The organism is Cryobacterium lyxosi, from assembly GCF_004403345.1.
Lineage (GTDB): Bacteria > Actinomycetota > Actinomycetes > Actinomycetales > Microbacteriaceae > Cryobacterium > Cryobacterium lyxosi.
On record NZ_SOGT01000001.1, the window covers coordinates 115344 to 209640 of the forward strand.

The 94297-nt window shown below is 64.9% G+C and carries 91 protein-coding genes and 3 tRNA genes (1 of these 94 running past the window's edge); 40 read left to right on the top strand and 54 right to left on the bottom strand.

Annotation, left to right across the window (positions count from 1 at the left end; genetic code table 11):
- Together E3T27_RS00490 and E3T27_RS00495 are read right to left on the bottom strand one after the other, a co-directional pair.
- On the bottom strand, positions 1-80 hold the beginning of the coding sequence (locus tag E3T27_RS00490) for a PTS sugar transporter subunit IIA (protein ID WP_104196509.1). 370 nt of this gene lie to the left of the window's left edge; only the first 80 of its 450 coding nucleotides appear in the window; its start codon is at positions 78-80; the stop codon falls past the left edge of the window.
- 58 nt (positions 81-138) lie between these two features.
- Positions 139-1257 carry an adenosine deaminase gene (locus E3T27_RS00495; protein WP_134571242.1) on the bottom strand — a complete coding sequence of 373 codons (1119 nt, stop codon included), beginning with the start codon at positions 1255-1257 and terminating at the stop codon, positions 139-141.
- Between the two features lie 250 nt (positions 1258-1507).
- On the opposite strand from E3T27_RS00495, the gene E3T27_RS00500 reads away from it, so the two are divergent.
- Positions 1508-2461 (top strand): SDR family oxidoreductase, encoded by a 954-nt coding sequence (locus E3T27_RS00500; RefSeq protein WP_134571243.1) that lies wholly within the window; start codon positions 1508-1510, stop codon positions 2459-2461.
- Here E3T27_RS00500 and E3T27_RS00505 read toward each other — a convergent pair.
- Both E3T27_RS00505 and E3T27_RS00510 read right to left on the bottom strand, forming a co-directional pair.
- Positions 2433-3248, bottom strand: coding sequence for an alpha/beta fold hydrolase (locus E3T27_RS00505; RefSeq protein ID WP_241992052.1), 816 nt, complete (start codon positions 3246-3248; stop codon positions 2433-2435). The two genes, E3T27_RS00500 and E3T27_RS00505, sit on opposite strands and share 29 nt — an antisense overlap.
- A 57-nt stretch (positions 3249-3305) precedes the next feature.
- Complete coding sequence (locus E3T27_RS00510) at positions 3306-3527, bottom strand: hypothetical protein (protein ID WP_104127647.1); 222 nt, start codon at positions 3525-3527, stop codon at positions 3306-3308.
- Between the two features lie 144 nt (positions 3528-3671).
- Between E3T27_RS00510 and E3T27_RS00515 the strand changes: the two genes are divergently transcribed.
- The 3 genes from E3T27_RS00515 to E3T27_RS00525 are packed head-to-tail and all read left to right on the top strand — an operon-like array spanning position 3672 to position 7130.
- Complete coding sequence (locus tag E3T27_RS00515) at positions 3672-4535, top strand: DUF4349 domain-containing protein (protein ID WP_134571245.1); 864 nt, start codon at positions 3672-3674, stop codon at positions 4533-4535.
- Between the two features lie 37 nt (positions 4536-4572).
- Positions 4573-5787: an acyl-CoA dehydrogenase family protein gene (locus tag E3T27_RS00520; protein ID WP_174722161.1), complete on the top strand. Its 1215-nt coding sequence runs from the start codon at positions 4573-4575 to the stop codon at positions 5785-5787.
- The gene (locus E3T27_RS00525) at positions 5784-7130 is read left to right on the top strand and encodes a threonine/serine exporter family protein (RefSeq protein WP_134571246.1); all 1347 of its coding nucleotides are present in this window, start codon (positions 5784-5786) and stop codon (positions 7128-7130) included. The genes E3T27_RS00520 and E3T27_RS00525 overlap by 4 nt, the downstream gene beginning before the upstream one ends.
- 46 nt (positions 7131-7176) lie before the next feature.
- Here the strand turns inward: E3T27_RS00525 and E3T27_RS00530 are convergent, their stop codons facing one another.
- Complete coding sequence (locus tag E3T27_RS00530) at positions 7177-7422, bottom strand: hypothetical protein (RefSeq protein ID WP_104196503.1); 246 nt, start codon at positions 7420-7422, stop codon at positions 7177-7179.
- Between the two features lie 190 nt (positions 7423-7612).
- Here E3T27_RS00530 and E3T27_RS17115 point away from each other — a divergent pair, with 190 nt between their 5' ends.
- From E3T27_RS17115 to E3T27_RS00550, 5 genes are all read left to right on the top strand, one after another.
- The gene (locus E3T27_RS17115; protein ID WP_255408738.1) at positions 7613-7735 is read left to right on the top strand and encodes a hypothetical protein; all 123 of its coding nucleotides are present in this window, start codon (positions 7613-7615) and stop codon (positions 7733-7735) included.
- 85 nt (positions 7736-7820) lie between these two features.
- Positions 7821-8690 (top strand): alanyl-tRNA editing protein, encoded by an 870-nt coding sequence (locus E3T27_RS00535; RefSeq protein WP_134571247.1) that lies wholly within the window; start codon positions 7821-7823, stop codon positions 8688-8690.
- A 135-nt stretch (positions 8691-8825) separates the two neighbouring features.
- Positions 8826-10049: an acyl-CoA dehydrogenase family protein gene (locus E3T27_RS00540; protein WP_134571248.1), complete on the top strand. Its 1224-nt coding sequence runs from the start codon at positions 8826-8828 to the stop codon at positions 10047-10049.
- 346 nt (positions 10050-10395) lie between these two features.
- Positions 10396-11616 carry an NRAMP family divalent metal transporter gene (locus tag E3T27_RS00545; RefSeq protein ID WP_241984329.1) on the top strand — a complete coding sequence of 407 codons (1221 nt, stop codon included), beginning with the start codon at positions 10396-10398 and terminating at the stop codon, positions 11614-11616.
- Positions 11607-12404: a putative hydro-lyase gene (locus E3T27_RS00550; protein WP_134571249.1), complete on the top strand. Its 798-nt coding sequence runs from the start codon at positions 11607-11609 to the stop codon at positions 12402-12404. The genes E3T27_RS00545 and E3T27_RS00550 overlap by 10 nt, the downstream gene beginning before the upstream one ends.
- A gap of 7 nt (positions 12405-12411) precedes the next feature.
- Here the strand turns inward: E3T27_RS00550 and E3T27_RS00555 are convergent, their stop codons facing one another.
- From E3T27_RS00555 to E3T27_RS00580, 6 genes are read right to left on the bottom strand one after another with little or no spacing between them, the layout of a single operon-like run.
- The gene (locus E3T27_RS00555; protein ID WP_134571250.1) at positions 12412-13092 is read right to left on the bottom strand and encodes a GntR family transcriptional regulator; all 681 of its coding nucleotides are present in this window, start codon (positions 13090-13092) and stop codon (positions 12412-12414) included.
- Positions 13093-13122: 30 nt separating this feature from the next.
- Positions 13123-14853: an acetyl/propionyl/methylcrotonyl-CoA carboxylase subunit alpha gene (locus E3T27_RS00560; protein ID WP_134571251.1), complete on the bottom strand. Its 1731-nt coding sequence runs from the start codon at positions 14851-14853 to the stop codon at positions 13123-13125.
- Positions 14854-14856: 3 nt separating this feature from the next.
- Positions 14857-16422, bottom strand: coding sequence for a 5-oxoprolinase subunit B/C family protein (locus E3T27_RS00565; RefSeq protein WP_134571252.1), 1566 nt, complete (start codon positions 16420-16422; stop codon positions 14857-14859).
- 3 nt (positions 16423-16425) lie between these two features.
- Entirely contained in the window at positions 16426-17184 is a 759-nt protein-coding gene (locus E3T27_RS00570) for a LamB/YcsF family protein (RefSeq protein WP_134571253.1), read from the bottom strand.
- Positions 17185-17189: 5 nt separating this feature from the next.
- Complete coding sequence (locus E3T27_RS00575) at positions 17190-18371, bottom strand: DUF2891 family protein (protein ID WP_241992053.1); 1182 nt, start codon at positions 18369-18371, stop codon at positions 17190-17192.
- A gap of 6 nt (positions 18372-18377) precedes the next feature.
- On the bottom strand, positions 18378-18632 hold the full coding sequence (locus tag E3T27_RS00580; protein ID WP_241992054.1) for a 5-oxoproline transporter, DUF979 family subunit: 255 nt from the start codon (positions 18630-18632) through the stop codon (positions 18378-18380).
- Between the two features lie 265 nt (positions 18633-18897).
- On the opposite strand from E3T27_RS00580, the gene E3T27_RS00585 reads away from it, so the two are divergent.
- Entirely contained in the window at positions 18898-19365 is a 468-nt protein-coding gene (locus tag E3T27_RS00585; protein WP_134571254.1) for a hypothetical protein, read from the top strand.
- Between the two features lie 130 nt (positions 19366-19495).
- The gene (locus E3T27_RS00590; RefSeq protein WP_134571255.1) at positions 19496-20017 is read left to right on the top strand and encodes a hypothetical protein; all 522 of its coding nucleotides are present in this window, start codon (positions 19496-19498) and stop codon (positions 20015-20017) included.
- A 29-nt stretch (positions 20018-20046) separates the two neighbouring features.
- Here E3T27_RS00590 and E3T27_RS00595 read toward each other — a convergent pair whose 3' ends face one another.
- Both E3T27_RS00595 and E3T27_RS00600 read right to left on the bottom strand, forming a co-directional pair.
- Positions 20047-20703, bottom strand: a complete 657-nt coding sequence (locus E3T27_RS00595) for a response regulator transcription factor (protein WP_104196492.1) — start codon at positions 20701-20703, stop codon at positions 20047-20049.
- Positions 20700-22163, bottom strand: a complete 1464-nt coding sequence (locus E3T27_RS00600; RefSeq protein WP_166786043.1) for a sensor histidine kinase — start codon at positions 22161-22163, stop codon at positions 20700-20702. Before E3T27_RS00600 ends, E3T27_RS00595 begins: the two co-directional genes overlap by 4 nt.
- A 167-nt stretch (positions 22164-22330) precedes the next feature.
- Between E3T27_RS00600 and E3T27_RS00605 the strand changes: the two genes are divergently transcribed.
- Both E3T27_RS00605 and E3T27_RS00610 read left to right on the top strand, forming a co-directional pair.
- Positions 22331-23308 carry a trypsin-like serine peptidase gene (locus E3T27_RS00605; RefSeq protein WP_241992055.1) on the top strand — a complete coding sequence of 326 codons (978 nt, stop codon included), beginning with the start codon at positions 22331-22333 and terminating at the stop codon, positions 23306-23308.
- Positions 23289-23504, top strand: coding sequence for a hypothetical protein (locus E3T27_RS00610; RefSeq protein WP_134571258.1), 216 nt, complete (start codon positions 23289-23291; stop codon positions 23502-23504). Before E3T27_RS00605 ends, E3T27_RS00610 begins: the two co-directional genes overlap by 20 nt.
- Before the next feature lie 56 nt (positions 23505-23560).
- Here the strand turns inward: E3T27_RS00610 and E3T27_RS00615 are convergent, their stop codons facing one another.
- Complete coding sequence (locus E3T27_RS00615) at positions 23561-24208, bottom strand: CoA transferase subunit B (protein ID WP_104196488.1); 648 nt, start codon at positions 24206-24208, stop codon at positions 23561-23563.
- 14 nt (positions 24209-24222) lie between these two features.
- Positions 24223-24939: a CoA transferase subunit A gene (locus E3T27_RS00620; protein WP_104196487.1), complete on the bottom strand. Its 717-nt coding sequence runs from the start codon at positions 24937-24939 to the stop codon at positions 24223-24225.
- A gap of 228 nt (positions 24940-25167) precedes the next feature.
- On the opposite strand from E3T27_RS00620, the gene E3T27_RS00625 reads away from it, so the two are divergent.
- A complete protein-coding gene (locus E3T27_RS00625) occupies positions 25168-25947 on the top strand; it encodes an IclR family transcriptional regulator (protein ID WP_134571296.1) in 780 nt (259 codons plus the stop codon).
- A 57-nt stretch (positions 25948-26004) separates the two neighbouring features.
- Here E3T27_RS00625 and E3T27_RS00630 read toward each other — a convergent pair.
- The 4 genes from E3T27_RS00630 to galU all read right to left on the bottom strand — a co-directional run bounded on the left by E3T27_RS00630 (position 26005) and on the right by galU (position 28796).
- A tRNA-Ala gene (locus E3T27_RS00630) sits at positions 26005-26080 on the bottom strand.
- Positions 26081-26145: 65 nt separating this feature from the next.
- Entirely contained in the window at positions 26146-27087 is a 942-nt protein-coding gene (locus E3T27_RS00635) for a hypothetical protein (RefSeq protein ID WP_134571259.1), read from the bottom strand.
- Positions 27088-27192: 105 nt separating this feature from the next.
- Positions 27193-27852: a GNAT family N-acetyltransferase gene (locus E3T27_RS00640; protein ID WP_134571260.1), complete on the bottom strand. Its 660-nt coding sequence runs from the start codon at positions 27850-27852 to the stop codon at positions 27193-27195.
- A gap of 50 nt (positions 27853-27902) precedes the next feature.
- Positions 27903-28796, bottom strand: a complete 894-nt coding sequence (galU, locus tag E3T27_RS00645; RefSeq protein WP_104196483.1) for a UTP--glucose-1-phosphate uridylyltransferase GalU — start codon at positions 28794-28796, stop codon at positions 27903-27905.
- A 34-nt stretch (positions 28797-28830) separates the two neighbouring features.
- On the opposite strand from galU, the gene E3T27_RS00650 reads away from it, so the two are divergent.
- The 3 genes from E3T27_RS00650 to mscL all read left to right on the top strand — a co-directional run bounded on the left by E3T27_RS00650 (position 28831) and on the right by mscL (position 30368).
- Positions 28831-29409 carry a 5-formyltetrahydrofolate cyclo-ligase gene (locus E3T27_RS00650; protein ID WP_104196482.1) on the top strand — a complete coding sequence of 193 codons (579 nt, stop codon included), beginning with the start codon at positions 28831-28833 and terminating at the stop codon, positions 29407-29409.
- A gap of 106 nt (positions 29410-29515) precedes the next feature.
- Positions 29516-29878: an FmdB family zinc ribbon protein gene (locus tag E3T27_RS00655; protein WP_104196481.1), complete on the top strand. Its 363-nt coding sequence runs from the start codon at positions 29516-29518 to the stop codon at positions 29876-29878.
- Between the two features lie 4 nt (positions 29879-29882).
- Positions 29883-30368, top strand: a complete 486-nt coding sequence (mscL, locus tag E3T27_RS00660) for a large conductance mechanosensitive channel protein MscL (protein WP_241992056.1) — start codon at positions 29883-29885, stop codon at positions 30366-30368.
- A gap of 3 nt (positions 30369-30371) precedes the next feature.
- Here the strand turns inward: mscL and E3T27_RS00665 are convergent, their stop codons facing one another.
- From E3T27_RS00665 to E3T27_RS00675, 3 genes are all read right to left on the bottom strand, one after another.
- Positions 30372-30590, bottom strand: a complete 219-nt coding sequence (locus E3T27_RS00665) for a hypothetical protein (protein WP_104196480.1) — start codon at positions 30588-30590, stop codon at positions 30372-30374.
- The gene (locus E3T27_RS00670) at positions 30587-34363 is read right to left on the bottom strand and encodes an AAA family ATPase (protein WP_241992057.1); all 3777 of its coding nucleotides are present in this window, start codon (positions 34361-34363) and stop codon (positions 30587-30589) included. Before E3T27_RS00670 ends, E3T27_RS00665 begins: the two co-directional genes overlap by 4 nt.
- A gap of 79 nt (positions 34364-34442) precedes the next feature.
- Positions 34443-35459 carry a magnesium and cobalt transport protein CorA gene (locus E3T27_RS00675; protein ID WP_104196479.1) on the bottom strand — a complete coding sequence of 339 codons (1017 nt, stop codon included), beginning with the start codon at positions 35457-35459 and terminating at the stop codon, positions 34443-34445.
- A gap of 62 nt (positions 35460-35521) precedes the next feature.
- Here E3T27_RS00675 and E3T27_RS00680 point away from each other — a divergent pair, with 62 nt between their 5' ends.
- Entirely contained in the window at positions 35522-36127 is a 606-nt protein-coding gene (locus E3T27_RS00680; protein WP_134571261.1) for a 4'-phosphopantetheinyl transferase family protein, read from the top strand.
- Here the strand turns inward: E3T27_RS00680 and E3T27_RS00685 are convergent.
- The 7 genes from E3T27_RS00685 to E3T27_RS00715 form a co-directional block, all read right to left on the bottom strand.
- On the bottom strand, positions 36124-37452 hold the full coding sequence (locus E3T27_RS00685; RefSeq protein ID WP_134571262.1) for a M1 family metallopeptidase: 1329 nt from the start codon (positions 37450-37452) through the stop codon (positions 36124-36126). The genes E3T27_RS00680 and E3T27_RS00685 overlap by 4 nt on opposite strands.
- Before the next feature lie 18 nt (positions 37453-37470).
- The gene (locus E3T27_RS00690) at positions 37471-41430 is read right to left on the bottom strand and encodes a Pls/PosA family non-ribosomal peptide synthetase (RefSeq protein ID WP_134571263.1); all 3960 of its coding nucleotides are present in this window, start codon (positions 41428-41430) and stop codon (positions 37471-37473) included.
- A gap of 171 nt (positions 41431-41601) precedes the next feature.
- Positions 41602-41946: a DUF2834 domain-containing protein gene (locus E3T27_RS00695; protein ID WP_134571264.1), complete on the bottom strand. Its 345-nt coding sequence runs from the start codon at positions 41944-41946 to the stop codon at positions 41602-41604.
- A 117-nt stretch (positions 41947-42063) separates the two neighbouring features.
- A tRNA-Arg gene (locus E3T27_RS00700) sits at positions 42064-42138 on the bottom strand.
- 134 nt (positions 42139-42272) lie between these two features.
- A complete protein-coding gene (locus E3T27_RS00705) occupies positions 42273-42770 on the bottom strand; it encodes an HNH endonuclease (RefSeq protein ID WP_134571265.1) in 498 nt (165 codons plus the stop codon).
- Positions 42771-43116: 346 nt separating this feature from the next.
- Positions 43117-43881 (bottom strand): C40 family peptidase, encoded by a 765-nt coding sequence (locus E3T27_RS00710; protein ID WP_241992058.1) that lies wholly within the window; start codon positions 43879-43881, stop codon positions 43117-43119.
- Between the two features lie 334 nt (positions 43882-44215).
- The gene (locus E3T27_RS00715; protein WP_104196474.1) at positions 44216-44935 is read right to left on the bottom strand and encodes an iron-dependent transcriptional repressor DtxR; all 720 of its coding nucleotides are present in this window, start codon (positions 44933-44935) and stop codon (positions 44216-44218) included.
- A gap of 133 nt (positions 44936-45068) precedes the next feature.
- On the opposite strand from E3T27_RS00715, the gene serC reads away from it, so the two are divergent.
- A complete protein-coding gene (gene serC, locus E3T27_RS00720) occupies positions 45069-46181 on the top strand; it encodes a phosphoserine transaminase (RefSeq protein ID WP_104196473.1) in 1113 nt (370 codons plus the stop codon).
- Positions 46182-46385: 204 nt separating this feature from the next.
- On the opposite strand, the gene E3T27_RS00730 is transcribed toward serC, so the two are convergent.
- Together E3T27_RS00730 and E3T27_RS00735 are read right to left on the bottom strand one after the other, a co-directional pair.
- A complete protein-coding gene (locus E3T27_RS00730; RefSeq protein WP_134571266.1) occupies positions 46386-47045 on the bottom strand; it encodes a DUF3027 domain-containing protein in 660 nt (219 codons plus the stop codon).
- Entirely contained in the window at positions 47038-47418 is a 381-nt protein-coding gene (locus E3T27_RS00735; protein WP_104196470.1) for a cold-shock protein, read from the bottom strand. The genes E3T27_RS00730 and E3T27_RS00735 overlap by 8 nt, the downstream gene beginning before the upstream one ends.
- 94 nt (positions 47419-47512) lie before the next feature.
- Here E3T27_RS00735 and E3T27_RS00740 point away from each other — a divergent pair, with 94 nt between their 5' ends.
- The 3 genes from E3T27_RS00740 (at position 47513) to E3T27_RS00750 (ending at position 51399) form a co-directional block, all read left to right on the top strand.
- Positions 47513-47788, top strand: a complete 276-nt coding sequence (locus E3T27_RS00740) for a hypothetical protein (protein WP_233193282.1) — start codon at positions 47513-47515, stop codon at positions 47786-47788.
- Positions 47788-49680 (top strand): helicase-associated domain-containing protein, encoded by a 1893-nt coding sequence (locus tag E3T27_RS00745; protein WP_104196469.1) that lies wholly within the window; start codon positions 47788-47790, stop codon positions 49678-49680. Before E3T27_RS00740 ends, E3T27_RS00745 begins: the two co-directional genes overlap by 1 nt.
- Positions 49681-49743: 63 nt before the next feature.
- Positions 49744-51399, top strand: coding sequence for a DNA repair helicase XPB (locus E3T27_RS00750; RefSeq protein ID WP_104196468.1), 1656 nt, complete (start codon positions 49744-49746; stop codon positions 51397-51399).
- A gap of 128 nt (positions 51400-51527) precedes the next feature.
- On the opposite strand, the gene E3T27_RS00755 is transcribed toward E3T27_RS00750, so the two are convergent.
- Complete coding sequence (locus E3T27_RS00755; protein ID WP_134571267.1) at positions 51528-52250, bottom strand: pyrimidine reductase family protein; 723 nt, start codon at positions 52248-52250, stop codon at positions 51528-51530.
- A complete protein-coding gene (gene folP / locus E3T27_RS00760) occupies positions 52250-53158 on the bottom strand; it encodes a dihydropteroate synthase (RefSeq protein WP_104196576.1) in 909 nt (302 codons plus the stop codon). The genes E3T27_RS00755 and folP overlap by 1 nt, the downstream gene beginning before the upstream one ends.
- A gap of 143 nt (positions 53159-53301) precedes the next feature.
- Between folP and E3T27_RS00765 the strand changes: the two genes are divergently transcribed.
- The 3 genes from E3T27_RS00765 to E3T27_RS00775 all read left to right on the top strand — a co-directional run bounded on the left by E3T27_RS00765 (position 53302) and on the right by E3T27_RS00775 (position 56182).
- Positions 53302-53994, top strand: a complete 693-nt coding sequence (locus E3T27_RS00765; protein WP_092112483.1) for a response regulator transcription factor — start codon at positions 53302-53304, stop codon at positions 53992-53994.
- A gap of 30 nt (positions 53995-54024) precedes the next feature.
- Positions 54025-55758, top strand: a complete 1734-nt coding sequence (locus E3T27_RS00770; RefSeq protein ID WP_134571268.1) for a sensor histidine kinase — start codon at positions 54025-54027, stop codon at positions 55756-55758.
- Between the two features lie 133 nt (positions 55759-55891).
- Positions 55892-56182, top strand: a complete 291-nt coding sequence (locus E3T27_RS00775) for a WXG100 family type VII secretion target (protein ID WP_104127599.1) — start codon at positions 55892-55894, stop codon at positions 56180-56182.
- Between the two features lie 157 nt (positions 56183-56339).
- Here E3T27_RS00775 and groL read toward each other — a convergent pair whose 3' ends face one another.
- From groL to E3T27_RS00800, 5 genes are all read right to left on the bottom strand, one after another.
- Positions 56340-57968: a chaperonin GroEL gene (groL, locus tag E3T27_RS00780; protein ID WP_104127600.1), complete on the bottom strand. Its 1629-nt coding sequence runs from the start codon at positions 57966-57968 to the stop codon at positions 56340-56342.
- A 141-nt stretch (positions 57969-58109) separates the two neighbouring features.
- Positions 58110-59162, bottom strand: coding sequence for a DUF3048 domain-containing protein (locus tag E3T27_RS00785; protein WP_134571269.1), 1053 nt, complete (start codon positions 59160-59162; stop codon positions 58110-58112).
- 71 nt (positions 59163-59233) lie between these two features.
- Positions 59234-59437 carry a cold-shock protein gene (locus tag E3T27_RS00790; RefSeq protein WP_035834941.1) on the bottom strand — a complete coding sequence of 68 codons (204 nt, stop codon included), beginning with the start codon at positions 59435-59437 and terminating at the stop codon, positions 59234-59236.
- A 282-nt stretch (positions 59438-59719) separates the two neighbouring features.
- Positions 59720-60283, bottom strand: coding sequence for a LytR C-terminal domain-containing protein (locus E3T27_RS00795; protein WP_134571270.1), 564 nt, complete (start codon positions 60281-60283; stop codon positions 59720-59722).
- A 56-nt stretch (positions 60284-60339) separates the two neighbouring features.
- Complete coding sequence (locus E3T27_RS00800; RefSeq protein ID WP_134547127.1) at positions 60340-60657, bottom strand: DUF3263 domain-containing protein; 318 nt, start codon at positions 60655-60657, stop codon at positions 60340-60342.
- Between the two features lie 228 nt (positions 60658-60885).
- Between E3T27_RS00800 and msrB the strand changes: the two genes are divergently transcribed.
- Positions 60886-61287 carry a peptide-methionine (R)-S-oxide reductase MsrB gene (gene msrB, locus E3T27_RS00805; protein WP_134571271.1) on the top strand — a complete coding sequence of 134 codons (402 nt, stop codon included), beginning with the start codon at positions 60886-60888 and terminating at the stop codon, positions 61285-61287.
- A gap of 4 nt (positions 61288-61291) precedes the next feature.
- On the top strand, positions 61292-61873 hold the full coding sequence (locus E3T27_RS00810) for a nitroreductase family protein (protein ID WP_420898026.1): 582 nt from the start codon (positions 61292-61294) through the stop codon (positions 61871-61873).
- A 52-nt stretch (positions 61874-61925) separates the two neighbouring features.
- Here E3T27_RS00810 and E3T27_RS00815 read toward each other — a convergent pair whose 3' ends face one another.
- The 4 genes from E3T27_RS00815 to E3T27_RS00830 form a co-directional block, all read right to left on the bottom strand.
- A complete protein-coding gene (locus tag E3T27_RS00815; RefSeq protein ID WP_241992059.1) occupies positions 61926-62924 on the bottom strand; it encodes a DMT family transporter in 999 nt (332 codons plus the stop codon).
- A 195-nt stretch (positions 62925-63119) separates the two neighbouring features.
- Positions 63120-64715 (bottom strand): ABC-F family ATP-binding cassette domain-containing protein, encoded by a 1596-nt coding sequence (locus tag E3T27_RS00820; protein WP_104196461.1) that lies wholly within the window; start codon positions 64713-64715, stop codon positions 63120-63122.
- Positions 64716-64926: 211 nt separating this feature from the next.
- A tRNA-Thr gene (locus E3T27_RS00825) sits at positions 64927-65002 on the bottom strand.
- A 114-nt stretch (positions 65003-65116) separates the two neighbouring features.
- Positions 65117-66031 carry a DsbA family protein gene (locus tag E3T27_RS00830; protein WP_104196460.1) on the bottom strand — a complete coding sequence of 305 codons (915 nt, stop codon included), beginning with the start codon at positions 66029-66031 and terminating at the stop codon, positions 65117-65119.
- Positions 66032-66241: 210 nt separating this feature from the next.
- On the opposite strand from E3T27_RS00830, the gene E3T27_RS00835 reads away from it, so the two are divergent.
- Entirely contained in the window at positions 66242-67339 is a 1098-nt protein-coding gene (locus tag E3T27_RS00835) for an ABC transporter ATP-binding protein (RefSeq protein ID WP_104196459.1), read from the top strand.
- Between the two features lie 68 nt (positions 67340-67407).
- Positions 67408-68718 (top strand): DUF4032 domain-containing protein, encoded by a 1311-nt coding sequence (locus tag E3T27_RS00840; protein WP_104196458.1) that lies wholly within the window; start codon positions 67408-67410, stop codon positions 68716-68718.
- 76 nt (positions 68719-68794) lie between these two features.
- Here the strand turns inward: E3T27_RS00840 and rlmB are convergent, their stop codons facing one another.
- From rlmB to E3T27_RS00860, 4 genes are all read right to left on the bottom strand, one after another.
- Positions 68795-69925 carry a 23S rRNA (guanosine(2251)-2'-O)-methyltransferase RlmB gene (rlmB, locus tag E3T27_RS00845; RefSeq protein ID WP_104196456.1) on the bottom strand — a complete coding sequence of 377 codons (1131 nt, stop codon included), beginning with the start codon at positions 69923-69925 and terminating at the stop codon, positions 68795-68797.
- Complete coding sequence (gene cysS, locus E3T27_RS00850) at positions 69925-71340, bottom strand: cysteine--tRNA ligase (protein ID WP_134571272.1); 1416 nt, start codon at positions 71338-71340, stop codon at positions 69925-69927. The genes rlmB and cysS overlap by 1 nt, the downstream gene beginning before the upstream one ends.
- Positions 71337-72722, bottom strand: a complete 1386-nt coding sequence (gene ispD, locus E3T27_RS00855) for a 2-C-methyl-D-erythritol 4-phosphate cytidylyltransferase (RefSeq protein ID WP_134571273.1) — start codon at positions 72720-72722, stop codon at positions 71337-71339. The genes cysS and ispD overlap by 4 nt, the downstream gene beginning before the upstream one ends.
- 121 nt (positions 72723-72843) lie before the next feature.
- On the bottom strand, positions 72844-73326 hold the full coding sequence (locus tag E3T27_RS00860; RefSeq protein WP_104192043.1) for a CarD family transcriptional regulator: 483 nt from the start codon (positions 73324-73326) through the stop codon (positions 72844-72846).
- A 177-nt stretch (positions 73327-73503) separates the two neighbouring features.
- Between E3T27_RS00860 and E3T27_RS00865 the strand changes: the two genes are divergently transcribed.
- On the top strand, positions 73504-74049 hold the full coding sequence (locus E3T27_RS00865) for a hypothetical protein (protein ID WP_134571274.1): 546 nt from the start codon (positions 73504-73506) through the stop codon (positions 74047-74049).
- Between the two features lie 61 nt (positions 74050-74110).
- On the opposite strand, the gene E3T27_RS00870 is transcribed toward E3T27_RS00865, so the two are convergent.
- Positions 74111-74794 carry a response regulator transcription factor gene (locus tag E3T27_RS00870; RefSeq protein ID WP_104196452.1) on the bottom strand — a complete coding sequence of 228 codons (684 nt, stop codon included), beginning with the start codon at positions 74792-74794 and terminating at the stop codon, positions 74111-74113.
- The gene (locus E3T27_RS00875; RefSeq protein ID WP_104196451.1) at positions 74791-75981 is read right to left on the bottom strand and encodes a sensor histidine kinase; all 1191 of its coding nucleotides are present in this window, start codon (positions 75979-75981) and stop codon (positions 74791-74793) included. The genes E3T27_RS00870 and E3T27_RS00875 overlap by 4 nt, the downstream gene beginning before the upstream one ends.
- A 179-nt stretch (positions 75982-76160) precedes the next feature.
- Here E3T27_RS00875 and phoU point away from each other — a divergent pair, with 179 nt between their 5' ends.
- On the top strand, positions 76161-76817 hold the full coding sequence (gene phoU, locus E3T27_RS00880) for a phosphate signaling complex protein PhoU (protein ID WP_104196450.1): 657 nt from the start codon (positions 76161-76163) through the stop codon (positions 76815-76817).
- Between the two features lie 208 nt (positions 76818-77025).
- Here phoU and E3T27_RS00885 read toward each other — a convergent pair whose 3' ends face one another.
- From E3T27_RS00885 to E3T27_RS00900, 4 genes are all read right to left on the bottom strand, one after another.
- Complete coding sequence (locus tag E3T27_RS00885) at positions 77026-77778, bottom strand: phosphoglyceromutase (RefSeq protein ID WP_134571275.1); 753 nt, start codon at positions 77776-77778, stop codon at positions 77026-77028.
- 30 nt (positions 77779-77808) lie between these two features.
- A complete protein-coding gene (ygfZ, locus tag E3T27_RS00890; protein WP_478213402.1) occupies positions 77809-79026 on the bottom strand; it encodes a CAF17-like 4Fe-4S cluster assembly/insertion protein YgfZ in 1218 nt (405 codons plus the stop codon).
- 223 nt (positions 79027-79249) lie between these two features.
- Positions 79250-79966: a heme-binding beta-barrel domain-containing protein gene (locus E3T27_RS00895; protein WP_134571277.1), complete on the bottom strand. Its 717-nt coding sequence runs from the start codon at positions 79964-79966 to the stop codon at positions 79250-79252.
- 143 nt (positions 79967-80109) lie between these two features.
- Entirely contained in the window at positions 80110-80361 is a 252-nt protein-coding gene (locus tag E3T27_RS00900; RefSeq protein WP_104196447.1) for a hypothetical protein, read from the bottom strand.
- A 72-nt stretch (positions 80362-80433) separates the two neighbouring features.
- Between E3T27_RS00900 and E3T27_RS00905 the strand changes: the two genes are divergently transcribed.
- The 8 genes from E3T27_RS00905 (at position 80434) to pstB (ending at position 89564) form a co-directional block, all read left to right on the top strand.
- Positions 80434-81126 (top strand): response regulator transcription factor, encoded by a 693-nt coding sequence (locus E3T27_RS00905; RefSeq protein WP_104196446.1) that lies wholly within the window; start codon positions 80434-80436, stop codon positions 81124-81126.
- Positions 81095-81967 (top strand): mycothiol synthase, encoded by an 873-nt coding sequence (gene mshD / locus E3T27_RS00910; RefSeq protein ID WP_134571278.1) that lies wholly within the window; start codon positions 81095-81097, stop codon positions 81965-81967. The genes E3T27_RS00905 and mshD overlap by 32 nt, the downstream gene beginning before the upstream one ends.
- A gap of 174 nt (positions 81968-82141) precedes the next feature.
- Entirely contained in the window at positions 82142-84313 is a 2172-nt protein-coding gene (locus tag E3T27_RS00915) for an RNA degradosome polyphosphate kinase (protein ID WP_134571279.1), read from the top strand.
- Positions 84313-85260 (top strand): NUDIX hydrolase, encoded by a 948-nt coding sequence (locus E3T27_RS00920; protein ID WP_277612378.1) that lies wholly within the window; start codon positions 84313-84315, stop codon positions 85258-85260. The genes E3T27_RS00915 and E3T27_RS00920 overlap by 1 nt, the downstream gene beginning before the upstream one ends.
- A 232-nt stretch (positions 85261-85492) precedes the next feature.
- A complete protein-coding gene (pstS, locus tag E3T27_RS00925; protein WP_104196443.1) occupies positions 85493-86584 on the top strand; it encodes a phosphate ABC transporter substrate-binding protein PstS in 1092 nt (363 codons plus the stop codon).
- Positions 86585-86727: 143 nt separating this feature from the next.
- Positions 86728-87669 carry a phosphate ABC transporter permease subunit PstC gene (pstC, locus tag E3T27_RS00930; protein WP_104196442.1) on the top strand — a complete coding sequence of 314 codons (942 nt, stop codon included), beginning with the start codon at positions 86728-86730 and terminating at the stop codon, positions 87667-87669.
- Complete coding sequence (pstA, locus tag E3T27_RS00935) at positions 87669-88757, top strand: phosphate ABC transporter permease PstA (RefSeq protein WP_104196441.1); 1089 nt, start codon at positions 87669-87671, stop codon at positions 88755-88757. The genes pstC and pstA overlap by 1 nt, the downstream gene beginning before the upstream one ends.
- Positions 88758-88784: 27 nt before the next feature.
- A complete protein-coding gene (gene pstB, locus E3T27_RS00940; protein ID WP_104196440.1) occupies positions 88785-89564 on the top strand; it encodes a phosphate ABC transporter ATP-binding protein PstB in 780 nt (259 codons plus the stop codon).
- A gap of 7 nt (positions 89565-89571) precedes the next feature.
- Here pstB and E3T27_RS00945 read toward each other — a convergent pair whose 3' ends face one another.
- Positions 89572-91065, bottom strand: a complete 1494-nt coding sequence (locus tag E3T27_RS00945) for an amidohydrolase (RefSeq protein WP_134571280.1) — start codon at positions 91063-91065, stop codon at positions 89572-89574.
- 293 nt (positions 91066-91358) lie between these two features.
- On the opposite strand from E3T27_RS00945, the gene E3T27_RS00950 reads away from it, so the two are divergent.
- Positions 91359-91673 (top strand): hypothetical protein, encoded by a 315-nt coding sequence (locus E3T27_RS00950; protein ID WP_134571281.1) that lies wholly within the window; start codon positions 91359-91361, stop codon positions 91671-91673.
- Between the two features lie 179 nt (positions 91674-91852).
- Here the strand turns inward: E3T27_RS00950 and E3T27_RS00955 are convergent, their stop codons facing one another.
- Positions 91853-94012: an acyltransferase family protein gene (locus E3T27_RS00955; RefSeq protein ID WP_134571282.1), complete on the bottom strand. Its 2160-nt coding sequence runs from the start codon at positions 94010-94012 to the stop codon at positions 91853-91855.
- Between the last annotated feature and the right edge of the window lie 285 nt (positions 94013-94297).

Below are 94297 nucleotides of genomic sequence, written 5' to 3' on the forward strand. Positions count from 1 at the left end.
GCCGCCGTGATGGCGGCCGGCCAGTCGTCGGCGTGCGCACCGATCGTGATTGCGTCAAGCGGGAGATGCGGCAGGGACATGATTCCTTCGGTTCTGCGGGGTGGTGCTTGGTGCGCTGGCGCTTCGGATCAGCCAGCGTCAGGCGTCGCCGAAGCCGGCTTCGATGGCCTCGACCAGCTCTTCACGGTCTTCCAACGGCAGGAACGCCGCGTGGGCTGCGTTGAGCTGGAAGATCTCGAGGTCGCCGACGTCGTAGCCGAAGGCATCGGCAAGCAGGGCCAGTTCCTGGGTGAGGGTGGTGTCGCTCATCAGACGGTTGTCGGTGTTGACGGTGACCTTGAAACCAAGCTGGTAGAGCAAGTCGAACGGGTGGTCGAAGAGTTCCTCGCCCCAGGCGGCGACCGCCCCGGTCTGCAGGTTCGACGAAGGACTCAGTTCGAGCGTGATCTCGCGATCGCGCACCCACTGGGCCACCGGGCCGAGGGTGACGAAGGTGTTGTCGTCGTCCTGGCGTTCGATGGTGACGTCTTCGGCGAGTCGCACGCCGTGGCCGAGGCGCAACGCACGGCCGTCGAATAGGGCGCTGCGAATGCTGTCCAGGCCGTCGGCCTCGCCAGCGTGCACGGTGACCGGCATGAATTCGCGGGCGAGCAGGTCAAACGCTGCGCGGTGGTTGCCAGCTGGAAAGCCGGCTTCCGCGCCGGCGATGTCAAAGCCGACAACGCCGTCGAAGCGGTAGCGCACGGCGAGTTCGGCGATCTCGAGGCCGCGGTTCGCGTGGCGCATGGCGGTGATGAGCTGGCCGATGCGAATGCTGCGGCCTGACTCTTCGACGTTCTCGATGCCGGCTTCGATGCCGTCCTGCACGGCTTCGACGACCTCGTTGAGGGTGAGGCCGCGGGCCAGGTGCTGCTCGGGAGCCCAGCGCACCTCACCGTAGATGACGCCATCGTCGGCGAGATCCTCGACGAATTCGCGGGCGACCCGGCTGAGTCCCTCGCGGGTCTGCATGACCGCGGTCGTGACGTCGAAGGTCTTGAGGTATTCCACGAGCGAACCAGCGTTGGACTGGTCGGAGAACCATTCACCGAGCGCGTCGGCATCCGTCGTGGGAAGCACGAATCCGATGGAGTCGGCCAGTTCGATGATGGACTGCGGGCGCAGGCCGCCGTCGAGGTGGTCGTGCAGCGAAACCTTGGGCAGGGTGTTGATGCTCGTGCCGCCGCCGGGCATGAGGAATTCCTCGATCACAGTCATACGAACAAGCTCCTCGTTACGGGGGGCGGCTGTGAACTACAACCGCGCGCTCAGCTTATCGGAGCGGCTCTGGGCGGACCATGAGAAATGCGGCCAGCGGAATCGTCGATGCTCTCGGGCGCGTCGGCGACCCGCCGCAGCGCTCGGCCGCCTGACCGCGCAGCCGTGAATCCGCCTCAGGCCTCGGCCGCCGCGTGACTTCCACCCTCCAAACGGGGTTGGATGGAGCTCTACGACAAACGGGAGCCCCATGACCACGCGCGCCATGCACCTCCCCGACATCCAGGTTCCCGACCTGCACGGCAAGCTTGCCGTCGTCACGGGCGCCAACAGCGGCCTCGGATTCGGCCTCACCGGCCGCCTCGCCCGCGCGGGCGCCGAGGTCATCCTCGCCGTGCGCAACGAGGACAAGGGTGCAGCGGCCGTGAGACGCATTCGTGAGCAGACCCCGGAGGCGAGCGTCAGCATCCGTCGTCTCGATCTGGCTTCGCTGTCGAGCATCGCCAAATTCGGTGCGGAGCTCACGAAAGAAGGGCGCCCGATCGATATTCTGCTCAACAACGCCGGCATCATGATGCCACCGGTGCGCGACGAGACCGAAGACGGCTTCGAGCTGCAATTCGGCACCAACCACCTCGGCCATTTCGCGCTCACCGCTCACCTGCTGCCGCTGCTGCGCGCCGCCACAACGAGCCGGGTCGTGAGTCTTTCAAGCCTGATCGCCCGCACCGGACGCCTCGATTTCAACGACCTGCACGGCTTGCGCTACCGGCCGCACCGCGCCTACGCGCTCTCCAAGCTCGCCACGCTCGTGTTCGCGCGCGAACTCAACCGGCGCAGCGTCGTCGGCGGCTGGGGTCTGCGCAGCATCGCCGCGCACCCGGGTGCAACCGTCACGAACCTGCAGATCACCGGACCCACCCACAAGGGAGCCTCGGCCCGGGTCTTCCTCGCCGTCAACGAAGCCACCCACCACATTGGCTGGATCTGGCAGCAGGTCGACCAGGGCATCCTGCCAGCGCTCTACGCGGCGACGAGCCCGGCAGCGGCCGGCGGCGGCTACTACGGTCCCGGTGGATTCGGCGAACTCACCGGCGCCCCCGCGCCCGCCAGGCTGCCCCCGCGCTCGCTCGACGAAGCGGATGCCCGCCGTCTCTGGTCGCTGTCCGGGGAACTCACCGGCGCCACCTTCCCGGCCGTGTAGTTTCGCTGTTGATGACCTTCACGAGCACCCGCGCCAGGCGCTTCCGAATGATGTGGTCGTTGGCTTCCACGCGGTGCATGGTGACGTGGCGCATCCGCTCGATAATGGTCATGCTGCCCTGCGCGATGAATGCGTCGAACGCTCCGTAGATCACGTCGACCGGCACCGTCAGGCTCGCGATGTCGCTCACCACGGTCTGCGATTCGATACAGTGCTCCATGGATTTGATGAAGGGGGTCCAGGTCTTCTCGGTGAGTTCGAAGATGCCCTTGGGTAGCAGGCGCGACATGATCGCGGCGTTGGCGAGCGTGAATTCCTTGTTGGCGCGCAGAAAATCGTAGGCCCGCAGGTACGCGCTGACCCGCGCCCTGACCCGCGAATCGCCGATGTCGCTCGGTGAGACGTAGACCGGCGGCCCGACCAAGACCACGCGTGATACCGTGCCGCGACCGGCCAGACGCCGCCAGAATGTCGCGACACTGCCGTGTCGCTCCATCGCCGCGTAGCGTGTGCTGATCAGGCTGCCCAGCGAGTGGCCGACGAGCACGAACGGCTCGCGCAACTTCAGCGAGCGGATGGTCGCGCTCAAGGCCCCGACATGATCCTCCAGTCGGTATTGGCAACCGATCGGCGCCGGCGACTGACCAAAGCCCAGAATATCCACGGCAATCACGCGATGGTTCGGCGTCAGCAGCGGAATCACCTCGTAGAAGGTGATCGAAGACGATGCGATGCCGTGCACCAGGAGGACGACCGGGCCGGTGCCGGCATCCGTTGCGACGTGCAAAAGTGGTGGGCAGGACCGACGCGTCGTGCGCATCCGTTCCGCCCACCAAGACATGCGCTAGGTATCGTCGCGCAGCGTGGCCTTCAGGTCATTTTTAGCCTCGGTCGCGTTACGCTCGGCTTCAGCATGCTTCACGTCGCCCTCGGCCTGCTTCACCTTGGCATTGGCTTTAGCCTCGTCGACCTTGTCATCGATGCGGTCCTTGGCGTCGTCCACTGCTCGACCGATCTTCTTGCCGGTGGCATCGAGTGCATCCTTGGCATTGTCGACGAATCCCATGTTGTCCTCCTGATCGTGTGAGCGGTCGGGTTGAACCGCGTATTCCAAGACCATACTTCGGGGGCTGGGCGCCGAGTCCCAATTGTGATCCGACTCCCAGACTGCCCCCAGACACTGCCCCCACAACGCTCGGTACGGTGAGGTATGAGACGAACGTGGGGTGTCATCGCGGTTCTTCTGACGGCCGTGTTGCTGGCGGGGTGCACGGCAAACAGCGGCAGTTCCGTGACCACGGATTCGTCGGGAAGTATCTCCAGCGGGGCTGTTCCCGCTGAGGGTGACAAGGCGGGCGACGGAAGCCTGGTCACCGGCACCACGGGCGCTGTGAAGACCACGAACCGCGACGTCATCACCACCGGATCCATGTCGATCACGACCACCGACCCGGTCGCGGCAAGCGAAACCGCCGTCACCCTTACCGAACAGGCCGGCGGACGGGTGGACAGCCGCAGCGAAAACCCGGCCACCGACATCCAGCCGGCCAGCGCGCACCTCACCCTGCGCATTCCGTCCGACGAACTCGACCGCACCCTGGCCGATCTGAAGAAGCTCGGCACCCTCAACTTCGTGACACTCACCGCCGAGGATGTGACGCAGCAAAGCCAGGACCTCGACGCCCGCATCACCGCGCTCACCACCTCGGTCGACCGGCTGCTCGCGCTGATGGCCTCCGCCACTACGACAGCAGACCTGATCAGCATCGAGAGTACGCTGTCGAGCCGGCAGGGTGAGCTGGAAAGCCAGCGGTCCCAGCGCGACTTCCTCGCTGACCAAATCGACTACTCGACCCTGCAACTCGACCTGGTCTCGGAGGGTACCGTCGCCGCGGGCGGCCCCGACAACTTCTGGACCGGCATCACCGCCGGCTGGAGCGCCCTCGCCGCAGCCCTCGGCGGCCTGCTGATCGGCCTCGGAGTGGCCCTGCCCTGGCTCGTCGTGCTGGCGATTTTTGGGGCAATTGTGTTGCTTATCGTGCGGTTGTTCACACGCCGGCGCAAGGCTGCATAGGCTTGACTATGTGACCGAGTTTCTCCCTGCGCCAGCCCTGCTCGAAACGCCTCCGGCAGCGCCCGTTTCCCTACCCACAAGCGACCAAAACGAGCCGCTGCTCTCTGACCAGATCCTGGCGGGCATCCGTTCGCGAGCTGCCGGTTATGACCGGGCCAACACGTTCTTCTCCGACGACCTCGAGGAGCTCGTCGCCGCCGGTTACCTGCGTGCCCTCGTGCCGATTCGGTTCGGCGGACTCGGTTGCACCCTGCAGCAGATTGCTCGCGCGCAGACCCAGCTCGCCGCGCATGCCCCGGCCACCGCTCTCGGGGTGAACATGCACCTGATCTGGACGGGAGTCGCCGCGAGCCTCTCCGCGCAGGGCGATCACTCGCTCGATTTTCTGCTCGAGGAGGCCGGCCGCGGCGAGATCTTCGCCTTCGGCGTGAGCGAACCCGGCAACGACCTCGTTCTCTTCGGCTCGACGACGGATGCCATCCCCGAGCCAGACGGCGGCTACCGGTTCACCGGCACCAAGGTTTTCACCTCACTCTCCCCGGCCTGGACCCGGCTCGGCACCCTGGGCCTCGATTCTTCCAACCCGGGCGACCCTGCGATCGTCTGGGCGTTTCTCGATCGAGCGGATGCCGGCATCCACTCGAAAGACGACTGGGATACCCTCGGCATGCGCGCCAGCCAGAGCCAGAGCACTGTGCTGGAGGGCGCGCGCGCCCGCCCCGACCGGGTCGTGCGCAAGCTGCCGGTCGGCCCGAACGGCGACCCGCTCGTGGCCGGTATTTTCGCCAACTTTGAAATTCTGCTCAGTGCGGTGTACACCGGTATCGGCCAGCGGGCGCTCGAGCTCGCAGCCCTGGGCGCGCACCGACGTACATCGCGCAAGAACGATGGGCGCACGCACGCACAGGATCCGGTGGCACGCTGGCGGGTGGGCGAGCTCGTCATCGCGATGGACGGCATCTACCCGCAGATCGACGCCCTCGCTCGCGCGGTCGACGAGCAGACCTGGCAGGTCGGTCCGGCCTGGTTCGCTCAGCTGTCCGGGCTCAAATATCGGGCCACCCAGAACGCCAAGTTTGTCGTCGATACCGCAGTGCAGGTCGCGGGCGGCTCCGCCTTCAACGCAGGCTCCGAACTCGCGCGGCTCTACCGCGACGTGCTCGCGGGTCTCTTCCACCCCTCCGACGCGGACTCCGCGCACGCGACCGCCGCCGCATCCGTTTTGGGACCCCTCGATGTGCGCACCTCATGAGTTTTAGCAAAACCACCGCCATCTCGCTCGACCACTCCGGCTACACCCGGGCAGTGCTCGATCTCACCATGCGTCTCGCCGAGGTCATCTTCACCGCCGGTGCCGGTGCCGAAGATGCGACCGCCGCCATGATCGCGCTGACCCGCGCGTACGGGCTCAAGGGCACCGACGCCAATATCACGCACACAACCATCACGCTCACGCAGGAAGATGCGTTGACGCACGAGTCGATCATTCGCAGCCGCAATGTGAAGTACCGCACGCTCGACTATTCCAAGCTCACCGCGACGTCGGAACTGATCGCGGACATCATCGAGAAGCCAATCGAAGTCGCCGAAGCCCGAAAAATTCTGGCGACGATCGTGAGCTCCAAGCCGCAGGTACCCAAGCAGTGGCGCCGCATCGGCTGGAGCCTCGTCGGAGCGGGCGCCGCCGTGCTCATCGGCGCCGGCCCGACCGTGATCATCGCCGCATTCGTGGCCACCTGGATCATCGACTGGATCACCTCGGTACTCGACCACCGCCAGGTTCCTCTGTTCTATCAGACCGTCGTCGGGGGCGCGATCGGCCCGATCATCGCCGCAATCGTGCGGCTGATCGATCCCACAGCGAACCCCTCGCTCGTAGTCGTAGCGACCATCATCATGCTCCTGGCCGGAGTGACAACCTTCGGCGCCGTGCATGACACCCTGTCGGGGTTTTATCTCACCGGCACCGCCCGAATGGTGGAGGCCTTGCTCATCACGGCCGGACTGGTCACCGGAGTCTCCGGTTCCGCGCTGTTCCTGGCTCGCTTCGGACTGTTGCTCGAGATCGATTCGAACCCGATCGTGACGCTCGCTGTCTTGCCGGTTCTGCTCGTGGCAGCGATCGTGATCGTGATCGGGTTTGCCCTCGCCGTGCAGGTACCGTGGCGTGCGTTCTGGGTGGTCTGCGTGCTCGGCGCCCTCGCCGAATTCTTGTTCGTCGCGGCCTTGGCCGGTGGATTCGGCCTGGTTGGCTCATCGGCGGCGAGCGCCCTCGGCGTCGGGCTGTTGGCCGCTGTCACCGCCCGCATCGTGCGTACCCCGCCGCTGGTCATCATGGTGACGGCTCTCGTGCCGCTGGTGCCCGGACTCACCCTGTTTCGCGGTCTGCTCATGCTCTCAGAAGGCGACATCAACGGGCTGCTTTCGCTCCTCACGGCGGCGGGTATCGCCATGGCCCTGGCGGCCGGCGCCCTGCTGTCGCAGTACATCGTGCAGATCGTGTGGGGCCCGGCACGCCGGCTGCAGCGCCGCTTCGTCGGGCCGCTCATGGCCCTGCCGGTGCGGCTCGGTCGGGACTCTACCAAGCGCATCTAGCGCGTTGCGGCATCCGCTTTCCCAGCGGATGCCGCAATGCCGCCGATCAGTTGGGAACGTCGGCTTCGCCGCCTGCTTCAGCGACGTCTTCCTCAACGAAACGGTACGGGATGGGCTCATCGGTTTCGCGCCCGCGCTTGTAGGTGCGGGTGATCGTTTCGGTGTCCTCGATCTCTTCGAGCACGATCACGTCCCGGTATTGCCCGTCGATATATTCCAGCTCCACCTCTGTTCCGGCGGCGATCGGGTTCGGTCCAAAGAGTACTGCCCGGTAGGTGGCGCTATGGCTCATGACGGTGACCTTTCAACGAGGTGAGGGTTTCGTAGAGCGTCAGCATACGACACACCGGCAGTGGGTGCACAGGGCTCCGGCCGAGTTGACCGGTTCTCACGCGACGCTCGCACGGTGAGATGACGTTTGCGGCAAATCCGCGTATTCTCAAGGTGACGGGGCCCCACGGCTCGGCGCGAAGGAGTACACAATGGCTGATAAATCACCGAAAAAGGATGCGACCAAGAAGGTTGCCGACAAGTCCCTCAAGGAAAAGAGGGCCGACAAGAAGGCGAAGTCTGAAGAGACCGCTTCCCGGGCCCGCAAGAGCTAGGTTTCAACCAGCGCATGGGGTGCCGCCACGGTCGTGGCGGCACCCTCTTTCTGCGCTGTCCGCATCCGCTTGAACAGGAGCAGTCATGACCCTGCCCACCGAAGACACCCGCGTGCTCTACCCGAGCGGCGCCATCGATACGCAGGCGACAGTGTTGCATTCCGAGCCGCTCAGCGACGGACGCGTCGCCGTGCTGCTCGACGCGACCTGCGTGCATCCGGTCGATGCGGGCTGGCCCGACCAAGGGCCCGATCTGGCGCTGCTGCACCACGGCGCGGCCTTCTGGCCGGTCGAGGACTGCATCGTGGGAGCCACCGACGGATCGGCACTCTACATCGGCGACGACATTCCGGTAGCTAAAGGAACACCCGGTTGGGCCTTCGTCGTGGTGCACGTGGTCGACGCGACCGGATTGAACGCCGGCGACACCGTCACCGTCGAGGTGGACGAAGGCCTGCGCGATGCCACGAGCGCCGGGCACACCAGTTGCCACCTGGCTTCGCTCGCCCTCAACGACGCCCTCGCTGGCCGATGGAAGAAGGAGGTACGCACCGACGCCCTCGGCGCCCCCGACTTCGACGGGCTCGCCATCGACGAGTCGTTGATCGGGCCGAACGCCTCCGTCGACACCTACCGCCTCGGCAAGTCTGTGCGCAAGAAGGGATTCTCGGTCGACGGTCTCGCCGAGGCGCTTGCCTCGGTTGAAGCGACCGTCAACGCGTCCCTCGCCGGGTGGGTGGGAACACAGGCCGAGGTGCGCATCGACCGCGACGGTTATCTTTTGACCGATCGCCGCTATTGGGTCTGCGAGCTGCCCGACGCGAGCGTGCGCATCCCGTGCGGCGGCACCCACGTGACCTCGCTCGGCACGCTTGGCGCCGTGACCGTGACGCTCACCCTGCACGACCTGGATGGCACCGACATACTCACCATGAACACGTCCGCCACGCGCTAGCTTCGCGCATTCGGGGCAATGTGGGGGGCCATCAGCGACTGAGGAGTAGCACTATGCACGGTGTTCGAGCGAGAGATTGCGCAATTCCTCCCATCGGCGCAGAATTCAGGGGTACCAGGTCAGAGAGGACCCGCCATGAGCACCGTCATTGACAGCCCCGAACTCGGCAGCGCCGCAGCGGATGCGACCACCCCCGAGTTCTTCACCGGTTCCACGAACGACTTCTTCTCCTACGAAGATCTACTCACCCCCGAGGAGCGACAGCTCGTGGCCGAGGCCCGAGCGGTCTTCGAGCGCGACGTGCGCCCGGTCGTGGCAGAGCACTGGAACAACGCGACTTTCCCGTTCGAGATCATCCCCGTGCTCACCGCCCTGAACTTGGTTGAACTCTGCGCGCGCGGCAACAACTTTCTGCTGCACGGCTTCATGACCCTCGAGCTCTCGCGAGTGGATGCTTCGATCTCCACCTTCGTCGGTGTGCACAGCGGCTTGTTCGCAGCGGCCATCGCCCAGCTGGGCACCGACGACCAGCGCGAACGATACCTGGACGACGCCATCTCCCTACGCAAGATCGGTGCGTTCGCGCTCACCGAACCGGAGCACGGCTCCGACGTCTCCCGCAATATGGAAACGACTGCGACCCGGTTTGGCGACTCGTGGACCCTGAACGGCGTCAAACGCTGGATCGGCAGCGGAACCTTCGCTGCCAACGTGCTGGTCTGGGCGCGCGACACCGCCGACGACCAGATCAAGGGTTTTATCGTCAGCTCGGCCCTGGACGGGTTCACGGCCGAAAAGATCGAAAACAAGATCGCACTGCGCATCGTGCAGAACGCCACGATCACCCTGGACCACGTCGTGGTCGCCGAACGTGACCGCCTGCCGGGAGCCACCAGCTTTCGCGACACCAACCGGCTGCTCACCAATTCCCGGGTCTGGGTGGGCTGGCAGACCGTCGGACTGCAGTTCGCGACCTACGACTATGCGCTGCGTTACGCCCTGGAACGCCAGCAGTTCGGCAAGCCGATCGCGTCGTTCCAGCTCGTCCAGGAAAAACTCGTGCGCATTCTGGAGAACGCGACGACCTCGCTCGGCACGATGGTGCGCATCGCCCAGCTACAGCAGGCCGGCACGCTGCGGCCCGAACACGCCGCGATGGCCAAGGCCTCCGCCAGCGCTCGCATGCGGGAATCCGTGGCGCTTGGCCGCTCGGTGCTCGGCGGCAACGGAATCTCCACCTCCTGGGGCATGGCCCGCGTCTTCGCCGACGCCGAAGCGCTCTACACCTACGAGGGCAGCTACGAAATCAACACCCTCGTCGTCGGCCGCGCCATCACGGGTATCTCCGCGTTCCAATAATGCTCGAGCTCGGTCATCCGCTCGCCGAACCGTAACTTTCTCGCCAGTCGTGGCGGGCAGGGTCACGCGGGCAGGGTCACGCGGTGAGCATAACTCCTGCAATTTGCACGCTCGTCAGAATTGCACTGCGAATTCACGCGGAAGTCTGCACAGGGTCTGGAAAATTGCAGGAGTTATGCTCCGGGGATGGCGGGCACACCTGCCCCATGCACTCTTCCGGAGCGATTCGTCCGAGAACAAGCCTATTCGTGCAGAAAAGTTGCGCGGATTGTTGAACAATCATAGGCTTTCTGACAATCAGTGACCGTCGGTGCTGACTCGTATCCCAAAGAAGTGAGCAGCGCCCATGGCCACGACCACCACACGCAAACCTAAAAAGCTCAAGAACAAACACCGTGGGGCGCTGCTCGGGGCGATGTTTCTCATGGCCACCAGCGCGGTCGGCCCCGGATTCATCGTGCAGACCACCACCTTCACGGTGCAGCTCGGCGCCGCCTTCGCGTTCGCTATCCTGGTGTCGATCCTGGTGGACATCGCCGTGCAGCTGAACGTGTGGCGGGTGATCGGGGTAAGCGGCAGGCGCGCCCAGGAACTCGCCAACACCGTGCTTCCGGGTGCCGGCTGGTTTCTCGCCGCCCTCATCTGCATCGGCGGTCTCGTCTTCAACGTGGGCAACATCGCCGGAACCGGCCTCGGCCTCAACGTTCTGTTCGGCATCGATCCGAAGATCGGCGGGCTCGTGTCGGCCGCCGTCGCCATCGCCATCTTCCTGAGCAAGCGCGCCGGCGTGGCCCTCGACAAGATCGTGATCGTGCTCGGGGCCGTCATGATCCTGCTCATCGGCTACGTGGCTATCGTGTCGAAGCCACCGCTCGGTGAGGCACTCCGAAACACCGTTATCCCCGACAACATCGACTTTCTCATCATCACGACCCTCATCGGCGGCACTATCGGCGGGTACATCACCTATGCCGGGGCGCACCGCATGATCGACGCCGGTGTTTCCGGCCCTGAGAATGTGGGCGAGATCACCAGGAGTTCGATCCTCGGTATCATCATCACCGGCGTCATTCGGGTGCTGTTGTTCCTGGCGATTCTCGGAGTCGTCGCCGGCGGCGTAGCGCTCACGAGCGATAACCTCGCCGCCGAAGCATTCCAGTCAGCGGCCGGCAACATCGGTCTCAAGCTGTTCGGTGTGATCCTCTGGGCCGCCTCGATCACCTCGGTGATCGGTGCCGCCTATACGTCGATTTCGTTCGTCACGACCGCCAGGACTTCGCCGCGGGTGCGCAGCATCGCCACCTGCGTGTTCATCGCCGTATCGGCCACGGTCTTCACCCTCCTCGGCCAGGCCCCGGCCACCCTGCTCATCATGGCCGGCGCGGTGAACGGGCTGATCCTTCCGGTCGGCTTCGCGGTCATCCTCTGGGTGGCGTGGCGCCGCCGCGACCTGCTCGGCGGCTACGTCTATCCCCAGTGGCTGCTCGTCAGTGGAGTCGCCGCCTGGCTGCTGACCCTGTACCTCGGTTACCGGTCGCTCGGCGGCCTCGTGCAGCTGTGGACGTAACGACCTTCGACCGGGCAAACGTCACCCCCGCCGAGGCCCGCGCACTGTTTCGCGAGGGCCTCGCCACGCCGACGGCGGGCTGGTCGAGCGGTTTCACCCAGGCCAACCTTATCATCGTGCCCCAAGAGCAGGCCTTCGACGTTCTGCTGTTCGCCGAACGCAATCCCAAGCCGTGCCCGATTCTCGGCGTGCTCGAAGCCGGGCAGACGACCGGTCCGCTGCTGGTCGGCGGCGACATTCGCACCGACGTCGGCCGCTACACGGTTTACCAAAACGGTGAACTCGTCGACCAGCCGACCGACCTCTCGGCCTGGTGGCGCGACGACCTGGTGACGTTCATCGTCGGCTGCAGCTTCACCTTCGAGGCGGCGCTGCAGCGCGCGCACATTCCGATCGCGCACATCGAGCAGGGCCGAAACGTGCCGATGTATCGCACGAACCGGCGCTGCGCATCCGCGGGCAACCTGGCGGGCCCCCTCGTCGTGTCGATGCGGCCGATCCATGCAGACCGGGTAGCGGATGCCGCGCGCATCACCGCCCGCTACCCCGCCGTCCACGGCGCCCCCGTCCACATCGGGGATCCAGCCGAGCTCGGCATCCGTGACCTCGCCAGCCCCGATTTCGGAGACGCGGTGACGGTGGCCGACGGCTTCGTGCCCGTGTTCTGGGCCTGCGGAGTCACTCCGCAAGCGGCCGTGATGGAGTCCCGACCGCCGCTGGCGATCGGCCATGCCCCCGGCCACATGCTCATCACGGACGCCCGCGACGCCGATTATCTGGTGCCGTAGCGCACCGCTACGCGCGGGAATGCGCCTCGAGCAGCTGCTCCTCCGCACGGCGCAGGTAGTCGACCATGAGCGCGGCCGCCGCCTGGCGGTCCCCGGCCTCGAACCTGTCGAGAATGACGGCGTTGTCGTCGATGTAGGGCGCGTGAAAGAGCGGATTGGCCACCATCGAGTGGAACACCAGCCGCATCTCGGCGAGCACCTGCGTCATCTGCGCACTGAGACGGTCACTTCCAGTCAGCGCGACGACGCCCGCATGAAAGTCCTGATTGGCGCTCGCCATGCCCGGCACAGAACCGTTATCTCGGGCGGACCGGGCGCGCGCGATCGCGGCGTGGAGGGCATCCGTTGTCGGGCTGGTCGACCAGGTGAGGGCCGCCGATTCCAGAAAGCGCCGCACCCGGTAAATCTCCCGGATGTCGTCGGCGGTCGGACGGGTGACGAAGACACCACGATTGGGGATGCGGGTGACGACGTGCTCGCGGGCGAGGGTGGCGAACGCCTCGCGCAGGGTGTTGCGGGAGACGCCGAGCACCTCGCAGAGCGGCTCCTCCGACAGCTTGGCACCGGGCGCGAGCTGACCGGCCGAGATGCGCTCACGCAGCATCGACGCCGCCCACAGGCCGGTTTCGGTGTGGCGCGCGTCGACGCTCTGGCGACGCAGGTCGGGCAGGATCTCGTCGAGGGTCATAGGCACAGCGTATCCATTCTCCGGTGCGGGTCAGGCTTCGATCCCCGCGACGATGGCGTGCACGGGCACGGCGTCGCCTTCCGCCACGAGGAGTCCGACGAGCGTTCCGGAGCGGTGCGCGACGACGGTCGATTCCATCTTCATGGCCTCGAGCACGAGCAGCGCCTCGCCTTCGACCACCGTTGCGCCGGCCTCGACGAGCCACTTTACGACGGTGCCGCTCATGGTGGAGCGCAGTTCGGCCGGGTCGACTTTCGGGATCGACGCCACCACGGCAGCAGCGCCGCCCTGCGCGAGGCCGCCGAACAGGTTCTCTGGCAGGCCCAGGGCCACCCGTCGCCCGTCGAGTTCGATCGTGATGGTTCGGCGGCTGACCGCCGGAACGGCCGGGATGAGTGACGAGTCCGCGGCGAGCTGCTCGGCGAACTCTGTTTCAATCCAGCTGGTGTACACGCCAAGCCGGTCGGGCCCGGTGAACGAGGGAAGGTCAACGACCGCCCGGTGGAACCCGAGCACGGTGGGGAGGCCCACGATCTCAAACTCGGCGAGCGCCCGGCGGGCACGTCGCAGGGCCTGCGGCCGGTCAGCGCCGGTGACGATGAGCTTGGCGAGCAGCGAATCGAATTGCGGGGCGACGGCATCCCCGGAACGGATGCCGGTATCCACCCGGATTCCCGGCCCGGTCGGCACGGTGAACGTGGTCACGGTCCCGGGTGAGGGCAGAAATCCGCGGCCAGGGTCTTCGGCGTTGATGCGAAATTCAAACGAGTGGCCACGCGACACCGGATCCTCCGACACCGGCAGCCCGTCTCCGGCCGCGATGGCCAGCTGGGCCAGCACGAGGTCGACGCCGGAGGTCTCCTCGGTGATCGGATGCTCCACCTGCAGGCGGGTGTTGACCTCGAGAAAGGAGAGGCTGCCGTCGTCGGCCAACAGGTACTCCACGGTGCCGGCGCCGACATAGCCGGCCTCCCGGCAGATCGCCTTCGCCGAGGTGTAGATGAGATCGCGCTGGTCTGCGGTCAGAAAAGGGGCCGGTGCCTCCTCGACGAGTTTCTGGTTGCGGCGTTGCAGGGAGCAGTCGCGGGTGCCGACGACGATCACGTTGCCGTTCCCGTCGGCCAGAATCTGGGCTTCGACGTGCCGGGGCTTGTGCAGAAAGCGCTCGACGTAGCATTCGTCGCGGCCGAAGGCGGCAACGCTCTCGCGCACTGCCGAGTCGAACGATTCCTCGATGGCGTCGAGTTCCCAGACCACCTTCATGCCGCGGCCTCCGCCGCCGAACGCCGCTTTGATGGCTACCGGAAGCCCGTGTTCCTCGGCGAAGGCGCGTACCTGGGCTGCGCTGTCGACGGTACCGTTCGAGCCGGGCACGAGCGGAGCGCCAACACGCACGGCGATCTCGCGGGCCGACACCTTGTTGCCGAGCATTCGGATGCTTTCCGGGCTCGGACCGATCCAGGTCAGGCCGGCGTCCTGCACGGCCTGGGCGAAGTCGGCATTCTCGGAGAGAAAGCCATAGCCGGGGTGCACCGCGTCAGCGCCGGCCCGGCGGGCGATGGCCAGCAGTTTCGGCACGTTGAGATAGGTGTCAGCCGGGCTGTTGCCGCCCAACGCGTAGGCCTCCGTGGCCAGGCCAACGTGGAGAGCGTCGGCGTCGACATCGGCGTAGACAGCCACCGAGTCGAGCCCGGCGTCCGAGCAGCCACGAATGATGCGCACGGCGATTTCCCCGCGGTTGGCGATGAGTACTTTGTGCACGGTTCAGCTTTCGTTCAGGGTTTCAGAAGTGATGGCGAGAAAGCGGATGCGTGCGCCGGTGCCGAGTTGAGCCGCCTTGTCCAGGTCGGTATGCAGCACCACGCCGAGTACCGGGTAGCCGCCGGTGACCGGGTGGTCGGCGAGGAACAACACCGGAAGGCCCGAGGCGGGCAGCTGGATGGCGCCGGAGACAGTGCCCTCGCTCGGCAGTTCGCCGCCGCGCGCGCGTTCGAGGGCTCGCCCGTCGAGACGCAGGCCGATGCGGTTGGACTGCGCGGTGACGGCCCAGTCGGTGCGGTCGAAATCAGCCAGCGTGTCGGCGCTGAACCAGTCGGCGCGGGGGCCGGGAATGTAGCGCAGCACGGTCACTGCGGCCGGCGGGTCGACCGCGGGTTCAGCGGCACCGACCACGCTCGTTGGCGGAGCCGGCAGCACGCGCAGTACGGTGCCGGCCAGAAGCGGCCCCGGCCCGATTCCCGACATCGAGTCACTCGAGCGGCTGCCGAGCACGAGCGGCAGGTCGAAGCCGCCGCGCACGGCGATATAGCTGCGCACGCCCGACACGGGGGCGTCGAGGGTCAGCCGTTCGCCGACGTGCAGCGCGAACGGCGCGTCGGTGGGCACGACGCGGGGGGCGGCATCCGTTCTGTCGATCGTGATGAGAACCGATGCCCCTGCTACCGCGAGAACCTGCTCGGTGCGCGCGTCGAGCACGAGGCCGCCGAGGGCGTTTTCGAGTACGGCGGCGGAGGCGAGGTTACCGACCAGCCGGTTGGCGCGGCGCAACGCTCCGCGGTCGAGGGCGCCGGCACCGGCCACGCCAAGGTGGGCGAGGCCCGGGCGGCCGAGATCCTGCACGGTGGTCTGCGGCCCGGGTTGTACGACGACGAGGTCGGCCGGGAGGTCGACGATGTCGGTCCCGATGGCCGTCGGCGCGGCGCGCACAAACTCACGCACAGCGCGAAACTGTACCCGACTGCCGGGTTGGATGAGGGCCGGCTGGTCGCGGTCGAGGTTCCACAGGGCAGCATCGGTGCGACCGATCAGCTGCCAGCCACCGGGAGTGACCCGCGGATAGACCGCCGAGTAGGCGTCGGCGAGCGCCACCGAACCGGCCGGCACGGCCCCCCGCGGAGTACTGCGTCGGGAGACCCGCAGGCGGTCGTCGCCGACGAGGTACGCGAAGCCGGGGGCGAAACCGCCGAACGCGGCGGTCCACAGCTGCGCGGTGTGCGCCGCGATCACGCCGTCTGGGCCGAGGCCGGTGAGTTCGCCGACCTCGTCGAGATCGTCCCCGTCGTAGATGACGTCGATGGTCACGAGGCCCTCGTGAGCGCTGGCGACCGTGTACGGTTCGATCGCGCGCAGCAGCTGCGCAAAGCCGCGAGCGGATGCCGCCGAGTCGGCCGTCACCAGCACGGTTTCGGCGGCGGCGACGAGGTCCACCTGGCCGGGCAGCGGATACTCGCGCAGTGCTTCGTATAGCCCGAGCACCTCACTGAGGCTGCCGAGCTGCACAAGCACGGCCCGGTCGCCGACCGGACGGATGGATCGAATATGGGTAGGCATCCGCTACACGAAACTAGCGATCGAAACGCCGGCACCCAGCAGCGCGGAACGCACCGCCGCAGCGAGGCGCACCGCGTCAGGGGTGTCGCCGTGCAGGCAGATACTCGTCGCCGGCACAGCGATGACCGAGCCGTCGATGGCCACCACAGTGCCGTCGAGGGCGAGGCGGATGACCTGTGCGGTCACCGCCTCGACCGAGTGCAGCACGGCTCCCGGCAGCGTGCGCGACACGAGACTGCCATCGGGGTTGTAGGCGCGGTCGGCGAAGGCCTCGGACACGGTGCGCAGGCCGGCGGCCCGGGCGAGGCGTTCGATCTCGCTGTTGGGCAGCACCATCAGCGGCAGCGTCGGGTCGACGGCGAGTACGGCGTCGACCACGGCCTGCGCCTGCACCGGGTGGTGAGCGATGGTGTTGTAGAGGGCGCCGTGCGGTTTCACGTAACGCACCGCGGTACCGGCGGCGCGCGCGAGGGCCTGCACGGCGCCGATCTGGTAGATCACATCGTTGCTGAGTTCGGCTGCATCCATCTCGATGAAACGGCGGCCGAAGCCGGCCAGATCGCGGTAACCGGGGTGTGCGCCCACCGTGACGCCGGCAGCGGCGGCCGCGGCGCAGGTCGCGCGAATAGTCGTTGGATCGCCGGCGTGGAACCCTCCGGCCACGTTGACGCTCGTGACCGAGGCGATGATGGCGGCGTCGTCGCCGAAGGTCCAGTTGCCGAAGGACTCTCCGACGTCGCTGTTCAAATCGATGGTTGCCATAGGTTCTATGCTGCCGTATCGGTCGGGTTTGTTAGAGCGGATGCCGATAACAGCGCATCCCAGGCGAAGGTTGCAAGCCAGTGCGAGGACATGAACTCCGGGGCCACGACGGCCGCGAGTCCGGCCCGAAGCAGGGGGTCCCTGGCGGCGTCCAGGGCCGCCACCGCCGGTGCCGACTCCGGCGTCTGGCCCAGGGCAGCGAGAATGCGCGTCACCTGTCCGGCGCGGGAGAGGTTCAGCCCGTGCAGGTGCACGAGATATCCGTCGGTCTCATCGGTGGCCCGAAACGGGCGCACGATGCGCGAATCGGCCGTCAGGCGGGGCAGGAACGATGCGAACCAGGCTGCGAATTGCTCGGGCGCAAGTACTCGGCGCAGCAGGTCGGCCTCGCTCAGCCCGGCTGAGAGAAAGTCCTGGCCGCTCATTTCCCAGTCACCGGGCCAGTCGGCATCCGCGTGGAACCAGGTGAGGGACGCGGTTTCGCAGGCTAGAGCAGCGTCGGCGCGGTCGAGGGTTCGAAAAGCGTCGAGCATCAGGCCGAGCCCGAACGCCGAGTTGGTGTGCAGACCGTGACGCACCGGCCATTCGGCTTTTTCCACCCAGGCCATGAACAGTTCGGCCACGATGTCGACAATCGGATCGAGAGCGGATGCCCACCCACGAATCTCGGCGTCGGTCGACGCCGCGCAGGTGGCCGCGAGCCGGACCAGCCAGGCCCAGCCGTATGGTCGTTCCCAGCTGGGGTTGGCGAGCAGATACGCGCCCTCGACGCGCAGCTTCCCGGCCGTGAGGTTGGCGCCGATCGCCTGACGGAGGGCGGCGTCCCGCTCGCTGTCCAGGCCGTGCTCGAGCAGCATCACGCCCAAGGCGTGCATGTGCACGCAGGAATGCCAGTCGAAGGAGGTGTAGAAGGCCGGGTGAATCTGCTCGGGCGTTGGTCGGTCATCCGCTGAATGCGTCGTGTGGTGGGCCGAATGCGGATACGGCCTGGCCAGATTGTCGAGAACGATGTCGGCGTACGTCGGCGCCAGCCCACCCAGTAGCGCGGATGCGTCGAGAACGGTTGGTGCGTCGGGCATGGTGCTCCACTTCGTTGTGCGGTTGAGAAGCAAGAAAGCGAGAAAGTACATCAGGGCAACGTTGACGCCGAGCATGGGCACGCCGGTGCCGACCTGGGCCTTGATCACACCGTACTAATCCTTCATTTCCAGCGGGGCGGAGGGAACGAGGTTGAAGTTGGCCGCCAGGGGTGTGACATGGGTGCTGCAGAAACCGAAAAGCATGCCGATGGCGCAGACGGCGGCCGGGTTGCCGGCGAAGATCTGCACGAGTACGGGCCAGCCGATCGCGGCGGTCATGATCGGGAATGCCGCGAAGGCATTGCCCATCAGCGCCGTGAACAGGAACATGCCAGCGCTGACCAGGAACACACCAATCAGTACGCGCATATTTCTCCCAGTAGCGCCCGCGTACCCGGGTGCGCCAAACAAACATGTGATCACCGGGGGTATCGCTCGCCATTTTTGAGCGGATGCCCGATCAGCGTTTTGCAGAGACTATTGAATTGTTGAACAATCCTACAAGCTTGGGCCGTAACTTCTACTGCCCCCGCTCGCTCGATCGCGTCAAATCTAAGAGAATTCTCACGATTGCCTTGGTCCGGGCTTAGCTGCGGACGCCACACTAAGGAATGGATTGTCGATGGGAGGCCTCATGAACGCTCGCAGTATCTGGACTCGACCGCTGCTCTGGATCGCCGGCGCGGGGGTGGGGGCGGTTCTGCTCGTAGCACTGGCGTCGGTTCTGGCCGATTCGCTCGCCATCGCCGAGCAGCCGGGGCGATCCATCGGCGTTCCGGCCGTGTCCGTGCAGCCGAGCGGGGCATCCACTGGGGCGGCAACACCGGATTCAACGCCGAGCGCTGAACCGACGAGCACCGAACCAACGAGCACCGACCCCACCGGCACCGACCCCACTGACAACGACTCGACCGGTACCGACCCGACCGGTACCGACTCGACGGGCACCGAAGCGACCGTCCCCAGCGCCGCCCCCGAAGTCGTTCCCGCTCAGGATCCCGTCGTCGTCGACGATCATGGCGGTGACAACCCCGATCACGATGATGATATCGGCGTTGACGATTCCGGTGGAAGCTCCGGTTCGGGCCGCAAAAGCGGCTGATCCCTGTGCATGAGAGCGCTCTCATGCACTTCTCGTGCCGGTCTTATCGGCGTGCGGTTGATTGATCCTGTGGAGATCGACACCACGACATCAACCCTCCGCCTCCCCGGCGCAGACGAAAGGCCACCCCATGTTTCAGATGACGAAGAAGCACACCATCACCCTCGCAACCCTCGGCCTCGCCGGGTTGATGTCGGTCGGCGTGATCGCCGCCCAGGCGAACACCGCCCCGAACGTCGCGGCGCCCACAAGCGTGTCGAGCAGCAGCCCAGTCGCTACCGGTACGCCCGATGCCCCCGACGACAGTGACGGGCGCGTCGGCAGCGGCAACGGAATCGACGATCAGTTCGATGATGTGATCAGTAGCGATGTGAACGACGCCCCGGACGACAGTGACGGCCGCATCGGTTCCGGCCATGGCGCCGACGACGTGACCGACGCCCCCGATGACAGTGACGGCCGAGTCGACAGCAACTCCGGCTCCGGCAACGCGGTCACAGGCAACGCGGTCACGGTCGACGATTCCAGCAACTCAGGGAGCGGCAGTGATTCCGGACACGATGACTACAGCGACAACAGCAATTCCGAAAGTGACGACTCGGGCCACGAGGACAGCGGCGACGACTCGGGCCACGGCAGCGATCACGAGTAACCCGCTCAGCCACGGAATGGGCTGTCGCCTCAGGTGAGTCGGTAGCCCATTCCGCGTACCGTCTCAATGTGTTCCGCACCGAACTTGGCGCGCAGGTACCCCACGTAAACGTCGACGATGTTCGACCCGGGGTCGAAATCGTAGCCCCAGACCCGACTGAGCAACTGTTCCCGGCTCAGCACCTGATCGGCGTGGCGCAGAAATTCTTCGGCGAGCGCGAACTCTCGGGCCGAGAGATCAACCTGCCGGTCCCCCAGTGTCGCCCGTCGGGTCCGCAGGTCGAGCTGCAGCCCGGCGACGCTGAGTACGGTGCTCGTCTCGCGCGGGGCTTCCGCCATGCGCAGGCGCACCCGGGCCAGCAGTTCGTCAAACCGAAACGGTTTCGACATGTAGTCGTTGGCGCCGCCCTCGAGGCTCGCAAGGGTGTCTTCGGCGGAGTCGCGAGCGGTCAGCACGACCACCGGCAGCTCCGACCCGTCGGCCCGCAGCTGTCGTAGCACCTCATAGCCGTCGAGTCCAGGCAGCCCGATGTCCAGAATCAGCAGGTCGAACCCGCCGGTGATGGCGTAGTCGAGGGCATCCGTTCCGGTGCGCACCACCACGGTGGAGAACCCGGCGGCGACGAGTCCCTTCTCGATAAAACTGGCGATGCGGTCTTCGTCTTCGGCGATCAGAATGCGGCTCACAAGCGGATGTCGTTCAGTTCGGGTGTCGCAGGCGCCGAGTCGGCGGGGAGGTCAATGGTGAACGTAGCGCCGCCGCCGGGGGTCGGGGAGATTAAAACAGTCCCGCCGTGCGCCTCGGCGATGGCCGCGACGATGGCCAGGCCGAGGCCGGAGCCGGCCGGCCCACGTCCGCGAGTTCCTCGCTGAAACCGGTCGAAGATGCGCGGCAGCAGTTCGTCACTGACGCCCGGGCCGTGATCGCTCACCCAGAGCTGCAGGCGCGGCCGACCGGCGGCATCCAGTGTGAGGGCGCTGCCGAGCTCGATCGCTCCGGTCGGCGCGCCGTGGGTGACCGCGTTGGCGGCCAGTTGCAGCAGCGCCTGCGTCAGCTTGGCTGCGTCGACGGCCACGACCACGTCGGCCGTCGCCATGGTGACCCAGCTGTGCGCTGAGAGCGCGCCCGCGTTCTGGCGCACCCGTTCGACCAGCGCGGCAATATCGGCGGGGTAGCGTTGGGCGAGCGCCGACCGTTCGACCTGTGCCAGAGCGGAGATATCGCGTACGAGGCCGCCCATGCGGTCGAGTTCGTCGATCGCGAGGTCGCGGGTGGCCGCGACATCGGCCGCGCTACTGGAATTCATCAGCTCGAGATGCCCGCGCACGATGGTGATCGGCGTCTTCAACTCGTGACCGACATCGTCAAGCAGCTGGCGCTGCCCGGTGAGCGCTCCCTGCAGGCGGTCGAGCATCTCATTCACGGTCGAGGTCAACGCCGACACGTCGTCGTGGCCAACGACGGGGATACGTTCGCTCACATCCGACGCGGTGATACGCGCGGTGGCTTCGCGCAGGCCACGGATCGGGCGCAGCAGGCGCCCGGCCACGACCCAGCCGACCAGCCCGACGACCATCAGGGTCGCGAGGCCCACGAATAGATAGGTGCGGGACGCATCGGATACCGGCCGCAGTTCGGCATTGACATCAAAAGCGGCAATGAACGTGCCCCGGGCCGGATCGCCATCGACGGAGACCGGCACGAAGACGTAACGCAGCAGCCGGCCCGACGCCGTGACGGTGCCGAGCACGACCTCGCCCGTGGCCGTTTCAACCACGCTGCGCGCAACGAGCACGTCGTCGGCCAGCCGAAAGTCGACGGCACGCGGTTCCAGCGCCGCCACCCCGTCGATGACGGCGAGGGTGCTTTCGTTGGTAGCCGGACGCACTCCGGCGATGACGGCACGCAGCGCACCGCGCACATCGACGGCTGCCGAATCTGCGGCGACGATACGCGCGTCGTCAACGGTGTCGGTGAGCACCGCATCGATCTCGATCAATGTGCGTTCTCGCTGCACCACGTAGGCGGTCGTTCCGGCGATCGCCAGTCCGGCCGCGGTCACGAGCAGAATCGCGGCCAGAATGCGCACGCGCACCGACAACGCGGGGCTTCGTCGCCGCGCGCGCACACCGATCCGGTCCGACATGCACTCAGTATGGCGGGTGCCGCGGCCGGTCGACCATTCGAACGAAATGCACCCTAGGTAAGCTGTACCCATAAAGGGTGGACAACGAGATCACTGCCAAATACTGTATTGATACTGGCGGTTAATTCGTTCGCTGGATGTGATTGATAACTGGAGTGAAGCACATGATGCGTAGCAAAGTTAAGGTCGGCGCCCTCTCGGCGCTTTTGATCGGCACGTTAGTCGGTGCTGGCGGGTTCTTGTCGACCGGCGCAGCCTCCGCCGCCAGTGTGCCGGGGGCCGTTATTACGTCTTCCTCGGCGGATGTCGACCACTGGGTCGTCCCACAAACGCAGCAGGGCGGTGACTACTGGACACCGGAGCGCATGCAGGGTGCCATTCCGGGGGAGGTCCTGGTGCAGGACAACATTGTGGCCGGGGCGATCGGCACTGTCGCTGCCGGGGCGACCTCTCTGGTAGCCCCGCAGGAGGCCGACCCCGAGCAGTCGCCGACGGCCTCCCGAATCTCGCCCGTCTCCCACATCGGCAAAGTCTTCTTCACCCTCGGCGGCACCGACTACGTCTGTTCCGGCAACTCCGTCTCGGCTGTAAATGAAAACACGGTCGTCACCGCGGGGCACTGCGTCAACGAGGGCCCCGGCGCTTTCGCGTCACGGCTCACCTTCGTGCCGGCCTATGAAAACGGCTCGGCACCGTTCGGCCAGTGGAATGCCACCGAGCTGTACGCTCCCACCCAGTGGACTAACAGCGGTGACATCAGCTATGACACCGGCTTCGCCGTCGTGTCCTCACTCACCGGCATGTCATTGAGCGACACCGTCGGCGCGTCGGGCGTCACGTTCAACCAGAGCCGTGGCCTCACGTACACCGCCTACGGTTATCCAGCAGCCGCGCCGTTCGACGGTGAGACCCTGCAGTCCTGCTACGGCACTGCCACCCCTGACCCCTACGGCCAGAGCCAGTCGCAGGGCATCCCTTGCAACATGACCGGCGGATCGTCGGGCGGCCCGTGGATGATCGGCAGCGGTTCCACTGGCCTGCAGAACTCGGTCAACAGCTTCGGCTACAACAACATCGCGGACACCATGTTCGGGCCCTACTGGGGGTCGGTCATCGAGAACACCTATGTCGCCGCATCCGCGTGACCCGAGCGACGCGAACCCGGTTGCCCGGCGGCGCCTCGATTCCGATGCCGCTGACTGGACTGAGGAACAGATGCGAGCGGCCCGGCCGCGCATACTCCGTCTGAACCCCGACGGGTCGCGCGAGCTCGACGACGCAACCGCCGTGCCGGAGGCCGAGCGCGTGGACGACGCGGGTACCCCGCCGACAAAATCCTGAATCACTGAAAGCCCCATCCGCGACGTGGACGGGGCTTTCAGTGATTGATCTGACGACTAAACCAGAGCAGTTTCCCCGACCGTGAATGCGGCCTCGGTGGTATCTTCGATATCCTGCAGGCTCACGCCGGGGGCACGTTGGCGCAAGACCAGGCCGGTCGGCGTCACGTCGAAGACGGCCGTGTCGCTGATGATGCGATCGACAACACGCACGCCAGTCAGTGGCAGGGTGCACTCGGTGACGATTTTCGGCGTTCCATCTTTCGCGACGTGTTCGGTCAGCACCACTACGCGCGGACTGCCCGCCACGAGGTCCATCGCGCCGCCCATGCCCTTGACCATTTTACCGGGAATGGTCCAGTTGGCGAGGTCGCCAAGCCCCGAAACCTGCATGGCGCCGAGGATCGCAACCTTCACGTGACCGCCGCGGATCATGCCGAACGAGGTGGCCGAGTCAAAGATCGCCGCCCCCGGCAGCATCGTGACGGTCTGTTTGCCGGCATTGATGAGGTCGGCGTCTTCCTCGCCCTCCCACGGGAACGGCCCCATGCCGAGCAGTCCGTTCTCGCTCTGCAGCGTCACGTGAATGCCCTCAGGCAGATTGTTGGCCACGAGCGTCGGGATGCCGATGCCGAGGTTCACGTAGTCGCCGTCACTGAGTTCCTGCGCCGCGATCGCGGCCATTTCATCTCTGGTCCAAGCCATGGTTTTCTCCTCAACTACAAGCTAGCCAGCACGGGGCGGCTGCGCACGGTGCGCTGTTCGATGTCTTTGACCCGGGCTGAGGCCTGGATGAGGCGCTGCACGTAGACACCGGGGGTGATGACGTGGTTCGGATCGATATCGCCGGGCTCCACGATCACCTCGGCCTCAGCGATGGTCACGATACCGGCGGTGGCGACTACCGGGTTGAAGTTGCGGGCAGTGAACCGGTACTCGAGATTGCCGAGAGTGTCGGCACGCCAGGCCTTGACCAGCGCTACGTCGGCGACGATGCCGCGTTCCTGAAGGTAGGTTTCCCCATCGAAGTCGGCGAGCGGCTTGCCCTCGGCGATCAGCGTGCCGACGCCCGTCTTGGTATAAAAGGCGGGGATACCAGCGCCCCCGGCCCGCAACCGCTCGGCGAGCGTGCCCTGGGGGCTGAATTCGACCTCGAGCACGCCGGCCAGAAACTGTTCGGCGAACAGCTTGTTCTCGCCCACATACGAGGCGATGACCTTGCGGACCTGCCCGGCCTCGAGCAACACGCCCAGGCCTTTGCCGTCGACGCCCATATTGTTCGACACGACCGTGAGATCTTTCACACCGGATGCCCGCACCGCGTCGATGAGATCGGCCGGGATTCCGCTGAGCCCGAAACCGCCGACCGCGAGAACCATCCCATCGCGCAGAACGTCGTGCAGCGCACTGCTCGCGCTGGCCTGAACCTTGGACATACTGTCTCCTCCTTGAGCGGTGTCGAGCGTGCTGTCCACGCCGTGGACACCACCTCTTTACGTCATGGTATTCAGAGCCGATAGACCCTGTCAATCAGCATCATCTTGCGACTCCACTCCGTGAACAGTAGGCTGCAAATCATCCACATTATGGACAGGGGCATCGATATGGTCGCTCAGCCACCCACACGTGAGGCGCAGACGGCACGCGGCGGCCCACCATTACCGATGGCGCAGCCGGTGCAGGGCGCACAGGTCGTCGGCCGCATCGCCCTGCTGCTGCGCCTGGTCGGTCGAAATCCCTTCGGCACTCCCTTGGCCGAGATCGTGCGCGACTCCGGCCTGACCCGGCCTACCGTGCACCGGCTGCTCACGTCGCTGGCCGCCGAGGGCCTGCTCGACCACGATACGGTGCGGCACACCTGGCACTACGGCCCCGAAATCTTCGTCATGGGAACCGTTGCTGCCGCCCGCTACCCGATCGAAGAGCTTGCCCGGCCGAGCCTCGTGCGCCTGGCCGAGGAGACCGGGGAGAGCGCGTTCCTCTCGATCCGGCGCGGCGCCGAAACCGTGTGCCTGCTCCGTGAAGAGGGCAGCTTTCCCATCCGCTCCTTTGTGCTGCACGAGGGTGTGCGCTTTCCGCTGGGGATCGCATCTGCTGGACTGGCCATTTTGGCCTACCTACCCGCGGCTGAAGTGGATGCCCTCCTCGACGACACCGAGACATTCGCCGCTCGCTGGGGCGGCCAGCACTCCCCCGCCAGCATCCGCGCCAACCTCGAACGCACCCGGGAAACCGGCTACGCGGTGAATCCCGGACTCATTCTGGAGGGCAGCTGGGGCATGGGCGCCGCGATCTTCGACCGCAGCGGCCGCCCCGGCTGGGCGCTCTCGCTCACCGGCATCGAGCCACGGTTCAAGCCCGAGCGGCAGAGAATCCTCGGCCAGCTGCTCCTCGACGAAGCCAGCCGCATCACCCAGACCCTGCAACGCCCACCGATCGCCTAGCGGCCTAGGCGGGGAATGAGAAAAGTCCCGGCCGAGGCCGGGACTTTTGCAACAGTGTGGTGGAGCTAAGGAGATTCGAACTCCTGACCTTCTCATTGCGAACGAGACGCGCTACCAACTGCGCCATAGCCCCAAACTGCCTTTGAAGAATATCACGGGCTGACCGACAGTTTTGCCGCTTCGAGCGCGAGGCGGCAATTAGACCGCGCGACGGCGACGCAGCACGGCGTCGAGGTCGGTCATGCCTGGGATTGTCTCGCCGACAATACCCATCGACGCGAATCGGTTGGGCACCGCAGCAGCAGTCGCCGCGACGACCGGCCGCGCGATCGGCGTGACCACCCGGTTGGCCTCCTCTGCGAGCGCGGCGGCACGACGGGCAACCTCCGCTTCAGCGGCTGCCCGGCGCAGCTGGTTGGCCGCTTCAACGGATGCCATCGCCGTCTGCGCGATGGAGCCGCGCGAGAGGTGCAGCGCTCGCGGCACGGGTTGCGGCGTCCAGGTGGCAGCGGCGACCGGAGTCTTTTCCAGTTGGACGGGCTCGAAGGTTTGCCGGATCGGCACGGACAGCGCCACCGGGGCTTCGACGCGAACGATGCGCGCCGAACGGGCGACCGTGGCCAGTCTTTCGAGAATGCCGAACGCGGCGACCATGACGACTCCGCCGCCAACCAGTGCGGAGAATGAACCGGCCAGAGCGGGAACGATCCCCGACATCGCCAGCACGAAACCGGTCAGCAGAATGAGCGAGACCACGCGACGAAAGCGACGAAGACGCCGAAGTTTCTTCACCGGCGACTCTGGGAGGCGCGGCGCGGCCGCGGCGGCCACAGCGGCGGCGGCGCGGCGAACGTCGCTGGCGGCATCCGCCTTCGCCTGCGCTTCCGCCCGCTCCGATTGCTCGGCCCTCGCCAGAACCCGTTGCTGCTCGGCAACGGTGCGGGCGTTCGCTTCAAGCCGCACTTGCTGCGGAACCTCGGCGGTTTCGGCCAGAATGCGCAGTGTCTGCTGCAATCGCACCGCGTTTCGTTCGGTTGCCTGGAACTGCTTGCGGCGCGACCAGGTGGGCATCAAGTAGGCAACCCAGAGCACAGCAGCCACCGCCACCATGACCCCGCCACCCAATGCCTCACTACTCATGTTGACAACGGTAAGAGGCGCGGGCACATCCGACGAGGATTACTCTCGGTGTGTCACCCAAGTTAATACACTGATTCCGCCCCCGAACAGGGTGGTTCGTAACCGTCATCGGGTGATGACGGTTACCGGATGCGCGGCCGACTCCAAATCTGCCGCGGTGACGCTCGCGGCAGCCTCAGGCACCAGGCCATCCTGCCAGCGGCGCATGACGCCCTGGCTGAGTTCCTCGGCGATCAGGCCGAAGCAGAAATGGTCGCGCCAATCACCGTTGATGTGGATATATCGTCGGCGCAGGCCCTCATACCGAAAGCCCAGCTTTTCAACGACGCGCAGGCTGGCCTTGTTCTCGGGGCGGATGCAAACTTCTATTCGGTGTAGGCCGAGCTCGTAGAAGCAGTAGTCGGTCGCGAGCGCCACGGCCGTGGGGGTGACCGACTGGCCGGCAAACTTTTCACTCACCCAGTAGCCGATCGTGGCCGACGACAGCGATCCCCAGGTGATCGACGACACGTTGAGTTGACCGGCCAGTTCACCGTTTTGTTCCACGATGAACGGCAGGCCGTTGCCCGACCGCGAATGCGTCAACAGGCTGCGGATGCTCGCGCGCGTGTCGAAAGACATCGGCGCGTAGGGGTTGGTGGCCTCCCACTTGCGCAACCACGAGCGGTTCGCCAGCAGTTCGCCCTCGAGAGCGCGCGAATCGCGCAATCGGATGGGACGCAGAGTGACTGCCCCCTCGCGGAGGGTCGGGATTGCGATCGGCACGGTTTGCCTGTCTGTCGTGGGTTGGAAGCTGGGTGGAGCGGGAAAGATCGTTAGTCGAGTGCGGCGACGAATTCGCGCAGCCAGGGCTTGAGGTCGGCACCGAGATCTTCACGATCGACGGCGAGCTGCACGATCGCCTTGATGTAGTCAAGCCGGTCGCCGGTGTCGTATCGACGCCCACGAAAGATGAGGCCGTACACGCCGCCGGTGGACTCCGGGTTGACGGCCATCTCCTGCAGGGCGTCGGTCAGCTGAATCTCGTTGCCCTTGCCGGGCGCTGTGTGTTCCAGAATATCGAAAACTTCGGGCCGCAACACGTAACGGCCGATGATGGCGAGGTTGGAGGGGGCGTCTTCGCGGCTGGGCTTCTCGACGAGGCCGGTGATGCGCACGACATCGGGGTCATCGGTCGCTTCGACCGCAGCTGCTCCATACATATGAATCTGCGCGGGGTCGACCTCGAGCAGGGCAACGATGCTGGCGCCACGCTTGACCTGCTCTGCGAGCATGCGGGTCAGCAGCGGGTCGCGGGAGTCGATGATGTCGTCACCGAGCAGCACCGCGAACGGCTCGTTTCCCACGTGCATGCGCGAGCGCAGCACGGCGTGGCCGAGTCCGCGCGGGTCGCCCTGCCGCACATAGTGGATGTCGGCAAGCTCGTTGGATTCACGCACCTTGGCCAGCCTGGTCTGGTCCCCTTTGCGTTCCAGCAGCGCTTCCAGCTCGGTCATTCGATCGAAATGGTTCTCCAGGGCGTTCTTGTTGCGCCCGGTAACCATCAGCACGTCGCTGAGCCCAGCCGCAACAGCTTCTTCGACGACGTATTGAATAGCCGGTTTATCAACGACGGGCAACATCTCTTTCGGCATGGCCTTGGTCGCTGGCAGGAAACGTGTTCCCAGTCCAGCTGCGGGAATGACGGCTTTAGTTATCGGGGTACCCATGGGCACTAGGTTAGTGGCAAGTAGGATGCCTTATATGTACTCCGACATAGCTCATCGAAAGCGTGCGCTCAGAGCGGAATTACGCGAACGCCGTCAGAACCTGACATCCTCGGAGCGCGACTTCGCCACGGCCGGTTTCACGGAAAATCTGCAAAGCCTCGTTCTCGACCTGTCCGCGCGGTCGATCTCCTGCTATCTGTCAGCCCGCAACGAACCGGATACCCGACCTTTTCTCAACTGGGCCACGGCAGAGGGCATCCGTATCCTGTTTCCGATTTCGCGCGAAGACGGCCTGCTCGATTGGACCGTCGGCGACGGCGACGAGGAATTCACCGGAATTTCCGGCGTACCGGAGGCTGTGGGAACCCTGCTCGGGCCAATCGCCATCAATGACGTCGACCTCATCATTGTTCCAGCGGCAGCCGTGGACGAATCGGGATTGCGCATGGGCTGGGGTCGCGGCTACTTCGACAAGACCCTCGGCTCGATGGAGAAATGCCCGCCGGTGTACGCCATGGTCTTCGACAGCGAATACCTCGACGAAGTTCCCCGCGAGGTGCACGACCAGCCTGTGAACGGCCTCATAACTCCGACCCGAATCATCGCTTTCTAATCGTTTCACCGCCCGTGACCCCGGTTCTGAACCTGCGGGGGCCCATGCGCGCATAACCTTAGTCTTGGCAGGCGTTTGCCTGCTGGCCCAACCAGCTGGAGATGCAGTGCCTACCTACTCTTACCGTTGCACCGCGTGCGACACCGCTTTCGATATCCAGCAGGCCTTCACCGACCACTCGCTCACGGTGTGCCCGACCTGCCAGGGAAAGCTGCGCAAGGTGTTCTCTTCGATCGGCGTGACCTTCAGTGGCTCCGGTTTCTACAGCAACGACTCCAAGTCGGATTCGAAGCAGTCCAACCCGAATCTCGACCGCAAGCCAACCGAAAAGTCTGCCGACAAGACCGACTCGACGTCAAGCAAGCCTGCTGAGAGCAAATCCGAAAAGAAGTCCGACAGTACGCCGGCGAAGAAAGACAGCTCGTCGCCGTCGTCGTCATCCTCAGTTCCGACCGCGAAGGCGTCTTAGATAGATGGCGCTGGCAAAGACGGTCACCCGAGTCATCCGTTTGGAGCACCCCGTGATCAACGGTTTCAAAGAATTCATCATGCGCGGCAACGTCATCGACCTCGCGGTCGCCGTCGTCATCGGCACGGCGTTCACCGCCGTTGTCACGGCCATCGTGGTCAACATCTTCAATCCGCTGATCGCCGCCATGTTCAACGCTGAAACATTGGCCAAAGCGCTACCGATTGCGTTGGGGTCCGGCGAGAAACCGCCCACCATCTTGCTCGGTGCGGTCATTGCAGCCGTCATCAACTTCGCACTCATCGCTGCTGTGGTCTACTTCGTCTTCGTCTTGCCGCTGAACAAGTTCAAGGAGTCGCAGGATCGCCGTCGCAGCGCTGGTATCCCGGCGGCCGCCGTCGTGGAACCCACGACCGAACTCGATCTGCTCACGGAGATCCGCGACCTGCTGGCCAAGAACGCTGCAGCAGACCAGGGTCCCAAGCACTAGCAGCTACCAGTGCGGTGGGCGATCCTGCCGCAACTGCGCCTCGTTCGCGCTGGGCGCGCTTCCGGTGTGCGCCACGCCCCCTTCTTCGCGGAGCACCGGCGGGTGCGGGTTTGGGTCGGTATCCGGTGCTGGCAGCAGCTTGGCGCGCCGAGCCGTGCCGCCAGCCTTCACGATTGGCTGGCGGGCCGATCCGAGGAGCGGCTTACCCTCCGAGCCACTCACGCGCCCGGACGTTTCGGGGTGATGGTGGGAGCGTCGCCGGTCGAAAAGGGCCGGGCATCCGCTAGCGGAACTCCGGCGATTGCAGCCACGCGTGCCGCAACGGCGTCGGGGTTGCTGAACAGTTCGAAGCTGTGCACGCGCAGGTAGTGCCAGCCGAGCCGGCGCAGCACCTCAGGGCGCAGCCGCAACGACTCGCGCAGGCTTGCACGATTGACGACGGCATCCGTTTCGACCACGATCGCGCGGGTTCCGTAAGAAGCAGCCAGGGCGAGCTTGCCGCGGTGGCCGAGGCGCACACTGAGACCGAGCTTTTCGAGGCGCTTGCCGAGATCGACCAGCATGGCTTCGCTCGCGTCGGGAACCTGCACCTCGTCACGACGGGCTTCGGTCTCGCTGAGAACCTGAGACAGGGCGAGGATACCGTGACGCTGGCGGTCTTCGTCGATGTCGGCGGGGCGAAAGCAGGAGACGATGTCCAGTGCGCGACGTGCACGGGTCATGCCGATCGCGAGCAGGCGTTCTCCACCGGGTTCACCGAGGGAACCGAAGTTCGACAGCAGGCGACCGTGCGGGGTGCGGCCGTAGCCGATCGAGAAGATGACGCGGTCGCGGCTCTGTGCCACGGCCTGCTCGAGGGTGAGTACGGTGAATGGTTCACTGCGGTCTTTGAGAATGAAATCGGAGAGGTCGGTGCGCTTGGCAAACGCCGCGAGCACGGCCTGCTGCACGCGCACGGCATGCCGGGTGCTCGCGGTGATCACCATGAGCGATTCGCGCGGACGCTTTGAGGCGTGGTCGAGCACGAGGTCGACGACCTTCACGACCTCCGCGTCGACGCTCTCGATGGCGCCGCTGTCGGCGTCGGGCATGCCGCGGCCGCCCGCCACATAGTTGATGGTGAGGCTTCCGTGGCCGAGATAACTTCCGGCCCAGGGCAGGGAGTCGATGCGTCCGCCGTAGAAGCGGTGGTTGACGAGCTCGGCGAGGTCCTCACCGCCAGCCCGGTAGCTGCGGGTGAGGGTGAGGGTTGGCAGCAGTTCGCCGAGGCGGGCCAGGGCAGAGTCGGCGTGTAGGGCGTCCACCGATGCGTCGGGCGCGGCGGTCTCCCCTGAGCCGGCAATGCCGGTTTCGAAGGCTGACGGCGTCTGGGTGACCGGATCGCCGAACGCCACGATCTGTCGGCCACGGCGAATCGCACCGACGTTCTCGGCCAGGGTCGTGGCTCCGGCGTCGACCAGTAACACGGTATCGAACGTGATCTGGTCACTGATTCCGGAGATTTCGTAGGGTGAGGCCAGCCAGACCGGGGCGAGCACTCGACCGAGGTGCGGAGCGACCTCATTGAGCCGGGCTGGGGTGGCACGGTCGGCGCGCAGCAGGCGTCGTAGCTGGTCCGCTTCCTCGGGAAAGTCGACGACGCCGATCTTCCAGGTTTCGGCGAGTAGCCAGGCCAGCAGCTTGCCGGTAGCGGATGCGTGCGCTTCGTCGACGAGTTTGAAATCAGCCTCGAGGCGGTCCAGTACCTGGGTGTTGGCGCCCAGCAGTGCCCGGTCGCTCGCGAGCATGATCTCGAGCACGGACTGCCACCAGGCCAGCTCGAGCTCGACGGCGACGTTCTCTTCCGAGACGTGACGCTGGGACAGGTCGGTCATCAGCGGGTCGAGGTTGTGCTCGCGCAACGTCGCCAGCAGCGCTGTGCGCTCGTGCAGGTTCGCGAGCACCTCGCTCTCAGCGGCGAGGCCCGAGATCATCGATACGAGCTCATTCAGCTGACGCCCGGCAAGGACTCGGGGCGTGCCGCTGGTGCCGAGCGGAATGTCGAGCAGACCGAGGTCTTCCCACACTCGTTGAAAGGCAACGTGCACGTCGTTGATGCCCACCGGCACCTCCGGAGTGACGCCGGCGGCCGCGTAGCGCTGCCAGAGCGTGCGCTGGCCCTGGATGCGCCGCAGGCTCTCGTTCATGTCGGTCACCCGCACGCCGGGGCGTTGGTATTCCTCGGCGAGTTTTCGCAGCCTACGCCGACTGGCCGAACTCATCTCAGACGATTCGCGCCGCGACGACGTGGCGGCGATCAATTCGGTGAGAGACCGGTCGTAGACGCCAGGCTGAAATTTGTCGAGGGTTTCGCGAATATCCAGCAGCAGACGCAGGTAGATACCGAGTTCATTGATCGTCTCGAACGGGCGCAACCGGGTCTGACCGATCAGGCCGTTGGCGCGTTCAAGCAGCCGCGGCAGTTCGATCTGGTTGATGCGTTTGGCGAGCTGGTGCGAGTTGGAGGCATCCGCCGTGGAGGTGAACGAGGCCCCGTACCAGGGCGAGTCGCCAGGCCCGTACCGAAATTCGCCGAGAACAGCGGCCTTGATCAGGGTGTTCGCGGCGGCCGCCCGCGAGTGTGCGAGAAGCTCGAGGGCGTGCCGGTCGAGACGAGCAGTGGTCGACGGCGGCTCGGGCAGCTGGGCGAGCCTGGCCAGTTCGCCCAGGGCGTCGAGCACAGAGACACCGAGAGCGGAGTCGCGACGAGTGAGCGCCGAACGGTAGTCCAGCAGCACCTTGCGCAAGCGCACGAGGGCGTCATCGACGTCGCCGACCCGCGGCTGGACCGCTTTCTCGTTTCTTGTGATCGACGCGATCAGGTCGCGTCGCAGGGTGCGCGGGGTCACGGCAATGCCGGGCAGTCCCACTTGCACGAGGCGGCCGTGGATGCCATCGAGGCTGGAGCGGCGGGCGCTCACCACGAGTACCCGCTTGTGCTGGGCCACGAGCGAGCCGATCGCGTTGACGATGGTTTGGGTGCCGCCGGTGCCGGGCAGCGTTTTCACCACGAGGGAGTTGCCGGCCGCGATCTGCGCGACGACGTTCTCCTGCTCGGAGTCGGCGTCACCGAGCAGCGTGTCTGTGGCGGGCGGGCGGGCGTCCTGGCCGATCGGTACGACCGGGTTATACGCGGTCTCGATGTTGCGCCGAGCGGTCATGTTACCGGCAACGGCGTCGAGCAGAGGGTGGTCGAGCGATGAGGCATCGGCGGCGAGCGCCCGGCCGACATCGGCGAAGCTCGACACAACGAGGCGCGGTACGACGTTGAACCAGGGCAGGTGCGAGGTGAGTCCGCGTAGCCGATCAATCACCGGCTGCGGCTTGAACGCACCATTGGTGATGGCGAGCGCCACGAAAGCGTCGGCGTCGAGCACGATCTGAAACTGGTCCTTCAGGGCTCGGGCAAGCTCAGGGTTGAGAAAGGGCTGCCCCTTGAGCTTGAGCTCATAGTCGCGTCCATACCGGCGAATGGCGAGGGGACGCAGCAGCACCGGGGCACTGTAGTCGACGTCTTGGTAACGCCACTCGGCGAGGCCGATGGCGAGGTTGACCGATTCGAGGCCGCGCATGGAGCGCAGTTCGATGCCCTTCTGCGTGATCTCGTTCGCGGCCAAACGGGCGTTGCGCAGCGCCAACTCGTCGCGAATGAGGTTGGACAACAGGGTGGTCTTGCCGATGATGAACTGCGGCAGTCCGCCAGGGTGCGTGGCGCTCAGTTCGATGCGAGTGCGAGCCTCGTCGGTGAAGTGCAGCAGCGGCGACCGACCGCCGAGCGCGGCAAGTTCGTCGCGCCAACGCTGCCAGATCGGCTCAGCAATATTCCCGGCCGTGAAGGCCGGGTCGCCCAGACTGAGGTTGTGTGGACTGGTCACGTTTTGCGGGTCGACAGGGACGGCGCCCAGGTACTTGGAAAGCACGTCGTCGTCGTCTTGTTTTCTATCGAGGTGCCACACAGGCCTACCCTAATTGCGAAAACACCGGTTTGCCCTGAGGCGGCCGGGGTTTCGCGCGTTTTAGACGCAATCGTGGCACTCACAGCCAGTCCCGACGTTTGAAGACCGTGTACAGGGTGACGCCCATCGCGAGCATCAAGGCGAGGGCGAAGGGGTAGCCCAGTGCCCAGTGCAGCTCGGGCATGTGGTCGAAATTCATGCCGTAGATCGTTCCCACCAGTGTCGGTGCGAACAGGATGGCCGCCCAGCTCGAGATTTTCTTGACCTCTTCACTCTGGGCCAGGCTGGTCTCGGACAGGTGGCGCATTTCGTCGTTCTGGCGTTGCCCGACCAGAGTGCTGTGCACGGTGAGGGCGTTCTGCAGCAGCTGCCGAAACGCGTCACCGCGTTCCACGATGCGCAGGGTGTGGTCGAGTACGTCGCGCAGGTGCCGGTGCAGTTCGAGGTCGACGTTGTATTTGTCGAATCCACGCTGCATCGACTCGAACATGCCGACAAGCGGCTGGGTGGCCCGCTGAAACTCGATCACCTCCCGAGACAGGGCGTAGATGCGACGGGATACCTCGGGGTCACCGTCGAACAACTGGTCTTCGATCTCGTCGATATCGTTCTCGAGCCCGGCCACGACCGGCCCGTACTCGTCTACGACCTGGTCGAGGATGGCATAGAGCACGGCCTCCGGGCCGAGGCCGAGCAGGTGCGGGGTGCTTTCCATGCGTTCGCGTACCTGCGCGAGGTCAGGCGATTCGGCGTGGCGAATGGTGACCACGAAATCCGGACCGACGAAAACGTGCAACTCACCGAATTCGACGCGCTCCTCGTCGTCCATGTAGCGTGCCGGGCGCAGCACCACGAACAAAATGTCGCCGTACCGTTCAATCTTCGATCGCTGATGGCCGGCGAGCGCATCCTCCACGGCCAGATGGTGCAGGCTGAACTCGGTGGCGACGGCACGCACTTCCAGCTCGCTCGGCCGGTACAGGCCGATCCAGGCGAAACCCTTGTTCTGCTTCATAACTTCAAAGGTCTCGTCGAGCGTGTGCGGGGTGGACACCCGGTGTCCATCCACGTAAACCGCGTTATCAACCAGCGCCATCGGCTCTCCTTGTTCGATCTTCTAGTGTGTCATTCGCCTTTACCGCCCGGTAACGTTTGAGGGTGCCGCAACCGGATGTCTCCCTTTTTCTGGCTCCGCGCGCGCCGCTCCCCCAGACCGACCGCGCACGACTCGCCGCCGCCGTTGCCCGGGTCTGCCCGAATTCGGGCCCCGTCACCGTTCAGCAGCGCTGCGAGCGCTGCGGCGGAGCGCACGGCCGCCCACGCGTACTCGCTCCCGACGGGGTGCACGTGAGCCTGAGCCGTGCCGGCGACACAATGGTCGTGGCCGTATCGGTGGTCGGGCCGATCGGTGTCGACCTCGAGAGCATCAGCGCCGTCGGGCGCGCCGGGTTCGACGACGTGGCCTTCAACGCGCTCGAGCGCGCAGCGCTGTTCGAGATACCTTTCTCCGACCGCAATCGGGCGCGCGCGGGCCTCTGGACGACGAAGGAGGCGCTGCTGAAGTTGTCGGGTGAGGGTCTGGCGGTGGACCCGCGGCACGTGACGGTGGGGTGGACTGGCGCGGGAGCATCCGTTTTATTGGACTGGCCCACGGCCACCCTCGACCTGGCCCGGGTGCACTTGGCGAACTTCGACGCTGGCCCCGGCCTGATCGGTACGCTCGCCGTGCTCGGCGGGGCGGCCCCACGAGTATCGGTGCGTTAGAGGCTCGGCAGCGCGCTCTGCTGCACCCAGCGGGCGACGAAGCCGCCGATCGCCCGACTGCCGGTGTGTTCGGAGAAGAAATCTACGAAGTCCTCGGTCGAGACCTGCCCAAAACGCCGAGCCGCCGTGTAGGCGCGCAGTGCCGCGAAGAAAGCCTCGTCACCGAGAGATTTGCGAATGGCGTGCAGGGCGAGTGCGCCTCGTTTGTAGACACGGTCATCGAACATGGCGTGCGGGCCGGGGTCACCGACGACGATGTCGCGGGGCAGCGCCGCAACCCGGCCGCGGTGCAGCACAGCAAGGGCGTCGGCCGTGCGGCCACCGCGCTGCTCCTCCCAGAGCCATTCCGCGTAGCACGCGAAACCCTCCTGCAACCAGATGTCCTGCCAGCGGGCCACGGTCAGGCTGTTGCCGTACCACTGGTGCGCCAGCTCGTGGGCGATCAGCCGGTCGCTGCCATGGTTACCGTCAACATGGTTGCTGCCGAATATGGCCAGGCCGTGGGCCTCCAAAGGAATCTCCAACTCGTCCTCGGTCACGACGACCGAGTAAGACGCGAACGGATATGACCCGAACCGGTCGGCGAAGAATGCGATCATCTCGGTGAGGCGGGCGAAGTCGGTTTCGACACGGGTCGCGAGTCGGGCGGGAAAGTACAGACTGTGCGCGACGGGAGCGTCGGCGAGGTCGCGGCGGCGGTAGCGGCCGATCAGCACCGTGGCGAGATAGGTCGCCATCGGCTCGCGCACGTCGAAGGTCCAGCTGGTACGGCCGGAGCGGCTCGACCGGCTCGATAGCACCCCGTTCGACACCACGGTGTAAGCCGATTCGCAGGCGATCTCGATGCGATAGGTAGCCTTGTCGCTCGGATGGTCGTTGCACGGAAACCAGGACGCGGCACCACAGGGCTGTCCGGAGACGAGCACGCCGTCGTCGAGTTCTTCCCAGCCCACGTCACCCCAGGCGCTGCGTACCGGATGCGGCGCGCCGCGATAGCGCACCACCACCTCGAACACGGCCCCGGCCTCGATCGTCGCGGCGAGACTGATGACGAGTTTGCGTGAAGAGTGCGTGACCTTGGTCGGCCGCGCACCGTTCACCAGCACTTTTTCGATGCTCAGCCCCGCGAAGTCGAGGCTGAACCGGTCGAGGGGCATGAGGGCGCGTGCGGTGATGATCGCGGTCGCGTTCAAGCGGTTGGTGGCTACCCGATAGGAGAGGTTCAGGTCGTAATGTTCCGCCGTGTAGCCGCCATTGCCGCCGGTGGGAATATAGGGGTCGCCAGCGCTAATCGAGCCGTAGGTCGTGCGCACAGTCTGAGCCATCGTCTTGCTATTCCTTGCTCAACGATCCCATGGCGGCTGATGCCACGGCGTGATCGGGTTGCCGGACCAGAGCGAACCGGGCGGCACCCGTTCGCCGCGCATCACGAGAGAGCCGGGCCCGACCGTCGCCCCGGCATCGATGGACGCCGCCGGCAGGATGACTCCGTTCGGGCCGAGCGTGGCACCCTCGGCGAGCACGACCGCGTCGAGCTGCATGATGCGATCGTGAAACAGGTGGGTCTGCACGACACAGCCGCGGTTCACCGTGCTGCCGGCGCCCAGCCGCACCAGGTCAGCTTCGGGCAGCCAGTAGGTTTCGCACCAGACGCCCTTTCCCACGGTGGCGCCAAGGGTGCGCAGCCACACGGCGAGCGCCGGCGTGCCTGACGCTTTCTCCGCGAACCAGGGTCGGGCAACCATCTCGACGAAGCTGTCCGAGACCTCGTTGCGCCAGATGAACGAGGACCAGAGCGGATGCTCCGAGGCGTCGATGCGCCCGACCAGCGTCCACTTGACCACCGTCGTAACGCCGGCGGCCACCGCACCGGCCGTCAGCATAACCACACCCGAGAGGCCGATCGCCGCGCCGAGGCCGAACTGCAGCCACAGCAGGTCCAGCAGGGCGAGCACCAGAAGCGCGATCCACGCGGTGGTGAAGCCGGCCACGATGCGCAGTAGTTCCCACAGCGACCGGGCTATTTTCAGGCGAACGGGAGGGTGGAAGGTTCGCGAGTCGTCGGCATCCGTTTGCCTGCGGCGCAGGCGGGCCGGCGGGTTGCCGAGCCAGCTCGAGCCGCGTTTGGCCTTGCGAGGCGTCGACGAAAGCACCGCGACGAGCCCGTTGCGCGGCACGGTACGGCCGGGTCCGGCCATGCCGCTGTTGCCGAGGAAGGCCCGGCGGCCTACCTTGGCTGGCCCGATGTGCATCCAGCCGCCGCCAAGTTCATAGCAGGCGACCATGGTGTCGTCGGCGAGGAATGCGGCTGGCGCGATGGTCGTCAGCGAGGGCAGCAGCAACACCGTCGATGCCTCGACATCGGCACCGACTTTAGCCCCGAGCAGTCGCAGCCAGGTGGGCGTGAGCAGGCTCGCATAGACCGGAAACAACACGGTGCGGGCGCCGTCGAGGATACGTTCGGTCATCCAGACCTGCCAGCCGATGCGGCTGCGCACCGGATAGTAGCCTTCCCGCAGGCCCACTCCGAGCCCGCGCACAAAGGCAATCACCAAAAGCGCATAGGCGAGCCCGCCGACAATGACGGCTACCGGCATGATCAGGGCCGCGCGCAGCACGGCAACGCCGAGGTTATCGGCGTTGCCGACAGCGGCGCCGACGATGAGCACGCCGAGCACGATTGCGATCGTGGGGATGGCGGTCATCGCCACCGATCCGGCCGCGAAGGCGCCGAGCCAGCGACTGGCACGCGGCGGACGTTCGGCCGGCCACGGGCGGCGGCCAGACCCCACGCGATGAGCAGGGGAACCGGCCCACCGCTCCCCGGCTGGTACACGCGACGAGACCACGGAACCGGGTTCAACCTCGGCGCCGTTGCCAACGTGGGCGCCCCCGAGAAGGGTGCTGCGGGAACCGATCCGGGCATCGGCACCGACATGCACATGGCCGATGCGCAGCACGTCCCCGTCGATCCAGTGCCCGGCCAAGTCGACCTCGGGTTCGATTGAGGCCTGCGCGCCGATGGTCAGGAGCCCGGTAACCGGAGGCAACGAGTGCAGGTCGACGTCGGAGCTGATCTCAGCGCCGAGGGCCCGCGCGTAGTAACTGATCCAGGGCGCCCCGGCGAGGCTCGCCGCGTCGACGAGCAGCGCGATCTGCTCGGCCAGCCACAGCCGCAAGTGCACGGACCCGCCCCGCGGATAGTTGCCAGGCATCACGTCGTGCAGCAACAGTCGGGCCGCCACGACGGCGATGAGCATTTTGCCGGGCGGGGTCACGAACAGTACAAATCCAAGCGCTACCCACCACCACGACAGGGTCGGGCCGAAGGTTGCGCCGGCCAGGCTGAGCAGATTGTTGGCGATGGCGAGGTAAACCAGCCAGCGGGCGCCGCTCAGCACGTGCAGCGGAATGCCGAGCACCGTCTGTGCGAATTGACTGCGAGCAGGCGTCGGCAGCACCTGCCGCACCGCCGGCGGTGTCAGGGGCGTGCGGGCGTCGAGTTCCTCGGCGAGCGACCCGATACGCGGGTGGTCGTACAAATCAGCGACGGTGGTTTCGGGGTGGCGGGCGCGCACGGCCGACACGAATTGGGCGGCCGAGAGCGAGCCGCCGCCCTGGGCGAAGAAATCATCGTCGGGCCCGGTCACCGGCACCCCCAAAATCGAAGCCCATGCCTCCGCCAGCCACGCCGCCGTCGGCGACAGCACCCCCGCATCATCGTCCGACCCGGGCTGCGAGGCGGGCAATGGCCACGGCAATGCCGCCCGGTCGACCTTGCCCGAGGTGCGGGTGGGTAGCGCATCGACGATGGCGAGCAGCGGCACGAGCGCGGCGGGCAGTTCTTCCCGCAGCCTGGCAAGTGCGGCCTGCCGGTCGAATGGTGTTCCGGCAGTCGCGAGGGCGATGTAGCCGACCAGAATGTGGTTGCCGGCAGGGGTGGTCTGCACCACGGCGGCACCGCCGGCCACTCCGTCGAGGGCGCCCAGGGCGGCATCCACTTCGCCGAGTTCGATACGTCGCCCGCCGAGTTTCACCTGGTCGTCGGCGCGGCCGGCGAAGACCAGACCGGCCCGGTCGAAACGCACGAGGTCGCCGCTACGGTAGGCGCGCTGCCAGCCGAGCTCGTCGTGCGGAGCATACTTCTCGGCGTCTTTCTCGGCGTCGAGGTAACGGGCCAGGCCCACGCCGCCGATGATGAGCTCGCCGGTCTCTCCCTCGGCGACCCGGTTGCCGTGAGCGTCGACGACGGCGAGGTCCCAGCCGTCGAGCGGCAGGCCAATGCGCATCTCACCGACACCGTCGACGAGTGCACCGCAGGCTACGACGGTCGCTTCGGTGGGGCCGTAGGTGTTCCACACTTCCCGGCCGCGGGCATTGATGCGGGCGACCAGTTCGGGCGGGCAGGCCTCGCCGCCGAAGATCAGCAGCCGCACTGCCTCGAGCGATTCTTCCGGCCAGAGTGCGGCGAGGGTTGGCACGGTCGAGACTACGGTGATGCCGTGGGCGATCAGCCAGGGACCAAGGTCGGCACCGCTGCGCACCAGGGAGCGCGGGGCCGGCACCAGGCAGGCGCCGTTGCGCCAGGCCAGCCACATCTCTTCACAGCTCGCGTCGAAGGCCACGGACAGGCCGGCCAGAACCCGGTCGCTGGTACCAATCGGCTCATCGCGCAGAAACAGTCCGGCCTCGGCGTCTACGAAGGCGGCCGCTGAACGATGCGTGACCGCAACGCCCTTGGGTAAGCCCGTCGATCCGGAGGTGAAGATAATCCATGCGTCGTCGCCGGGCGTGGGAATGCTTTCATTCGGTAAGACCAATGCCGGGTCGTCGTGCGGCGGCACGGGGCGCCCCCGGAGCGACTGCAGGTCGAGGCCCGCACGCGGCGCAAAAAAACTGCTCTCCCCGATGATGCCGACCACGTGGGCCTCGGCAAAGACCAGCCGTGCGCGTTCTTCCGGGTCGTCGGCGTCGACTGGAACGTAGGCGGCCCCCACGAACAACGTGGCCAGAATCGACACATACAGGTCGCGCGTACCAGAGGCAATGCGAATGCCCACGGTGTCCCCTCGGCGTACTCCGGCCAGGCTCAGCGCGTTCGCCTGGGCCTGCACGCGCTGCAGCATGCCGCGATAGCTGATGGTGCCGACCGCGTCTTCCAGGGCCAGGGCATCGGGATACTTCGCCGCGGTCTGCGAAAGGATGTCGACCAGGGTGCGGGCGGGCTTTGCCCGGTGGCCCGCCACGAGTACAGCCTGGGTGTGCCCACTGTCGCCAGCTGGGCTGTACTGGTGCTCGCTCACACGACTCCTCGTTCAGGTCGTGGCACTTGTACGGCACGCCGCGAAGGTAACAGTCTAGAACTCTCTCGGAACGCGCGGGTGCTGCACACGATCGAGGCGGTCTTTGGCTCGTCGCCGCTCGGCGTTGCCGCCGCCCCCATCGCGAGCCGAAACGAATATCCGGCAGTCCGCTTAATCCAGTGCCTTCGCTCGCGCCGTTTCCAGGGCGCGCTCACGCATCGCGAGGAACAGCGGGAACGTGAAGGCGAAGGCGGTGATTCCCGAGAAGACAACGTACAGCCAGCCCCGCTTCATGCCGAGCCGTCGCGCCTCGACGATGATCAGGATGCTCCCGGCCACCGCCGCGATGAGCAAGTCAACGGTGAGCGATGAGACCGCCGGTCCGCTGCCCACCCAGTCGACGATGAAGTCGCGCATCTGCACGATCGCGACAACGTTGTAGGTCCAGGTCCCAGCGAGCCCGACGAGACTCAGTCCGAGGTAGACGAGAGCGAGCGGCGTCCAGTGTTTGTTCATACCGGCATTATGCCCGCCGCAGGTTTGGGGCAGGCCCCTGTTGGATCTCTCTGCCACCGGGGACGCCTATGAAATTGAGATATAAACCGTTGTCAAACCGCACTTCTGGTTGTTCTCTGGTGCCCCTGGAGGGATTCGAACCCCCGGCCATTTCCTTAGGACGGAATTGCTCTTCCACTGAGCTACAGAGGCGGGCGTCGTAAGTTTAGCCGATCAGTCCGCACAGTCGAGCGCGCCACCCACGTTGTCACGGGGCAAGCTCTGCCCCGTCAATACGCTCGTGATCGCGACGTTGATTTCGACACTTCTGTTGGCCGAGCGCCATCCTAGGCAGCCGGGGCCAGATAGGCGTCCCATTCCTGCTCGGGGCGCTCGACTCCCCGTACAATCCAGGTCGTGCCCTGCGGCATCCGTGGGGTGAAGCGCAGCTTCCAGCCCATTTCGGCCGGGGTGTGGTCGCTCTTGAGGTTATTGCACCGCAGGCAACACGCGGCGAGGTTGTCCCAAGTATCACGGCCACCGCGCGAACGCGGTAACACGTGGTCGATCGTGGCAGCCGACTTGCCGCAGTAGCAGCAACGATGCTCGTCACGTCGTAAGACTCCTCGGCGACTGACCGGGACCAGGCGCGACATGGGGATGCGCACGTACCGCGTGAGCAGAATGACGCTCGGGCGATCCCACGAGCCCGAGGTCGCGAAAACGGGGTGGCCCCGATCGGACTGCACGATCGTCGCTTTCTGGTTCATCACCAGAATGAGCGCTCGTTTGAACGAGACGACGGCGAGGGGCTCGTAGCCCGCATTGAGTACCAGTGTGCGCATGCGCTTCCTTTCGAAGGAGACTGGACGGCTTCCAGCCATTCGAACTACATCCGATGCGTAATGAACAGGAGCACGACGGGGCGAAAAAGAGTACAAAAAAAGGCGCCGTCACAATGACAACGCCCTATGGCTGCTCACACAGCTCTTCTCGCTCTGACAACTATGCCGAAAGCACTCGCGACCGCGCACATCCATGGTGTGGATAGTGCGTCGCTTATGCATTGGCTCTCCTTTTGAACCTACAAACTACATCAGGGCACTAGGTTAACCCACAAATGGCGCAACAGGTGAACCTGTATGCGCCATTTGTGTGAGCTGTAACCCAGTGTTCACTGGAAGGGGCGAATTAGATGCCGATTCGCACGATGTAGTAATCGCTGGTCCAGATGGGCTGAATTCGGACGGACTGGCCGGTGTACGGCGCGTGCAGGATATTTCCGTTGCCCGCGTAGAAACCATCGTGACCGTCCATGATCACCAGATCGCCTGGCACGGCGTCCTCGATCGAGATCTTCGTTCCGGCCGCTGCCTGGCCCACAGAGGAGTGCGGCAGGCTGATCCCGAACTGCGCGTAAACGTACATAATGAAGCCGGAGCAGTCGAACCCGGCCGGTGTGGCGCCGCCATAGACGTACGGTGTGCCCTGGTACTGCGAGGCGACATTGAAAACGGATGCGAGATCGAAGTTCGGGTACGTCGGGTTTGCCAGGAACTCAGCAACACTCGGACCGGAATAGCTCGCTGCATACGTGGTCATCTGCGCAGCGACCTCAACACGACGGGTTTCCGCGGCGGCGGCAGCGACGGTTGCAGCGGCGGCGGCAGCAAGCTCTTCGGGCGTGGTCGCAGTGAACCCTTCGCGAGCGACGCTCACGGTTGCCGCCTGGGCATCGACTTCAACGGCCTGCGCCTGCGTCTTGGACATCTCCGTGGACTCGGTGGCCTTGAAGGAGACGTCTTTCGAGCCGGGAGCAAAGGCATATGCCGGGAGCGCCATAGTGGCAACGAGTCCGGTAGCGAGGGTCATGACGACGATATTGCCGATACCGCCACGTCGCTTCTTCGGGGCAGCTCGAGGCAGGGCGCGGTCAGGGCGTACCGACGATTCCACTTTTTCCAGAGAATCCGCTGTTCGGCTCAGCCCGCGACGGGACCGTCTCGTTCCTAATGCAGCCAAAGTTTTAACCTCCGGCGCCTCGACAACACCAGGTTGTCGTCCCGTCCACTTCGCTAATCGCGGGTGTATTCGTAAATCAAGAGACGGGGTAAGCAGGCGTCTTGACCAGAGTCCTTCGACCATTCATGGTCTGTGGGACCCCCCGAGGCTACAAGAGCGACGCGCATTTGTCACCCTGAAGCGGCGCATTTCTAACGGATTGGTAACGAACCTGCGAGCAGGTCGAAACGACTGGCTCGATTCACGGCCCTACGAACCCGGTGAAATTTCAGTGAGCGACCGGGCTGTGGCCGATCGGTGTCGTAACGAAAATGTGCCCGGCTACCTCATTGGGGAGCTCCAAACCGGCACCGAAACCTTCGACCTGAACTAGAACGTACGATCCGGCAGCCGAAAACACACCGGTCGCGCCGGGCATGACGCCGCTCTGTTTGAGCTGCAAGAGCAGCTCGGGGTCGAACTGCACCGGTTCACCGAGACGGCGGATGACTGCGGTCACCGGCACGGTCGAACTCGCCACCACCGACAGCACGTTGGTCACGCCCGCCATGAAGGCGACTGCCGGCGAATCACCGAGCTCGTCAAGCCCCGGAATCGGATTGCCGTAGGGAGATTCGGTCGGGTGACCGAGCATCTCCAAAATTTTGCGTTCGACCTGTTCGCTCATCACGTGTTCCCAGCGGCAGGCTTCGTCGTGCACGAACTCCCACTCGAGTCCGATCACGTCGCTGAGCAGGCGTTCGGCCAGGCGATGCTTGCGCATAACGTGCACGGCCTTGCTGCGGCCGGTCGGGGTGAGTTCCAGGTGCCGATCGCCGGACACGATGACGAGGCCGTCACGTTCCATCCGCGCGACGGTCTGCGAGACGGTCGGGCCGGAGTGTCCGAGTCGTTCGGAGATGCGGGCCCGCAGGGGCACGATCTGTTCTTCCTCCAGGTCGAGGATCGTGCGGAGATACATTTCGGTGGTGTCGATCAGATCGCTCATCCGAAGCCCTTCATTCGGCTCGTGCGCGCACCGCTCATCGAGTGATAGAACGGCGCTCAGTTGGCGGCCTCGGCAGTGGCCCGCACAGCGTCCCAAGCCTACCCGCCCGTAGCAGGGCAACTAGAATCGCCGTATGGCCGACCTACTCATACCCACCGATCTACTCCCCCTCGACGGACGATTCGGCTGCGGCCCATCGAAAATCCGGCGCGAACAGCTCGACCATCTTCTCGGATTCGGCACCGGAGTACTCGGCACCTCGCACCGCCAGGCACCCGTGAAAGACCTCGTCGGGCGCGTGCGCGCCGGCTTGGGTGAACTGTTTCGCATTCCTGACGGCTACGAAGTCGTGCTCGGCAACGGCGGCTCGACCGCGTTCTGGGACGCCGCAGCCTTTTCCCTCATCGAAAACCGCGCGCAAAACCTCGTCTTTGGCGAGTTCGGCGGCAAGTTTGCCAAGGCTGCGGCTGCCCCTTGGCTTGCAGCTCCCGACGTAATCACGGCCGACACCGGCTCACGCAGCGATTTCGTGGTGCGTGAGGGCATTGACGTCTACGCCTGGCCCCAGAATGAAACCTCAACGGGCGTCATGGCCCCGGTCAACCGGGTCAACGGTGACGCGGGCGCGCTCACCGTCATCGACGCCACCAGTGCCGCCGCCGGCATCGACTTCGACGCGAGCCAGGCAGATGTCTATTACTTCGCGCCTCAGAAAAACCTCGCTTCGGACGGCGGCCTGTGGCTCGCCTTATTCTCACCGGCGGCCCTCGAACGGGTCGAACGCATCGCAGCGAGCGGCCGGTACATTCCCGAGTTCCTCAGCCTCAAGAATGCTGTGGACAACTCGCGCCTGAACCAGACGCTGAACACGCCGGCTCTCAGCACTCTTCTGCTGATGGAGAACCAGATCGACTGGATCAACCAGAGCGGCGGCCTGAAGTGGGCGTCATCGCGAACGAGGGAGTCGTCATCCGTTCTCTATGACTGGGCGGCGGGCGTCGACTATGCGACCCCATTCGTGGCTGACCCGACGCACCGTTCACAGGTCGTCGTGACGATCGACTTCGACGACGCCATCGACGCCTCAGCGATCAGCAAAACCCTGCGCGCCAATGGAATCGTCGACACCGAGCCGTACCGCAAGCTCGGCCGCAACCAACTGCGCATCGCGACCTTCACGGCCATCGACCCTGAAGACGTCAAGAAGCTCGTGGCATCCATCGAGCACGTCGTGGCGCACCTCTGAAATTAGTTGCACGAAACGAAACGAACTGAAACGCAACGAAAGGATCGGACGATGCGCCTGTGGTTGAAAGACAGCGAACGCCGGCCCGATCCGCTGCCCGCACGAACGGATGCCCGCACGGCACTGATATTCGGCACCCTGCTCTGGCTGGTCGCACTCGGCGCCGCCCTCTTCTTTGAAGAAGCGGCGCCGGGTGCCTCAAAGTCAGGGGCGGCGAGCGCGCCGGGAACGGGTTGGTGGCTGTGGTGCACTGTGATCGGCGTCGGTCTCGGCCTCGTTGGACTCGCCTGGGTTCAGTTCCGCCGCCGCTAGCGCTTCGTTGAAGTCGATGCCGTCCAGAGCATCAAGGGAGTCATCCGCGTCATCGTCGACCAAATCTGCGTCGTCGACTGGATGCTCGTCTGACCCGTCATCATCGTCGTCGTCATCGTCATCGTCATCGTCGTCATCGTCGTCGTCGTCATCGTCATCGTCATCGTCGGCATCCGCTGCAATGTCGTCATCGACGAGACGATCCGACCACGGCACCCACTCGGGCGCGAGCAGCGAGTCACCGCCGGGCGTGAGCTCGGTTTCAAGAACCTTCGGCTCGGAATTCTCGTCGACCCGCGCAAGACTCACGGTCCAGCGCCAGCCCGGATACCCGGTCAGCAGGCAGTCGAACAGCAGCGACACTACGAGGTCGCCTTCGTCGATGTGGCCGATGACCTCGCCGATCGTGTCGTCCGTCGTGATTTCCAGCAGCGCCGTGCGCGCCAGCTCAACGGCCGCGAGCAGGGTGGCATCGGTCGGCTTGTCCGATTTCGTCGGCTGTGCGTCGGTCGGCTGCGCCTCGGTCGCCTGCGCCTCGGTGACCTCAGGCATCCAGTTCCTCGGCGACCTTGCGCAGCATCGCCGCGATCTTCTTACTGTGGCTTGATTCGGGGTACCGACCGCGCTTGAGATTTGTGCCGATACCGTCGAGCAGCTTCACCAAATCTTCAACGATGATCGACATATCGTCGGCTGGCTTACGGTTGAATTTAGACAGGCTCAGAGGAGCTTCGATCACGCGCACCGACAGCGCCTGGGCGCCGCGTTTGCCGTCGGCGATACCGAATTCGAGCTTCGCACCGGCCTTGATGGTTACGCCGGACGGCAAAGCGGAAGCGTGGAGAAAGACCTCCTGACCGTCATCGGATGTGATGAAGCCAAAGCCTTTCTCCTCGTCGTAAAACTTGACCTTGCCGGTGGGCATCTGAACCTCACTTGAGTTTTGGGCGCACAATATAGTGCGGGATGTAAACCCAGCATATTCGGTTGCGGCACCCGCGTGCCCGTATCCTTAGGCTGTGACCAATCAAACTCCGCAAGCCGTCAGCCGGCTTGAACGTGTGCTCGCTTACATGGTGGCGAGCGTGGTGGGGCTGTCGATTCTCGCGTTCCTTGCGGTGATCATCGCGACCGCGATGGGCGTCGGTCAAAATGACGGGTTCAGCCGCGGCTTCTGGCCGCCGATCTTCATCCTGCCGCTCTACGGCCTGCCCATCGGTTTCGTTCTCATCATCGTGCTCATCATCTCTGCGGGAGTTCGCCGCAGTCGCGAAGCTCGACGAGACCGCGAGTAATGCTCGGCCTCGCATCGAGACTTCGGGTCCTGCCCGATGCTGAGCTGCGGCACGTCATCAAGGTGCGCGGCGTTTCTGCGAACGGCATCCACGACTTCTTCGATCTGGCCGAAGCCCTGCTTGATGCAGACAATGTGCAACTGGCCCTCAGCCACCTGGACCGCTCGACCCTTGCCGTTCTGGCCGTGGCCGGACAACTCACCAGCAGCAATTCCGTGCCGACGCTGGTCGCGGTGACGAATCGACTGTTTGAACTAGGCTCGACCGAGGTCACGCTGGCCGATGTGGCCCGCCGGGTCGACAGCCTGCACGCCGTGCTCTTGGCCGAGCGAAACGACGGATGCTGCATTCCATACGACGCCGTCTCGGCTCATTTGGCGCACTGGCCGGCTCAGGGTCTACCGGGTACCGCCGACCTCGCCGTCACTGCGCCCCCGGTTACCCTCGCCGCCGTGCCCGACACCGAGATTGCGTTCATCGACCAGCTGGCCGCTGAACGCGCCTTCGGGATGGTGTCGTCGATCGCCGAGCTGGTCAACGAGCTGTGTCGCGAGCCCGCCCGGCAGCTCAGTCGGGGTGGGCTCGGCCTGCCCGACATCAAGCGCCTCGCCGCCGTAATGACGGTCGACGTCGATCTGGTTGCCCCGATCCTGGCCTTGGCCTCCCGGGCCGACCTGCTCGCCCAATCCGACGGTTATTGGATGGAAACCGAGGCCGGCGAGGCCTGGCTGCTCGAACACACGACCACTCGTTGGGCGGCCTTGGCCGTGGCCTGGTTGGCGGCGCTCCCTCCGACCGTGGCCGACATTCTTCCGCGCCAGGCCGGGCTACCCTGGGGTGACGGACTGACCGCGTTTATCGCCTGGCTCTATCCGGCCGGCGGCGAGTGGATGCTCTCCCAGCTAACCGAGTTCGCCCGCGACGCTGAGTTGCTCGGTATCACTGCAAGCGACACCACCAGCACGGCCGGCGCCAACGTGCTGCGCGGTGACCTCGAGGTAGCCGTCGACATCATGGCGGGCGCGCTGCCGGCTGAAGTCGGCGCGGTGTATCTGCAGCACGACCTCTCGATCGTCGCGCCCGGCCCACTTGCACCGTCGATCGACTCCCGGCTGCGCGGGATGGCGGACGTGGAAAGTCGAGAACTCGCGTCGAGTTATCGCATCACAGCCGCATCCGTCAATCGCGCGCTGGCCGCGGGCGAGAATGCTGACTCGCTGCTCGCTTTTCTGGCGTCGATCTCACTGACCGGCATTCCACAGCCGGTGGATTACCTCATCAACGAATCGGCTTCGCGGTACGGTCGGGTGCGAGTGGGACGTCTCACCGACGGGCCGAACGCCCCGATCGCCCCGCCCGGCAATGACACCGTTTTTCTCAGCTACGTCTGCTCAGCTGATGCCGCGCTGCTCGGCACTATCGCCGTCGACCAGACTCTGGCGCCGCTCGCACTCGTGCGCGCCGGCGACAGCGAACACCTGCTCAGCCGCTTCGCCGGTGACGCCGTGTTTTGGGCGCTGAGTGACGCACGTTATCCCGTCGCTGCCGAAGACGACCTCGGTGAGATCGTGCACTTGCGCCGACACCAGATCGCCCGTGTCACGCTGACACCAACGGTTGACACCACCCGCAACCTGATCGATAAGCTGCGGCTTCGTGCTGAAAGTGGCGTTTCAGTAGCGGATGCCTGGCTTGCCCGCCAACTCGACACCGCCATCAAGGCCAAGCAGACCATCCTGGTCAGTATCGCGATGCCCGGCGGCGCGGTGGTGGACTACCTGCTCGAACCGGCCAGCGTCAGCAACGGACGCTTCCGAGCCCGCGACCGGCGGGCCGACATCGAGCGCACCCTGCCACTCAAGAGCATCCTCAGCATCACCCCGGCCCCGTGACTGCTTGTGCGCGGCAGCGGCCGGTACCGTAAAAACTGCCGAACGGGCGTAGAATTAGGGGTTATGTCTGATGGCCCCCTGATTGTGCAAAGTGACCGCACGGTGTTGCTCGAAGTTGCCCATCCTCTTGCCGAGGATGCTCGTCACGACCTCGCCGTTTTCGCAGAGCTCGAACGCGCCCCCGAGCACATCCACACCTACCGCATCACGCGGCTGGGCCTGTGGAATGCCCGGGCGGCGGGGCACGATGCGTCCGACATGCTCGCGACGCTCGAGAAGTATTCCAAATTCGCCATACCTCAGACGGTCAGCGTGGATATCACCGAGACGGTCGGCCGCTACGGGCGACTCGTCATTGAACGTGACCCCGATGGTGCCCTCGTACTGCACAGCAGTGACCAAGCCGTTCTCACCGAGATCGCAGGGGCGAAGCGCATTGCGCCACTGTTGATCGGGCATCCTTCCCCGGAAACGTATCTCGTCGGAGCCTGGGCCCGCGGGCAGCTCAAGCAGGAACTGGTGAAGCTCGGGTGGCCCGCCGAGGACCTTGCCGGGTACACACCAGGCACCCCGCACGATATTGCGCTGAAAGAAGACGGCTGGTCGCTACGTGACTATCAGAACAAGGCCGTAGCGAGCTTCTTTGACGGCGGCAGCGGCGTCGTCGTGTTGCCCTGTGGCGCTGGCAAGACCCTCGTCGGCGCCGGGGCCATGGCCACCGCGAAGACCAACACGCTCATTCTGGTGACCAACACCGTCTCGGCCCGCCAGTGGCGCGACGAACTGCTCAAGCGCACGACGCTGACACCAGAGGAGATCGGCGAATACTCCGGACAGGTAAAAGAGGTCAAGCCGGTGACCATCGCGACGTACCAAATTCTCACGGCGAAGCGCAAGGGCGAGTACGCCCACCTTGAGCTCCTCGACGCCATGGACTGGGGCCTGGTGATCTACGACGAGGTACACCTGTTGCCCGCTCCCGTGTTCAAGCTCACCGCCGAATTGCAAGCGCGACGCCGCCTCGGCCTCACCGCCACCCTGGTGCGCGAGGACGGCCGCGAGGGCGACGTGTTCAGCCTGATCGGCCCGAAGCGGTTCGACGCCCCATGGAAGGAGATCGAAGCCCAGGGCTTCATCTCCCCGGCCAACTGCTACGAGGTACGCATCGACCTGCCGCAGTCCGAGCGACTCAGCTATGCCGCCGCAGCGGACGATGAGCGCTACCGCATGGCCGCGACCGCGCCGGCCAAGCTCGGCGTGGTGCAGGCGCTGATCAAGAAGCACGAGGGCGAACGCATCCTCGTGATCGGCCAATACCTCGACCAGATCGATGAACTCGCCGAGGTCTTGCATGCCCCCCAGCTCACCGGTGCCACCCCGATCGACGAACGCGAACGTCTATATCAGGCGTTCCGCGTGGGCGAGGTGAAGGTACTCGTGGTGTCGAAGGTCGCGAACTTCTCGGTCGACCTGCCCGAGGCGACCGTGGCCATCCAGGTGTCTGGTTCGTTCGGCTCCCGCCAGGAAGAGGCCCAGCGCCTCGGCCGACTGCTGCGCCCGAAGGAATCCGGCCTGTCGGCGAACTTCTACACGCTCGTCGCCCGCGATACCGTCGACCAGGACTTCGCGCAGAACCGCCAGCGTTTTCTCGCCGAACAGGGCTACAGCTACACGATCCTCGACGCGCAGAGCCTCACCGCCCAGACCCTGGTCGCCTGACCCGTGTCGCCTGGCCCTGGTCGCCTGACCCGTGTCACTACGGACGGGGCCCGGGCCCCGTCCCCCGGCCCAGCTTATAAACTGGGCCCCGGAACATAAGGTGGGCCCAGCGCATGCTGCCCGCCCCCTCAGGAGTGTCGGCGGGCATACCGCAGGAACAGCATGTCGCCGGCGCGCAACACGTGCAACAACTCCATAGCGCGGGTCGCCGCGCTTGTGCCGACCGCGATGCGCCCGGCAGAGCCCCCCTCGAGCACCGGGGCGAGGCTCAAGCAGAGCTCGTCGACCCGGTCCGCCGCCACGAGGTCGCCGAATAGGTGCGGACCGCCCTCGCAGAGAATCTGGGGCAGACCGCGCTCGGCGAGCTCCGCCACCATGCGTCGCGGGTCAACCCTGTCCTCGCCGCAGTCGACCACATCAGCGCGCGAGGCGAGCGCCGCCCGCCGGTCGGTCGGCGCTGCGGCATGGGTCAGCACAATTGGTCGGGTCGCCGCATTCGTGAACACCGGATGCTCGGGGTCAAGATCCAGCCGACCCGACACGATTGCGACCCGGGGCTGGGCGGCCAGGCCGGCCTGCACGCGCCAGGTCGCGTCATCCGCTGGCAGCAGAATGCCGCCGTAGCCCTCGGCGCGTACCGTTCCGGCACCGACCAGAATGACATCGGTGAGCAGCCGCAGGGTGTCGAAGACGATCTTGTCGTCGGCGTTGTTCAGGCCGCCGCTGAGCCCCTCATGCGTTGCAGCACCATCGAGGCTGGCGATGAAGTTGACGCGTACCCGCGGCACCGATCGGGCGGCCACTCGGTAGTGCTCGATCAGTTCGGCCCGAGGAGGCAATTCGACCCGCATCAGGCGAGGTTGTGGCGCTCGTAGGCGGGCTCACGAAACCCGAGGATGGCCTCGGTCATGCGCACGGCGTCGACAGCGGCCCGCACGTTGTGCATGCGCACGATGCGGGCACCCTGCAGAATGCACACCGTCATGGCGGCCAGAGAACCCTCCACGCGTTCGCCGCGTGGCCGGTCCAGGCTCTCCCCCACGAAATCTTTGTTGGACACGGCGACCAGGGTCGGCAGGCCGAGTGCAGTGATCTCGCCGAGCCGCCGGGTCAGCTCGAGCGAGTGTCGGGTGGTCTTGTTGAGGTCGTGGCCCGGGTCAATGATGATTCGCTCTCGCAAAACGCCGCGTCCCATAGCCCGATCGACCCGGGCCAACAGAAACTCGCTGACATCGGCGACGACGTCGTCATAGTGTGGCGCCGGGTGGGGCCTACGCGGCGCGGCCAGGCTATGGGTTATCACGAGTGTGGCGTCGCTGTCCGCGACGATGTCGGCCATGGCCGGATCGTGTACGCCGGTAGTGTCGTTGATCACGTGCGCGCCGGCGGCGATGCTCGCGGCAGCCACTGCGGGGTGAAAGGTATCGACCGAGATGACCACGCCCGAGCCGCGCAGCGCCTCGACCACCGGAACTACACGGTCGATCTCCTGCTCGATGGGCACTGCCGGCCCGGGCGCGAATTTGGCACCGCCGATGTCGATCCAGTCGGCCCCATCGGCAATTGCCCGATGCGCCGCCACAACGGATGCGTCGAGCGCGAACGTTGCGCCTTGGTCATAGAACGAGTCCGGCGTGCGATTGACGATGGCCATCACGGCCACCTCTCGATCGAAGTTGAAGGTGCGGCCACCGATCACCCGGCGCGGGGCATCTATTTGAGGCAACGTCAGTGCTGTTTCGGGGGTCGTGCGGTTCATAGCGGTCCTCACCTGTGAAGCGAATCGATCGTCCATAACCATCATGTCGGTAATCCGCGTCCCGCAACGGATATCTGCCACCCATCTCCGCACACACCGTTCACTATCAGCAAAGCTCCAGCTAACGCGCAGATACTGGGAACATGACTGACGGCCCCCGCATACTTATCGTCGATGACGAACCCAATATCCGCGATCTCCTCACCACCAGCCTCCGCTTCGCCGGTTTCGCCGTGCGCGCTGTTGGCAATGGCGCACAGGCCATCTCCGCCGTACTCGAGGAAGAACCGGACCTCATCATTCTCGACGTCATGCTGCCGGACATGAACGGCTTCGGGGTTACGAAACGCCTGCGTTCGGCCGGTTACACCGCCCCGATCCTGTTCCTGACCGCAAAGGACGACACCGAAGATAAGATCACCGGCCTCACCGTCGGCGGTGACGATTACGTGACCAAGCCATTCAGCCTCGACGAGATCGTCGCCCGCATCAAGGCGATCCTGCGTCGCACCATGCACGCTGACGAAGACGCCGTGATCCGTGCTGGCGAGCTCACCATGGATCAGGACACCCACGAGGTTCTCGTCGGCACGGAAGCCATCGAACTGAGTCCCACCGAGTTCAAGCTGCTGCGCTACCTCATGCTCAACCCCAACCGCGTGCTGTCCAAGGCGCAGATTCTGGACCATGTCTGGGAGTACGACTTCAACGGTGACGCCGGAATTGTGGAGAGCTACATTTCCTACTTGCGCCGCAAGGTCGATGTGCACTCGAGCGAACCACTCATTCAGACCAAGCGTGGCTTCGGCTACATGCTCAAGGCTGCCAAGGCTTAGTCCCAGAGAACTTTCGTAGGCTGAAGTCCCATGCACGAAACCCTGTCGAGACGGTGGAGCAGCATCTCCCTCCGTTCCAAAATCACCGGCGTCACGGTGCTGATGCTCACGCTCGGCCTGCTTGTTTCAGGCATCGGCACCATGGCAATGCTGAAGCAATACGTGGTGACACAGGTCGATACGCAGCTGCAGGTCGACACACAAACCGCGCTCAGCGGCTACTCGTCGAGTGTGTTCTCGCAGGGAGACACCGAGGGCGTTGCATCGGACTACTTCGTGGCACTCTACGACCAGGACGGCACCCTGATCACGCGCACCTGGCAAGATCGCGACCACGCCGAACTGCCGGTCGTGGGCATGCCGCTCGACCTGAAACGGGTCTCTCAGCTCGACGGTCAGATCCAAACCCTGTGGGACGCTGCCCACGACACCGAGTTTCACGCGATCATGGTTCCCGTCGTGATCAGCCCCACCGGCACCTATGGCACCCTCGTCATGGCGGTGTCGCTGCGGCCGACCGAGAACACCATGGCCACCTACCTCACGATCTTTCTCGGCTTCGGCGCTGGCGTTGTCTTGATCGGGGCCATGCTCACCCGGGTGCTCGTCACGACCACCTTCGTGCCGCTGCGTGAGGCAGAGCAGACCGCCGCGGCCATCGCCGACGGTGACTTCAGTCAGCGCCTCGGTGGTGCCACCCCGAACACCGAGGTCGGTCGGCTCAACCGTTCGCTCAACATCATGCTCAGCCGCATCGACCGCGCCTTCAAGGACCGCGCCCGCACCATCGACCAGATGCGCCGTTTCGTCGGCGATGCGAGCCACGAATTGCGCACCCCCCTCGTCTCCGTTCGTGGCTACGCCGAGCTATACCGCATGGGCGCGCTGCAGACGCCCGAAGATGTTGCCCAGGCCATGGAACGCATCGAAAAAGAGGCCATCCGCATGGGCGGCCTGGTCGAGGATCTGCTGGAACTGGCCCGTCTCGATGAAACCAAGCCGCTCGCTTTGACTCCGGTGGATCTCGTTCCACTGGCCCGCGACGCCGCCCTCGACACCATGGCCAGTTCCCCCGGCCGCCAGGTCACCGTTCTCACTCCCCCGCCGCCGGTTAAGCCGCGCGGCGACGACCTCGGCGTGACTCTTGACGGGGACTCGGGTGAAATTCTTCCAGTCGGGAACGACTCGTCGGAGAGCGTCACCACCGGCACCATCACCCGGCCGTCGGGGACCGGCACACCAACCGGAGCGATCGCCTTTGCCGGAGCCACCCTGGCCCGGCTGCGCACCCGCAAGCCCCGTCGGGGAAGCCCCGTTATGCCCGACGCCGACCTGACCGCACTGCCGGTGGATACGCTACTACCGCCGATCGTCATGGCTGAAGAGAATAAGATTCGCCAGGTCATCACCAACCTCATGGGCAACGCGATGCGCTTCACCGCCACTGACAGCCCGATCGAACTCGAAGTCATGGTGGATTCGCAGACCCAGCGGGCATCGATCGCCGTGATCGACCACGGCGAAGGTATTCCGCCGCAGATTCGAGAGAAAATCTTTCAGCGCTTCTGGCGCGCCGACTCCTCTCGCGCCCGTGAAACCGGCGGCAGCGGGCTCGGGCTGGCTATCGTCGCCGCAATCGTCGCGAGCCACAACGGCACGGTCGACGTCGTCGAAACCCCGGGCGGAGGCGCGACTTTCCGCGTTTCACTCCCGCTCGCCGGCACACCGAGCGCCCCGCAGCACGCGCAGCCCGTCATTCCGTAGGTATTTCGCCGCACCCTCCACAGGTTACCAGCGGCGGCATGCGCGCACAGATCCGTTTCGAAGAGCGGATGCCGCCCGCCCACCTTCTACGCTCACAGTCACCAACCACTGTTATGTAGGAGAAGGGCACACCATGACAAGCTTCCAGGTCGACAGCGATGCGGTACAGAGTACGGCGAGTACCGCCCGTGGCACCATTGCTCGCGTGCAGGCAGATGTCGGCGACCTCAACGCCCAGCTGACCAGCCTCGAAGGGTTCTGGACCGGCCAGGCTTCCGCGGCCTTCCAGGGGGCCTTCGCCGAGTGGCGCGGCATGCACCAGCAGCTGGAAGAAAGCCTGACTCTGCTCAATCAGGCCCTGAGCGTTGCCGGGCAGCAGTACGCCGAGACCGAGCAGGCCAACACCCGTCTGTTTGTGCGGTAGGCATCCGCTGTAATCGTGGACCGCCGGTCATCCCTTGAGCAATGAGTTGCCCGATCCCTGCGGCCACAAACTCACGGGCGGCCGTGTGACATGCGCAAAGTGGGCGCCTCCCGAGGGAGACGCCCACTTTGTGGTGTTTGTTGGTGCTGGCTCGGACTTAGAAGTCCATGCCACCCGAGGGGTCGCCGGCCGGAGCCGAGTTCTTCTCGGGCTTGTCGGCGACGACGGCCTCGGTGGTGAGGAACAGTCCGGCGATCGACGACGCGTTCAGCAGCGCGGAACGGGTGACCTTCACCGGGTCATTGATTCCGGCAGCGATCATGTCGACGTACTCGCCGGTGGCGGCGTTGAGGCCCCATCCGACGGGCAGGTTGCGCACCTTGTCGGCGACGACGCCGGGCTCCATGCCGGCGTTGAGCGCGATCTGCTTGAGCGGGGCGTCGATGGCCACGCGCACGATGTTGGCGCCCGTTGCCTCGTCGCCGACGAGGTCAAGGACAGCCTTGCTCTCGAATGCGGTCTTGCCGGCCTGGATGAGTGCGACGCCACCACCGGCGACGATGCCCTCTTCAACGGCAGCCTTGGCGTTGCGCACTGCATCTTCGATGCGGTGCTTGCGCTCCTTGAGCTCAACCTCCGTAGCGGCTCCGGCCTTGATGACAGCAACGCCGCCAGCAAGCTTGGCGAGGCGCTCCTGGAGCTTCTCGCGGTCGTAGTCGCTGTCCGTGTTCTCGATCTCGGCGCGGATCTGCGAGACGCGACCGGCGATGGCTTCGACGTCACCGGCACCCTCGACGATCGTGGTCTCGTCCTTGGTGATGACGACCTTGCGGGCGTTACCAAGCAGGTCGAGCGTGACGTTCTCAAGCTTGAGGCCGACCTCTTCCGAGATGACCTGTCCACCGGTGAGGATGGCGATATCCTGCAGCTGAGCCTTACGACGGTCTCCGAAGCCCGGAGCCTTGACGGCGACGGACTTGAAGATGCCACGGATCTTGTTTACAACGAGCGTGGCGAGGGCTTCGCCGTCGACGTCTTCCGCAATGATGAGGAGCTGCTTGCCGGTCTGGATGACCTTGTCCACGATGGGGAGCAGGTCCTTGATGTTGGAGACCTTGGAGTTGACGATCAGGATGTAGGGGTCTTCGAAGACCGCTTCCTGACGATCAGGGTCGGTGACGAAGTACGCCGACAGGAAGCCCTTGTCGAAGCGCATGCCCTCGGTGAGCTCGAGCTCGGTGCCGAAGGTGTTCGACTCCTCGACGGTGACAACACCTTCCTTGCCGACCTTGTCGATAGCCTCGGCGATGATCGCGCCGATCTCAGTGTCTCCGGCGGAGATCGACGCGGTAGCGGCGATCTCTTCCTTGGTCTCGATCTCCTTGGCGCTGGCGATGAGCTCGGCGATGACAGCTGCCGTGGCCTTTTCGATACCGCGCTTCAGGCTGATCGGGTCAGCGCCGGCTGCGACGTTGCGCAGGCCTTCGCGAACCAGGGCCTGGGCCAGGACGGTCGCGGTGGTCGTACCGTCGCCGGCAACGTCATCCGTCTTCTTGGCGACCTCTTTGACGAGTTCCGCACCGATCTTCTCGTACGGGTCGTCGAGTTCGATCTCCTTGGCGATGGACACACCGTCGTTGGTGATCGTGGGGGCGCCCCACTTCTTCTCCAGAACGACGTTGCGGCCGCGCGGGCCGAGGGTGACCTTGACGGTGTCGGCCAGAATGTTCAGGCCGCGCTCAAGCCCACGACGGGCCTCTTCATTGAATGCAATGATTTTTGCCATATGTGTAACTCGTCCCTCCCGGACGTTCCAAACGATGATGGGGTTGGCACTCAGGTGACGAGAGTGCTAAGTCGATTCTGGCACTCTGGGGTCGAGAGTGCAAGCGAGCATCTGGGGTTACACCGGGCCAGCTACAGACCGTCAGGGAATGAGATCGATCGAGCCGGTGCCGTTGGGCACCAATTGAAACCAGGTATTGCCCGGAGCTAGCCGAATTGTTACTCCATGAGCGTCGACGAGGCGGATCGGTGCGGTCTGAGAGCTCTTGCTCCAGGTGGCCGCAAGCGTCTTTCCACCGGTCGAAATCGATGCTTCGCCCGAAGCGATGAGTTCGGTCTTGGGGATGCTTTGGTCGACGGTGACGTCCACCCGCAGCACCACAACATTAGTGGCCGCCAGCTGCACACCGTCGCCGGTGAGGTCGGGCGCGCCGTCCTGCGCGCGCAGGTAAGCGAAGGCTTCAGCATTCCAGGTCCAGCTGCGGGCACTCGAGTTGGAGAACCGGGTGTTGATCACTGAAATCGGAGCGCCATCCACGACAGCAGACGCTCCGGCGAGCGTGGCCGCATAGGCGTACTGCTGGGCAGGCGGGGCAACTGTAACGTTGCGGTTCGCGAATTCCGAGGCGGCGAGGATTACGTTGTGCGGGGCCGCAGTAGCTTTCGATCGGGAGAACAAACCGGTCGTGTCGTAGTCGAAGATGGCGCTGATCTGACCGGTCGCGGTCATGGCATCGACGAATCGCTGCTGGCCGCCCGAATAGGAAACGAGGCCGCCGAACGGGGCGATAATATCGGGGTCCATCGGGCGGATCGACCGTACCGGCCCGACCTTGTCGGGAATGCTCGACTGCCACACGGCGACGTACCGGGTGATGCCACCTTCGACCAGTTCTTCGAACACGAGGTCGGTGCGGTCGATCGCGACCTGCGGGCGGGCGGCCACGTGGTTGTCGATCTTGGCCGCGAGGGAGGGGTGCGCCGACGACCCGACTGCCACAGCAATGCCGGTGAGCGGTGCGATCTCCGTGGCGGCGGGGGCAACATAGCCCGAGGCCCAAGCGGGGGTTGGAGTCCGGGTCGGCGTCGCACTACTGCCGGAGCATCCGCTCAGCAGCAGTGCCGGCACGATCAGAGTGAGCAAGACCGCGGACTTCAACGGTCGTGTCGTGCGGGCTGTTTTTTTCTTGGTCACCGGTAAACACTAATGCCGCCCGTTGCAGCGGGCGGCATTAGGTGGGGGACAGACCCCGATTACGGCGTGTGTCAGGCCGGTCGAACCGATTCAGCCTGGGGGCCTTTCGCTCCGGCACCGACCTCGAAGACTACCTGCTGGCCTTCTTCAAGAACCTTGTACCCGCTCATGTCGATGGCGGAGTAGTGGACGAAAACGTCTTGCCCTCCCCCATCGACAGTGATGAAGCCGAAACCCTTTTCAGCGTTGAACCATTTCACGGTTCCGTTCGCCATGTGTTACTCCTTGCTCAATTTCGACGGCACCGCCCATTGGCTGTTCCGGGCCCTGTCGCAAAAACTGCGTTCATTCTGTGCGAGCAGCAAATCCCCGAGAGCAAGTCTTCTGTTTCAAGTTACCTACTGGTGCAAGTTACCTTGGGCGAGCGTTCTTGATCCGGGCGGGTATTGCCCGAACAAAATGTTTGACCAAGTCCAGATAGTACTGAAGCCACGGCGAAAGAATAGGGGCTTGACGAACCGGGCAATGCCCACTATGCCCGAAGTTTTGACTGCCTGTCAGCCTGCTGGCAGCGCATAGTCGTTGCCGACGACGACGGTGAGGGCCGCTCCCGAATCGACGAAGCTGGTCGAGACAACGATCTTCGATCCCGGCAGTAAAGCCGCGACGCCGCGTGCGGCGCCTTCTTGGCTGGCATCGGCGTAATAAACGACGGTAATCGGTTCGGTGTCGGTGCTCGCATTGCCGGTGGCGCTGACCACCCAGCCAGCGGCGGTAAGCGTGTCGCTGACGGATGCTGCGACGCCGTTCCTCGCGGAGCCGTTCAACACATTCACGGTCAGCGCCGGGTCGACGGTCGCTTCGGCGGTCGGAATAGCGGTCTCGGTGGGGACCGGAGTCGAGCCCGGCGACGACAAGCCGGGGATACTGGAAAAGTCGAGGCGGTTGTTGATCGCGAAGATTCCGACCACTCCGACCGCGATCAAGAGCACGGTGGCGCCGAGCGCCCACCAGAACCCGATCCAGCCGCGGCCCCTTCTACGGGGAGCACGGTGGGCACCGACTCGGTCGAGGGCATGCATATGGGTGTCGAAACGGTCTTTCGCAAATTTTCGCGCCATAGTGATTGGATCCTTGATTGGCCGGTCGCCCCATGCCGGCGAAATGCGGTCAGGTACTAGTCGTGAGCGGGCAGCGAACGACTGGCGCGCGCCTCGGATCGGGCGGAACGCATCCGCTGCAGTCGGTTCACGAGCATCGGGTCGAAGGCCAGTGCCAACGGTGAGTCGACCAGCGCCGCCAATAGTTGATAGTAGCGCGCGGCCGAGAGACCGAAAGTGGCGCGGATAGCCTCTTCCTTGGCGCCGACATGCCGCCACCATTGCCGTTCAAAGGTCAGCACGGCTGCATCGCGTTCGCTGAGTTGGGTCAAATCAGGTGCGCTTCTGGCGGGCGGAGCGGGAGGTTGTGCGTGGGTCGGTGTTCTCTCACTCATTGATGTATCTTTCCCCCAAAGCAGTTTTGACGGAACATCCGACGAACTCATCCTATTTGCGAGCGACTGGATGTTGTCTCCGGCACGCCCGGAACGCCGGAGTTGCGGGGTCTATCGCCGTGCAAACACTGCGAAACGGCCGGGCCTGGAATGCGGGTACTGCCACACGAGTTTAGGCTGAGTAGACGTTGTCCGTTTGTGGACGGCCGGATCGAAGGGACATCCACCATGGACTACGCAATCAAGAAGTCACACAGCGAGTGGCGCTCCGAACTGGGCGACGAAAAATTCGCTGTGCTGCGCGAGGCTGGTACCGAGCGCCCCGGCACCGGCGAGCTGCTCGACGAGAGTCGGGCTGGCACGTACACCTGCGGCGCCTGTGACGCCGAGCTGTTCAAGAGTGGCACCAAGTTCGATTCCGACTGCGGCTGGCCAAGTTTCTACGAGTCGGTACGGCCCGAAGCGGTCGAGCTGCTCGAAGACCGTTCGCTCGGCACCGTGCGCACGGAGGTCCGCTGCGCAAACTGCGGCTCGCATCTGGGTCACGTTTTTCCCGACGGATTTGGCACCCCGACCGGCGATCGCTATTGCATGAACTCGATCTCGCTCACCTTCACGCCCGCCGAGTAGAGCGGTGAGCCTGCCTCCCTCAACAACGAATGTTGTCCCGTCTGCGGTCTTCCAAGCCGTCAATTGCCGGCGCAGCTACTCCAAAGTGACGGCGTTCGCGCCTACCCGGGCCGAGTTGTTGCCCTTGGTAGGCGCAGCGGCGCGGGTAGCCGATCACGGTGCGCTGCGGCCGTGGCGCCTGCTCGAACTACGCGGCGAAGCGTTGGAACGGCTGGGAGCGGCATTTGTGGCGGCATCCGCTTGTCAGGGCAGCGAGGCCGTTAAACTAGCCGGCAAACCGTTGCGGGCGCCACTGCTGATTGCCGTCGTCGCCGTGCGGCGGGCCAGTGACAAGGTGGCCGACTGGGAGCAGGATGCGTCGGCGGCGGGCGTCGCACACCTGCTCACGCTACTGCTCGACGACGCCGGCTGGGGTGCGATGTGGCGCACCGGACCGTTCGTGCGCGCGGCAGCGGTGCGTGCGGTGCACGGCCTCGCCGACAACGAGGAACTGCTCGGATGGCTGTATGTCGGCGGGATTCCGGCGGACTGCAAGCCTGGTGTGCGGCTGTCGATAGACCCCGTCGAGTTTCTCGAAGTTCTGTGATCGAACGCTGGTTCTCGGCGCTGGTTCTCGGCACGAGTTCTCGGCACGAGTTCTAGACGCGAACATGGCCGGGGCGACGCCAGCGCACCGCGGCAATGACCACGGCCACGAGCGCCAGCGCGGTCCCGACGATGGTCGTCACGCCGAGCGGATGCCCCGCCGTTGGCGCGAGCAGATCCAGCGCGAGGGCGCAGACCAACTGGCCGGCCACGATGCACAGGCCGAGCATGAGTACCCCGGTGGTGCGCACGACCACCGCGGCCCCGGCGATGAAGACGCAGCCGATGAGTCCGCCGGTGTAAAGCCACGGATTCGCCGGCAAGTCGAACGCGAAACCGACCAGCAGGCCGTGCACGAGGGCGGCGAGTACAAGGGCGATGGTGCCGGTGAGAAAGTTCAGAAAGGTCGCCGTGAGCGCGCTTTGGGCAGTGACTCGCACCTGACCGTTGACGGCCTGCTGCCAGCCCTGGCCGATACCGGCGATCAGCGGCAGCGCTAGCAGCCAGAGCGCGCCGCTGCCGCGCAGCTCGCCGCTCACCGTGAAGGCGACGGCGATCAGGGCGAGCACGGCACCAATGATTTTGGACGCGTGCAAAGGACGTCGCCCGCCCGGGCCGATGCCGAAACGGTCCATGAGCACGCCGCTCACGGTTTGGCCGGCCACTACGGCGACCGTGAACAGGGCGATGCCGAGCGGTGCGGCAACGAGCCCCTGCGACAGCACGAACAAGGCGCCGGCCAGTCCGCCGAACAGGTGCCACCAAGACAGGTGGTTCGCTGCAACGCCGCGCGCGACGAGTTGCAGGCCACGGCGTCCGCTGCGGAACACGATGAGTCCGAGGCTGAGAACAATCAGGCCGGAACCGAAAGAGATGACGGCGGCGGTGAATCCGTCGCCGATTCGGTACCCGAGTTCGCCGTTCACCCGTGATTGCACGGCGTACAACGCACCGATCAGCACGGAGAAGACGAGGGCTAGCCAAACCGGCACAGCGGATGCCGCGAGCGCGGTCGACGCATCCGTTCGTTTTCGTGCGCGGGCCTGGGTCACTTGGTAATTCTACGAGAGAGTACGTTGCCGCGCCGCCCGGCCTACCGGGACCCTCCGACCAACCCTGGGCCGCTGGGCCGCTGGGCCGCTGGGCCGCTGGGCCGCTGGGCCCACCTTATGACCCCGGGCCCAGTTTATAGACTGGGCCCACGGCCCGGGCCCGGGCCCCGTCCGTGAGAGACGGGGCGGCGAGAGTCAAGCGGCGCGCACTTGGATCTGGCCGGGGGCGGCTCCGTCGCTGCCGAAAACCAGGCGGCGGTTGGCGATCTTGTCGGTGAAGAAGCGGTCGTGGCTGACCACCACGACGGCGCCGGGAAAGTGCACGAGGGCGCGTTCCATCACCTGGGTGCTCGACATGTCGAGATGGTTGGTCGGTTCGTCGAGCAACAGCACCGAAGCTCCGGAAAGCAAACACTGGGCCATCGCCACGCGGGCGCGCTGCCCACCTGAGAGAGCACCGATCTTCTGCTTGAGATCGGCCTCGCTGAACTGGAACATGGTCAAAAAACGGTTGACCGACTTTTTCGTCGCGGTGAGGGCAAGACTGCCGGGCATGGCGTTGACGGCATGGCTGACGGTGTCGGTCTCGTCAAGTTCGGCCAGAATTTGATTGTACGAGACGACGCCGGCGCCGCTGGCCCAGGCGACCGAGCCGTGGTCGGCCGTCTCCTCACCGGTGAGCACCCGCAACAGGGTGGTTTTGCCGCTGCCGTTGCTGCCGAGGACGACGATGCGGTTGCCGCGGCGCACCTCGAAGCTGAGGTCTTCGAACAAGAGTTTGTCGCCGTAGCTCTTGGCGAGGCCGTCGACCCGACACAGCACGTCCTTGACGTGCAAATTGCCGTAGATCTCGGTGATGATCTGGTCTACCGGGCGCGGCGTGCGCGACTTCTTGATGTGGGCCAGCTGGTTGCCGAGCTGGCGACTCTCCGCCTTGGCTGCTTCCCGACGGTCGGCGATTCCCTCGGCCTCGAAGGCAAGCAGCTCGGATTCGTGCACGAACTGAGCCTGAAGAGTCTTGAGCCGAAACTGCTTCTGCACGATGTACTCACCGAAGTTGCCGGGATACTCGTGCAGGTGAAAGTTTTCCACCTCGATAATGCGGGTGACGACGGCGTCGAGAAACTTGCGGTCGTGGGAGACGACGATGGCGGCACCCTTGAAGCTCGTGAACCAGGCTTCGAGCCACTCAACGCCGGCCACATCGAGATAGTTGGTGGGTTCGTCGAGCAGCAGCACGTCAGGAGCTTCCAGCACGATCTTGGCCAGGGCAGCACGGTTGCGCCAGCCGCCGGACAACTCGTCAATCGTGCAGACGCGGTGCGCCTCGCTGAACCCGAGGGTGGTCAGCGCGGTGTCAATGTGGCGTTTGTAGTCCCAACCGTCCAGGCGGTCCATCTCCTCGAATAGCTCGCCCTGCCGGGTGATCAACCGGTCGAGTTCTGCGCTGGCCGAAGCGTCGAGGGCGATTGCCGCGTCAATCGCCGCGAGTTCAGCCTCAATCGCTTTCACGTCCACGAACAACGCGTCGAGCGCTTCGGTGATGGTTTGGGCGCCGTTGAGTTCTGAGAACTGGGAAAAGTAGCCGACCCGGATGCCGTCCTCGAGCGTGACCTCGCCGGTGTCGGGCGAGACCTGGTCGAGGATGAGCTTGAGAATGGTGGATTTGCCGGAGCCGTTCTTGCCGATCAGGCCGACCCGGTCACCGGGCTCCAGGCGAAAGAACGCTTCGCGCAGAATCTGCGTGTTCTCGAAGCGAATACTGACGTCGTTCAGCCGGATCAGGCTCATGCGTGTTTCCTCTCAGGGCGCGCGGGCATCCGCACCTAAAAACCCCGCCATCAGTGTACGTGGCGACCCTGTTTTGCCCGGCGGCTGAGGCCATAGGGTAGGCCCGCGACGCATCGCCGTAGCCACGCCGACCTCACCCGCTGCGCCAACCGCATCGCGGGCGAGCGCCCATCCGGCTGAAAACCCACTCACGCTTCTGGCGTGGGAGTCGTGGGGCCGGCCACGGGACTTGAACCCGTAACCCCCACTTTACAAGAGTGGTGCGCTACCAATTGCGCCAGGCCGGCATGAGGCACGGGGCCTCAGTCCACCATCCTAAATGATTTCAGCGCTGCCACGGGCAACAGCCAAGCGGATGCGCGTGGCGCGAGTTGAAGCATCCGCTTCGGCGATGTGGCGTACTACCCGCCGGGGGTGGGATCTGGCGTCGGCGTTGAGGTGGAATACGTCTCGCCAAGGGCCACCTGTACGAAGGAGGCGAACTCTTTCGGGTCTTCGAGCGATCCGGTATATGGCTTGCCGTTGACCAGGATGGTCGGCGTTCCGATGATGGACTCCATTGAGGAATTGGGGATAGGACCGTCGAGCGCACGGTTGGTTGCCGCTGTGACCCACGACTCGTAGGTGCCGTCCTCGATGCAGGCATTGATGTCGGAGAGGGCTGTGTTCACACCGGATTTCCGGACGACGGTTTTGATCTCGTCGTCGCTGCGGCCGGGCGATGTTTCTTTCGGCTGGTCGACGAACAGGGCCGAGCTGAAGGCGAAGAAATCATCCGGTGAGTAATTGGCGACGCACGCTGTCGCGTTCGCTGCGCGCAGGGAGTACTTGGTGCCGGCGGATTTGCTCGTGAGAATAGCTACCGGGTGGATTTCCACTGTTGCCGCGCCGGAGTCGACCCATTGGGCGATTTGTTTGTTGTTGGCGTCTTCGAAGTCGCCGCAGAGCGGGCAGAGGTAGTCGACGTAGATCCGGATGTTGGCTACGGCGCCGGTGGTATCCGGTTTGGATGGCCTCGGGTTTGCGTCGGGCTGCAATGCGGGTGTCAGAGAAGTGACCATTCCCTCGCCGATGAGAGCGCCGTCACTGGCCATGTTCTTCGGGCCCGGACCGGCGGGTTTGATCGAATTCATGATGATTACGGAAACCAATACGACGATCGCGACGGCTGCGATCGCGATGCCGCCTTGCAAAAATACCTTGTTCCGGCGGTCCTTCTTTTTTTGACTGACTCGAAGCTGCTTGGCTTTTACCCGGGCGGCGTCACGCCGCCGGTTTTTTGCGGGACTGCCGTCGCCTGATCCGCCAATAGTCATAAAAAATCGCTTTCCAGAAGAGGGAGCGCGCGTGAAGGCGCCTCTGAGATAGTAGGTCCCGTGACTGGGAATCGACCAAACGGGTCGCGGACCCGCGCCGGGGCATCCGTCGTGTAATATCGAAGGAAGCGCGTGCTATAGCACACGAAGCATGAATCCTATTCACAACGGATCGTCCGGCACGTTCCTGCCGGTGAAGGAGAAATAATTATGGCTTCAGTGACCTTTGACAAGGCAACCCGGCTGTACCCGGGGTCCACCAGGCCGGCTGTCGACCAGCTCGACCTCCAAGTCGCGGATGGCGAATTTCTGGTCCTGGTCGGCCCGTCCGGCTGTGGCAAGTCCACGTCACTGCGCATGCTCGCCGGTCTCGAAGAGGTCAACGACGGCAGTATTTTCATCGGCGAGCGGAATGTAACGGATGTTCCGCCGAAAGACCGCGATATCGCCATGGTCTTCCAGAACTACGCGCTGTACCCGCACATGACCGTCGCCGAGAACATGGGTTTCGCGCTCAAAATCGCCGGCATCAACAAAGATGAGCGCGCCGCCCGCGTGCTCGAAGCGGCCAAACTGCTCGATCTGGAACCATACCTCAGCCGCAAGCCGAAGGCACTCTCCGGCGGCCAGCGTCAACGCGTTGCCATGGGCCGCGCGATCGTTCGTCAGCCGCAGGTATTCCTGATGGATGAGCCGCTCTCCAACCTCGACGCCAAACTGCGCGTGCAGACGCGCACCCAGATCGCTTCGTTGCAGCGTCGGCTCGGCGTCACCACCGTCTACGTGACCCACGACCAGACCGAGGCTCTCACCATGGGCGACCGGATTGCGGTCCTGAAGGACGGCGTCCTGCAGCAGGTCGGTTCGCCTCGCGACCTGTACGCGAAGCCGCAGAACGTGTTCGTGGCCGGTTTCATCGGCAGCCCCGCGATGAACCTGTTCCTCGCGGACACCGTCGATGGCGGCATCAAGTTCGGCACGGCCACCGTTCCCGTGCAGCGCGAGACGCTCGCCAACTCGACCGGCAAGAAGGTGACCGTCGGCATTCGCCCGGAGGACATCCAGATGTCGTCCGCCGCCGGCGAAGGCCTGCAGATCGAGGTCGACCTGGTTGAGGAACTCGGCGCTGACGGCTACCTCTACGGTCACTCCACGATCGAGGGCAAGCGCACCGACATCGTCGCGCGCGTCGACGGCCGTTCGCACCCGAACGCCGGTGAGACGGTGTACCTCACGGCCACGCCGAACCACCTGCACGTGTTCGACGCGGAAAGCGGCCTGCGCCTCGGCGGCGCCGTCACCGACTAGTCAGTATCGTAAAACGGCTGGAGGGAGTGCGCTCCCTCCAGCCGTTTGTTGTTTGTTAGGGTCAAATAATGAGCGGTTCACTCAACATCACGTCGGCTACGGTCGATCCTGCCCTGCTCGACCTGCCGTGGCAGCTGCCCCTCGACGCCTGGCCGAATGAGAACATCGCCTCACTGCCCAAGGGCATCTCGCGCCACCTCGTGCGGTTCGCTCACTTGAGCGGTCGGGTGGTGGCCATCAAAGAGACCACGAGCGAGATGGCCAAGCGCGAATACGACATGTTGCGCACCCTGGCCAACCTCGAGATCCCCTGCGTCGAGCCGGTAGCCGTCATCACCGACAGAACGGATGCCGCGCTCGACCCGCTTAATTCGGTTCTGGTTACCCGTCATCTCAAGTTCTCACTCCCGTACCGTGCGCTGTACTCGCACGAACTGCGCCCGGATACCGCCACCCGGCTGGTCGATGCCCTCGCGGTGCTATTGGTGCGCCTGCACATGATCGGTTTTTTCTGGGGCGACGTCTCGCTTTCGAATACCCTGTTTCGTCGCGACGCCGGCGCCTTCGCCGCCTACCTCGTCGATGCTGAAACGGGACAGCTGTACTCGGGCGGTCTCTCGAACGGCCAGCGCGAGAACGACCTCGAAATTGCCCGGGTGAACATCGCCGGCGAGCTGATGGATCTGGAAGCCGGCGGTCGCGTCGCCGACGAGTTGGACCCGGTGCGCATCAGCAACGGCATCGTCGCGGCCTATCGGCTGCTCTGGCAGGAACTCACCGGCTCCGAGTCCTTCTCCAACTCCGAACGCTGGCGAATTGCGCAGCGGGTGGAACGTCTCAATGACCTCGGCTTCGACATCGAGGAACTCGCCATCAAGACCGACAGCACGGGTTCAAGCGTGCGCATCCAGCCGAAAGTTGTCGACGCTGGCCACCATCAGCGCCGGCTACTGCGCTTGACCGGCCTCGACGCGGAAGAAAACCAGGCCCGCCGTCTGCTGAACGACCTCGACTCTTATCGGGCTGCCTACGGCGACCCTGGAGCGGACGAAGAAATGGTCGCGCACGAGTGGCTGGTGCGGGTGTTCGAACCGGTGGTGCGCGCCATCCCCGAGGAGTTGCGAGGCAAACTCGAACGCGCAGAGGTGTTTCACCAGTTGCTCGATCACCGCTGGTTCATGGCGCAAAACCAGGCGCGGGATATTCCGCTCGCCGAGGCCGTGACTTCGTACGTGCAGGACGTACTGCGCCACCGCCGCGATGAGGCGACCGTGATCGACCCGCTCACCGGAGCCATCACCCTGCCGATTCGCATGCAGCTGGGCGATGACGCGTCCGCTGACCCCGACGATGCCGATGACTGGATGCTCAAGGTCTAGCCTTCTGTGGTTTCCCTGGCCCGTTCGGTACTTCCCTCTCGGACGGGGCCCAGGCCCCGTCCACAAAGGAACGAGGCTACTGCTTGGCGGCCTTTGCCTGCTTGATCTGCGCACGCAGGCGCGCCACCTCGTACAGGGTGACTCCGGCAGCGATTCCGGCGTTGAGCGACTCGGTCGCAGCACTGATGGGAATCGAGACGATCGCGTCGCAGGTCTCGGTGACGAGGCGCGAGAGCCCCTTGCCCTCGCTGCCGACGACGATAACGACGGGGCGCTCCGCGAAGCCCGTGCCGAGGTCGGGCAGCGACACGTCGCCGTCGCCGTCGAGACCGAGCACGAACACGCCCTGCGCTTTGAGCGCTTTCAGGGTCTGGGTGAGGTTGCTCGCCATGGCAACGGGGGTGCGGGCGGCCGCTCCGGCGCTGGTCTTCCAGGCCGAGGCGGTCACGCCGACCGAGCGACGCTGCGGCACGATGATTCCGTGGCCGCCGAACGCAGCGGTCGAGCGGATGATCGCGCCCAGGTTGCGCGGGTCTGTGATGCCGTCGAGGGCCACGAACAGCGGCTTGTGGCCGCGGCTGATGGTGAGTTCGAGCAACTCCATCGGGTGCGCGTACTCGTAGGCGGGAACCTTGAGCGCGAGCCCCTGGTGCACGGCGTCACGACCGGCAAGCCGGTCGAGTTCGGGGCGCATGACCTCGAGGATGGGGATGTTGCGGCTCGTCGCCATGAGCAGCACCTCTTTGACCCGTTCATCCATTTCGATGCGTGCGGCGATGTACAGCGTCAGCGCAGGGATCTTCGCGCGCAGCGCCTCGAGCACCGAGTTGCGGCCGGTGACAATCTCGTGCTCGTCGATCTGCTTGGCCCGACGAGTCGAGGATCCGCCGCCGCCGGTGTTGCCAGTGCCGCGCTGGGGTGCACCCTGCGAGGCGCCGCGGGCGCCGCCACGAGGGGTGCCTCCACGGGCTCCGCCTCGGTTGGCGGACGCATCCGCTGCGGGGCGCGAGTTGAAGCCGCCGGCCGCGGTGAACCGCTCCGCCGCCGCCTTGCGCTTACCGGCGGGGTGGTACGGACGGTCTTCGGCCTTCGGCGTGGGCTTTTTACCCTCGAGCGCCTGACGCCCTTGGCCGCCGGAGCCGACCTGGGCTCCGCGGCTGCCCTTGCGCACCGATCCGGTGCGCGATTTGCGGTCTAAGTTCTTCATCAGTCAAAGCTCCAATGGGCACCCGACGGGGTGTCTTCGATGGTGATTCCGGCGGCGACGAGTTCGTCCCGGATTCGGTCTGCGGCCGCGTAGTCGCGGTTTTCCCTGGCGAGGTTGCGGTCGCCGAGCAGTCGCTCGACCAACGCGCTCAGGGCCACCATGGCCGGTTCGTCCGTCGCCACGGCCCAGCCGGGCGACAAAGGGTTGATTCCCAGTACTTCGCTCATCGCGAGTACTCCACTGCGAGCGGATGCCGCAGCGTGCAGGTCTTCGGCATCCAGCGCAGCGTTGCCGGCACGCACGGTGTCGTGGAGTACGCCGAGCGCCTGCGGAACGGCGAGGTCGTCGTCCATAGCCGCGGCGAAGTCATCCGGCACGATCTCGACGCCGGTTCCGGCGAACCGGGTTCCGGCGAGCCTTCGGTCGGCACGGTCGAGAAAACTTTCGACGCGCTCGAGGGCAGCTTCAGCCTCGAGCAGCGAACCGTCGTTGTAGTCGATGGTGGAGCGGTAGTGGGCAGCGCCGAGAAAATAGCGCACGACGATGGCGCGGGCCTGGCTGAGCAGTTCGGCCGCGAACACCGAGTTGCCAAGCGACTTCGACATCTTCTGACCGTTCACGTTCACCAGGCCGTTGTGCACCCAGTAGTTCGCGAAGTCACTGCCGGCCGCGTTGGACTGCGCGAGCTCGTTCTCGTGGTGCGGAAACCGCAGGTCGAGGCCGCCGCCGTGAATGTCGAAGTGCTCGCCGAGGTAGCGGGCGGCCATAGCGGAGCACTCGATGTGCCAGCCCGGACGGCCCTGCCCCCACGGCGAGATCCAGGCGGCGGAGGCGGGCTCGCCAGCCTTGGAACCCTTCCAGAGGGCGAAGTCGCGCGGATCTTTCTTGCCGCGTGGGGAGGCGTCCGTTGCCGCTTCCATATTGCCGGGCGACTGGTGGGTGAGGGCGCCGTAGGCCGCCCAGCTCGCACTGTCAAAGTAGACGTCGCCCGACGAATCAGGGGCGGCATAGGCGTGACCACGCTCGATCAGGGTAGTGATGAGGGTCTGCATCTCGGTGATGCTCGCCGTCGCCCGCGGCTCGTAGGTGGGGGCGAGAATGCCGAGTCGCTGGTAGCCGGCGGTGAACTCGAGCTCGTAACGGTAGGCGAGGGCCCACCACTGCTCGCTCGATCCTTTCGCGTTGATCAAAATTTTGTCATCGATGTCGGTGACGTTGCGCACAAACGTGACGTTCAGTCCGCGGTAGCTGAGCCAGCGACGAAGCTGGTCGTAGACCAGGGCACTGCGCAGATGACCGATGTGCGGGCTGGACTGCACGGTGGGTCCACACACGTACATCGAGACCTGGCCCGCTTCGAGGGGGACGAAGTCACGCAAGGCCTGCGCCTTCGAATCGTAGAGTTGCATGGTCACGCCTCCCAGTTTAGGTCAGGGGTCTGACCCGGCTCGGGCAAGGGCGCAGGCGCGGCCGGCTGCCCGACGGACCGACCTGCGCGAGGTGCGGGGTAGAGCAACGCGGTGGCCGTCGCCGCCACACCTTCACCGCGGCCGGTAAAGCCGAGCGCGTCGGTCGTCGTCGCGGCAATATTGACCGGTGCGAGGAGGATGCCGGCGAGTAGCGTTTCTGCTTCGCCCCGACGCGGCGAAAACCTGGGGCGATTGCCGATAATCTGCACCGACACATTGCCGATGAGATAACCGGCGGCGGCGACCAGGCGCACGGTCTCGGTGAGGAAAATCTCGCCGTGTGCATCGGTGAACCGGGGGTCGGCCGTGCCGAAAACGCTGCCGATATCCCCCAGTCCGGCGGCGCCGAGTATGGCATCACAGATAGCGTGCGCGACGACATCGCCGTCGCTGTGCCCGCTCAGGCCGCGTTCCCCTGGCCAGTACAACCCGGCCAGCCAGAGCTCCGTGGTGGCGTCGGTAGCGAACGAGTGCACGTCGAGGCCCGTGCCGATGCGCGGAAGGTGCCAGGCGGGCGTCGGGGACGCAGTCGCCGCGTGCAGGATGGCCTCGGCACGTTCGAGGTCTTCGGGGGTCGTGATCTTGAAGGCGAGCGGATGGCCGGCAATAACGCTCACCGGGAGTCCGGCGTCGGCGACGAGGGCCGCATCGTCGGTGTGGGCCTCCAACCGGCCGTTCTGCGCGGCCCGGGCGTGGGCATCCGCAAGCATCGAGCGCGGAAAACCCTGCGGGGTTTGCACTGCGGAGAGCTCAGAACGATCGACGGTGCCGAGGATGGCGCCGGAATGAGCGATGCGCTTAATGGTGTCGACCAGGGGCAGCCCCGGAATAATGCCGTGTCCGGTGGAACGCACCGCAGCGACGACCTCGTCACAGAGGACGGCGGGGGTGAGCGCGCGCGCGGCGTCGTGCACGAGCACGATATCGATGCTCGGCATCAGTGCACTCATGCCCCGGTCGACCGAGTCCTGTCGGGTGCGCCCGCCTTCGATGATGGTGACCGTGCGCGAAGGAGGCGCGGCGATACTGGTGGACGTGGCGGCGGGACTGGGCGGAGGCGGCGTAGTGGTGTCGGGCGCCTCGTGACGGGCGGAGACCGAAGCGGCGATGCGTCGGGCATCCATCAGCCGGTCGATGGGGGCAACCACGATGACTTGCACCGCTTCACGCATTGCGAAGATCGAATCCAAGGCACGATCCAGGAGGGGGCGCATCTGCAGTAGGACGAATGCTTTGGGTTCGACGTGCCCGAGGCGGGAACCACTTCCGGCGGCCACGACGATGACGGCAACCGAGGGTGCAGCCGCTAATGCAGGTGAATCAGTCATATCTGGAGGGTATCTATCCGGGGGTCGGGCTGGAGAGCATGGTCAGGACAAGCAAGCAAAAAGGCGACGCCTGTCGGCGCCGCCTCTCACGAAGCACAATGATCGAGCTGGGCTCGGAAGTTCAGGAAGCAAGGACCTCGTCGAGAACGGTGGATGCTTTCTCTTCGTCGGTTTTTTCGGCCAAGGCCAACTCGCTGATCAGAATTTGTCGCGCCTTGGCCAACATCCGCTTTTCACCGGCGGACAGGCCGCGGTCCTGGTCGCGGCGCCACAGATCGCGCACCACCTCGGACACCTTGATCACATCGCCGCTGGCCAGCTTTTCGAGATTAGCCTTGTACCGACGGGACCAGTTGGTGGGCTCTTCGGTAAACGGTGCCCGCAGCACTTCAAAAACCTTGTCGAGGCCATCTTGGCCAATAACATCGCGAACGCCGACGAGATCAACGTTCTCGGCAGGAACTTCGATCGTCAGATCTCCCTGCGTGACGTTCAGCTTGAGGTACAGCTTTTCTTCACCCTTGATGATGCGGGTTTTCACCTCGGTGATCATCGCCGCGCCGTGGTGGGGATACACGACGGTCTCGCCAACCTCAAACAGCATGGATGTGATCCCTTCAGCGGACTAGAGTTTACCACAGCTAAGAGGTGCTACAGTACGCGCGCCCCCGCGAGGCACGTCGACGACAGTCGCGCCCCCAAACTCGCCGCTAAGCTAATAGCACAGGGAATTCTGCAGCGTCGGCCCACCGCCGAACGCTGCTTCAGTAGTGGAGGTTTTGTGAGAGCGCGCATCGCTGCATCCGTTGTATTGGCGGCTGGCATTCTGTTGGGCACGAGCGCGTGCGGGTTTTTCGCACCCCCGGCCACCTCGATCGCCTACAACGCGAGTGACGGTGTCAGCGGCGATGTGGGCGAGATTCACATTCGCAACGCTCTGCTGATCTCGACCGACGGGGAACTGGCCAATCTGGTCGTCTCCGTCGTGAACCCCACAGACGCCCTGCAGACTCTGCTCGTGCAGTACGAGTCGAGCACCGGAAAGGTGTCGCAGCAGGTGCCGGTTGAGGCCAACACGACCGTGACATTCGGCACAGAGGGCGCCCCCTCGGTGGTTCTGGACAACATGGACAGCCAGCCCGGCTCGCTGTTTCCGGTGTTCTTCCAGTACGGAGAAGAGACCGGTATTGAGCTTTTGCTGCCCGTCCTCTCCGGCGCCCAGAGCGAGTACTCGACCCTTCTACCCACGCCAGCACCGACCGTGACACCGATCCCCACGGAAGTACCGACCGTGACACCGACCCCCACGGCCACGCCTTCCGCGTAACCCGCGCAACACACGAAGCAGGCCGCCATCCCTCAGGGACGGCGGCCTGTTTCGTTTCTCCCTAGGCTTCGAACCGGTACCCGAGACCGCGCACGGTTACGAGCATGACCGGATCTGATGGGGCTGCCTCGATGCGTGAGCGGATGCGTTTGATGTGCACGTCGAGCGTTTTCGTGTCACCAAAGTAGTCGGTACCCCAGACGCGGTCGATGAGCTGGCCGCGGGTCAGCACGCGACCGGCGTTTCGCAGCAGGAACTCGAGCAATTCGAATTCTTTCAACGGCATGTTCACGAGCTCGCCGGAGACTGTCACGGCGTGCCGTTCCACGTCCATACTCACGGTGCCAGCCGTGAGCATGGTGTCCACGTCGGCTGCACTCTGATCCTCGTGCCGACGCAGCACCGCACGAATGCGGGCGACCAGTTCGCGGGTTGAATACGGCTTGGTGACGTAGTCATCAGCTCCGAGCTCAAGACCAACGACGATGTCAATCTCGGAATCTTTTGCGGTGAGCATGATGATGGGTACGGTCGACCGAGTTCGGATCTCTCGGCACACCTCGGTGCCGGGGATGCCGGGCAGCATCAGATCGAGCAGAATGAGGTCGGTGCCGTTCTGGTCGAACTCGCTGATCGCGCTCGGTCCGTCTTCGGCGACGACGACCTCATAGCCCTCGCGTTCAAGCAGAAAGCTCAACGGTTCGCTCAGTGCGCTCTCGTCTTCAACTAAGAGGATGCGTGTCATTGTGTGTCTCCTGCGGTCGCACGAGCGACCGTTCGCGGTTTGTTCGGGCGTGGTTCGATGATCGGTGCAGCCGCCTCCGGGAGGCGGATGGTGAAAGTGGATCCGCTGCCAGGCTGCGACCAGACGCGAATGTCGCCGCCGTGGTTTTGCACGACGTGCTTGACAATGGACAGGCCGAGGCCTGTCCCACCGGTATGCCGCGATCGAGCCTGGTCGACGCGGAAGAAGCGTTCGAACACCCGGTCGAGGTCGCTCTCGGCGATGCCGACTCCCTGGTCGGTAACGGTGATCTCGACGATGCCCTTCTGCAGGCGCACGCCGACGCCGACTCGCGACCCCTCGAGGGAATAGTTCACCGCGTTTGCGACGAGGTTATGCACGGCGACGGTGAGTAGAGCTTCGTCACCGAACACCCGGGCCCCGGACTTCTTGCCGATGACGATCGTGATGCGCTCGGCCTCGGCGACGACCCGACTTTGATCGACCGCTGCGGCGACGATGTCGTCGACACTGAGAATCTCCGGTTCCGCGAGGGCATCCTGCGCCTGCAACCGGGACAGCTCGATGATCTCCTGGGTGAGGCGGCCGAGCCTCGCCGACTCCGTCGTCAACCGGTTGGCAAAGCGGCGAACCTGCTCCGGTTCATCCGCTGCCTGGTTGAGAGCCTCGGCGAGCAGACCGACGGAGGCGATGGGGGTCTTCAGCTCGTGGCTGATATTGGCCACGAAGTCGCGGCGCACCTCGTCGAGGCGAAAGGCTTCGGTGCGGTCCTCAGCCAACATCAGCACATAGCGCGTGCCGAGTCGGGCCAGGCGCACCCGAAAGCGCATGCTTGCGTCGCCGAACGGGCCGCGGGACAGCACCAGGTCTTCGGAGATCGGCTCGCCGGTCTGCCGTACCTGACGGGCGAGTTCGAGCAGTTCGGGGTGCACCAGCTGCTGGTTCCAGACCAAGCCCAGAGTGAGAGCGCCCGGGCTGGTCTTGATGACGTTGTTCGACGGGTCGAGCACGACCCCAGCGGTCTCGAGGGCGTCGAGCACCTGATCGATACCGTCGGGCACAGCGGGGTTGACGACATCCGCGGCGCGGCGGCCGTGATGCTCGGCGACATGTATGAGCGACACGAAACCCGCGCCGACACCGAGTCCGAGCGCCAGCGACAGCAACACCAGCCACGTCGATTCCATCTCTACAGATTACTGACAGTATCCGTCCCCCGTTCGCAACGCACCTGCGCCGGACCCTGTACTTTAGTTAGTGTTCAAGTGGGCGGCACCTGCCGTTAACCTAAATTCGACACCATAAAGCGGTGGCCAAGGCTGGTCACACAGATCGTGCGTGTTCGCGCGGCCGAAAGGATCACCCTATGCGCGATGTATTCCAACAGGAACTCGCCGAAGTTCAACACCGACTCGTCGATATCGCCCGGCTCGTCGCGATTTCTATGGACAAAGCAACACGCGCCTTCAACGAGAGCGACGTGAGTCTGGCCGAAGAAGCCATCACCGAAGACGAGAAGATCGACGAACTCACCGTTGAACTCGATGAACTCGCCATAACCATTCTCGCGCGCCAACAGCCGGTCGCCCGCGACCTGCGCATCGTGGTCAGCGCCCTACGCATCAGCGCCTCTCTCGAGCGGATGGGCGACCTCGCCACCCACATCGCCCAGCTGGCCCGGTACCGGTTTCCCGACAAGGTCATCCCCAAGGGTCTGCGCGGCACCTTCGCCGAGATGGGCGCCCTTGACGTGGTCATCGCGAACATGCTCACCGAGTTGCTCACCAACCAAAACATGCAGCTCGCCGACAAGATTCGCCACGAAGACGACAAGGTCGACGCCCTGCACCTGAGCGTGTTCGACGCCGTGCTCGGCGAAACCTGGAAGGGACTCGCCGCCGACACGGTCGACGCGACCCTGGCCAGCCGTTACCACGAACGTTTTGCTGACCACGCAGTGTCCATCGCCAAAAAGGTGCAGTACCTCGGCACGGGCGCTTGGCACCAGGACGACCGCGACTGAATTCTTGATCAAGAAAGGCCCCGGAGCATCCGCTTCCGGGGCCTTTCTTTGTAGGTTCATTGCGGCCATGTTCGCATAACTCCTGCAATTTCTGCACCGACAGCGGGCCGACCGCGTCATCACGCGGGACGTGCTGCGGTGTCGAAGAATTTGCAGGAGTTATGAGAATGAACCGGTGCACACCGGGCCTGTCGCGTGGGCGCGCAGGCTACTTCGTGTTGCCCTGGGCGGCCACGGCGGCCGCGCCGGCCGCAGCAGCTTCGGGGTCGAGGTACTCCCCCGGTGCGAGCGGCATGAGGTCTTCGCCGAGCCGGTAGACGAGCGGAATTCCGGTGGGGATGTTCAGCTCGGCGATGTCGGCGTCGCTGATGCCGTCGAGGTGCTTGACCAGGGCGCGCAGGGAATTGCCGTGCGCGGTGACCAGTACGGTTTTACCCGCGCGCAGGTCGGGCGCGATGTCGGACTGCCAGTAGGGCAGCATCCGCTCGACGACGTCCTTGAGGCACTCGGTGCGGGGCAGGTCGGAGCCGAGGCCCGCGTAGCGGACGTCGTGCGCCTGCGAGAACTCGCTCGAGTCGTCGAGTACGGGCGGTGGGGTGTCGTAGGAGCGGCGCCAGAGCATGAACTGCTCCTGGCCGAATTTTGCCTGGGTCGCGGCCTTGTCAAGGCCCTGCAGCCCGCCATAGTGGCGTTCATTGAGGCGCCAGGAACGCCTTACCGGGATCCAGGAGCGGCCGGCCTCGTCGAGCGCGAGATTCGCGGTCTGGATGGCGCGGGAGAGCAGGCTGGTGTGCAGCACGTCGGGCAGCAGGCCGGCATCCCGCAGCAGCGCGCCGGCGCGCGCGGCTTCACTGGCGCCCTGCTCGCTCAGGGGAACATCCACCCAGCCGGTGAACAGGTTCTGCTGGTTCCAGGTGCTTTGGCCGTGGCGGAGGAGGACGAGTGTGTATGGGGCAGGCATGTGCCAACTCTATCGAGCGGCGGGGTGGCCTCAGTGACCGGGCGTGCGGATGCCCAGGCGAGGCAGACGGGGGATGTCAGCGACGGACCCAGCCGACTGCGGCACGATAATCTCCTGGCTGGCCGAGATGGAGATCCCCTCGGAGGCGACGTACAGCGTCGACGCAGCCGGAATGGTGCGCTTGATCACCGCGAGCGCGATCGGCCCGAGCTCGTAGTGGATTCCGCTCGAGGTGATGACGCCGACGGTGACCCGCTCGGCTTCCTGCTCGGGCCTGACGCGGTCGGCCTGGACCGGGTCGCCCGGGGCAGGCAGCACGCCCTCTGATCCGTCGAGGTGCAGCATGACCAGCCGGCGCGGCGGGTGGCCGAGGTTGTGCACCTTCGCGACGGTTTCCTGCCCGCGATAGCAGCCCTTGCTCAGGTGCACGGCGGTGCGCAGCCAGTCCAGTTCGTGCGGGATACTCTTCTCATCGACCTCGCGGGCCCGGCGCGGCCGCCAGGCGGCGATACGCAGCGCTTCGAGGGCGAGGAGTCCTGCGGGTTTCACGGACGAGGTAGCTGCGGCGCCGGTGGGCGTGACGGTCACGGTTCCGGCGGCCAGGGCATCGCGCAGGGCCGGCAGGCTGGCCCGGGCCACGAGGGTTTCCGAGTAGGTCCAGTGGGTTCCGGGGTGCTCAGGGGTCTCGGCGTACTGGTAGCCGCCGCGGGCGACTTGCGCCCACGGGTCCAGCCAGGTCAGCGGCACGTCGTTCGGGGCTGCGGGAGCGATGCCGACGGTGGAAGGAGCATCCGTCATGGCGCCGATTGTGGCGTAAGCGAGAGTGTGGTCGACGACCTGCACGCGCAGCATGAACTTCATGCGGTCGAGGAATTTCTGTAGGCCGGGCAGCTCGGCAGCCTCGATCAGAAGCCAGGTCTCGACGCCGTCGTCGAGCACGCGGATGGCGTATTCGAGACGTCCGGTGGGGTCCAGCAGCAACATCTCGGTGGATTCGCCCGGTGCAAGGCTTTTCAGTTCCTGGCTGGCGATGGAATTGAGCCAGGTGAGGCGGTCGGGGCCAGCGACGGAGAGCACGCCGCGGTGGGACAGGTCGACGATGGAGCTGCCGGCAGCGAGCGTGCGCTGCTCGATCATAGGGTTGCCGTAGTGCGCGGCAACACCGGCGTCGATTCCTTCGGCTTGCACCGCGCCGGGCAGGCCGAGCAGCGGGGAGGAGGTCGGGGCCGGGTCAGTCATGTCGCTCAATTCTGCCGGCCCGGGTTGTGGGCGGCCATCGTGCTTCGATGCGTGGGTCATCACTATCAACAGTACGACCACGCGATTTATTCGGTGGAGGGCGGGCGCACGAACTTCACCGCGCGACCGGGCCCACCTTATGGCCCTGGGCCCAGTTTATAAACTGGGCCCAGGGCCCGGGCCCGGGCCCCGTCCAAGAGGATGGGGTGGGGGCGGTGGGTGCGGTGGGGGGCTATTGCACTCGGGCCAGGCGGCCGGAGGCGTGGGTGCGCAGATCCTGACCGAGGGCGGCGATATCCCAGGCCCAGAGCAGGTGGTTGTCGACCAGGCCGTAGAGGCGGGTGGCAGCAGCGTAGGGCTTGGCGCCCGCGGTGCGCAGCACGGCATCCGTTGCGAGATCGATGCGCGGACCCTTGACTTGGCCGAGGTAGAGCTCGGCCACACCGCCGGGATGCACGAGGGTGACCTCAATGTCGAAGCCGCCATCACTGTTGCGCAGCGTTTCGACGGCGGCAGCCGAGGTGAACGGACGCTCGCCCGTTCCGGGCAACATGCCGGGGCCGGGGTCGCCGTCACCCTGGTGACGGCTGAGCCGCCAGTATCCGGTTTCGGTGACCAACGGTGTTTTCTCGTCGGACATCATCTCGGGTGGTAGCGCTTGAGGCAGTGCGGGGGCCACGCCGTCGGCATCGGTTTCGGCAGGAGCGGACGGACCAGCGGATGCAGCGGCATCCGTTTCGCGGGAAGCGACCTCGGGCTCAAGCCAGGTATAGGAGCTGTAGTTCAGGTGTGGCAGGCCGTCATGGCTGAAGCTGATGCGGTGGCCGAAAGTACGACTGACCGACTCTTCGCCGATCTTGTATTCGAGTACGCCAGAGCCTTCCCACACTCCGATCAACCAGGAGAGCGGAACGAGTTCGGACGGCAAACCGACCGGCAGGTCACGCATGCGTGGTTACCGCTGCCCCCGGAACAGCTTGAACACGACCATGCCCGATACCCAGGCGATCGACAAGCTGGCCAATCCGAGCAGGCCCAGGAAGAAAAGTTCAAGCGCTAACAGATCCATGCTAGTGAGTCTAGTGCGAGCGGTCAGATCGAGACGACGATCGTAGCCGCCACCAGAATAACGATGGCTCCGGTGATGCTCATGGTGACCCGTTTGACGTAGCCCTCTTTGGTTCGGGTGGCGATCTGCAGGCCCAGCGTAACGAGGGTGCAGACAGCCAATGTGAGGCCGATCCAGCTGATCTCCGACCCGTCGGTGGCGAGAATCGCGGTAAGAATTGCGCCCGCAATTGCCAGTACCCACACGGTCGCGATCGTTTTCCAGTGCCAGCTCACGTGTCTATTCTGCCTGACCGCCCGCGTTTCATGGCACGCTAGTATAAATTTCGAGATACTTGGAGGGCGCGAGTGGCGCAGTTGTTGATCCTGACCTCGGTGGCCAACAATGACGTGCTCCCCGCCCTGGCGTTGCTGTCACACAGCGCGAAACTGATTCCCGCCCAGGCGGATCAACTGATCAATGCGCCCGATTCAGATCTCATTCTGGTCGACGCCCGCAGCAACCTGGCCGCGGCCAAGTCGCTGTGCCAGATTCTGCGGACCATGGGCAGCTCCACTCCCCTGCTGCTGGTAGTCACCGAAGGCGGCCTCGCCGCTGTCAGCCCCGATTGGGGCGTCGACGACGTCATTCTCGACACGGCCGGTCCCGCCGAAGTGGATGCCCGCATTCGCCTGACCGCAGGGCGCCTCGCCCACACGGTGCCGTCGAACACGATTCGTGCCGCCGGAGTGGTCATCGACGAAGCAAGCTATTCAGCGAAGGTGCACGGCAAGCCGCTCGACCTCACCTACAAGGAGTTCGAGTTGCTGCGGTTTCTGGCGGCGCATCCGTCGCGCGTTTTCACCCGTGAACAGCTGCTGAGCGAGGTGTGGGGCTACGACTATTTCGGGGGAACCCGCACGGTTGACGTGCACGTGCGGCGCCTGCGCGCCAAGCTCGGCGACCAGGAGTCGCTCATTGGCACGGTGCGCAACGTCGGCTACCGTTTCACTGTGCACGAAGAAAACGATGAGCGGGTTCCCAATTCTGTCCGCGCTTAGTACAGCGGATGCCGCTGGGCTGGCTACCTTTCACCAGGTCGCCGATTCCGCGCTGGCCTTCGACGGCTACGCGCCGTTCAACGAGCAGGCGCTGTATGACCTGCAGGCGGGCCGGCGTACCGCCTATCTGGTGCGAATGAACGAAATCGTCGTCGGGGCGTCGCTGGGAGGGTCGGGCGAGATTGACCTCGTGATCAGCCCGACCTATCGGCGGCGCGGGTACGGGCGCACGGCGGCGCACGAACTCGCGCAAACCGAGCCGGATGGCGTGACCGCCTGGTCGCACGGCGATCATCCAGCAGCCCGGGCGCTCGCGAGTGAGCTTCACTTCGTCGCTGCGCGCACGTTGCTGGAGTTGCGGAAGCCCCTGCTTGACGAGGCGACGGCATCCGCGCCGTGCACTGATGAAGATATTTCGGCGTTCCGGGTGGGAATTGATGAGCCGGAGTGGGTGGCGCTGAACGCGCTCGTATTTGCAGCACACCCGGAACAGGGCGCTATCACCGAGGCTGACCTGGCGGCGCGGCAGGCGGAGTCGTGGTTCAACGCCGATGACTTTCTGATTTTACGCAACGCCGACGGCCGCATGATCGGCTACAACTGGCTTAAGGTCGATGGGACGATCGGTGAGATCTATGTGGTGGGGGTGCATCCGGATGCCGCTGGCCGCGGCCTGGGACGAGTGCTCATGCAGGCCGGTCTGCACCGCCTGGCCGACGCTGGCTGCACGACCGCCTCGCTCTATGTCGAGGCCGACAGCTTCGGACCGGTGCACCTGTATCGGACGCTGGGTTTCGTCGACCACACGGTCGACGTGCAGTACCGCCGCCTCACCGACTGAAGGCACCTCACGGGTCGCCATGCAGGTCACGGCCGGAAGAAAACCAAAGTCGGGGAGCGAGTCTGCGCGCGCGTCGCACGCGACACGCCGAAAAGTCAACGGCTGCCGGATTATTTCGCCAGACGTTCACCCCGTTCGTCGCGGTGGCACGACCAAGGGTGTCAGGATGGTCAGATGGACGGCGAAATCACCCAAGCAGACTCGGGACTCACAGACTTCGATGACGACTTTGACCCACTCATCGAAAAACTTGACCCGGCGCTGCCCGACGACCGCTACCTCGACCGCGAACTGAGCTGGCTCGCCTTCAACCAGCGCGTTCTCGAACTGGCCGAAGACGAGAGTCTGCCCGTGCTGGAGCGCACCAACTTTCTGGCCATCTTCGCCAGTAACCTCGACGAATTCTTCATGGTGCGTGTCGCCGGTCTGAAACGTCGTATCCTCACCGGGCTCGCGGTACCGACCAACGTGGGTCGAGCTGCCCAGGACGTGCTCAGCGACATCTCGGCGGCCGCCCACGCCCTGCAGAATCGCCACGCCCTCGCCTTCCAGAAACTCGTGCGCCCCGCCCTCGCCAACGCCGGGGTCGACGTCGTGGCCTGGAACAGCCTGGATGACGCCGATCGCCGATCACTGCGCACCTACTTCTCGAACCAGATCTTTCCGGTGCTGATGCCCCTCGCGGTCGACCCGGCGCATCCGTTTCCCTATATCTCCGGCCTGTCACTGAATCTGGCTGTGCGGGTGCGCAACTCCAAGACCGGCAAGCAGGAGTTCGCCCGGCTCAAGGTACCGCCGATGTTGCCGCGGTTTGTGCGGGTGGATCGCACCGAGTCGGTCGACTGCATTCGCTATATCGCGCTGGAGGACCTGATCGCCAACCAGCTCGGCGACCTGTTCCCGGGCATGGAAATTCTGGAACACCACGTCTTTCGGGTCACCCGCAACGAAGACGTCGAAATCGACGAAGACGAAACCGAGAACCTGATCAAAGCGCTCGAGAAAGAGCTGCTGCGCCGCCGGTTTGGCCCGCCCATTCGGCTGGAGGTCACCGAGGACATGGACGACGTCACCCTCGGGCTGCTCGTGCGTGAACTCGACGTGACCGAGCAGGAGGTCTATCACCTGCCAGCGCCTCTCGACCTCGGCGGCCTGTTCGACCTGCGCATCGACCGCCCGGACCTGCACTTCGTCAAGCACGTGCCCACAACGGCCGCTCAGCTGCTGCCGAGCGAGCCGAACGCCGAGCAGGACATCTTCGCAGCGGTCGCCAACCGCGACGTGCTGCTGCACCATCCCTATGAGTCGTTCGCGACGAGCGTGCAGGCTTTTCTCGAGCAGGCCGCCGCCGACCCGAACGTGCTCGCCATCAAACAGACGCTGTACCGCACCTCGGGCGACAGCCCCATCGTCGAGGCACTCATCGCCGCCGCCGACAGCGGCAAGCAGGTGCTCGCCCTGGTCGAGATCAAGGCCCGATTTGACGAACAGGCGAACATCACCTGGGCCCGCAAACTCGAGAAGGCCGGCGTGCACGTGGTCTACGGCCTGGTGGGCTTGAAAACACACTGCAAGCTCGCCCTCGTGGTGCGCTACGAGAAGGGCGTGCTGCGGCACTACAGCCACGTCGGCACAGGAAACTACAACCCCAAAACCAGCCGTATCTACGAAGACCTCGGACTGCTCACAGCCGATGCCCAGGTTGGCAAAGACCTCACCCGCCTGTTCAACGAGTTGTCGGGTTATGCCATCGAGAAGAAGTTCAAGCGGCTGCTGGTCGCTCCGTTGCACCTGCGGAAGGCCTTGCTCAAACACATCGCGATCGAGACCCAGAATGCGCTCGACGGTAAGACGAGTGGCATCCGGATCAAGGTCAACTCCATGGTCGACGAGGCCATCATCGACGCGCTGTATCGGGCCAGCCAGGCCGGCGTACAGGTAGACGTCTGGGTGCGCGGCATCTGCAGCCTGCGACCCGGCGTCGCGGGCATGAGCGAGAACATTCGAGTGCGGTCCATTCTGGGCCGGTACTTGGAACATTCGCGCATCTTCTCCTTTCACAGCCTCGGCGGCACCCAGGTGTACATCGGCAGCGCCGACATGATGCACCGCAACCTCGATCGCCGGGTCGAGGCGCTCGTGCGGCTGGTCGATCCTGAGCACCTGGTCGAGATCGACGAACTGTTCGAGCGAGCGATGGATCCGCGCACGTCAAGCTGGTGGCTCGACGAAACCGGCCAGTGGACCCGCCACGACGTCGACGAAAAGGGCGGGCACCTGAGCGACATGCAGAACAAGCTGATGCGGCAAATCAGTGCGCGCAAGCGGCCGACCGGACGTCGCTAGTGGCCGTCAAGGCTAACGACCCCGCCGTTTACGCCGCCGGCGCCGTCTGCTGGCGACTGGTCGAGGGTCGCATGCAGGTGCTGCTGATCCACCGCACGGTACACGGCGACGTGACCATTCCCAAGGGCAAGGTGGACCCGGGCGAAACGCTGCCCCGCACCGCGGTGCGCGAAGTAGAGGAAGAGACCGGGCTGGCCGTGGCCCTCGGTGTGCCGCTCGGCGTGTCGCACTACGACATGCCAGACGGCCGCACCAAGATCGTGCACTACTGGGCCGCCGAGATTACGCCCGATGCCATCGCGCACTCCACCTTTGTGCCGAACGGTGAGGTCGCCGCCATTGAATGGGTCACCATCAAGAAGGCGCGTACCTATCTGAGCTACCCGGCCGACGTCACCATTCTCGAGGCGTTCTCCGCTTTGGTCGACGCTGGGGTGACCCGTACGTTCGCACTGATCGCGCTGCGGCACGGCAAGGCGGCGCCGCGCACCGGCGCCCTGCCCGACGCGCGTCGTCCGCTGACCGCTCGCGGCGTGAAGCAGGCGGCGAGCCTGGTCGACACGATCACGGCGTGGCGCCCGCTGCGCATAATCTCGAGCACGGCAACGCGATGTGTCACGACCGTGGCGCCGCTGGCTGCCGCCACGGGTATCCCGATCAAGCAGACCGACCTCATCAGCCAGGACGCACTCGAAAGCGGCGAAGCGGATATTCGCGGCGTCGTCGGCAAGCGCGTGCGGGCCCGCAAGACGGCCGTGCTCTGCAGCCACGGGCCCGTACTGCCGGAGATTTTGCGCGAGGTCGCGCTCGCGACGGGAAGCCAGACGTCGTCGGCACTGCCGGAGGCAGCGAACCTGGACACCGGTGGATTCACGATCGTGCACTTGTCGTCGGAGAATCCGGCGGCCGGCATCCTCGCGATAGAAACATACCCCGCGACGGCCTAGTCCGGTCAGCTGGCGCGTGACGCGAGCCGGTGCGGAAGCCGCGAGCATCGTCTGATCACGCGCGAGACCCCACTGATGAGGGCCGTAGATGCTTCAAGCGTTATCTCTCGTTTACCTTCTGTTTACCAATAGGTCGGGCGATGGTTACTTCAAATCCCTAACGTCGTTTACGGGCCAGCACCGGCTTGTATAAGCACACACAGTCTTGTCAAAACCCTGAAAGGGAATACACGTGAACTTCAAGCGTTTCGGCCGCCCCGCGGTCATCGCCATTGCCGCAGGTCTTGCTCTCTCGTCCTGTGCAGCAAACGAAGGAGCCACCCCGGCGTCCGACGAAGCATCCGCCAGTACCCTCACCGGCACCCTCAACGGCGCCGGCGCCAGCTCGATGGATGCCGCCCAGCAGGCCTGGATCGCCGGTTTCCAGACCGCCAACACCGGCGTCACGATCAACTATGAGCCCTCCGGCTCCGGCGGCGGCCGCGAAGCCTTCATCGCCGGCGGCACCGACTTCGCCGGCAGCGACTCCTACATGAGCACCGACGAGCTCGCCGGCGTGTTTAACTCCTGCGCTCCCAACAGCAAGGCTGTCGACCTGCCGGTCTATATCTCCCCGATCGCAGTGATCTTCAACGTCGATGGCGTTGACGAACTCAACATGGATGCTGACACGCTCGCCAAGATCTTCTCCGGTGCGATCACCGCATGGGACGACGCGGCCATCGTTGCGCTGAACCCCGACGCAACGCTTCCCTCCGATATCATTCACGCCGTGCACCGCTCCGATGACTCGGGTACCACCAAGAACTTCACCGACTATCTCGGCCAGACCGCACCGACCGTGTGGACCGAAAAGGCCTCGGACACCTTCCCGTTCCCCGGCGAAGGCGCGAAGGGCACCTCGGGCGTCGTTGACGCTGTCACCAACGGCACGAACATGATCGGCTACGCCGATGCCTCGCAGGCCGGCACGCTCAGCACCGCCAAGCTCATGGTCGGCAGCGAGTTCGTGGCTTACACCCCCGAGGCCGCGGCCGAGGTTGTCGCCGGATCGCCCCTCGTGCCCGACCGCGCAGCCGATGACCTGGCGCTCGACCTGAACCGCAAGACCACCAATCCGGCGGAATACCCGCTGGTGCTGGTGAGCTACGCGATCGTCTGCAACGAATATGCGGACGCAGCACAGGGCGAGCTCGTCAAGGCTTACATCGAATACATCGCCAGCGCTGACGGACAGGCTGTTGCTGAAAAATCCGCCGGTGTCGCACCACTGACGGACAAGCTCGAAGCCGACGTCGCTGCGGTTCTCGCGACCGTCAAGTAACAACTCCACACACCTGCCCGGTCTGTTCTCGCACACCTGCGAGGGCGGATCGGGCAGACTGGGGTGTACGGCCAGTTGCGTCCAGCCGCATGGCACCCCCGTTTTACATACTTTCACCAGCTCGACGCTTTTAGGAGACCGGCATGACCACCGCTGCCGCCACGACCATCAAGGCCAGGCAACGCCCCGGCGACCGCATCTTCTCGTCGGCCACCGTGATTTCCGGAAGCCTGATCCTCGCCATGCTCGCCGCCGTGGCCATCTTTCTTCTCGTCGAGAGCCTGCCCGCGTTCGTCGCAGGGCCAGACGACTTCAGCGGAGACGTCACCAATTTCTGGTCGTACGTGGGTCCGCTCGTCTTCGGCACGATCTACTCGGCCGTTCTGGCACTGCTTATGGCCGTTCCGGTCGCCCTCGGAATCGCCCTGTTCATCTCACACTTCGCACCGCGCAAGCTCGCGCAGGGCCTCGGCTACCTGATCGATCTGCTCGCCGCCGTTCCCTCGGTGGTCTTCGGCCTTTGGGGCATCGGCGTGCTGGCGCCACTCGTGCAGCCGTTCTACACCACCATCGTGGACTGGTTCGGTTGGTTCACCCCCCTAGCCGGCCCGGCTTCGGGCACCGGCCGCACCATCTTCACCGTGTCGATCGTGCTCGCCGTGATGATTCTGCCGATCATCACCGCCATCTGTCGCGAGATCTTTCTGCAGACCCCGCTATTGCATGAGGAAGCGGCCCTGGCCCTCGGCGCCACCCGCTGGGAAATGATTCGAATGGCCGTGCTGCCGTTCGGCCTGCCCGGCATCATCTCGGCGTCGATGCTCGGTCTCGGCCGTGCCCTTGGCGAGACCATGGCCGTGGCCATGGTGCTCTCCCCCAGCCCGGAAGTGATCTTCCAGCTGCTCACCGCGCAGAACTCCAACACCATCGCCGCGAATATCGCGCTGAACTTTCCGGAGGCGCACGGCGTCGGTGTGAACATTCTGCTCGCGACCGGCCTCGTTCTGTTCATCGTGACACTGCTCGTGAACATGCTGGCCCGGGTCATCATCAACAGCCGTAAGGCATTTTCGGGAGCCAACTGATGTCATCCGTTCTGGAAGCTTCACCGCTGACGAACTCGCTCACCGCCGGCAAGCTGCCCCGGCGCGCGTCGCTGTGGGTTTTGCTCGCCAGCTGGGCCGTGTCGGCCGCCTTCTTCGCGATGCTTTACCTGTCGGCAGCGGTGGACGGCTTCAACATTGTGGGCACATTCGTGTTCGGTACCGTGCTGTACTGCGTGGCCATCTATGTGCTCTCCCGCCTGGTCGAGGGCTCGCGCAAGGCCAAAGACCGGTTGATGACCGCGCTGGTGACCGCAGCGTTCGTCATTGCCCTGTTGCCGCTCATCTCGATCATCTACACGACCACCGTGAACGGGCTACCCGCGTTTCTCACGCCGACGTTCTTCACCTCTTCGCAGCGCAACGTGGTGGGCGCAGGCGGCGGCGTGCTGCACGCCGTCATCGGCACGCTTTTGGTGACCGGCATGGCCACGCTCATCTCGGTGCCGATCGGGCTCCTGGCCGCGATCTATCTCGTGGAATATGGTCGCGGACGCCTATCCAGGGCCATTACCTTCTTCGTGGATGTGATGACCGGTATCCCCTCGATCGTTGCAGGGCTGTTCGCCTTCGCCCTGTTCGCGCTTTTGTTCGACGATCCCGGTATTCGCTTCGGTTTCGGTGGAGCCATCGCGCTGTCGGTGCTGATGATTCCCGTGGTGGTGCGCTCGAGCGAAGAGATGCTCAAGCTCGTGCCGAACGAACTGCGTGAAGCCGCTTTTGCACTCGGCGTGCCGAAGTGGCTGACCATTCTCAAGGTCGTGCTGCCAACATCCATCGCCGGAATTGTGACCGGAGTCATGCTGTCGATCGCCCGTGTGATCGGTGAGACGGCGCCGCTGTTGATCATTGCCGGGTTCACGTCGAGCATGAATTACGACCTGTTCAGCGAGCGCATGATGACCCTGCCGGTGTTCGTGTACACCCAGTACGCCAACCAGGGCGCCGACTCGCAGGCCTTCATCGACCGGGCCTGGGCCGCGGCGCTCACCTTGATTCTGATCGTGATGCTGCTCAACGGCCTCGCCCGCCTGATCGCCTACTGGTTCTCGCCCAAACTGGGCCGCTAATTTTTCATTCAGTATAGAAAGGGACTTATGTCCAAGCGCATCGAAGTCAACGACCTCAACGTGTACTACACCAATTTTCTAGCCGTCGAGGGCGTCTCGATCGTCATCGAGCCGCGCACGGTGACCGCGTTCATCGGGCCGAGCGGTTGCGGTAAGAGCACATTCATTCGCACGCTCAACCGCATGCACGAAGTCATCCCCGGCGCCCGCGTCGAGGGTGAGGTGCTCATCGACGGCAACAACCTCTACGGACCGGGCGTTGACCCCGTGCTCGTGCGTCGCCAGGTGGGCATGGTCTTTCAGCGACCCAACCCGTTTCCGACCATGTCGATCCAGGACAATGTGCTGGCCGGCGTGAAGCTCAACAACCGTCGCATGTCGAAATCGGATGCCGACGACCTCACCGAAAAGGCCCTCCGCGGCGCCAACCTGTGGAACGAGGTGAAGGATCGCCTGGGGCGCCCCGGATCGGGGCTGTCGGGTGGGCAGCAGCAGCGACTGTGCATCGCCCGCGCCATTGCCGTCGAGCCCGACGTGATTCTGATGGACGAGCCGTGTTCGGCGCTCGACCCGATCTCGACGCTGGCCATCGAGGACCTCATCGAAGAGATGAAGCAGGAGTACACGATCGTGATCGTGACGCACAACATGCAGCAGGCTTCGCGGGTGTCTGACCGTACGGCGTTCTTCAACATCGCGGGCACCGGCAAGCCGGGCAAGCTCATCGAGTACGACGACACCACGACGATCTTCTCCAACCCGACCGTGCAGGCGACCGAGGACTACGTGTCTGGACGGTTCGGGTAACCCTCCCTCAGCCGCCGAACAGGGCGGCGCCGAAGGTAGGGCGGCCGGCGAGCAGCGTGGCAGCCACGGGCATCCGTTCAAAAACGGCATCGGAGACCTGTAGCGGGTCACCGTCGAGAACGGCAAGGTCGGCGATGTCGCCAACGCGCAGGTGGGTGCGGCCGCGAGCTGACGCGGCCAGTGCCTGGCTACGGGTAATGACCTGGTCGGGGCGCCAGACTTCTCGGCCGTCACTACGAGCCCGGGACGACGCTGCGCTCATGGCGGTGAAGGGGTCGAGGGGGGCGACAGGGGCGTCGGATCCGAAGGCGAGGGTGGCGCCGGCGTCGAGCAGCGAGCGCAGGGCGAAGACGCGGTCGGCTCCGGCGGCCCAGTTGGATTCGATGGTGTCGCGGTCGTCGAGGGCTTGCTCCGGCTGCACGCTTGCCGTGACACCCAGACGGGCAAAGCGGACGAAATCCTGGGCCTGCAAGAACTGGGCGTGTTCGATGCGGCCTGCGGTGCCGCCGGGGTTGTCACGGCCGATGGTGCCAGCGCGCTCGAAGGCGTTGAGGGCGACGGTGTTGGCCGCGTCGCCGATAGCGTGCACCGCGGGCAGCAGCCCGGCTTCCCGCGCCTTCAACAGAATCTCGGTGAGCTCGTCTTCGCCCACGACGAGCACCCCGTGCCCACCGACCGGGTATTCGTTGACGCAGAAGGCCGTGCGGGTGTTCAGCGACCCGTCGATGAGCAGCTTGAGCGGCCCTACGCTGAGCAGGCCGCGGGTGTCTGCGATGAGGTCGCCGGTGTGCATCCGCTCGTCGACGGCGCGGTCAAGGTCGGCGACGTAGACGCCGGCATCGATGCGAAGGGCATCGAATCCGCTGCTGATGCGGCGCTGCCACGGGTCGCGGTTCCAGGTCATTTCAAAGTCGACGACACCGACGACACCGCGGGCGGCGGCCCGGCTCCCGGCCTGGGCGGTCAGAACGTCGACTTCGGCATCGGGTAGCTGGCCAAGTGCCAGGGTGAGGTCGAACGCGGCCTGCTCCCTCAGCAAGCCGGACTCGTCGACGTACACGTCAAAGCGCACAGCGGCCGCGCTGTTGAGCCAGACGCAGTGCAGGTCATGGCTGATCAAAGCGGTCGGATGCCCCTCTGTCGCCTCATCGAGGCCGCGCAGGGTCGGCCAGTCAGCCCAGGTCGCGTCGCGAAATCTCACTCCGATCAACGGGGTCGACTGCGCGGCCGTGGTGATCTGCGCGCGCACGAGCCCGAGGGCCTCATGGGCCGAAGAGGCCGCGGAGAGGTCGAACCGGGCTCCGGCGAGCGCCCACTGGGTCATGTGCACGTGTTCATCCCACAGGCCGGGAATGACGGTGCGGCCCTCGAGGTCGATGGTGGGGGCATCCGTTTTGGTGTGTGCAGGCGCGATCTGCGTGATGACTCCGTCTGAGATATGCACGTCGCAGGGCGTGCTGTTGCCGGGCTGCGTGACGGAGCGCAGAACGAGATCGGGCATGGATCGTCTTTCACTCAAGGGGCAATGTGTCCCCTTGCCACAGTACAGGCGGGTGAGCGGTGGATCCGTTGACCAGTTTCGACTCCTTCGGCGAAACTTTCACTTTGCTCGCGTACGCGTAGCGAGCCAGACCAGCGAGGCAACGGCCCGCGAGAGTACCGCACGAGACTTTCAATGAGAATTCGTCAGCAACCCGTAGATATCTACGGTAGAAATCGCTACGGTATGAGGCGTTCAAGGCACACATTCACCTCGATCCGTGCCGGACCGACCGTTCTGACAGGAAATCTCTCATGCTCAAGAAGCTTTTTGCAATCACCGCCCTCGCCACGCTGGCCGTCTTCGCTGTGCCAGCCGCAGCATCCGCTGTAACGTACGTTCCGAACGGCAGTTCGAGCCTGGAGGTGACCGGCGCCGTTGTCCCTCCGGACGAGGGGTATGTCGGCTCCGAAGAGGCATACGTGGGCTACGTCGGGCTTGCCTCCACGGGCTATGACGCCTCCGTGCTGGCGATTTCGGGCGGAACCGCCGCGCTGCTGCTCGGGCTGACCTTCGTCACCACGACCGCGGTGCGACGCAAGCGCGCCGAAGGCGCGGCGCGCGCATAAAGCGGGTGCCAGCCGCCCTCGTGGCACCGTCTAGGGACGAGCGCACTCCAAGGAACCGGTGCCCTCGTCCCTCAACGGTGCCGCGAGCGCTCAACACCTGCCCGGTGGGAAAACGGCGGGTGTCGACCCGGAATGATACTGCCAGCAGCCCCGAAAACCACCCGGCGCTGGACCCGACACTAGGCGCTCGGCGGAGCGATCTTGAGGGACTGCAGTTTCTCCTGGAGCACTGCACCGATGCTTTCGCTGTAGGTCGCGGTGAGATGACTGGAGTCGGCGTACACGGCTGATTTGTCAACAAAAGCGGGGCATAGAGCCTCAATGCAGAACCAGGACTGGGTGTTGATGAACGTCGTGCCAGCCATGGTCGCGGCGCTCGCTTCGGCACGAAGAAGAACCTTCCAGTCGTCTTGAATCGAACGGATGCAATTGCCCGGCTGAGACAAGGGGGTGTAACACGACTGCAGATTTTCTGCACCGGGAGGGGTCATAAGGCTGACTTTCGACGCGCGTGCGGGCAGCGCGGCAAGCGCGGCCGCGTAGGCAGCGGTCCATTCGGATTCCGCGGCCGGCCCTTCAGCCTGAGACGCCAGTCGTTTGATGGAGAGAAAGGAATCGGAGAGGATGATCAGGTCAGGGTCCAGTTGCCGCACCTTCTGCTGCGCCCAGTCGGTGAATGATCCACACTCGTCAAACACTGTGTCCCGGGCACGCGGGTCGAGGACATCCGTTCGCGCGATTGGGCAACTCTCCTTGGTGAGTGCCTGTATCGAGTAGCCGAGGGGTTCGAGCGCCGAAATCACGGCCGGAAGCCAGCTGGTGGCGATGGAATCGCCCAGCACAACGGCGGTGCGTGTTGGAACAGCTGCACCGTAGGAGCACAGATCGAGATTGCGATCGGTGACGTTCAGACAGCCATTTTCGGTCCATTGCGGAACACGCTGATCGGCTAAATTGACGATGGGCGGGTTGAACTCCGGCCACGTTGAAGCCAATAGCGCCGATGAAAGCTGCGCCTGTACGGCGTCGGCCTGCGGCGCTAGGGAGGCAGCCGTCGAATCTTTGGGAGCCGCCGGCACGTAGCCAGCTGCGGGGTTGGGTGACAGCGACGGGAGGATTGCGAGGAAGACGACACCGAAGGCCACGAGCGTGGCGCCGGCAAGCCCGTTGCGTTTTAGTGCGGGGCCGTGCTGTCGCCGCCAGGTGGACCACTCAAAACGGCGGCGCTGGCGGGACGTCTTGCCGCCGAGCCACGGTGATTTATGCAGGGGCCGCTCGACCAGGTTGTAGGCGAGCACCGAAAGCACCGCGATGCCCACGAGAACGAGGACGTAGTACCGAAGCGAAGACGGCGAAATCAGCGTGCCGGCCAGAATGATGACCGGGAAGTGCCAGAGGTACAGGGAATAGGAAATGTTGCCGAGGTAGACGCTGACCCGGTTAGTCAGCGGATAGAGGAAACGCTGTTCACCCCCGATGCCGGCTGCGATAACGAGGGCTGCGGCGACGACCGGGAGCACAGCCCACGGCGCAGGGAAAGGCAGGGTTTCATTGATGACGAAGATCGAGAAGACGATCCCGAGCAATCCCACCCACGCGAGAATCGGACGCGCTCGCGCCGGAATCTGTGACCACCACGGCGACGTTATGGCGATGAGCGCGCCCACACCGAGTTCCCAAGCACGTGTGAAGGTGGAGAAATAGGCCAGGGTCGGGTGGGCTTGCGTGTCGAACATGGCCCACCCGAACGACACGACGATGATGAGTGCCATGACGACGCCGGTGACAAGACGTCGACGATTAACCCCCACCTTGGCGGCGACGATCAACACGGCGAGCATCAGCCCCGGCCAGACAAAGTAGAACTGTTCCTCGACGGAGAGGGACCAGTAGTGCTGCAGGGGTGAAATCGGGCCGTCCGCCAGAAAATAGTCCGTGCCGGCGGCCGCGAAGTGCCAGTTCGCCGTGAAGAAGAATGCCCAGATCGCATCCCAGAACGTCTGGTCAAACCGGCCCCTGTTGAACAAGAGCAATGCCGCGCCAAGGGTGACCAGCAAAACGAGCGTCGCTGCCGGGATGATGCGCTTGATGCGGCGTTGATAGAAGACGGTGAAAGAGATGTGATTTGTTCGCTCATGCTCGCGCAGCAGTAGGCCGGTGATGAGGAAGCCGCTGATTACGAAAAAGACATCGACACCCACGAAACCGCCGGACGGCCACGCCCAGATATGGTCGAAGATGACGGCCACGACGGCGAGCGCACGAAGTCCTTGAATATCGGAACGGATGCCGCTCGGTTTATTCTCCTGCGCCCGTGGGATCTGAGCAGTGGGCGACATTGTTCTCCCTGCGATTGGGGGTCAGTGTGCATTCAGCGCCGGATGCTCAGGTGCTGCAGGATGGCGGCCAAGGCCTCAAAAAGACCGTGATGAGTCGAGGGTAGTAGATCATGAGGATTGCGCGCCATTCGTTTCGGCTTGTCGATGGCGTGGCACCCCGGAAGAGAACGTGCTGGGCTGGGGTGCGCGAAGAGGCGGGCCTCGCGTGCTGTGTGCACGTGGGGCCCGCCTGGTTCCTGCGAGGGAGTTCTGGGGTGGTTAGTGGGGGTGGTTAGCCTTTTTTGA

Excerpts from the sequence above, each read along its gene's own strand:
- E3T27_RS00770 (WP_134571268.1), top strand. The coding sequence starts at position 54,025 with ATGCACGAAACCCTGTCGAGACGGTGGAGCAGCATCTCCCTCCGTTCC.
- E3T27_RS00790 (WP_035834941.1), bottom strand. The coding sequence starts at position 59,437 with ATGGCGAACGGAACCGTGAAATGGTTCAACGCTGAAAAGGGTTTCGGC.
- E3T27_RS00530 (WP_104196503.1), bottom strand. The coding sequence starts at position 7,422 with ATGAGCCATAGCGCCACCTACCGGGCAGTACTCTTTGGACCGAACCCG.
- E3T27_RS00610 (WP_134571258.1), top strand. The coding sequence starts at position 23,289 with ATGTCGCCGCATCCGCGTGACCCGAGCGACGCGAACCCGGTTGCCCGG.
- E3T27_RS00835 (WP_104196459.1), top strand. The coding sequence starts at position 66,242 with ATGGCTTCAGTGACCTTTGACAAGGCAACCCGGCTGTACCCGGGGTCC.
- E3T27_RS00515 (WP_134571245.1), top strand. The coding sequence starts at position 3,672 with ATGAGACGAACGTGGGGTGTCATCGCGGTTCTTCTGACGGCCGTGTTG.
- E3T27_RS00600 (WP_166786043.1), bottom strand. The coding sequence starts at position 22,163 with ATGTCGGACCGGATCGGTGTGCGCGCGCGGCGACGAAGCCCCGCGTTG.
- E3T27_RS00500 (WP_134571243.1), top strand. The coding sequence starts at position 1,508 with ATGACCACGCGCGCCATGCACCTCCCCGACATCCAGGTTCCCGACCTG.
- folP (WP_104196576.1), bottom strand. The coding sequence starts at position 53,158 with ATGAACCGCACGACCCCCGAAACAGCACTGACGTTGCCTCAAATAGAT.
- E3T27_RS00775 (WP_104127599.1), top strand. The coding sequence starts at position 55,892 with ATGACAAGCTTCCAGGTCGACAGCGATGCGGTACAGAGTACGGCGAGT.
- E3T27_RS00620 (WP_104196487.1), bottom strand. The coding sequence starts at position 24,939 with ATGTCCAAGGTTCAGGCCAGCGCGAGCAGTGCGCTGCACGACGTTCTG.
- E3T27_RS00635 (WP_134571259.1), bottom strand. The coding sequence starts at position 27,087 with ATGAGTAGTGAGGCATTGGGTGGCGGGGTCATGGTGGCGGTGGCTGCT.
- E3T27_RS00590 (WP_134571255.1), top strand. The coding sequence starts at position 19,496 with ATGTTTCAGATGACGAAGAAGCACACCATCACCCTCGCAACCCTCGGC.
- ispD (WP_134571273.1), bottom strand. The coding sequence starts at position 72,722 with ATGACTGATTCACCTGCATTAGCGGCTGCACCCTCGGTTGCCGTCATC.
- E3T27_RS00580 (WP_241992054.1), bottom strand. The coding sequence starts at position 18,632 with ATGCGCGTACTGATTGGTGTGTTCCTGGTCAGCGCTGGCATGTTCCTG.
- E3T27_RS00955 (WP_134571282.1), bottom strand. The coding sequence starts at position 94,012 with ATGTCGCCCACTGCTCAGATCCCACGGGCGCAGGAGAATAAACCGAGC.
- E3T27_RS00605 (WP_241992055.1), top strand. The coding sequence starts at position 22,331 with ATGCGTAGCAAAGTTAAGGTCGGCGCCCTCTCGGCGCTTTTGATCGGC.
- pstC (WP_104196442.1), top strand. The coding sequence starts at position 86,728 with ATGACCACCGCTGCCGCCACGACCATCAAGGCCAGGCAACGCCCCGGC.
- serC (WP_104196473.1), top strand. The coding sequence starts at position 45,069 with ATGGCCGACCTACTCATACCCACCGATCTACTCCCCCTCGACGGACGA.
- E3T27_RS00570 (WP_134571253.1), bottom strand. The coding sequence starts at position 17,184 with ATGGCAACCATCGATTTGAACAGCGACGTCGGAGAGTCCTTCGGCAAC.
- E3T27_RS00555 (WP_134571250.1), bottom strand. The coding sequence starts at position 13,092 with ATGACCCTCGACGAGATCCTGCCCGACCTGCGTCGCCAGAGCGTCGAC.
- E3T27_RS00945 (WP_134571280.1), bottom strand. The coding sequence starts at position 91,065 with ATGCCCGATCTCGTTCTGCGCTCCGTCACGCAGCCCGGCAACAGCACG.
- E3T27_RS00755 (WP_134571267.1), bottom strand. The coding sequence starts at position 52,250 with ATGCGGGTCGAATTGCCTCCTCGGGCCGAACTGATCGAGCACTACCGA.
- E3T27_RS00765 (WP_092112483.1), top strand. The coding sequence starts at position 53,302 with ATGACTGACGGCCCCCGCATACTTATCGTCGATGACGAACCCAATATC.
- phoU (WP_104196450.1), top strand. The coding sequence starts at position 76,161 with ATGCGCGATGTATTCCAACAGGAACTCGCCGAAGTTCAACACCGACTC.
- E3T27_RS00730 (WP_134571266.1), bottom strand. The coding sequence starts at position 47,045 with ATGCCTGAGGTCACCGAGGCGCAGGCGACCGAGGCGCAGCCGACCGAC.
- E3T27_RS00650 (WP_104196482.1), top strand. The coding sequence starts at position 28,831 with ATGTACTCCGACATAGCTCATCGAAAGCGTGCGCTCAGAGCGGAATTA.
- pstA (WP_104196441.1), top strand. The coding sequence starts at position 87,669 with ATGTCATCCGTTCTGGAAGCTTCACCGCTGACGAACTCGCTCACCGCC.
- E3T27_RS00615 (WP_104196488.1), bottom strand. The coding sequence starts at position 24,208 with ATGGCTTGGACCAGAGATGAAATGGCCGCGATCGCGGCGCAGGAACTC.
- E3T27_RS00525 (WP_134571246.1), top strand. The coding sequence starts at position 5,784 with ATGAGTTTTAGCAAAACCACCGCCATCTCGCTCGACCACTCCGGCTAC.
- E3T27_RS00860 (WP_104192043.1), bottom strand. The coding sequence starts at position 73,326 with ATGCTGTTTGAGGTTGGCGAGACCGTCGTGTATCCCCACCACGGCGCG.
- E3T27_RS00950 (WP_134571281.1), top strand. The coding sequence starts at position 91,359 with ATGCTCAAGAAGCTTTTTGCAATCACCGCCCTCGCCACGCTGGCCGTC.
- E3T27_RS00915 (WP_134571279.1), top strand. The coding sequence starts at position 82,142 with ATGGACGGCGAAATCACCCAAGCAGACTCGGGACTCACAGACTTCGAT.
- rlmB (WP_104196456.1), bottom strand. The coding sequence starts at position 69,925 with ATGAAGAACTTAGACCGCAAATCGCGCACCGGATCGGTGCGCAAGGGC.
- E3T27_RS00585 (WP_134571254.1), top strand. The coding sequence starts at position 18,898 with ATGAACGCTCGCAGTATCTGGACTCGACCGCTGCTCTGGATCGCCGGC.
- E3T27_RS00695 (WP_134571264.1), bottom strand. The coding sequence starts at position 41,946 with ATGAACAAACACTGGACGCCGCTCGCTCTCGTCTACCTCGGACTGAGT.
- E3T27_RS00870 (WP_104196452.1), bottom strand. The coding sequence starts at position 74,794 with ATGACACGCATCCTCTTAGTTGAAGACGAGAGCGCACTGAGCGAACCG.
- E3T27_RS00685 (WP_134571262.1), bottom strand. The coding sequence starts at position 37,452 with ATGGCTCAGACTGTGCGCACGACCTACGGCTCGATTAGCGCTGGCGAC.
- E3T27_RS00750 (WP_104196468.1), top strand. The coding sequence starts at position 49,744 with ATGTCTGATGGCCCCCTGATTGTGCAAAGTGACCGCACGGTGTTGCTC.
- E3T27_RS00830 (WP_104196460.1), bottom strand. The coding sequence starts at position 66,031 with ATGACTATTGGCGGATCAGGCGACGGCAGTCCCGCAAAAAACCGGCGG.
- E3T27_RS00545 (WP_241984329.1), top strand. The coding sequence starts at position 10,396 with ATGGCCACGACCACCACACGCAAACCTAAAAAGCTCAAGAACAAACAC.
- E3T27_RS00565 (WP_134571252.1), bottom strand. The coding sequence starts at position 16,422 with ATGCCTACCCATATTCGATCCATCCGTCCGGTCGGCGACCGGGCCGTG.
- msrB (WP_134571271.1), top strand. The coding sequence starts at position 60,886 with ATGGACTACGCAATCAAGAAGTCACACAGCGAGTGGCGCTCCGAACTG.
- E3T27_RS00895 (WP_134571277.1), bottom strand. The coding sequence starts at position 79,966 with ATGCGTGACCTGCCGGTCGGTTTGCCGTCCGAACTCGTTCCGCTCTCC.
- E3T27_RS00540 (WP_134571248.1), top strand. The coding sequence starts at position 8,826 with ATGAGCACCGTCATTGACAGCCCCGAACTCGGCAGCGCCGCAGCGGAT.
- E3T27_RS00735 (WP_104196470.1), bottom strand. The coding sequence starts at position 47,418 with ATGCCCACCGGCAAGGTCAAGTTTTACGACGAGGAGAAAGGCTTTGGC.
- pstB (WP_104196440.1), top strand. The coding sequence starts at position 88,785 with ATGTCCAAGCGCATCGAAGTCAACGACCTCAACGTGTACTACACCAAT.
- E3T27_RS00885 (WP_134571275.1), bottom strand. The coding sequence starts at position 77,778 with ATGCCTGCCCCATACACACTCGTCCTCCTCCGCCACGGCCAAAGCACC.
- groL (WP_104127600.1), bottom strand. The coding sequence starts at position 57,968 with ATGGCAAAAATCATTGCATTCAATGAAGAGGCCCGTCGTGGGCTTGAG.
- E3T27_RS00875 (WP_104196451.1), bottom strand. The coding sequence starts at position 75,981 with ATGGAATCGACGTGGCTGGTGTTGCTGTCGCTGGCGCTCGGACTCGGT.
- E3T27_RS00745 (WP_104196469.1), top strand. The coding sequence starts at position 47,788 with ATGCTCGGCCTCGCATCGAGACTTCGGGTCCTGCCCGATGCTGAGCTG.
- E3T27_RS00795 (WP_134571270.1), bottom strand. The coding sequence starts at position 60,283 with ATGGCGCGAAAATTTGCGAAAGACCGTTTCGACACCCATATGCATGCC.
- E3T27_RS00715 (WP_104196474.1), bottom strand. The coding sequence starts at position 44,935 with ATGAGCGATCTGATCGACACCACCGAAATGTATCTCCGCACGATCCTC.
- E3T27_RS00820 (WP_104196461.1), bottom strand. The coding sequence starts at position 64,715 with ATGAGCCTGATCCGGCTGAACGACGTCAGTATTCGCTTCGAGAACACG.
- mscL (WP_241992056.1), top strand. The coding sequence starts at position 29,883 with ATGGCGCTGGCAAAGACGGTCACCCGAGTCATCCGTTTGGAGCACCCC.
- mshD (WP_134571278.1), top strand. The coding sequence starts at position 81,095 with ATGAGCGGGTTCCCAATTCTGTCCGCGCTTAGTACAGCGGATGCCGCT.
- E3T27_RS00675 (WP_104196479.1), bottom strand. The coding sequence starts at position 35,459 with ATGGCGCTGGTTGATAACGCGGTTTACGTGGATGGACACCGGGTGTCC.
- E3T27_RS00495 (WP_134571242.1), bottom strand. The coding sequence starts at position 1,257 with ATGACTGTGATCGAGGAATTCCTCATGCCCGGCGGCGGCACGAGCATC.
- E3T27_RS00840 (WP_104196458.1), top strand. The coding sequence starts at position 67,408 with ATGAGCGGTTCACTCAACATCACGTCGGCTACGGTCGATCCTGCCCTG.
- E3T27_RS00510 (WP_104127647.1), bottom strand. The coding sequence starts at position 3,527 with ATGGGATTCGTCGACAATGCCAAGGATGCACTCGATGCCACCGGCAAG.
- E3T27_RS00625 (WP_134571296.1), top strand. The coding sequence starts at position 25,168 with ATGGCGCAGCCGGTGCAGGGCGCACAGGTCGTCGGCCGCATCGCCCTG.
- E3T27_RS17115 (WP_255408738.1), top strand. The coding sequence starts at position 7,613 with ATGGCTGATAAATCACCGAAAAAGGATGCGACCAAGAAGGTTGCCGAC.
- galU (WP_104196483.1), bottom strand. The coding sequence starts at position 28,796 with ATGGGTACCCCGATAACTAAAGCCGTCATTCCCGCAGCTGGACTGGGA.
- E3T27_RS00705 (WP_134571265.1), bottom strand. The coding sequence starts at position 42,770 with ATGCGCACACTGGTACTCAATGCGGGCTACGAGCCCCTCGCCGTCGTC.
- E3T27_RS00535 (WP_134571247.1), top strand. The coding sequence starts at position 7,821 with ATGACCCTGCCCACCGAAGACACCCGCGTGCTCTACCCGAGCGGCGCC.
- E3T27_RS00800 (WP_134547127.1), bottom strand. The coding sequence starts at position 60,657 with ATGAGTGAGAGAACACCGACCCACGCACAACCTCCCGCTCCGCCCGCC.